The 112158-nt window shown below is 66.1% G+C and carries 106 protein-coding genes (1 of these 106 only partly in view); 56 read left to right on the forward strand and 50 right to left on the reverse strand.

All coding sequences use genetic code 11. The annotated features are described in order from the left end of the window. Positions 1 to 135: 135 nt before the first annotated feature. A complete protein-coding gene (locus AWB83_RS24930) occupies positions 136 to 1041 on the reverse strand; it encodes a dihydrodipicolinate synthase family protein (RefSeq protein WP_087048294.1) in 906 nt (301 codons plus the stop codon). 216 nt (positions 1042 to 1257) lie between these two features. On the opposite strand from AWB83_RS24930, the gene AWB83_RS24935 reads away from it, so the two are divergent. The 6 genes from AWB83_RS24935 to AWB83_RS24960 all read left to right on the forward strand — a co-directional run bounded on the left by AWB83_RS24935 (position 1258) and on the right by AWB83_RS24960 (position 6540). After that, the gene (locus tag AWB83_RS24935; protein ID WP_087048393.1) at positions 1258 to 2217 is read left to right on the forward strand and encodes a 4-hydroxyproline epimerase; all 960 of its coding nucleotides are present in this window, start codon (positions 1258 to 1260) and stop codon (positions 2215 to 2217) included. Continuing rightward, on the forward strand, positions 2214 to 3362 hold the full coding sequence (locus AWB83_RS24940) for an NAD(P)/FAD-dependent oxidoreductase (RefSeq protein WP_087048295.1): 1149 nt from the start codon (positions 2214 to 2216) through the stop codon (positions 3360 to 3362). Before AWB83_RS24935 ends, AWB83_RS24940 begins: the two co-directional genes overlap by 4 nt. Beyond that, the gene (locus AWB83_RS24945; RefSeq protein WP_087048296.1) at positions 3355 to 3603 is read left to right on the forward strand and encodes a (2Fe-2S)-binding protein; all 249 of its coding nucleotides are present in this window, start codon (positions 3355 to 3357) and stop codon (positions 3601 to 3603) included. Before AWB83_RS24940 ends, AWB83_RS24945 begins: the two co-directional genes overlap by 8 nt. After that, positions 3600 to 4883, forward strand: coding sequence for an NAD(P)/FAD-dependent oxidoreductase (locus tag AWB83_RS24950; protein ID WP_087048297.1), 1284 nt, complete (start codon positions 3600 to 3602; stop codon positions 4881 to 4883). The genes AWB83_RS24945 and AWB83_RS24950 overlap by 4 nt, the downstream gene beginning before the upstream one ends. Before the next feature lie 166 nt (positions 4884 to 5049). Further along, positions 5050 to 5796, forward strand: coding sequence for an AraC family transcriptional regulator (locus AWB83_RS24955; RefSeq protein WP_087048394.1), 747 nt, complete (start codon positions 5050 to 5052; stop codon positions 5794 to 5796). Between the two features lie 333 nt (positions 5797 to 6129). Beyond that, on the forward strand, positions 6130 to 6540 hold the full coding sequence (locus AWB83_RS24960) for a response regulator (RefSeq protein ID WP_244197882.1): 411 nt from the start codon (positions 6130 to 6132) through the stop codon (positions 6538 to 6540). 51 nt (positions 6541 to 6591) lie between these two features. On the opposite strand, the gene AWB83_RS36855 is transcribed toward AWB83_RS24960, so the two are convergent. Continuing rightward, entirely contained in the window at positions 6592 to 6762 is a 171-nt protein-coding gene (locus AWB83_RS36855) for a hypothetical protein (RefSeq protein ID WP_167389160.1), read from the reverse strand. Between the two features lie 89 nt (positions 6763 to 6851). Then, entirely contained in the window at positions 6852 to 7661 is an 810-nt protein-coding gene (locus AWB83_RS36210; protein ID WP_143750103.1) for a hypothetical protein, read from the reverse strand. 285 nt (positions 7662 to 7946) lie between these two features. On the opposite strand from AWB83_RS36210, the gene AWB83_RS36215 reads away from it, so the two are divergent. The 3 genes from AWB83_RS36215 (at position 7947) to AWB83_RS24980 (ending at position 12136) form a co-directional block, all read left to right on the forward strand. After that, complete coding sequence (locus AWB83_RS36215) at positions 7947 to 8372, forward strand: hypothetical protein (protein WP_143750104.1); 426 nt, start codon at positions 7947 to 7949, stop codon at positions 8370 to 8372. Between the two features lie 281 nt (positions 8373 to 8653). Beyond that, positions 8654 to 10291, forward strand: coding sequence for an ATP-binding domain-containing protein (locus tag AWB83_RS24975; RefSeq protein ID WP_087048301.1), 1638 nt, complete (start codon positions 8654 to 8656; stop codon positions 10289 to 10291). Positions 10292 to 10294: 3 nt separating this feature from the next. Then, entirely contained in the window at positions 10295 to 12136 is a 1842-nt protein-coding gene (locus AWB83_RS24980; protein WP_087048302.1) for an ATP-binding response regulator, read from the forward strand. 9 nt (positions 12137 to 12145) lie between these two features. On the opposite strand, the gene AWB83_RS24985 is transcribed toward AWB83_RS24980, so the two are convergent. Further along, the gene (locus AWB83_RS24985) at positions 12146 to 13000 is read right to left on the reverse strand and encodes a helix-turn-helix domain-containing protein (RefSeq protein ID WP_087048303.1); all 855 of its coding nucleotides are present in this window, start codon (positions 12998 to 13000) and stop codon (positions 12146 to 12148) included. Between the two features lie 235 nt (positions 13001 to 13235). Between AWB83_RS24985 and AWB83_RS37555 the strand changes: the two genes are divergently transcribed. Further along, positions 13236 to 13367 carry a hypothetical protein gene (locus AWB83_RS37555; RefSeq protein ID WP_279629096.1) on the forward strand — a complete coding sequence of 44 codons (132 nt, stop codon included), beginning with the start codon at positions 13236 to 13238 and terminating at the stop codon, positions 13365 to 13367. A gap of 55 nt (positions 13368 to 13422) precedes the next feature. Here AWB83_RS37555 and AWB83_RS24990 read toward each other — a convergent pair whose 3' ends face one another. From AWB83_RS24990 to AWB83_RS25005, 3 genes are all read right to left on the reverse strand, one after another. Beyond that, on the reverse strand, positions 13423 to 13626 hold the full coding sequence (locus tag AWB83_RS24990) for a cold-shock protein (protein WP_087048304.1): 204 nt from the start codon (positions 13624 to 13626) through the stop codon (positions 13423 to 13425). A 77-nt stretch (positions 13627 to 13703) separates the two neighbouring features. Then, complete coding sequence (locus AWB83_RS24995) at positions 13704 to 13973, reverse strand: hypothetical protein (protein ID WP_244197876.1); 270 nt, start codon at positions 13971 to 13973, stop codon at positions 13704 to 13706. A 476-nt stretch (positions 13974 to 14449) separates the two neighbouring features. After that, the gene (locus tag AWB83_RS25005; protein ID WP_087048307.1) at positions 14450 to 15934 is read right to left on the reverse strand and encodes a Fic family protein; all 1485 of its coding nucleotides are present in this window, start codon (positions 15932 to 15934) and stop codon (positions 14450 to 14452) included. Positions 15935 to 16146: 212 nt separating this feature from the next. On the opposite strand from AWB83_RS25005, the gene AWB83_RS25010 reads away from it, so the two are divergent. The 5 genes from AWB83_RS25010 (at position 16147) to lra1 (ending at position 22968) form a co-directional block, all read left to right on the forward strand. After that, complete coding sequence (locus AWB83_RS25010; protein ID WP_087048308.1) at positions 16147 to 16908, forward strand: SDR family NAD(P)-dependent oxidoreductase; 762 nt, start codon at positions 16147 to 16149, stop codon at positions 16906 to 16908. 38 nt (positions 16909 to 16946) lie between these two features. Continuing rightward, positions 16947 to 18272, forward strand: coding sequence for an MFS transporter (locus tag AWB83_RS25015; protein ID WP_087048309.1), 1326 nt, complete (start codon positions 16947 to 16949; stop codon positions 18270 to 18272). Positions 18273 to 18300: 28 nt separating this feature from the next. Beyond that, positions 18301 to 19479 carry an L-rhamnonate dehydratase gene (gene rhmD, locus AWB83_RS25020; RefSeq protein ID WP_087048310.1) on the forward strand — a complete coding sequence of 393 codons (1179 nt, stop codon included), beginning with the start codon at positions 18301 to 18303 and terminating at the stop codon, positions 19477 to 19479. A 135-nt stretch (positions 19480 to 19614) separates the two neighbouring features. Continuing rightward, the gene (locus tag AWB83_RS25025; protein WP_087048311.1) at positions 19615 to 22116 is read left to right on the forward strand and encodes a carbohydrate-binding family V/XII; all 2502 of its coding nucleotides are present in this window, start codon (positions 19615 to 19617) and stop codon (positions 22114 to 22116) included. Between the two features lie 69 nt (positions 22117 to 22185). Then, positions 22186 to 22968 carry an L-rhamnose 1-dehydrogenase Lra1 gene (lra1, locus tag AWB83_RS25030; protein WP_087048312.1) on the forward strand — a complete coding sequence of 261 codons (783 nt, stop codon included), beginning with the start codon at positions 22186 to 22188 and terminating at the stop codon, positions 22966 to 22968. A gap of 7 nt (positions 22969 to 22975) precedes the next feature. Here the strand turns inward: lra1 and AWB83_RS25035 are convergent, their stop codons facing one another. Then, positions 22976 to 23941, reverse strand: a complete 966-nt coding sequence (locus AWB83_RS25035; RefSeq protein ID WP_087048395.1) for a LysR family transcriptional regulator — start codon at positions 23939 to 23941, stop codon at positions 22976 to 22978. A 163-nt stretch (positions 23942 to 24104) separates the two neighbouring features. Here AWB83_RS25035 and AWB83_RS25040 point away from each other — a divergent pair, with 163 nt between their 5' ends. The 6 genes from AWB83_RS25040 (at position 24105) to rhaS (ending at position 30006) form a co-directional block, all read left to right on the forward strand. Continuing rightward, a complete protein-coding gene (locus AWB83_RS25040) occupies positions 24105 to 24428 on the forward strand; it encodes an L-rhamnose mutarotase (RefSeq protein WP_087048313.1) in 324 nt (107 codons plus the stop codon). 31 nt (positions 24429 to 24459) lie between these two features. Further along, on the forward strand, positions 24460 to 25350 hold the full coding sequence (locus tag AWB83_RS25045) for an amidohydrolase family protein (protein ID WP_087048314.1): 891 nt from the start codon (positions 24460 to 24462) through the stop codon (positions 25348 to 25350). 9 nt (positions 25351 to 25359) lie between these two features. Beyond that, positions 25360 to 26874, forward strand: coding sequence for a sugar ABC transporter ATP-binding protein (locus AWB83_RS25050; RefSeq protein WP_087048315.1), 1515 nt, complete (start codon positions 25360 to 25362; stop codon positions 26872 to 26874). Then, complete coding sequence (locus AWB83_RS25055) at positions 26874 to 27914, forward strand: ABC transporter permease (RefSeq protein WP_374729141.1); 1041 nt, start codon at positions 26874 to 26876, stop codon at positions 27912 to 27914. Before AWB83_RS25050 ends, AWB83_RS25055 begins: the two co-directional genes overlap by 1 nt. Further along, on the forward strand, positions 27907 to 28908 hold the full coding sequence (locus tag AWB83_RS25060) for an ABC transporter permease (RefSeq protein ID WP_087048317.1): 1002 nt from the start codon (positions 27907 to 27909) through the stop codon (positions 28906 to 28908). Before AWB83_RS25055 ends, AWB83_RS25060 begins: the two co-directional genes overlap by 8 nt. 84 nt (positions 28909 to 28992) lie before the next feature. After that, positions 28993 to 30006 carry a rhamnose ABC transporter substrate-binding protein gene (gene rhaS / locus AWB83_RS25065; RefSeq protein WP_087048318.1) on the forward strand — a complete coding sequence of 338 codons (1014 nt, stop codon included), beginning with the start codon at positions 28993 to 28995 and terminating at the stop codon, positions 30004 to 30006. Here rhaS and AWB83_RS36220 read toward each other — a convergent pair. The 8 genes from AWB83_RS36220 to AWB83_RS25100 all read right to left on the reverse strand — a co-directional run bounded on the left by AWB83_RS36220 (position 29996) and on the right by AWB83_RS25100 (position 36617). Beyond that, the gene (locus AWB83_RS36220; RefSeq protein WP_143750105.1) at positions 29996 to 30295 is read right to left on the reverse strand and encodes a hypothetical protein; all 300 of its coding nucleotides are present in this window, start codon (positions 30293 to 30295) and stop codon (positions 29996 to 29998) included. The genes rhaS and AWB83_RS36220 overlap by 11 nt on opposite strands. 463 nt (positions 30296 to 30758) lie before the next feature. Beyond that, positions 30759 to 31382: a copper-binding protein gene (locus AWB83_RS25070; protein ID WP_087048319.1), complete on the reverse strand. Its 624-nt coding sequence runs from the start codon at positions 31380 to 31382 to the stop codon at positions 30759 to 30761. Between the two features lie 53 nt (positions 31383 to 31435). Then, the gene (locus AWB83_RS25075; RefSeq protein ID WP_087048320.1) at positions 31436 to 31840 is read right to left on the reverse strand and encodes a helix-turn-helix domain-containing protein; all 405 of its coding nucleotides are present in this window, start codon (positions 31838 to 31840) and stop codon (positions 31436 to 31438) included. A 548-nt stretch (positions 31841 to 32388) separates the two neighbouring features. Beyond that, complete coding sequence (locus tag AWB83_RS25080; protein WP_374729139.1) at positions 32389 to 32637, reverse strand: H-NS family nucleoid-associated regulatory protein; 249 nt, start codon at positions 32635 to 32637, stop codon at positions 32389 to 32391. A gap of 452 nt (positions 32638 to 33089) precedes the next feature. Then, positions 33090 to 33335, reverse strand: a complete 246-nt coding sequence (locus tag AWB83_RS25085; protein ID WP_035969404.1) for a hypothetical protein — start codon at positions 33333 to 33335, stop codon at positions 33090 to 33092. A gap of 253 nt (positions 33336 to 33588) precedes the next feature. After that, entirely contained in the window at positions 33589 to 34584 is a 996-nt protein-coding gene (locus tag AWB83_RS25090; RefSeq protein ID WP_087048322.1) for a luciferase-like monooxygenase, read from the reverse strand. A gap of 146 nt (positions 34585 to 34730) precedes the next feature. After that, positions 34731 to 35543, reverse strand: a complete 813-nt coding sequence (locus tag AWB83_RS25095; RefSeq protein ID WP_087048323.1) for a phosphate/phosphite/phosphonate ABC transporter substrate-binding protein — start codon at positions 35541 to 35543, stop codon at positions 34731 to 34733. Positions 35544 to 35612: 69 nt separating this feature from the next. Next, positions 35613 to 36617, reverse strand: coding sequence for a fatty acid desaturase (locus AWB83_RS25100; RefSeq protein WP_087048396.1), 1005 nt, complete (start codon positions 36615 to 36617; stop codon positions 35613 to 35615). Positions 36618 to 36804: 187 nt separating this feature from the next. On the opposite strand from AWB83_RS25100, the gene AWB83_RS25105 reads away from it, so the two are divergent. Together AWB83_RS25105 and AWB83_RS25110 are read left to right on the forward strand one after the other, a co-directional pair. Next, positions 36805 to 37878: a HoxN/HupN/NixA family nickel/cobalt transporter gene (locus tag AWB83_RS25105; RefSeq protein ID WP_087048324.1), complete on the forward strand. Its 1074-nt coding sequence runs from the start codon at positions 36805 to 36807 to the stop codon at positions 37876 to 37878. An 83-nt stretch (positions 37879 to 37961) separates the two neighbouring features. Next, entirely contained in the window at positions 37962 to 38846 is an 885-nt protein-coding gene (locus tag AWB83_RS25110; protein WP_087048325.1) for a formate/nitrite transporter family protein, read from the forward strand. Positions 38847 to 38859: 13 nt separating this feature from the next. On the opposite strand, the gene AWB83_RS25115 is transcribed toward AWB83_RS25110, so the two are convergent. From AWB83_RS25115 to AWB83_RS25140, 6 genes are all read right to left on the reverse strand, one after another. Next, positions 38860 to 39192 carry a beta-xylosidase gene (locus AWB83_RS25115; RefSeq protein ID WP_087048326.1) on the reverse strand — a complete coding sequence of 111 codons (333 nt, stop codon included), beginning with the start codon at positions 39190 to 39192 and terminating at the stop codon, positions 38860 to 38862. A gap of 191 nt (positions 39193 to 39383) precedes the next feature. Continuing rightward, positions 39384 to 39695 carry a hypothetical protein gene (locus tag AWB83_RS25120; protein WP_087048327.1) on the reverse strand — a complete coding sequence of 104 codons (312 nt, stop codon included), beginning with the start codon at positions 39693 to 39695 and terminating at the stop codon, positions 39384 to 39386. A 302-nt stretch (positions 39696 to 39997) separates the two neighbouring features. After that, a complete protein-coding gene (locus AWB83_RS25125) occupies positions 39998 to 40288 on the reverse strand; it encodes a hypothetical protein (protein ID WP_087048397.1) in 291 nt (96 codons plus the stop codon). An 11-nt stretch (positions 40289 to 40299) separates the two neighbouring features. Next, the gene (locus AWB83_RS25130) at positions 40300 to 40662 is read right to left on the reverse strand and encodes a hypothetical protein (protein WP_087048328.1); all 363 of its coding nucleotides are present in this window, start codon (positions 40660 to 40662) and stop codon (positions 40300 to 40302) included. A gap of 126 nt (positions 40663 to 40788) precedes the next feature. Then, positions 40789 to 42492, reverse strand: a complete 1704-nt coding sequence (locus AWB83_RS25135; protein ID WP_087048329.1) for a peptidoglycan D,D-transpeptidase FtsI family protein — start codon at positions 42490 to 42492, stop codon at positions 40789 to 40791. 49 nt (positions 42493 to 42541) lie between these two features. Beyond that, positions 42542 to 43411 (reverse strand): arylamine N-acetyltransferase family protein, encoded by an 870-nt coding sequence (locus AWB83_RS25140; RefSeq protein WP_087048330.1) that lies wholly within the window; start codon positions 43409 to 43411, stop codon positions 42542 to 42544. A 207-nt stretch (positions 43412 to 43618) separates the two neighbouring features. Here AWB83_RS25140 and zwf point away from each other — a divergent pair, with 207 nt between their 5' ends. Genes zwf through AWB83_RS25155 form a run of 3 tightly spaced genes read left to right on the forward strand, consistent with a single transcriptional unit; the run spans position 43619 to position 46909 of the window. Then, positions 43619 to 45166 carry a glucose-6-phosphate dehydrogenase gene (gene zwf, locus AWB83_RS25145; RefSeq protein ID WP_087048331.1) on the forward strand — a complete coding sequence of 516 codons (1548 nt, stop codon included), beginning with the start codon at positions 43619 to 43621 and terminating at the stop codon, positions 45164 to 45166. A 37-nt stretch (positions 45167 to 45203) separates the two neighbouring features. Further along, positions 45204 to 46025, forward strand: coding sequence for an ROK family protein (locus tag AWB83_RS25150; RefSeq protein ID WP_374729140.1), 822 nt, complete (start codon positions 45204 to 45206; stop codon positions 46023 to 46025). Beyond that, positions 46025 to 46909 (forward strand): Cof-type HAD-IIB family hydrolase, encoded by an 885-nt coding sequence (locus AWB83_RS25155; RefSeq protein WP_087048332.1) that lies wholly within the window; start codon positions 46025 to 46027, stop codon positions 46907 to 46909. The genes AWB83_RS25150 and AWB83_RS25155 overlap by 1 nt, the downstream gene beginning before the upstream one ends. Before the next feature lie 159 nt (positions 46910 to 47068). Here the strand turns inward: AWB83_RS25155 and infA are convergent, their stop codons facing one another. The 6 genes from infA to AWB83_RS25185 form a co-directional block, all read right to left on the reverse strand. Beyond that, positions 47069 to 47335, reverse strand: coding sequence for a translation initiation factor IF-1 (gene infA / locus AWB83_RS25160; RefSeq protein WP_087048333.1), 267 nt, complete (start codon positions 47333 to 47335; stop codon positions 47069 to 47071). Positions 47336 to 47874: 539 nt separating this feature from the next. Continuing rightward, the gene (corA, locus tag AWB83_RS25165; RefSeq protein ID WP_087048334.1) at positions 47875 to 48852 is read right to left on the reverse strand and encodes a magnesium/cobalt transporter CorA; all 978 of its coding nucleotides are present in this window, start codon (positions 48850 to 48852) and stop codon (positions 47875 to 47877) included. A 193-nt stretch (positions 48853 to 49045) separates the two neighbouring features. Then, positions 49046 to 49477 (reverse strand): bactofilin family protein, encoded by a 432-nt coding sequence (locus AWB83_RS25170; protein WP_087048335.1) that lies wholly within the window; start codon positions 49475 to 49477, stop codon positions 49046 to 49048. A gap of 56 nt (positions 49478 to 49533) precedes the next feature. After that, positions 49534 to 49899: a hypothetical protein gene (locus tag AWB83_RS25175; protein ID WP_087048336.1), complete on the reverse strand. Its 366-nt coding sequence runs from the start codon at positions 49897 to 49899 to the stop codon at positions 49534 to 49536. After that, complete coding sequence (locus AWB83_RS25180) at positions 49886 to 50836, reverse strand: M23 family metallopeptidase (protein ID WP_244197877.1); 951 nt, start codon at positions 50834 to 50836, stop codon at positions 49886 to 49888. The genes AWB83_RS25175 and AWB83_RS25180 overlap by 14 nt, the downstream gene beginning before the upstream one ends. Positions 50837 to 51123: 287 nt before the next feature. Then, positions 51124 to 52086 carry a LysR family transcriptional regulator gene (locus AWB83_RS25185; protein ID WP_167389161.1) on the reverse strand — a complete coding sequence of 321 codons (963 nt, stop codon included), beginning with the start codon at positions 52084 to 52086 and terminating at the stop codon, positions 51124 to 51126. Positions 52087 to 52305: 219 nt separating this feature from the next. On the opposite strand from AWB83_RS25185, the gene AWB83_RS25190 reads away from it, so the two are divergent. From AWB83_RS25190 to AWB83_RS25200, 3 genes are all read left to right on the forward strand, one after another. After that, a complete protein-coding gene (locus AWB83_RS25190; protein ID WP_087048339.1) occupies positions 52306 to 53838 on the forward strand; it encodes a CoA-acylating methylmalonate-semialdehyde dehydrogenase in 1533 nt (510 codons plus the stop codon). Between the two features lie 22 nt (positions 53839 to 53860). After that, positions 53861 to 54745, forward strand: a complete 885-nt coding sequence (gene mmsB / locus AWB83_RS25195; protein WP_087048340.1) for a 3-hydroxyisobutyrate dehydrogenase — start codon at positions 53861 to 53863, stop codon at positions 54743 to 54745. Positions 54746 to 55031: 286 nt separating this feature from the next. Continuing rightward, positions 55032 to 55388, forward strand: a complete 357-nt coding sequence (locus AWB83_RS25200) for a hypothetical protein (protein ID WP_087048341.1) — start codon at positions 55032 to 55034, stop codon at positions 55386 to 55388. A 91-nt stretch (positions 55389 to 55479) separates the two neighbouring features. Here AWB83_RS25200 and AWB83_RS25205 read toward each other — a convergent pair whose 3' ends face one another. The 4 genes from AWB83_RS25205 to glgC all read right to left on the reverse strand — a co-directional run bounded on the left by AWB83_RS25205 (position 55480) and on the right by glgC (position 60620). After that, entirely contained in the window at positions 55480 to 56916 is a 1437-nt protein-coding gene (locus AWB83_RS25205) for a dihydrolipoyl dehydrogenase (protein ID WP_087048342.1), read from the reverse strand. Between the two features lie 33 nt (positions 56917 to 56949). Next, the gene (locus tag AWB83_RS25210; RefSeq protein ID WP_087048343.1) at positions 56950 to 57750 is read right to left on the reverse strand and encodes an SDR family oxidoreductase; all 801 of its coding nucleotides are present in this window, start codon (positions 57748 to 57750) and stop codon (positions 56950 to 56952) included. An 83-nt stretch (positions 57751 to 57833) separates the two neighbouring features. Continuing rightward, positions 57834 to 59297: a glycogen synthase GlgA gene (glgA, locus tag AWB83_RS25215; RefSeq protein WP_087048344.1), complete on the reverse strand. Its 1464-nt coding sequence runs from the start codon at positions 59295 to 59297 to the stop codon at positions 57834 to 57836. A 48-nt stretch (positions 59298 to 59345) separates the two neighbouring features. Then, on the reverse strand, positions 59346 to 60620 hold the full coding sequence (glgC, locus tag AWB83_RS25220) for a glucose-1-phosphate adenylyltransferase (RefSeq protein WP_087048345.1): 1275 nt from the start codon (positions 60618 to 60620) through the stop codon (positions 59346 to 59348). A 580-nt stretch (positions 60621 to 61200) separates the two neighbouring features. Between glgC and pdxY the strand changes: the two genes are divergently transcribed. After that, positions 61201 to 62088, forward strand: coding sequence for a pyridoxal kinase PdxY (gene pdxY, locus AWB83_RS25225; RefSeq protein WP_087048346.1), 888 nt, complete (start codon positions 61201 to 61203; stop codon positions 62086 to 62088). On the opposite strand, the gene AWB83_RS25230 is transcribed toward pdxY, so the two are convergent. Both AWB83_RS25230 and AWB83_RS25235 read right to left on the reverse strand, forming a co-directional pair. Continuing rightward, positions 62085 to 62927 carry an IclR family transcriptional regulator gene (locus tag AWB83_RS25230; protein ID WP_087048347.1) on the reverse strand — a complete coding sequence of 281 codons (843 nt, stop codon included), beginning with the start codon at positions 62925 to 62927 and terminating at the stop codon, positions 62085 to 62087. The two genes, pdxY and AWB83_RS25230, sit on opposite strands and share 4 nt — an antisense overlap. Further along, complete coding sequence (locus tag AWB83_RS25235) at positions 62924 to 63682, reverse strand: IclR family transcriptional regulator (protein WP_167389162.1); 759 nt, start codon at positions 63680 to 63682, stop codon at positions 62924 to 62926. The genes AWB83_RS25230 and AWB83_RS25235 overlap by 4 nt, the downstream gene beginning before the upstream one ends. 182 nt (positions 63683 to 63864) lie before the next feature. Between AWB83_RS25235 and AWB83_RS25240 the strand changes: the two genes are divergently transcribed. Together AWB83_RS25240 and AWB83_RS25245 are read left to right on the forward strand one after the other, a co-directional pair. Next, positions 63865 to 64824: an MBL fold metallo-hydrolase gene (locus AWB83_RS25240; RefSeq protein ID WP_087048348.1), complete on the forward strand. Its 960-nt coding sequence runs from the start codon at positions 63865 to 63867 to the stop codon at positions 64822 to 64824. A gap of 99 nt (positions 64825 to 64923) precedes the next feature. Further along, a complete protein-coding gene (locus AWB83_RS25245; protein ID WP_087048349.1) occupies positions 64924 to 66276 on the forward strand; it encodes an MFS transporter in 1353 nt (450 codons plus the stop codon). Here the strand turns inward: AWB83_RS25245 and AWB83_RS25250 are convergent. The 3 genes from AWB83_RS25250 to AWB83_RS25260 form a co-directional block, all read right to left on the reverse strand. Further along, a complete protein-coding gene (locus AWB83_RS25250; RefSeq protein ID WP_087048350.1) occupies positions 66270 to 66752 on the reverse strand; it encodes a hypothetical protein in 483 nt (160 codons plus the stop codon). The two genes, AWB83_RS25245 and AWB83_RS25250, sit on opposite strands and share 7 nt — an antisense overlap. A gap of 238 nt (positions 66753 to 66990) precedes the next feature. Beyond that, entirely contained in the window at positions 66991 to 67872 is an 882-nt protein-coding gene (locus AWB83_RS25255; protein ID WP_087048351.1) for an alpha/beta fold hydrolase, read from the reverse strand. A 353-nt stretch (positions 67873 to 68225) separates the two neighbouring features. Continuing rightward, positions 68226 to 69053 carry a shikimate dehydrogenase family protein gene (locus AWB83_RS25260; protein WP_087048400.1) on the reverse strand — a complete coding sequence of 276 codons (828 nt, stop codon included), beginning with the start codon at positions 69051 to 69053 and terminating at the stop codon, positions 68226 to 68228. 170 nt (positions 69054 to 69223) lie between these two features. On the opposite strand from AWB83_RS25260, the gene AWB83_RS25265 reads away from it, so the two are divergent. Then, a complete protein-coding gene (locus tag AWB83_RS25265) occupies positions 69224 to 70261 on the forward strand; it encodes a Gfo/Idh/MocA family protein (RefSeq protein WP_087048352.1) in 1038 nt (345 codons plus the stop codon). 18 nt (positions 70262 to 70279) lie between these two features. Here the strand turns inward: AWB83_RS25265 and AWB83_RS25270 are convergent, their stop codons facing one another. Both AWB83_RS25270 and AWB83_RS25275 read right to left on the reverse strand, forming a co-directional pair. After that, the gene (locus AWB83_RS25270) at positions 70280 to 71998 is read right to left on the reverse strand and encodes a SulP family inorganic anion transporter (RefSeq protein ID WP_087048353.1); all 1719 of its coding nucleotides are present in this window, start codon (positions 71996 to 71998) and stop codon (positions 70280 to 70282) included. Positions 71999 to 72067: 69 nt separating this feature from the next. Further along, positions 72068 to 72955: an NAD-dependent epimerase/dehydratase family protein gene (locus AWB83_RS25275; RefSeq protein WP_087048354.1), complete on the reverse strand. Its 888-nt coding sequence runs from the start codon at positions 72953 to 72955 to the stop codon at positions 72068 to 72070. Between the two features lie 144 nt (positions 72956 to 73099). Between AWB83_RS25275 and AWB83_RS25280 the strand changes: the two genes are divergently transcribed. The 8 genes from AWB83_RS25280 (at position 73100) to AWB83_RS25315 (ending at position 81237) form a co-directional block, all read left to right on the forward strand. Continuing rightward, positions 73100 to 74896 (forward strand): FAD-dependent oxidoreductase, encoded by a 1797-nt coding sequence (locus AWB83_RS25280; protein WP_087048355.1) that lies wholly within the window; start codon positions 73100 to 73102, stop codon positions 74894 to 74896. Further along, on the forward strand, positions 74893 to 76632 hold the full coding sequence (locus AWB83_RS25285) for an FAD-dependent oxidoreductase (protein WP_087048356.1): 1740 nt from the start codon (positions 74893 to 74895) through the stop codon (positions 76630 to 76632). The genes AWB83_RS25280 and AWB83_RS25285 overlap by 4 nt, the downstream gene beginning before the upstream one ends. Further along, positions 76629 to 77240 (forward strand): NIPSNAP family protein, encoded by a 612-nt coding sequence (locus AWB83_RS25290; RefSeq protein WP_087048357.1) that lies wholly within the window; start codon positions 76629 to 76631, stop codon positions 77238 to 77240. Before AWB83_RS25285 ends, AWB83_RS25290 begins: the two co-directional genes overlap by 4 nt. A gap of 14 nt (positions 77241 to 77254) precedes the next feature. Further along, positions 77255 to 78079, forward strand: a complete 825-nt coding sequence (locus tag AWB83_RS25295; RefSeq protein ID WP_087048358.1) for a sugar phosphate isomerase/epimerase family protein — start codon at positions 77255 to 77257, stop codon at positions 78077 to 78079. A gap of 78 nt (positions 78080 to 78157) precedes the next feature. Then, complete coding sequence (locus AWB83_RS25300; protein ID WP_087048359.1) at positions 78158 to 79030, forward strand: IclR family transcriptional regulator; 873 nt, start codon at positions 78158 to 78160, stop codon at positions 79028 to 79030. Positions 79031 to 79129: 99 nt separating this feature from the next. After that, entirely contained in the window at positions 79130 to 79327 is a 198-nt protein-coding gene (relB, locus tag AWB83_RS25305; RefSeq protein WP_087048360.1) for a type II toxin-antitoxin system RelB family antitoxin, read from the forward strand. Beyond that, positions 79324 to 79608, forward strand: coding sequence for a type II toxin-antitoxin system RelE/ParE family toxin (locus AWB83_RS25310; RefSeq protein WP_087048361.1), 285 nt, complete (start codon positions 79324 to 79326; stop codon positions 79606 to 79608). Before relB ends, AWB83_RS25310 begins: the two co-directional genes overlap by 4 nt. A 129-nt stretch (positions 79609 to 79737) precedes the next feature. After that, positions 79738 to 81237 (forward strand): cytochrome P450, encoded by a 1500-nt coding sequence (locus tag AWB83_RS25315; RefSeq protein WP_087048362.1) that lies wholly within the window; start codon positions 79738 to 79740, stop codon positions 81235 to 81237. A 6-nt stretch (positions 81238 to 81243) separates the two neighbouring features. Here AWB83_RS25315 and AWB83_RS25320 read toward each other — a convergent pair whose 3' ends face one another. Beyond that, the gene (locus tag AWB83_RS25320) at positions 81244 to 81873 is read right to left on the reverse strand and encodes a helix-turn-helix domain-containing protein (protein ID WP_087048363.1); all 630 of its coding nucleotides are present in this window, start codon (positions 81871 to 81873) and stop codon (positions 81244 to 81246) included. A 299-nt stretch (positions 81874 to 82172) separates the two neighbouring features. Here AWB83_RS25320 and amaB point away from each other — a divergent pair, with 299 nt between their 5' ends. The 8 genes from amaB to AWB83_RS25360 all read left to right on the forward strand — a co-directional run bounded on the left by amaB (position 82173) and on the right by AWB83_RS25360 (position 90630). After that, positions 82173 to 83672, forward strand: coding sequence for an L-piperidine-6-carboxylate dehydrogenase (gene amaB, locus AWB83_RS25325; protein ID WP_087048364.1), 1500 nt, complete (start codon positions 82173 to 82175; stop codon positions 83670 to 83672). Between the two features lie 25 nt (positions 83673 to 83697). Next, the gene (locus AWB83_RS25330) at positions 83698 to 84870 is read left to right on the forward strand and encodes an NAD(P)/FAD-dependent oxidoreductase (RefSeq protein ID WP_087048365.1); all 1173 of its coding nucleotides are present in this window, start codon (positions 83698 to 83700) and stop codon (positions 84868 to 84870) included. Between the two features lie 262 nt (positions 84871 to 85132). Further along, a complete protein-coding gene (locus AWB83_RS25335) occupies positions 85133 to 85330 on the forward strand; it encodes a hypothetical protein (RefSeq protein ID WP_087048366.1) in 198 nt (65 codons plus the stop codon). Between the two features lie 340 nt (positions 85331 to 85670). Further along, the gene (locus tag AWB83_RS25340; RefSeq protein ID WP_087048367.1) at positions 85671 to 86057 is read left to right on the forward strand and encodes a PaaI family thioesterase; all 387 of its coding nucleotides are present in this window, start codon (positions 85671 to 85673) and stop codon (positions 86055 to 86057) included. Between the two features lie 17 nt (positions 86058 to 86074). Then, positions 86075 to 87001, forward strand: a complete 927-nt coding sequence (locus AWB83_RS25345) for a LysR family transcriptional regulator (protein WP_087048368.1) — start codon at positions 86075 to 86077, stop codon at positions 86999 to 87001. Positions 87002 to 87122: 121 nt separating this feature from the next. Then, entirely contained in the window at positions 87123 to 88316 is a 1194-nt protein-coding gene (locus tag AWB83_RS25350) for a CaiB/BaiF CoA transferase family protein (protein ID WP_087048369.1), read from the forward strand. After that, positions 88313 to 89260: a hydroxymethylglutaryl-CoA lyase gene (locus AWB83_RS25355; protein WP_087048370.1), complete on the forward strand. Its 948-nt coding sequence runs from the start codon at positions 88313 to 88315 to the stop codon at positions 89258 to 89260. Before AWB83_RS25350 ends, AWB83_RS25355 begins: the two co-directional genes overlap by 4 nt. A 32-nt stretch (positions 89261 to 89292) precedes the next feature. Beyond that, the gene (locus AWB83_RS25360) at positions 89293 to 90630 is read left to right on the forward strand and encodes an MFS transporter (RefSeq protein WP_087048371.1); all 1338 of its coding nucleotides are present in this window, start codon (positions 89293 to 89295) and stop codon (positions 90628 to 90630) included. Between the two features lie 130 nt (positions 90631 to 90760). On the opposite strand, the gene AWB83_RS25365 is transcribed toward AWB83_RS25360, so the two are convergent. Then, positions 90761 to 91867: an acetate/propionate family kinase gene (locus AWB83_RS25365; RefSeq protein WP_087048372.1), complete on the reverse strand. Its 1107-nt coding sequence runs from the start codon at positions 91865 to 91867 to the stop codon at positions 90761 to 90763. A gap of 4 nt (positions 91868 to 91871) precedes the next feature. Then, entirely contained in the window at positions 91872 to 94271 is a 2400-nt protein-coding gene (locus tag AWB83_RS25370) for a phosphoketolase family protein (protein WP_087048373.1), read from the reverse strand. A gap of 306 nt (positions 94272 to 94577) precedes the next feature. Between AWB83_RS25370 and AWB83_RS25375 the strand changes: the two genes are divergently transcribed. Then, positions 94578 to 98960 (forward strand): Lhr family helicase, encoded by a 4383-nt coding sequence (locus AWB83_RS25375; RefSeq protein ID WP_087048374.1) that lies wholly within the window; start codon positions 94578 to 94580, stop codon positions 98958 to 98960. 36 nt (positions 98961 to 98996) lie between these two features. Here the strand turns inward: AWB83_RS25375 and AWB83_RS37345 are convergent, their stop codons facing one another. Next, complete coding sequence (locus AWB83_RS37345) at positions 98997 to 99815, reverse strand: hypothetical protein (RefSeq protein WP_244197885.1); 819 nt, start codon at positions 99813 to 99815, stop codon at positions 98997 to 98999. On the opposite strand from AWB83_RS37345, the gene AWB83_RS25385 reads away from it, so the two are divergent. Further along, complete coding sequence (locus AWB83_RS25385; protein WP_087048402.1) at positions 99697 to 101865, forward strand: serine/threonine-protein kinase; 2169 nt, start codon at positions 99697 to 99699, stop codon at positions 101863 to 101865. The genes AWB83_RS37345 and AWB83_RS25385 overlap by 119 nt on opposite strands. A gap of 7 nt (positions 101866 to 101872) precedes the next feature. Here the strand turns inward: AWB83_RS25385 and AWB83_RS25390 are convergent, their stop codons facing one another. Beyond that, entirely contained in the window at positions 101873 to 102685 is an 813-nt protein-coding gene (locus tag AWB83_RS25390; RefSeq protein ID WP_087048375.1) for a class I SAM-dependent methyltransferase, read from the reverse strand. A 74-nt stretch (positions 102686 to 102759) separates the two neighbouring features. Next, positions 102760 to 103182 carry a phasin family protein gene (phaP, locus tag AWB83_RS25395; protein ID WP_087048403.1) on the reverse strand — a complete coding sequence of 141 codons (423 nt, stop codon included), beginning with the start codon at positions 103180 to 103182 and terminating at the stop codon, positions 102760 to 102762. A gap of 326 nt (positions 103183 to 103508) precedes the next feature. On the opposite strand from phaP, the gene AWB83_RS25400 reads away from it, so the two are divergent. Then, entirely contained in the window at positions 103509 to 103700 is a 192-nt protein-coding gene (locus AWB83_RS25400) for a DUF2964 family protein (protein ID WP_087048376.1), read from the forward strand. Between the two features lie 27 nt (positions 103701 to 103727). Here the strand turns inward: AWB83_RS25400 and AWB83_RS25405 are convergent, their stop codons facing one another. Continuing rightward, a complete protein-coding gene (locus tag AWB83_RS25405; protein ID WP_244197879.1) occupies positions 103728 to 104102 on the reverse strand; it encodes a DUF3564 family protein in 375 nt (124 codons plus the stop codon). A 70-nt stretch (positions 104103 to 104172) separates the two neighbouring features. Here AWB83_RS25405 and AWB83_RS36225 point away from each other — a divergent pair, with 70 nt between their 5' ends. Further along, entirely contained in the window at positions 104173 to 104394 is a 222-nt protein-coding gene (locus AWB83_RS36225) for a hypothetical protein (RefSeq protein ID WP_143750106.1), read from the forward strand. Between the two features lie 350 nt (positions 104395 to 104744). Further along, positions 104745 to 105734, forward strand: coding sequence for a zinc-dependent alcohol dehydrogenase family protein (locus tag AWB83_RS25410; protein WP_087048378.1), 990 nt, complete (start codon positions 104745 to 104747; stop codon positions 105732 to 105734). 33 nt (positions 105735 to 105767) lie between these two features. On the opposite strand, the gene AWB83_RS25415 is transcribed toward AWB83_RS25410, so the two are convergent. Both AWB83_RS25415 and AWB83_RS25420 read right to left on the reverse strand, forming a co-directional pair. Continuing rightward, positions 105768 to 106499, reverse strand: a complete 732-nt coding sequence (locus AWB83_RS25415) for a helix-turn-helix domain-containing protein (protein WP_087048379.1) — start codon at positions 106497 to 106499, stop codon at positions 105768 to 105770. Positions 106500 to 106578: 79 nt separating this feature from the next. Next, complete coding sequence (locus AWB83_RS25420) at positions 106579 to 107232, reverse strand: glutathione S-transferase family protein (RefSeq protein WP_087048380.1); 654 nt, start codon at positions 107230 to 107232, stop codon at positions 106579 to 106581. A 236-nt stretch (positions 107233 to 107468) separates the two neighbouring features. Between AWB83_RS25420 and AWB83_RS25425 the strand changes: the two genes are divergently transcribed. Together AWB83_RS25425 and AWB83_RS25430 are read left to right on the forward strand one after the other, a co-directional pair. Beyond that, positions 107469 to 108866, forward strand: coding sequence for a polyhydroxyalkanoate depolymerase (locus AWB83_RS25425; protein ID WP_087048381.1), 1398 nt, complete (start codon positions 107469 to 107471; stop codon positions 108864 to 108866). A gap of 136 nt (positions 108867 to 109002) precedes the next feature. Continuing rightward, positions 109003 to 110154 carry an acyltransferase family protein gene (locus AWB83_RS25430; RefSeq protein ID WP_087048382.1) on the forward strand — a complete coding sequence of 384 codons (1152 nt, stop codon included), beginning with the start codon at positions 109003 to 109005 and terminating at the stop codon, positions 110152 to 110154. A 5-nt stretch (positions 110155 to 110159) separates the two neighbouring features. Here the strand turns inward: AWB83_RS25430 and AWB83_RS25435 are convergent, their stop codons facing one another. Both AWB83_RS25435 and AWB83_RS25440 read right to left on the reverse strand, forming a co-directional pair. Then, positions 110160 to 111506: an ATP-binding protein gene (locus AWB83_RS25435; RefSeq protein WP_087048404.1), complete on the reverse strand. Its 1347-nt coding sequence runs from the start codon at positions 111504 to 111506 to the stop codon at positions 110160 to 110162. 5 nt (positions 111507 to 111511) lie between these two features. Continuing rightward, a protein-coding gene (locus AWB83_RS25440; protein ID WP_087048383.1) for a response regulator crosses the window boundary here: on the reverse strand, positions 111512 to 112158 show its 3' portion. 67 nt of this gene lie beyond the right edge of the window; 647 of the gene's 714 nt are visible here — the last part of the coding sequence; its start codon lies off the right edge, out of view; the stop codon is at positions 111512 to 111514.

The raw sequence follows: 112158 nt of genomic DNA on the forward strand, positions 1-112158 counted from the left end.
CGCATCGCTCCAACAGCGCTGCCGCCTAAAAAACAAACCCCACGTTCCGAAAAACATGGGGTTCGTCAGCAGTCTGAATGCCGTCCCGGGGACGGCATTTTTCATGGGCGCGAGCGGTTTGGAAATCGTCGCGCGTCACACGGCGGGCAAGGCCGGGCGCGTCTCGATGCCGCGCCGGATCAGCGCTTCGACTTCCTTGCGCTCCTCACCCGCGAGCGGCAGGCGCGGCGGCCGCACGGGCTCCGTGCCGAGTCCGACGATCGCCTCCGCGAGCTTGATGTTCTGCACGAGCTTGTGCGACACGTCGAGCGCGAGCAGCGGCGCGAACCAGCGGTAAATCGAACGCGCTTCCTCGACCCGTCCGGCGCGAATCAGCTTGTAGATCGCCACCGTCTCGCGCGGGAACGCGCAGACGAGCCCTGCAACCCAGCCGTGCGCGCCCATCAGCAGCGCCTCCATTGCCAGATTGTCGACGCCGCAGAAGAGCGCGTAGCGATCGCCCGTTTCGTTGATGAGATCGGTGATGCGCCGCACGTCGCCGCTCGATTCCTTGATCGCCGCGAACTTTGCGTCCTCGGCCAGTTCGGCGAACATCTTCGGCGTGACGTCGACGCCGTAGGCGAGCGGATTGTTGTAGACCATCACCGGCAGCGGACTCGCGTCGGCGACCATGCGGAAGTGGTTGAGCGTCTCGCGCCGGTCCGACAGATAGCGCAGCCCCGGCAGCACCATGTAACCCGCCGCGCCGTGGCCGGCGGCGCGTTCGGCCTGACGGCAGCCGTCGAGCGTGCTGTTTTCCGCGATCGTCAGAAGCACCGGCACGCGGCCGCGCGCGGCGTCCACGGCGATGTCGAGCACTTCGAGCTTTTCGTCGAGCGAGAGCGTCGATGCTTCGCCGAGGGACCCGCACACGATGATGCCGTCCACGCCCGCGTCGATCTGCGCGTCGATGTTCTTCGCGGTCCACGCGCGGTCTATGCTGAAATCGGCGTTGAACTTGGTGGTCACGGCGGGCATCACGCCTTCCCAGATATGCGTCACGACGGCTCTCCGAAAATGTTGGGACGGTAGGCAGTGTAAGCACCGGAAAATCGGGCGTCTTGCGTGTTTCGCGCGCGCGGCGTGCCGATTTCGGCATAGCCGTTTCGTCGTTGAAGCGCGGCCCGGGGAAGCGCTCCAGGGCAACGCCCACTTGTGCCGATATCGTCATCAAAACCGTCAAGCCGCTTCAAGACGCCCGCCGCCCGCATTTCTAGGATAGGCGGCATGAAAACCATCGACATCATCGACTCGCATACGGGCGGCGAACCGACGCGCCTCGTGATCGCGGGTGGCCCGGATCTGGGCGGCGGCACCCTCCCGCAACGTCTCGACACGTTCCGCACGCGCTTCGACGACTGGCGCCGCGCCATCGCCACCGAACCGCGCGGCTCGGACGTGATGGTCGGCGCGCTCCTGTGCGAGCCCGACGATCCGGCCGCGGCCGCGGGCGTCATCTTCTTCAATAACGTCGGCTATCTTGGCATGTGCGGGCACGGCACGATCGGGCTCGTCGCGTCGCTCGCCTACGCACGCCGAATCGCGACGGGGCGGCATCGCATCGACACGCCGGTCGGTCCCGTCGATGCGACGCTCAACGCGAACGGCAGCGTCAGCGTGCGCAACGTGCCCGCATACCGGCATCTGCGCGCGGTGACGGTCGACCTGCCCGGTCACGGTCCGCTCACGGGCGACGTCGCCTGGGGCGGCAACTGGTTCTTCCTCGTCGCGGATCACGGGCGCGAGCTCGTTCCCGCGCGCATCGGCGAGCTGACCGCCTTCACCGAAGCGATCCGCGACGCGCTGCGCGCGCAGGGCATCACGGGCGCCGATGGCGCGTACATCGACCATATCGAGCTGTTTGCGGATTCGCCGGTTCCGGGCGTCGACAGCCGCAACTTCGTGCTGTGTCCGGGCAGCGCGTACGACCGCTCGCCGTGCGGCACCGGCACGAGCGCGAAGCTCGCGTGCCTCGCGGCCGACGGTCTGCTCGCGCCGGGCGAGGTGTGGCGTCAGGAAAGCATCATCGGCAGCGTGTTCGAGGGAAGTTACTCGACCGAGCGCGACAGCCTCGTTCCGACGATCACCGGGTACGCGCACATCATGGGCGAAGGGCGTCTCGTGTTCGACGAGCGCGATCCGTTCACACGCGGCATCGAGCTCGGCGCTCAGGCATGAATGCGGATGTGATCGTCGTCGGCGCGGGGATCGTCGGGGCGGCGTGCGCGGCGGAGTTCGCGCAGCGCGGGCTGTCGGTCGAGGTGCTGGAGGCGCGCGGCATCGGCGGCGGCGCAACGGCGGCCGGCATGGGCCATATCGTCGTGATGAACGATACGCGCGCCGAGTTCGCGCTGGCGCGGGCATCGCGCGAACTGTGGCTCGCGCTCGCGCCGCAGTTGCGCGAGCGCGATGCCTTTCACCGCTGCGGCACCCTCTGGGTAGCCGAAGACGAAGAGGAGCTCGGCGCCGCCCGCGCCATGCGCGACGCGTTCGCGGCGGCGGGCGTGAACGCGCGCATGCTCGATGCGGCCGCCCTGCGCGAGTCGGAGCCGGCGCTCAGTCACGCGATGCAGGGCGGCCTTCTGATCGAGGACGACGCCATCGTGTACGCACCGGCCGCCGCGCAATGGCTTCTGAGCTGCTCGCCGGGCGCGGCGCGCATCCGCGTGTCGACCGGTTGCGCGGTTCGCGCCGTCGATGCAAACGACGCTCACGCCGGCGTCACGCTGGCGAGCGGCGAGCTTCGCTCGGCCGCGCATGTCATTGTCGCCAATGGGCTCGCGGTGCCGGATCTGATCGCCGGCGTGCCGCTCGAAGCGAAAAAGGGCCACTTGCTCATCACCGACCGCTATTCCGGCACGATCCGGCATCAGGTGCTGGAGCTCGGCTACATCAAGAGCGCGCATCACGCGCGCGGCACCTCGGTTGCGTTCAACGCGCAACCGCGTCCGACCGGGCAGGTGCTGATCGGCTCGTCGCGCCAGTTCGGCACCGTCGATCCCGCCGTCGACATCGATGTGCTTTCCGCGATGCTCGCGCGCGCGACGCGATATCTGCCCGGCATCGGCGCGCTCGACGCGATCCGCGCGTGGACCGGCTTTCGCGCGGCCACGCCCGACGGCCTGCCGCTGATCGGCCCGGCGCGTCATACGGGCGACCGGCTGTGGCTCGCGGCGGGTCACGAAGGGCTCGGCGTGACGACATCGCTCGGCACGGCGAAGCTCATCGCCGCGCAGCTCCTCGGCGATTCCGTTCCATTCGACATGCCCGACACGAGCGCCTTCTCGCCGCAACGATTCGCGGAGGAGCACGCGGATGGATGATTTCGTCAGCGTGACCGTCGACGGCGAGCCGCTCGCCGTGCCCGCTTTCACGACCGTCGCGGCGGCGCTCGCGATGCGCGGCGTCAGCGCGACGCGCCGCTCGGTCATCGGCGAGCCGCGCGCCGCGCTGTGCGGCATGGGCGTGTGCCACGAATGCCGCGTGAAGGTCGATGGCCGCGCGCATGTGCTCGGCTGTCAGACGCTTTGCCGCGACGGCCTCTCGATCGAGACCATGCGATGAAAGCCGAGCATGCCGATATCGCGATCGTCGGTGCGGGCCCCGCGGGATTGAGCGCGGCGCGAATCGCGGCACGCGCGGGCGCGCGCGTCGCGCTCATCGACGACAATCCGCGCCCCGGCGGACAGATCTGGCGGCAGGGGCCGACGCTTGCGTCCGCCGCGCCGCTGCGCGAATGGCTGGACGATGCGCGGCGTCGCCCGAACCTCTTCGTCATGAACGCGGCGAAGGTCGCCGCCGCCCCCGGCGACAAGCGGCTCTTGCTGGAACGCGACGGTGCGCCGGTCGTGCTCGGCTATTCGAAGCTCATCCTGGCGACGGGCGCGCGCGAGCGTCTCCTGCCATTCGAAGGCTGGACCTTGCCCGGCGTGAGCGGCGCGGGCGGCCTGCAGGCGCTCGTCAAGGGCGGGATGCCGGTGCGCGGCGAGCGCGTCGTCGTGGCGGGCAGCGGGCCGCTTTTGCTCGCCGTCGCCGATACCGCGCGCCGCCACGGCGCCGATGTCCTCGCAGTGATCGAGCAGGCTCCGCTTGCCCGCGTGGCGCGATTCGTCGCCTCGCTCGTGCGTACGCCGGGCAAGCTGGCGCAGGCGGCGGCGCTGGCAAGTGCGCTCGGCGTCTCGCGGTATCGCGCGGAAAGCGTCGTCGTGAAGGCGCATGGTGGAACCCGCGTCGAGGCCGTCACCATTCGCACGCGCGGGCGCGATGAAACGATTGAAGCGGATCGCATCGCGTGCGGCTACGGGCTCGTGCCGAACGCGACGCTGGCGCTCGCGCTCGGCTGCTCGATCGCCGAAGCCGACGGCGCGATCCGCGTCGACGATGCGCAGCGCACCTCGCTCGAAGACATCTACGCGGCGGGCGAATGCACGGGCGTCGGCGGGATGGAACTGGCGAGCGCGGAGGGCGCGCTCGCGGCGCATGCGGCGCTCGGCGTGTCCGCCGACGCGCGTTTCGAGCGCGAGCGCGATCGCTGGCGCGCGTTTGCCCGGCGCGTGGCGCGCGCGTTCGAACTCGGTCCCGCCGCCCGCGCGATGCCGTCTCCGGACACCTTGCTGTGCCGCTGCGAGGACGTCCCGCTCGGCGAAGTCGCCGCGCACGCGGATTGGCGCGACGCGAAGCTCCAGACGCGCTGCGGCATGGGTCCGTGTCAGGGGCGCATCTGCGGCGAGGCGGCATCCATCTACTTCGGATGGCCGCGCGCGGTGGCGCGACCGCCGTTCACGCCGGTGCGCATCGACACGCTGATCGCCGCGCGCGATCCTGCCGGGCCGCCGCATGCATAGTGGGGCCAGCGCCAATTTTGTCCGCGCCCGCGTGCTCCTATAATCGGGCGCCTGCTTCAACCGAGCGCAACTCACACCACGACGCATGACGAGCACGACAGGCCTCACGGCGAACGACGCGCCCGCGCCATCGATTGCGCCGCTTCCCGGATCGACGCTCGCCGACATGCTCGCGCATTTCGCGCTGCTCGCGCCGGTGTTCGATGCGATGCCCGACATCGTGTTCTTCGTGAAGGACCGCGAGGCGCGCTATGCGATGGTCAATCGCACGCTCGCCCGCCGCTGCGGCCACAAGGACGACAAGGCCGCGCTTCTCGGCAAGACCGCGGAGGACGTGTTTCCGCGCCGCTTCGGGCGTATCTACACGGCGCAGGATCAGGCGATCATCGCGCAGGGGCATCAACTGATCGATCAGCTCGAACTGCATCTCTACCCGGGGCGCGAGCCCGGCTGGTGCATGACCTGCAAACAGCCGCTGCACGACAGTCAGGGCAATATCGTGGGGCTCGCGGGCATATCGCGCGATCTGCAGGCCGCCGAGGGCACGCATCCGGCGTACAGCCGGCTCGCGGCGGTGGTGCAGCACATCCAGGAAAACTACGTGCACCCGCTCAACATGCGGCAGCTCGCGCAGATGGCGAACATGTCGATCGCGCAGCTGGAGCGCTATTTCCACAAGGTCTTTCATCTGACCCCGCGCCAGGTTCTTCTGAAGACGCGGCTCGACGCGGCCACGGCGCTGCTCGTCACGCACGACAAGGTCACCGATGTCGCCGCGCTGTGCGGCTATACCGATCACAGTGCGTTTACGCGTCAGTTCAAGGCGACCGTGGGCATTACGCCGAGCGAATATCGCGCGCTGTTGCAGTCCGGGGCAACGCGCCCCGATTCGGCGCGGGACGCAAATGTCTGACGGGAAATCGGGGTACGGCTGGTGCCGGAATTACACAGTCGTGCTTCGACGTTCCGGACGCGCGCGGCGCGCATCCGCGAAGAGGCCCGCCAGACGGAGCCTTCGCGGCGACGACGGCCGGCGGTCCGGTTTTTGCTCGGTTAGGCACGCCGCGACCGGGCAGAATTTCACACGTCGCGGCCAAAACCGCGAGCGTTCCGCACCGGCGCACACGCGGCATAAATAACGGTGCGTTCGGAATTTCCGCCGCGTTTTCGTGTCAATCGGAGCGCATGGCGGCGAGCAGTGGAGACCGTCGCGAGAATTCCGTTTTTGGCTGTAGAAAAGAACATCATGAGCGAAGTAGCAAGACTGGGGCATATGCGGATCGTGCTCGTCGAAGACGATCCCGAGAGCAGGGCATCGCTGCAAATGTTGCTGGAAGAGGAAGGTGCCGAAGTGATCGCCGTGGCCGACGCCGAAGATGGCGCGCAAGCAGCGATCGAGCATCTCCCCGATACGGTGATCTGCGATCTCGACCTACCCGAAATGGACGGTTTCTATCTCATCCAACGTTTGCGGGATCACGAAATACGCGGCAACCTGCCGCCTTCCGTGGCGATCGCGCTGACGGGACACGATGGCGAGGAGTATCGCCTGCGAAGCATCGGCGAAGGATTCCAGCATTTCATGACCAAGCCCGTGCAGCCCGACGAACTCGTCACGCTGATACAGGATGCCGCCGGCGCGCGGGTGGTGACTTGAGGCGCTGATACGCGGGACGAACGCGGCGTGCTTGCGCCGCGTGCCGAGTCGTCATGAACGGTCGCGATTGCGCGCTCGCGTCGCGCCCGTGATGACGGCGATACCCAGCATGATGACCGCGACGATCATGATCGTATGCTGTGAGACGTGCATCGCGACCAGCGCCCATGACACGCCGCCGATCAGGATCAGCCAGCCGATGAGGTAGATGATCAACGTCATCGATTTCTCCTTTCTCGTTGAGTATTGGTAAGCGTAGTGCGGTCTTCATGAAAGGACGCTGTCCTTTCGACGCCCGGGCGCGCACAGGTTCATTTCATGCAAGGGGCGTACCGCTGGCGGCATCGTCGAATCTGGAGCTCGGGCGATGAACGAAGCGCCGTTGGCGGGCAATTATTTCGGTCCTGCCAATTACGCGCCGAATCGCTCGGACATATCGCATGAAGACATATCTGAAACGCCTGATGGCAGTCAATTCGTTCCCATCGCGGCTTAATGACGAGAATCAGCGATTCGCCAATCTGATTCCGCCCATTCGATGGCTCTGAAATAACCCCGGGATTACTCGGCGTGGCGCTTGCGCCGTTCATGTATTTCTCGGGTTTCAAACGGCCTGGTTGAGCGTTTTCTTTCATCGGCTGGAAATTCGGTCGAAGTTCACCATACGCGGTTATCCGAAGAACTACGTGGGCATCTTCATCAAACCGCAGCGGAAGAACGTTGAGCGTGCGTTCCGGCAAGCCGATAGTGTTATTTGATGCGTGTCCCCTTGCGGCCACCGAAAAGATTTCGGCGCTTCGCACCGTCCGAACATCCTCGATTTCCGGCGTGATTGCAAAGTCGATAGCGACGCCGCTGCCGTCCGCGGTCTTGTCCGGCAGGACATGGATCACTCCGGCGACGCGGCGGATCCGCGACCACTTCAGAGTGCGGATTTCGGTCGAACGCTGACTGCGATTGGCAGCGTCGACCTCTACCTGTCCTGGCGCGGGAGGAGCGCTGTCGCCATGTTTTTTCTCAAGGACGCGAAAGGGGCGCACAATGGGTGTATTGGCAATCGGAACAGAACACTGGAGCTCTCCATGTCGCGCTTGATGAAAATCGGAAATCATGAATTTCATGTTGTTGTGCAGGCCTCGGGTGGCGGGGGCTTCACATACACCGTCGTTGATATAGACCTGACTGGTCCCCAGATCACGGAGATCCGGTACGAAAGCCACTTGTGTTTTGAAACGGAAAACGACGCCTACGAGGGCGGTTCAGCGCATGTTCGCAAACGTGCGAGAACCGGCGCAGCTCATCGCTGAGCACCATCGGGACGTCCGCCGATCATTGCAGAGATTTGTTAGCTGTTCGCTCGCAAAAGGCATAGGGTTGAGACGGCAGTCAGTTGTCAAGGGGGCGCCATGTGGCACTGCATCCGATGTCATTTCAATCTGCCGCGCGATGCTGCTCACCCAGCCATCGATTGTTTCGGTATTTATTTCGTGTGTCCTAAATGCGAGTGCCATAACAGGCTGGCGAACTACGGTAAGAACGGGCGTGTTTCGCTGCAAAAATCGCGAGTCTGGGAGTCTTTAATGCTCAACGCCCCTTTGCTGCGCCTGGAAGGCGACCTTTTCTTCCAACACGAGATTCGAAACAAGCGATTTCAAATACAAGTCACGCTCGGATGCCTGACCGACGTGTTTGGATCTGATGGTTCACTGGAGGGCGATCGAATCGCCTTTCTCGCAAATCTCGACCAAATCCTCGTGGTCGCAAAAAACAAGGTGATGAGTGGCTTGAACTCACCTATCAAGCTTTCGGCAACCGATTTTCGATTCGTCTAAGGGATCTGATCGGTTTCGGCTGCTACGCGGCGTTGGCCGTTCTCATTCGTCCGGGTTGATGACGCCGCAGCGGGTCGCGCTTGCCGGGGCGACCCATCACGGTCGGGCGTAACTCCATCAAGTCGGATGGCCGGATATAGCGGCCTGTCAGCGCCGCTGGAACGCGGCGCGCGATACGACTACGCCAGTTGGCCGATCAGCCGTTCGGCTGACCCGCCGCCGCGCGGTGCGTTGCGTACAATTAGGCGCACGACGCAACCCCCTCAGCCCAAAGGCACGGCATGGCCCGAATCGTTCCCGACGACTGGAAGAACCTCGAAGCGACCGGCGCGGCAGCGCGCGAACTCGAAACGCTCGCGCTCCTGGAACAACTGCCCGACGACTACACCGTCTATCACGGCGTGCACTGGACGCGCGTCAACGAAGGCTTTTCCGTTTTCGGCGAAGCGGATTTCGTCGTCGTCGCGCCGTCGGGGCGCGTGCTGATGATCGAGCAGAAGGCGGGCTTTCTGCGCGAGACCAGCGCGGGACTCGTCAAGGTCTATCTGCAGAAGGAGCGCAACGTCGCCATTCAGCTGGCGCGCACGCTGGAGAATCTGCATCGGCGCTTCACGGCGGCATTTGGCGCGGGCACGTATCGCATCGAGGAACTGCTCTACTGCCCCGATTACACGGTGAAGGACGCCGCGATCGCGGGCGTCGCGCCCGCGCGCATCGTCGATGCGCGCCGCAAGTCGCAGCTCGCGGGCGTCGTGCTCGAGATCCTGCCGCCCGGTGAACCGCGCTTCGAATCGGCGGCGCGCATCCACCATTTTCTCGCCGACGAGCTTTCGCTCACGCCGGACACCAACGCGCTCGTCGGCGCGGCCAACACGCTCGTCACGCGCTTGTCGGGCGGCCTCGCGACGTGGGCGCGGCGCCTCGAATTCGAACCGTTCCGCCTGCGCGTGATCGCGACCGCCGGTGCGGGCAAGACGCAGCTCGCCGTGCGCGTCATGCGCGATTCCCTGACGCAAGGCAAGAGCGTGCTCTACGTGTGCTTCAACCGGCCGCTCGCCGACCATATCCGCGCGATCGCGCCGAAGGAGGCGAAGATCGCGAACTACCATCAGCTGAGCGCGGCGGTGGCGCGCGACGCGGGCAGCCCGCCCGACTTCAGCCAGCCCGATGTCTTCGCGACGCTGGAAGAGCGCTTCGCCGCGGTGCCCGTGCCCGGGCACTGGAAGACCGACGTGCTGATCGTCGACGAAGGGCAGGATTTTCAGGCCGCGTGGGTCGAGGCGCTCGAACGCCTGCTCAATCCCGAGGGCGCCTGGTGGTGGCTCGAGGACCCGATGCAGAACCTCTATCTGCGCGAGCCGGTGCCGCTGCCCGGCTGGACCATCTTGCGCGAGACGACGAACTACCGCAGCCCGCGCGACCTGCTGGGCTTCATCCGCAAGATCGTCGGTCCCGACGTGCGGCTCGACGCGGGTAGTCCGTTCGACGGCTCGGACGTGAGCATCTCGACCTACGAGGACGGGCAGCCGGAGGAAATCGTCGAGGCGACCAAGCGCGCGATCACGCAGGCGCTGTCGCTCGGTTTCCGCAAGCAGGACATCGCGGTGCTGTCGTTCCGGGGGCGCGAAGGCTCGGCGCTCACCACCGTCGACCAGCTCGGCCCGCACCGGCTGCGCGCCTTCACCGGCACCTACGATCTCTTCGGCAACCCGGAGTATCGCGACGGCGACGTGCTGCTCGAATCGATCTATCGCTTCAAGGGACAGTCGGCGCCGTGCGTGATTCTCACGGAAGTCGATTTCGATGCGCTCGACGAGCAGGCTGCGCGCAAGATTTTCGTCGGCGCGACGCGGGCGACGATGAAGCTGATCGTGGTCGCGTCCGTGCGCGCGGCCCAGGCCATCGAGGCGTTGCAGTGAAGGATGGCAGTCACCAGCTCTGAACCGTCTCTGCGCGCACACGCCGCGCGCCCCTGGTTTCGCCGCCTCTGGTACGCGGCGCTGATCGCGCTCGCGGTCGCGCCGCCGATCGGCGCGGTCGGCTACATGCTGTACTCGGGCTTGCTCGCGCGCGAGACGCACAAGCTCGTCGTTCCGTACGACGTCTATTGGGATGCCGCGCAGTTCCAGATCGCCTACGAGCGCTTCGAGAACCACGTGCTTCTGTATCGCAATGGCATCGATGACGATGCGGACGCCGTGCGCGCGAGCTATCGCCTGCTGCGCGCGAGGCTCGCGCAGGTGTCGGACTCGCCGGGCCTCTCCGAAGGCCACGAGGCGCTCTTCAACCGGCAGCGCGAAATCCTGCGGCAGTTGCAGACCGCGCTCGCGTCCATCAAGACCGATGTCGAAGGGCTCCAGGCCGAGCGCCAGCACACCTTGCGCGTGATCGGCGTGCTGCGCCAGAACGCGCCCGTCGTCGCGGAGCTGGCGAGCGGGCGCCGGCTCATGGATGTCGTGGAGCGTGCGGCGATCGTGCGCGATTTCGACGCGAAGCGCCGCTATCTGATCCTGGGCGGCATCCTGCTCGGGCTGCTGTCGGCCGCCGCCACCTTGCTGCTGCTCTTCAACGGCTACCGGCGCACGCGCCTGATCGAGCAGCAGCGCGCGGCGCTCGCGGCCGAGCATCAGGCGACGCGCGTGGCGCGCGAGGCCGGCGTCGCGAAGGACACCTTCCTCGGCATGATCAGCCACGAGTTGCGCACGCCGTTGCACGCGATCGTCTCCTCGGTCGAACTGCTCGGCCTGAACCTGCGCGGCGACGCCGACCGCAAGATCATTCACCGGCTGGAAACGGGCGCGCGCCATCTCGAAGCGCAGATGCGCGATCTCACCGACTATGCGCGTCTAGGCGCCGGCAAGCTGGAGTTGCGCATGGCGGCGTTCGATCCGCTGGAGCTGCTCGATTCGATCGTCGATGCGAACATGCCCGCCGCGAGTGCGAAGGGCCTGGAATTACGCGGCGACTATGCGGGCGGGCGCGGTCCGATCGAATCGGACCCGCATCGCGTGCGGCAGATCGTCACGAATCTCGTGACCAACGCGATCAAGTACACGGAGGCGGGTTCGATCGACGTGCATTTCGAGCGCACGGAAAAACGCCTCGACATCTCCGTGATCGACACCGGTCCGGGCATTTCCCGCGAGCAGCTGCCGTTGATCTTCCAGGAGTTCACGCAGCTCGATTCGTCGAGCACGCGGCGCTTCGACGGCGCGGGCATGGGGCTCGCGGTCGTGCGCGGGCTCGTCGATCTGCTCGCCGGCCGGATAGAAGTGTCCAGCGAAGTGGGACAGGGCGCGGCGTTTCGCGTGAGCTTGCCCGTCGTGTCGGTGGAGCATCTTCCGGAGCGAGGCGAGCAGGAAGCCGACGCGCCCGAGTTGCGCAAATCGCGCGTGCTCGTGATCGACGACCACGAATCGATCCGCGACTCGCTGACCGAGATGCTCACGCATCTGGGCTATTCGGCGGTCGCCATGCCGCACGTGGACAGCGCGCTCGCCTGGCTGCGCGCCAACGACGCCGACGTGATCCTCGCCGATCTGCACATGCCCGGCAAGGACGGCTACTCGTTCGCGCACGAGTACCGCGCGCGCAGCGCGCCGGGCGCGAGCGTGCCGATCATCGCGGTGAGCGCCTACGCGCCCGAACTGGTCGACCCGAGCGCGGCGATCCTGTTCTTCGACTATCTGCTGAAGCCAGTGCGCTACGAAGTGCTCAAGGGCGCCGTGCACCGCGCGGTGACCGCGCGCCGGCGCGCCGCCTGACGTGCCCGGCTAGCTGCGCATCAGCCGCTTGGAAAGATCCGCGACCAGAATGCCGAGCCGCGCGGGCTTCTCGAAGCACGTGACGTTGTAGTCGCGGATGATCTGGCTGATCTCCGATTCGCTCGCCTTGCCCGTTGTCAGCTCGCCCGTCAGCACGAAGATCGGCGCGTCCGGATTGTCGGATTCGCGCACCGCGCGGATCGCGCCCGCCGACGTATGCACGCCGAACAGCCAGTCGATCACGACGGCATCGAAGACCTGCGTCTGCAGCGCTTCGAGAAACGCGTCGAGGCCATAGAAGGCCATCGCCGCGAAGCCGGTGCATTCGAGATAGTCGTGCAGGTTGTCGGCGGAGGCATGATCGTCGTCGACCACGGCGATCACCGGCTTGTCGGTGTCGGGGCGGCGCGGCTGGATCTCGATCTTGTGGACGTCGCACGCCTCCTGAAGCAGCACGCCCTCGTGCTTGGTGACGATCCAGCGGTTGTTGAGCTTCTGCGCGATGAAATCCGGACGGCTGCCCGCCTCGAGCGCGGCGCCCACCCAGGCCATGCAGGGAATCTCCAGCGAACCGAGCTTGAAGACCGCGTCGTGCGCGGTGCCTTCGGTTTCGTCCGGGCGCGTGTTGATGGAATCGAAGAGCTTGAGCGCGGGTTCGTCGAATGCATCCGCGACGCGGCGGATTTGCGCGAGCGTCCACGGACTGTTGCCGCGCAGCTTGCGGTGACCTTGCGAAAAACTCAGATCGAGGATGCGGCACAGCTCGGCGGTCTGCTGCCGCTTTCCGATGCCGTGACGGCTCATGAGCTCGCGCACGCGCTCCGCGACGGCGAGCGATTCCGAAGAAGACGTTTCAGTGACCATTCAGCCAGTCGGATCCGTAAGGGTGGGACTGCGAGAGGTGCGGTTCGGCGCGGGTCGGGCGGACCCTGCGCAGTCGATTCGATATTGTAAATGGCGCGGGTCGGTGTACTCAAAATGTCGCGGCCGGAGCCGCGCGGTCGGTTTCTTTAACCGGCGAAAGGCGCGCGACGGCCGCGCTTCTGCGCCGGTCCGCGGTTCCGCATAGGAATGGAAACTTCCGGGTCGACATATCGCCGTGGATTCGACCTTCGTCGTGCTGAACGGCCTCGTGTCCGGCGTGGTGGCGGGAATTTTCGCGGGGCGTTTTCTGCTTTACCGGCTGGCGCTGCGGCAATCGTCCGCGCCGGTTCTGAAAGGTTGTGAATGATGACGTGTTGATTTCGCCGTGAAGGCCATCGAGAGCCTCTTCACGGCGATGCGCATTACTGCGGCTGAATGTTGGCGGCCTGCAGGCCCTTCGGCCCTTGCTTTACGTCGAACGACACACGCTGATATTCCTGCAGGGACTTGAAGCCATCCGCGCGAATCTCGGAGAAATGCGCAAACAGGTCAGGACTGCCGTCGTCCGGTTTGATGAAGCCGAAGCCCTTTGCATCGTTGAACCATTTCACAGTGCCGGTTGCCATCGTTTCCTCTTTGTCTGCAGCGTTGGGCGAGGACCGTCCTCGCATCGGTGGATAGATTCGATTCGAAAATGCGCGAATCACGCCAGGGCGGCCGCGCTCGCGTGTGCCGGCCCTTGGGCGACGAGGATTTCGCCGAGCAGGGTCGAAAGCTGGCCCTCGGCTTCGCGTCCGCTGAACTCGCGCAGCGTGTCGAGCAGGCTGCGCCACGGCGCGGGCCAGCGCGTTTCGCGCACGCAGTGCCCGGCGGAGTCGGTGATGCGCAGCAGCGCGGTGTCGGGGAAGTAGGTCAGCGTGACGGGCATGCCGTCGAGAACGCAGGTAGCGGTGCAGGCTTTCGGAGTGAACATGCTTTTCGTGGTGAGGGTTCGTCATGCGCGCGGGTCGCGCGTCTCGAAGTCGGCGGCTGCGTGCTCAAGCAACGCCTGTGCCCGATGGGCGAACGGGCGACGAGCACTGCGGCGAATCGGTGCAAACCGAATGAAAGTTCGCGATTGTTGAACGGAGTATTGTCGATTTTCACGACAATTGACGGTTTTACGCGTTATAAACTGCGATGCAACATCGTTCGGAGGTCGCCGTGTTGCTCGCCGTTCTTCTTCTCTGGCCTTTCGGGGTCATTGCGCTTTTTACGTTCGCGCTTTTCGCCGACAGAAACTTCCGGGACACGCTCGTTCCACAAAAAGGACTCGCGGGTGCGCGGGTTCAGCGTTCGGGGGGACGCCCGCCGGAATCGCCCTGAGCCGCTGATGCCGCTCGAAATTCCTTAACTCTTATCGAGAAATTTTAATTTTCGGGGCGATTGCGGGCTTCGCATCGAAAAAGCCTAACGCGATGACGTCGCCGCGCCATTGACGAACGCCTCGCGCACCACTTCCTCGATGCGGTCGAGAACCACGCGCGGAATCCGCTGATACTGTTTCCTGCGATGCGCCGAAAGCACACCCTTGTTCGACTGAATCATGCGGATCAGTGCGGACAGATCTTTCCGCGGCAGGTCGAACTCGTCGTTCAACTGCGCGAATGCCGCGTCATAACCCTGCAGCCAGGCGATTTCGCGCGGGATTTCCTCGCGCACGGCGAGCTTGATCATCGCGTGCAGGAACGCCACCTCGCGGTCGGCGTTGAAGAACCGGTAGGCGCGGCTCGACGGCGCCTGGAGGATGAGCGGCTCCGTATCGACGCGCCGGTAATTCCATAGCCTCGTCACCGGACGCGAAAAGGCCGTCAGGACGGTGTGATATGCCGGTATGTTCCGTTCCATGACCGCCGAAACGGGGATCACCGTATCCGGGCCCAGCAAGCCCGAGCGCGCCAGCACGTGCTGGATGAGGAACCGATGCAGCCGGCCGTTGCCGTCGAAAAAGGGATGCAGGTAGACGAAGCCGAAGGCGGCGCAGGCGGCTTTCACGAGCACGTCGGGGCAGCGCTTCTGATCGTTGACGAAATGTTCCCAGTCCGCCATGACGCGCCGCAGATCGTCGATCGGCGCCGGGAAAAAGTCGATGCGGCCCGCCGCGTCCTCCAGCCAGTTCTGCTTGGTCCGGTACGACGCTTCCTGGCTGTAGACGTCGCGCACGATGACGTTCTGCAACTGCACCAGCCATTCCTCGTCCACTTTCGCCGGTTCGCCCGCGCGCCTGAGAAGCTGCACGAAGCGCTCCTGCTTGTCGGAGCTGGGCGTCTCCGATTCGATCGCGTAACTGCCGCGCGTCTCCGACAGATACAGAAACGCGAGCGCGCGCCGATAGAGTTCGGGGTCCTGCATCGCATCCAGCGCGTTTTGCGCTTCGAGAAGCAGGTCGGCCAGTGGCGGATCGTCGGGAATGGCGGAGCGATGCACGGTCGGACAGAAATGCGGCGTGCCGAGCGCGTTGTCGCGCACGCGAAAACGCGGCGCGCGGGTGGGCTGCGGCGCGGTGTAATAGCGATCGGCTGGAAAGAGATCGACATAGCCGCCCCTGACGCTCACGCCCGCCTCCAGTTCCTTGCCGGTCAGCCACTCCCAGAGAAAGCAGGCGCGACGAATCTGCTCGCCGGTCGGCGTCGCGCGCAGACGGGCGATGAGATCGCCGGGCTCGATATGCTCGAACGCCGCGTCGATGACTTCGAGATTCACGCCTTCGTGACGCAGCGCGAACTCCAGATGTCCGACGGGCGTATCGTCGAAAGCCACGCTGTTGGGAAACAGAATCTGGCTCTCGCTGTCGATACGCCGGTTCACGGACGAACTGGCGTAGGCGAGCTTCTGCGGCGGCGTCACGCGCAGTTCGCCGATGGCAATGAGGCGGGCGTAGCCGATGGGCGTCATCGAGATTTCTTCACCGTTATCGAGAAGTTATAACTTTAGGCTCATTTTTACCGGTTTTCATCGAAAAATTATAACGGCGGCTCCGGCCCGCGCCCCGACCGATCCGCTTTTGCTATCGAACGATCGCCCTTTCGAATTGTTGCGCTATTGGCGCGGGGCTATAGTGCCTCTCACGGCATGAAACCCGACGAACAACGAAAGGAGACGAACCCATGAACCGTATCGACCTGGCGGACCGCACCGTGATCGTCACGGGCGGCGCGCGCGGCATCGGTCTCGCGGTGGCGGAGCGGGCGCTGGAATCGGGCGCGGGCGTATCGCTGTGGGATGTGGACGGCGAACGCCTGCAGCGCACGAGCGCGGAACTCGCGGCGAAATACGAGGGACGCAAGGTCAGCGACGCGGTCGTCGAACTGACCGACGAAGCCTCCGTCGATGCCGCCGTCAAGAACACGCTCGCCGCGCACGGCAGGATCGACGTGCTCGTCAACAACGCGGGCATCACGGGCGGCAACGGCACGACCTGGGAGCTCGCACCGGACGTGTGGCGCCGCGTGATCGACGTCAATCTCATCGGGCCTTATCTGACCTGCCGCGCCGTCGTGCCGCACATGCTGAAGGCGGGCTACGGGCGCATCGTCAATATCGCGTCGATCGCGGGCAAGGAGGGCAATCCGAACGCCTCGCACTACAGCGCGTCGAAGGCCGGGCTGATCGGCCTCACCAAGTCGCTCGGCAAGGAGCTCGCGGGCAAGAACATCCTCGTGAACGCCGTCACGCCCGCTGCCGCCAAGACCGAAATCTTCGATTCGATGTCGCAGCAGCACATCGACTACATGCTTTCCAGGATACCGATGAACCGCTTCCTGATGCCGCAGGAGGCCGCCTCGCTGATCCTGTGGCTCGCGTCCGAGGACTGCGCATTCAGCACGGGCGCCGTGTTCGATCTGTCGGGCGGGCGCGCGACTTACTGAGCGCGCGGCGGCTTCCAACGAGTCATCTGGAGAGAGACATGAATGACTCCGCAAGCGCGGAAGGCGCCGTCACGTCCCGCGTGATGCGCCGGCTGCTGCCGTTCCTGCTGCTGATGTACGTGCTGGCGTTTCTCGATCGCGCGAACATCGGCTTCGCGCAGAAGGCGCTGCAGCAGGACACGGGCCTCACGAACGCCGCGTTCGCCTTCGGCGCGGGCGTGTTCTTCGTCGGCTATGCGCTGTTCGAAGTGCCGAGCAACCTGCTGCTGCATCGCGTCGGCGCGAAGCTGTGGCTGTGCCGCATCATGGTGACCTGGGGCCTCGTCTCGGCGGGGATGGCCTTCGCGCATACCGCCGCGGCCTTCCACGTGCTGCGCTTTCTGCTCGGCGTGGCGGAGGCGGGCTTCTTTCCGGGCATCGTGTATTACCTGACGCGCTGGTTTCCGCAATCGTCGCGGGCGCGCGCGCTCGGCGTGTTCTATTTCGGCGCGCCGCTCGCGTTCATCTTCGGCGCGCCGCTTTCCGGCTTGCTGCTCGATCTGCACGGCGCGCTCGGCTTCAAAGGCTGGCAATGGCTGTTTCTGATCGAAGGGCTGCTCGCGTCGATCGTCGGCGCGTGGGCGTTCTGGTATCTCGACGACGATCCCGCGAAGGCACGCTGGCTCACGAACGAGCAACGCGCGCTGCTCGTCGGGCGCCTCGCCGACGACGCGCGCGCCGCGGCCTCGCACGGACCGCGTCGCGTGCTGGCGGCGCTCGTCGATCCGCGCGTGCTGGTGCTGTGCTGCGTGTATTTCCTGATCCAGGCGGCGGTGTACGGCGTCGTCTTCTATCTGCCGCAGCAGGTGTCGGCGCTGCTCGGCGCCAAGGTGGGCTTTCGCGTCGGGCTCGTGACGGCGCTGCCGTGGATCGCCGCCGTGATCGTCACGTGGATCGTGCCGCGTCATGCCGATCGCACGGGCAGGCATCGCCTCTGCGCCGTGGCCCTGCTGGCGATGTCGGGCGTCGCGATCGCGGTGTCGGGGCTCGCGGGCACGCCGGTCGTCTCGCTCATTGCGCTGTGCTGCGCGGCGAGCGGCTTCATTGCCGCGCAGCCGCTCTTCTGGACGTTCCCGACGCGCTATCTCACGGGCGCGGCCGCGGCGGCGGGCATTGCCCTCATCAACTCGCTCGGCGGCCTCGGCGGATTCTTCGCGCCGCTGGCCCGCACCGCCGCCGAAGCCGCGTTCCATTCGACGAGCGCCGGACTCATGGTGCTCGCCGGCGCGAGCGTCCTCGCGGCGTTGATCATCATCCTGATGGTGCGCACGCATGAAAGCAGCCCGATCGCCGATGCGCGCGGCAAGCCCGCGAAAGCATCCTAGACAACGAAGCCAAACACGGAGCCAGACCATGTCCATGCCCACGATTCGCCAGGTGCGCGCCTTTACCGTTCGCGGCGGCGGCGCCGATTATCACGATCAGGGCGCCGATCACTGGATCGACGATCACATCGCCACGCCGATGGCCCGCTATCCCGAATACCGCAAGAGCCGCCAGTCGTTCGGGCTGAACGTGCTCGGCTCGCTCGTCGTCGAGATCGAGGCGAGCGACGGCACCGTCGGCTTCGCGGTGACGACGGGCGGCGAGATCGGCGCGTTCATCGTCGAGAAGCATCTCGCGCGCTTCATCGAAGGGCAGCGCGTGACCGACATCGAAAAGATGTGGGATCAGATGTTCAACGCGACGCTGTATTACGGGCGCAAGGGGATCGTGCTGAACGCCATCTCGGGCGTCGATCTCGCGCTATGGGATCTGCTCGCCAAGGTGCGCAAGGAACCGGTGTTCCAGCTGCTCGGCGGCCCGGTGCGCGACGAGCTGCAGTTCTACGCGACCGGCGCGCGCCCCGATCTCGCCAAGGAGATGGGTTTCATCGGCGGCAAGATGCCCTTGCAGCATGGTCCGGCCGAAGGCGAGGAAGGGCTCGCGAAGAACATCGCGAAGCTCGCGGACATGCGCTCGAAAGTCGGCGACGATTTCTGGCTCATGTTCGACTGCTGGATGAGCCTCGATCTCAACTACGCGAAGCGTCTCGCGAACGCGGCGCGCGAATACGGCCTGAAGTGGATCGAGGAAGCGCTGCCGCCGGACGACTACTGGGGCTATGCGGAACTGCGCCGCGCGGTCCCGAGCGGCATGATGGTGACGACCGGCGAGCACGAGGCGACGCGCTGGGGCTTTCGCATGCTGTTCGAGATGGGCTGCGCGGATCTCGTGCAGCCGGACGTCGGCTGGTGCGGCGGCATCACGGAGCTCATCAAGATCTCGGCCCTCGCGGATGCGCACAACGTGCTCGTCGTGCCGCACGGATCGTCGGTGTACAGCTATCACTTCGTCGTGACGCGCCACAACTCGCCATTCGCCGAGTTCCTGATGATGGCGCCCAAGGCCGATCAGGTCGTGCCGATGTTTACGCCCTTGCTGCTCGACGAACCCGTGCCGGTGAACGGCCGCATGAAGGTGCCGGAGACGCCGGGCTTCGGCGTGCGGCTGAATCCGGAGTGCGCGTTGACGCGTCCTTGCACACATTGACACATATCGGACGACTTCCTTCGGCCGTGACAGTTTGAGACGGAATCGGCAGCTCAATCGCAATCGCAGACTCTATGATTTGCGAGCAGTAATTGGGTTTGCCAAGTAAAAACCGTCTTATAGGAAGTCGCTCGAATGTCAGCGTTATCTCAGAAATGGTCCGTGCTCATGACGGCCACCTGTCTTGCTTTTGGGCTGTCGTCGGCTCATGCGGCGAATCCGCCTGCGTCGGCGGCGGCGCAGATCGAATGGCCGCGGGAGCTCGACACATCCACTCAGCGCATCGAAATGTATCAGCCTCAGATCGAGCAATGGAACGGCAACCGCATCGCGGGCCGCGCCGCGGTGGCGGTGGGCGCGGCGAGCGGGAATGCATCGCCGACTTACGGCGTCGCGCAGTTCACGGCCGATGCCGATATCGACAAGGCGTCCGGTCTCGCGCGGCTCGCGAATATCCGCATCGGCGACGTGACCGTGCCGACCCGTCCGGGTGTCGTGGGCGACGTGAAGAGCGCGATCGTGAGTCATCTGCCGCCGCAGGGCATGACCGTATCGCTCGATCAGTTGCAGACGAGCTACGCGGTGTCGCAGCAGGTCGGCAGCCTGGAGAAGGTCGCGGTGCGCAATCCGGTGCCGGACATCGTCTTCGCCTCCACGCCGACGATCCTCGTCATGGTCGACGGCGAGCCCGCATGGCGCGACGTGAGCGGCGCCGGCTATCAACGGGCGCTCAACAGCCGCGCAATGCTGCTCAAGGACGGCGGCGGGCATCTGTATCTGCACGCGGCGGGTTACTGGTATGCGGCGGCCACGCTGAACGGGCCGTGGGGCGTGCTGGCTGCGCCGCCGCAGGCGCTCGTTGCGGCGGCCAAACAAGCCGATGCCGCCCAGAAGTCCGATCCGATGACGCCGCAAGGCGGCAAGCCCGCGCCGCAAGCTCCCGCGGTGCTCCTCGCGACGCATCCGGCCGAACTCGTCGTCACCGACGGACCGCTCAAGCTCGAGCCGGTCGCGGGCGTGAACCTGCTGACCGTGACGAATACCGATCACGCCATCTTCGTCGTGCCGCAGACGAACCAGACCTATGTGCTCGTGTCCGGCCGATGGTTCCGCGCGCCGTCGGAAAAGGGACCGTGGCAGTACGTGCCGGGCAACGAGCTGCCGCCCGACTTCGCGAAGATTTCGCCGAACGATCCGAAGGCGAACGTGCTCGTCTCCGTGCCGGGCACGCCGCAGGCGAAGGAAGCGGCGATTGCGGCGACCATTCCGCAAACTGCGACCGTCGCGCGCGCGAAGGCCGCGATGAACGTCTCGTACGACGGCTCGCCGCGCTTCGAGCCGATTTCCGGCACGTCGCTCGAATATGCGGTCAATACGGCGACGCCCGTGATCGAAGTGAGCGGGGCGCAGTTCTACGCCGTGCAGAACGGCGTATGGTTCACGGGGGGCGCCGCGACCGGCCCGTGGCATGTCGCGACCGAGGTTCCCGGCGCGATCTACACGATTCCGGCCAGTTCGCCGCTGCACTACGTGACCTACGTGCGAATCTATTCGGTCACGCCGGACGCCGTGGTCGTCGGCTATACGCCGGGCTACATGGGCGTCGTGGTGAGCGACGACGGCACGGTCGTCTACGGCACGGGCTACGCGTACCAGCCGTATGTCGGCGCGACGTACTACTACGGCTATCCGCCGACGTACGGCTATGGCGCGGGCTTTGCGCTCTCGGCCGCCGAAGGCTTCGCGTTCGGCTTCGCCGCCGGCGCGATCTGGGGCTCGTCCTCGCCTTACTGGGGGCCATATTGGGGCGGATACTGGGGCGGTGGCGGCTGGGCCAACGTCAACATCAACCAGCAGAACTTCTATGGACGCTGGGGACAAGGCACCGTGACGCATACGGTCGGCTACAACCCGTGGACCGGCAACGCATGGCGCGGCACCTCCGCCGCGGGCTTCAATCCGGCGACGGGCGCGCACTGGCAGGGCAGCCGCGGCGCGGCGTTCAATCCGTATTCGGGCAACTTTGCGGCCGGGCGTCAGGGCGGCTTCGCGAACCCGATGACGGGCCGCGAAGGCGCGGGTCGCGCGGGTGTGGTCGGCAACGCCTATACCGGCAATTACGCCGCGGGACGCGCGGGCGCGGTCGCGAATCCCGCGACGGGACGCGCCGCGGCGGGCCGGGCGGGTATCGAAGGCAACGCGTATGACGGCAACTACGCGGCGGGCCGCCAGGTCGCCGGCTACAACGCCCAGACCGGTCGCGCGGGCGTCGCGGAGCGGGGCATCACCGGCAACGTGCAGGACGGCACGGCGCACGCGGTGAACAAGGGCGTGGTGACGAACGCGTCGCGCGGCAACGCGGTTGCCTGGAATAACGGCGATGTCTACGCCGCGCACGACGGCAACGTCTATCAGCACACCGAGGACGGCGGTTGGCAGCAACATACGTCCAATGGCTGGCAGCCGGTGCAGCACGACAATTCAGCGGCGAGCAACAATCTGGACCAGATGCGGCAATCGCGCGAAACGGGGCAGCAGCGCTTCGACAATCGCTGGAGCGGCGGTGGAGGCTTCAATGGCGGCGGTGGCGGTTTCCACGGCGGAGGCGGTGGTTTCCACGGCGGCTTCCGACGCTAGGCGCGCAGGCATGTAATCAAACCCGGATGGCGGCCCGCTCCGTCATCCGTTCGACATGGGGAGACATTCATGCTTCTGGAAAACAAGGTGGTGGTCGTCACGGGCGGCTCGCGCGGCATCGGCCGGGCGATCGCGCTCGCGAGCGCGCGCGAAGGCGCGGATGTCGCCATCAACTACTGGGGCGACAACGACAAGTCCTACGGCAAGGAGTCGGCGGTCGAGTCGATCGTCGGCGAGATCGAAGCGCTGGGGCGGCGCGCGATCGCGGTCGAAGGCAATGTGGCCGAGCGCGAGACGGGCATCGAGCTCGTCCGCCGCACGGTCGAGGCGTTCGGACGCGTCGACGTGCTGTCGAGCAACGCGGGCATCTGCCCGTTTCACGCGTTTCTCGACATGCCGCCTTCCGTCTATGAAACCACCGTCGCCGTGAATCTGAACGGCGCGTTCTACGTGACGCAGGCCGCCGCGAACCAGATGAAGGCGCAGGGCACGGGCGGCGCGATCGTCGCGACGAGCTCGATCAGCGCGCTCGTCGGCGGCGGCATGCAGACGCACTACACGCCAACCAAGGCGGGCGTCCATTCGTTGATGCAATCCTGCGCAATCGCACTCGGGCCGTACGGCATCCGCTGCAACTCGGTGATGCCGGGCACCATCGCGACCGATCTGAACGCCCAGGATCTCTCGGACGCGGACAAGCGCGCCTACATGGAAAAGCGCATTCCGCTGGGGCGACTGGGCGCGCCGGACGATGTCGCGCAATGCGTGGTGTTCCTCGCCTCCGACCGCGCTCGTTATGTCACGGGCGCGTCGCTGCTGGTGGACGGCGGGCTCTTCGTGAATCTCCAGTAGCGTCCGGTCAATGTGACAGCGCCGAGTATTTGCGCAGCAGCGCGATGAAGTACTCGGCCGGCTCGCTGAGCGTCTCGAACTTGCGGCGCAACAGGCCGAAGCCCGACAGGCTCTTGCCGATCTCGATCGGCAACTCGATCAGCAGTTGCGCGCGCAGGTAATCGCGCACGACGGACTCGGGCAGCATCGCGACGGCCTCGCTGTTCTGCAGCAATTGCAGCGTCGCGAAGATCGATGCGCATTCGACGATATCGGCGGGCGTCGTCAGGCCGGCGCGCGCGAGCTCGTCTTCGAACAGGCCGCGCGCGGGACTCGTGATCGGCTGCAGGATCCACGGCCAGCCGACGAGCGTCTCAAGCGTGAGCGAAGTCTTGCCGGCAAGCGGATGCCCCGCGCGCACGACGAGCCGCATCGCTTCGCGCGCGAGCGGCTCGAAGTCGAAATCGTTGTGCTGCAGGGGCGTGGTGAGGCGTCCGAGCGCGAGCTCGATTTCGCGGCGATGCAGCAATTGCACGACCTGATCGCTCGTCTCGCCGAGGATGCGCACGTTCAGGAGCGGCCGCTCCGATTTCAGTTCGGTGACGGCCATCGCCAGCACGTCGGGCGCGGCGCCCATGATCGCGCCGACCGTCAGCTGGCCGTGGCCGCCGCGGCGCTTGGCGTCGAGATCGTCGGCAAAGCGCGTGAGATCCGCGAGCGAGCGGCGCGCGTAGGCGAGCGTCGCCATGCCGAGGGGCGTCGGCTGCATGCCGCGCGCGTTGCGCTCGAAGAGCAGAAAGCCGAACGCCTCCTCGATGTCCGCGAGCATGCGGCTTGCGCTCGGCTGCGCGACGCTGATCGCCTCGGCCGCCTGATGCAGATTGCGCGCGTCGTCGAGAGCGACCAGCAGCGCGAGATGCTTGAACTTCAGGCGATTGACCAATGCGTTCGGCGAGATGCTCGGCGACACAGTTTGGGACACGTTGTGGTTCATTCGACAGTCCGCGTGGAAGCGCGCGATGATAAGGCGCAGCGATACCTTTTTGCGATCGGCCAATCCTGCTTTCGGATTGTCGTGTTATCGGTCGGCGAATTATAGTCGCAGCACAACGAGTCCCGAACACAGGGATTCACTGATCAAAAGAAGGCGGCCCGCCATGGAGACAGTGGCATTTCGCATGACCCTCAAGCCGGGCATGCGCGAGGAATACGAGAGGCGGCATCGCGAGATCTGGCCGGAACTGGCCGATGCGCTGCGCGCCGCGGACATCCGCGATTACTGGATCTTCCTCGACGAATCGACCGGACATCTCTTTGCCAGCTACAAGCGCACGGAACCCCATACGACCGATGCGCTGCCGACGCTGCCTGTCATGCGCAAATGGTGGGACTTCATGGCCGAGCTGATGGAAACACATGCGCAGCGTGGCGACAGCGCGCCCGTCGCGGTGCCGCTCATACCGGTCTTTCATCTTTCCTGAAACGTTCGCCTCTTTCGCGAGGAGCGCTGTCATGCAGGTCGTCGATCCGCATATCCATCTGTGGGATCTGTCCACGCATCATTACCCCTGGCTCGCGAATCCGCAGACGTCGTTCGTCGGCGATGCGGGCGACCTGCAGCACGACTATCTGCTTGCGGACCTGCTGCGCGACGCGCAAGACATCGACGTGCTGAAAGTCGTGCATGTCGATGCGAACCACGATCCGGCCGATCCGGTCGAGGAGACACGCTGGCTGCAAGGCATCGCGGACAAGGAAGGGCGTGGCATGCCGAACGGCATCGTCGCGGGCGCGGACCTGTCGGCGGACGACGCGCCGGCCGTGCTCGAAGCGCATGCGGCGTTCGCGAACACGCGCGGCATCCGCCAGATTCTCAACGTGCACGAAAACAGGCTCTACGACTATGTCGGACGCCACTACATGCGCGAGCCGCAATGGCGCAGCCATTTTGGCCTGCTGAAGCGCTTCGGCATGTCGTTCGACCTGCAGCTCTATCCGTCGCAGATGGAAGAGGCGGCGCAGCTCGCGCGCGAGCATGCGGATACGCAATTCATCGTCAATCACGCGGGCATGTTCGTCGACCGCAATTCGCCGCGGGGCTATCGCGCTTGGCGCGAGGGCATGCGCACGTTGGCCGCATGCCCGAACGTCGCGGTGAAGCTGAGCGGCTTCGCGATGTTCGATCACGCGTGGACCGTCGAGAGCCTGCGGCCCTATGTGCACGAAGCCATCGACACGTTCGGCTGCGAGCGCGCGATGTTCGCATCGAACTTTCCGGTGGATCGGCTGTTCGGCACCTACACCGCGCTGTGGAACGCGTATGCGCAGATCGTGAGCGACGCCAGCGACAGCGAGAAGGACGCGCTGTTCGTGCGTAACGCGGAACGCATTTATCGGATCTAGGGGAAAAGCATGACGCCAAGACTCGAACTCAGGCACGCGAGCAAGTCGTTCGGCCGCGTGCGCGCGCTCGGCGACGGCAGCCTGGAACTCTTTCCGGGCGAAGTGCACGCGCTGCTCGGCGAGAACGGCGCGGGCAAATCGACGCTCGTGAAGCTGCTCGCGGGCGTCTATCAGCCCGATGCGGGCGAACTGCTCGTCGAGGGCGTCGCGCGCCGCTTCGCGAATCCCGCCGAGGCGCGCGATGCGGGCATCGCCGTCATCTATCAGGAGCCGACGCTCTTCGCGGATCTCTCCATCGCCGAGAACATCTACATGGGGCGGCAGCCGCGCGATCGCCTGGGCCGCATCCGCTACGACGAGATGCATCGCGAGGTCGACGCGCTGTTGTCGTCGCTCGGCGTGAACCTGCGCGCGCAACGGCTCGTGCGCGGACTGTCGATCGCGGATCAGCAGGTGGTCGAGATCGCCAAGGCGCTGTCCCTCGATGCGAACGTGCTCATCATGGACGAGCCGACGGCCGCGCTTTCACTGCCGGAGGTGGAGCGGCTCTTCGCGATCGTGCGGGCATTGCGCGAGCGCGACGTGGCGATTCTCTTCATCACGCACCGTCTCGACGAAGTATTCGCGCTGACGCAGCGCATGACGATCATGCGCGACGGCATGAAGGTCTGTGACGCGCTCACCGCCGACATGAGCATCGATACGATCGTGAGCAGGATGGTCGGCCGCGATCTCGACACGTTCTATCCGAAAGCCGACGTGACGCCCGGCGATGTGCGGCTCTCGGTGCGCAATCTCACACGGCAGGGCGTGTTCAGGAACGTGTCGTTCGATGTGCGCGCGGGCGAGATCGTCGCGCTGGCGGGTTTGGTCGGCGCGGGGCGCAGCGAAGTCGCGCGCGCGATCTTCGGCATCGATCCGGTCGACGGGGGCGAAGTGCGGATTGCGGGAAAGAAGCTGGCACTGGGGCATCCGGCCGCCGCCGTGCGCGCGGGTCTGGCGCTCGTGCCGGAGGATCGCCGCGCGCAAGGGCTCGCGCTGGAGTTGAGCATCGCGCGCAATGCATCGCTGACGGTGCTCGGGCGTCTGATGCGGCACGGACTCATTTCGTCGCGCAGCGAATCGACGCTCGCCGCCGACTGGGGCAAGCGCTTGCGTCTCAAGGCCAGCGACCTCGATGCGCCCGTCGGCACGCTCTCGGGCGGCAATCAGCAGAAGGTGGTGCTCGGCAAGTGGCTCGCGACGAACCCGAAGGTGCTGATCATCGACGAGCCGACGCGCGGCATCGACGTGGGCGCGAAAGCGGAGGTGTATCGCACGCTCGCGGAACTCGTGAAGGAAGGCATGGCCGTGCTGATGATTTCGAGCGAGCTGCCCGAAGTGCTCGGCATGGCCGACCGCGTGCTCGTGATGCACGAAGGCCGCATCAGCGCGGATATCGCCCGCGCGGATGCGAACGAGGAACGAGTGATGAGCGCTGCTTTGGGCGCCTCGCCGCAACAAGCCATGGGACGAGCAGCATGATGACTCGACATTCTCCGACGCTACCCGCGATGCCGCCGACCGGAACGAAACGCGCAAGCCTTGCCGTATCGATCGCGAAGAGCCGGGAGCTTACGCTCTTCATCGTGCTGCTCGTGCTCGTCGGCGCAACGGCTGCCGTCAAGCCGGACTTCCTCAACCTGCAGAACCTGCGCGACGTGCTCCTCAACGTCTCGATCATCGGCCTGCTGACGGCGGGCATGACGATCGTGATGCTGATGCGGCATATCGATCTTTCCGTGGCGTCGGTGGTCGGCGTAAGCGCCTATGCGGTCGGCGGCCTTTTCGTGATGTTTCCGCATCTGCCGGTGATCGTCGCGATGCTCGCGGGCATCGGCATCGGGCTCGCGATCGGCGCGCTGAACGGCGCGCTCGTGACGTTCGGACGCGTGCCTTCGCTCGTCGCGACCCTGTCGACGCTCTATATCGTGCGCGGCGCGGACTACGCATGGGTCCACGGCGGCCAGATCAACGCGACCAGCCTGCCCGATGCGTTTGCGTCGATAGCCACGGGCTCGCTGCTCGGCGTGCCGAATCTCGTGCTGATCGCGGTGGTCGTGCTGATCGCGTTGTCGGTATACCTGAAGCAATATCGCGGCGGACGCGAGCACTACGCCGTCGGCTCGAATCCCGAAGCCGCGCGCCTCGCCGGCATTCGCGTGGACCGCCGCGTGATGATCGGCTTTTTGCTTTCCGGCGCGATCGCGGGTCTCGCCGGCGTGCTGTGGCTCGCGCGCTTCGGCACCGTCGACGCGAGCACGGCGAAAGGCATCGAGCTGCAGGTGGTCGCCGCGGCGGTAGTCGGCAGTGTCGCGATCACGGGCGGCGTGGGCACGATCGCGGGCGCGACGCTCGGGGCGCTCGTGCTCGGCGTCATCAACATCGCACTGGTGGTGCTGCGCGTGTCGCCGTTCTGGCAGCAGGCGATTCAAGGCGCGCTGATCGTCGCGGCGATCGCGCTCGATACGCTGCTCGCGCGTTCCGTCGCGCGCCGCATGATGAGGAAACGCGATCATGGCTAAACCCGATTCCGCTCTCTCCACCACGAAGCGCCGCCACCTGCAATGGGAAGCGATGCTCGCGATCGTGCTCGTCGTCTCGCTCGTCGCGGGGCGCGTGCTGTCGCCGCTCTTTCTGTCGGCGGCGAACATCTCGAACATGCTCGCGGACTTCACCGAAATCGCGCTGATCGCGCTGCCCATGACGCTCATCATCGTCGCGGCGGAGATCGACCTGTCGGTGGCGTCGGTGCTTGGCGCGTCCAGCGCGCTGATGGGCGTGCTCTGGCACATGGGTCTGCCGATGCCGCTCGTGATCGCGCTCGTGCTCGTCTTCGGCGCGCTTGCCGGGCTGCTCAACGGCCTCGTGATCGTGCGCTTCAACCTGCCGTCGCTGGCGGTGACGATCGGCACGCTCGCGCTCTTTCGCGGCCTTGCGTACGTGCTGCTCGGCGACCAGGCGATCGCCGATTTTCCCGCGTCGTACACGGCGTTCGGCATCGACACGATCGCCAGCACGTTCCTGCCGATGCCGTTCATCCTGGTGATTGCAGGCGCAATCATCTTCACGGTGCTCCTTCAGGCGACGCCCTTCGGCCGCAGCCTCTATGCGATCGGTGCGAATCCGACCGCCGCGCAGTTCTCGGGCATCGACGTCGCGAAGACCAAGCTCAGGCTCTTCATGATGTCGGGTGCGATGGCGGCGCTCGCGGGCATCGTCTATACGCTGCGTTTCACGAGCGCGCGCGGCGACAACGGCGAGGGCTTCGAGCTCTCGGTGATCGCGGCGGTGCTGTTCGGCGGCGTGAGCATTTTCGGCGGACGCGGCTCGATGATCGGCGTGCTGCTGTCGCTCGTCATCATCGGCGTGCTGCGTAATGCGCTGACGCTCGCGGACGTATCGAGCGAGACGCTCACTATCGTGACGGGCGCGCTGCTGCTCTCGTCGGTGCTGATTCCGAATCTCGTCGCGCGCTGGCGGGCGGCGCGCGAAAAGCGCCTGATGGCGCAGGCCTGACCCGGCGATTTGCCGTGCTCGTTGATAACCAGCGCAAGGGCTCGTACAGCGAAGCCCGCGCGCAATGACAGGAGACTTTACGACATGAAGAAGCCCATTCGATTCCCGCGCGGCCCGGCGTTGGCGGCGGCGTTTCTCGCCGCGACCGTCGCGCTGACGGCGAGCGCCGCCGACATCAAGAGCGGTCTGAAGATCGCCTTCCTGCCGAAGCAGATCAACAACCCATACGAAGTGATCGCCGACGACGGCGGCATGGCCGCGATCAAGGAGATGAAGGGCGACGGCAAGGTGGTGGGGCCTTCGGATGCGGGCGCGTCGTCGCAGGTCAGCTACATCAACACGCTCATCACGCAGCGGCAGAACGCGATCGTGATCGCGGCGAACGATGCCAACGCGGTCGTGCCGTATCTGAAGAAGGCGATGTCGCAGGGCATCAAGGTCGTGACCTTCGATTCCGACACGGCGCCGGAGGGGCGGCAGATCTTCGTGAACCAGGCCGATTCGGAAGCGATCGGGCGCGGGCAGATTCAACTGCTGTCGAAGCTGATCGGCGGCGAGGGCGAGTTCGCGATTCTCTCGGCGACGCCGAACGCGACCAATCAGAACACCTGGATCAAGTGGATGCAGGAGGAACTGAAGAAGCCCGAATATTCGAAGATGAAGCTCGTGAAGATCGCGTATGGAAACGACGACGATCAGAAGTCGTTCGTCGAGACGCAGGGCTTGCTGCAGGCGTATCCGAACCTGAAGGGGATCGTCGCGCCCACGTCGGTCGGGATCGCGGCGGCGGCGCGCTACATCTCGAGTTCGCCATCAAAGGGCAAGGTCGTGGTGACGGGTCTCGGCACGCCGAACCAGATGCGCGCGTTCGTGAAGAACGGCACCGTCAAGGCGTTCCAGTTGTGGGATCCGGGCCAACTGGGTTATCTCGCGGCGTTCGCGGCGGCCAATCTCGCGTCGGGCACGATCACCGGCAAGGAAGGCGATTCGTTCGATGCCGGCAAGCTCGGCAAGCGCACGGTGGGCAAGAGCGGAGAAGTGATCCTCGGCCCGCCGACGACGTTCGATGCCGCGAATATCGACAACTTCAATTTCTGACGTGGCCGCGCTGTACAGAGCCTGAGAGGATGACGAAACGCCCTTCGGGGCGTTTCGCTTTTTCAGCGGCTGCCGTGTTGGCAGTGCGTGCGGGAAAAGTCTTGGCGATCAGTACGTTGAGCCGATACTCACCAGGATATTCACAAGGCTCTCCACACATTGTGTGGATATCTTCTTCAGCCGATTGCTTCCGGTCGAAGGCGCGTTTCCTGTTCTCGGGCAGCACGCCGTTGACGCTCGGCGTCGAAGGCGTGCCGAAGCTAGCCGGTGTGTCGACGCTTGCCTTCAATGACCTGATCTCGGTTGCCGCAACCAGCTGCAAATGGCAAAGCGGCGAGTCAGGCCGTGAGTCTGTCAGTTGGCAAAGTAGTTTGCGTACCCGGAACAGATGGGATCGGACCAACAATCATCGGCAAACGCTTGACTCGACATGAGCAGAGCGGCGCAATAGACAACGGAAAGGGTGATTTTTTCATCCCGCCAGACTGCTCCGCGAGTGCAACTTTAGCTTGTGAAAGCTGGCTTGATGAAGGAACACGACTTTTCTGAGTTTGGTCGTGCTATTGAGACTTGCGTAAAGCAAGACATCACCACGGTTCGGCTTGTTTCCAGCATGCAGCGATGATCGATTCGCGCTTCCGCCCGCTGCTCGCGGCCAGCGGGCATCGATCGGCCGATCACGATAAAAAGCCCCGCACGAGGCGGGGCAGGAAGCATTGCTGTCCATGAAAACTGTGGACAATCGCACGCGCTCACTTGATCGGCTGCCCATCCCTCAACACCTGCACCGCCGTCGCCGATTCGAACCGCGCGTGCACCATATCCCCCGCCTTCAGTCCCGCGAGCGAGACATCCGGCGCGGCGGTGAGCGTCACCGTGCGGCTCGGTCCGCGCAAGGTCACGCGCCGATTCTTCGCGTCGACACGCTCGATCGTCCCGATCACCTCGACGATGCGCGTCTGCGCCGTCACGCCGCCCGATGCCGGCACCGCCGCCTCGCTGTCGATGCGCTCGCGTATGCCGTTCGACTTCACCTTCGTCGCCTGCACGAGCAGCGCGTTGCGATACTCGATGTTCACGGTATCGCCGAGCTGGAGCTTCCTGACATCGCCGATCTCCGGATTCACCGCCACTTCCGCGATGCGCCCGGACGGACCCTGCAGCATCACGCTGTTCGTCACGGGATCGATGCCGACCACGCGCGCCTGCACTTGCGCGATCGCCGCCGCGCCGCGCGCCATCGGGCTCGAAGCCGCGTCCTGAGCCGACGCGCGCTCTGTCGCAGTACAAGCGAGAACGAGCGCCGCACACGCGATGAATGCGCGCGGCCGTACGTTACGCGAGCGCTGCGACGGTTGAGATGAAGTGCGATCCATGCAAGGTCTCCTTCGCTGAAAAGAGTGCTTCGACAAGCGTGGCGCGCACGCAATCAGCGGCGCGATTTCGACAGCAGATGTCCAAGCCCGAGATTGGTCGCGATCTGCCAGACGTAGACCCGCGAGTAGCGCACGCCGTAGCGCCGCTCGATCAGCTCGCGCAGGCGCGCATTGGTCCACGCATCGCTCTCGAAGCCGTGCTCCCGCGCCGAACCCCGCAAGGCCGCGGCGATCCAGTCGAGCGCCTCCCGATCGAGTGCCGAGGCGCGGCCGCCCACGCCCATCTTCGCGAGCGCATCGAGACCGCCTTCGGAGACGATGGCCCTGTACCGCCGCACCGTCTGCGCCGACAGATGCAACTGCTCGGCCACCGTTTCGACCGATGCGCCTTCGAGCAGCATGCGGCCCGCCGTCATGCGCCGCACGACGCTCGGAAGGGTATCGGGACGTGAGAGCATGACGCGCGGCGCTCGATCGTTCGGATTACGTTCGATTGCCCGAAGCGTCATGCACGGCCGCGCGGATCGGATGGGGCCGGCGCCAGCCCTCGCGCCGGGCAACGCGCTTGCGCGCCGAATGCAACGTTGCGACGTCCGTATGCGTTCATGCGTGCCCCCTTGTCGAGTGGAGACTGCGGGACTTGATCGGGCGTGCCTCACGTAAGGTCGATGCGCGGCTGACATGCGCCAGCCGGCTTACCGAGATATACCAATAAACGTTTTCAGGCTCGATGGGCAACCGTTGCCGAAAATTTTTTAGGCTTGATTAATCTCGGTGAATTGCCTATGAAAGCGGCCTACAGGCAGGTAACCGGCGCGCGGACGGCGCGCGGCGTGCAATGCTGCGCGGGTCTATTTCGTTTCGTGCTCAACGCGATGTGCGGCGTTCTTGAAACTACGATGGCCTGCGAACGAACGGGGATGCCATTCGATGCGACGCAAAGCGGTACACACTCGCGCTCGAGCGTGAGCGTACTCGTGACGTACCGGCACTCGACGAAGATGCCTCAAACGCGATAGAACTCGATGTCCTGACCGGCGTGAACCGCGCGCTTGAGCCACTCGGGCATATCGCCGAGTCCGTCCCACGTATCGCCGTTTGCGTTGCGGAATATCGGCCCGCCGCCCCCCGAGTGAGGCAGGGATGGCAATTGCGGCATGGGCCGCCTTGCCTTGGGCGCGCCATGAGCCCCGTTGGTCTTGGTGAAGGAGGGCGGCGGCTTCGCCACCGGCGCTTCGGCCAATGCTTCAGCCAACGCTCTTTCCGTAATGCCGAACTCAGCCATTCGGCTGCGCAAATACGCGATGATGCTGTCTCGCTTTCTTTCGTCCACGGCTTCCCTGATTCAGCTTTTTGATTATCAGAAGACGAACCGATACCCCGCGCGGACCGGGGCGGTTCGATGACTTGAATATATGTGTTTTATGAAGCGTGGCGCAGTGCCTGCCTCGCGTCAATTAGTGTATTTACCGCACGATCGATTAATTCGTTCGGACACTTTGCCTTTAATGCCGGCATTTGCCCCGAATGCGAACGTTCGCCCGCCCGAACATCGTCGTGACGGACGCGCGCAAAGCGTGCGCGCGGAACGCCACGTGGGGGAGCCACGAACCGCCGAGGGCGAGGCCATCGCCGCCAAAGCTGCCCGGTCGCCGATTACCTCGCTTAACTATATTGTATGCTGCTTATCGCAAGTGTTAAATCGTTTTAACGACTGTGTTGTTCTCCCGGTAATTCCGCGCCGTGAGCCCGAATGGCGGCAATCAGTTCCGCAGGCGTAATTTCATAACGCACTTCGCGGTGAATGCCCGGTTTGCGCTCGTCAATTTCGATCAGCAGAACGGCCTTGCCGTCCGCCGCGGGTTCGAGGCGCAACGAACGCACTTCCTGTCCGCTGGCTTCGTCGTATTCCGTCAGGAGCGTCATGGCGCCAGTGGCGGCGCTTCTCGGCATCGACATTCTTCCTCCCGTCTTGCGACGTCGTTGTTGTTGTATCACCGCGCCGCCCCCCGGCGTGCACGAAATTCGGGCGCGCTCGACGGGATTCCGGCTTGGCGAATGACGCGGACGCGAAGGGCGCCGCCGCGAGCGATGCCCTCCTGTGCCTCATTATTGCCCGTCAAAACCGGGCGCGTCCAGCGTAGGGACTTTCGGCGGCCGCTCGAGCCCGTGGCCGCGCGACCCGGCCGCCCAAGCGCTCGGGCCCTCAGGCGCTCTTGCCGATCGCGTCGCGGACCTGACTCGTGATCTCGAACGAGCGCAGACGCTTCTGATGATCGAAGATCTGCGCGGTGACGATCAGCTCGTCCGCCTGGGTCTGGTCGATGACCGAGCGCAGGCCGGCCTCGACATCGGCCGGATCGCCGACGACCGAGCATGCGAGCGAATGCTCGACGCCCGCGCGCTCGGCATCCGTCCACGCGATCGATTCGACCGGAGGCGGCAACTGGCCGGGCGTCCCGCGCCGCAGGTTGATGAATTGCTGTTGCAGCGACGTGAAGAGAAAGCGCGCTTCATCGCCGGTATCGGCGGCGAAGACGTTCACGCCGACCATCGCGTAGGGCTTTTTGAGGGTCGCCGACGGGCGGAACTGCGAGCGGTAGACCTGCAACGCGGTGAGCAGATAATCCGGCGCGAAATGCGACGCGAACGCGAACGGCAGCCCGAGCGCGGCCGCGAGCTGCGCGGAAAAGAGCGACGAGCCGAGCAGCCAGATCGGCACATGCAGCCCGGCGCCGGGCACGGCGCGCACGCGCTGGCCTTCCACGGGATCGGCGAAGTAGCGCTGCAGTTCCACGACGTCGTCGGGGAACGATTCGGCGCTGCCCTGCAGGTCGCGGCGCAGCGCCCGCGCGGTGGTCTGGTCGGTGCCGGGCGCGCGTCCCAGCCCGAGGTCGATGCGCCCCGGAAACAGCGAGGCGAGCGTGCCGAACTGCTCGGCGATCACGAGCGGCGCGTGATTCGGCAGCATGATGCCGCCCGATCCGACGCGGATCGTCTTCGTGCCGGCCGCGATATGGCCGATCACGACCGCGGTCGCCGCGCTGGCGATGCCCGTCATGTTGTGATGCTCGGCCAGCCAGTAGCGCAGGTAGCCCCAGCGTTCGGCGTGCCGGGCGAGATCGAGGGAATGGGCGAAGGCGTCGGCCGGGGTCGAGCCCTGCGGAACCGGAGAAAGGTCGAGTAGCGAGAAGGGGATCATGGCGGCTTTCCGAAAGCGTGGCGGCTCGCCATGCCTGCTGGCGTCGGGCGACGCCGCGGCACGCGTGCCTGGGCCTTGGGCCACGCGCTAAAAGACCGATTGTGCCGAAACTCCGGAAAGTCTGCCGGAACCGCCGGGTGCGCCCCTCAGGCGAGCCGCGGATAGCCTCGCGCGATGGCCTCGCGTTCGTAGTCGAGGATCGGGGCGAAGTCGGCGGAAGTGCGCTTCACCACGCCCTTGAGCCGAAGCCGCCGCGCCAGCGACGAATCCTGTTTCAGGGCATCGCCCAGCGCGCGAAAGAGGGTGTCGATCGCGTCCTCCGGCACGCGTCTCGACGTGACGAACGGCAGCGCGCCCGCGCTCGCCGTCGCGCCGATCACGCGCACGCCGGCCGTCAGATCCGGCAGATGCGACCGAACGAACGCGAACGTGACGCAATCGATCGCCGCGACGTCCGCGCGCGTCCCGGCGAGCGCGCGCAGCGACTCCAAGTGGGAGCCGGTCTGCGTCACCGACGCGAAGAACCGTCCCTCCCGCGCGAACAGCGCGACGGCATGGCGAAAGAGGTTCATGCCGCTGTTCGAATCGTCGCCGTTGTAGACGGCGCGCAGGCCGCGGCAGGCTTCGATCGAGCGCGCCGCGACGTGGGCACCCGCGACGAGCACGCTGCGATACGTGCCCTCGCCGCAGCCGGGAACGTCGAAATCCGGCGTCGCGACGAGCCGCACGCGCCCGGCGAGCGCATGCACCAGCGGATAGCCGCAGGTCTGCGACAGGAGGACATCGTCGCGCAGCCAGAATGCGGCGAGATCCGGCCCGGGATCGACGATCTCGAGCGTATCGCCGCGCGGATTCAGCCAATCCGCGAGACTGGCGCGTACACGTTCGAGCAGCGTGCGCCAGTCCGCGGCGAGCGCGGGCGTGACGTTATACATCGGCAGGGCGGCGATCCAGTGCATGGTGAGCGAATGGCGGGGCGCGGACGAACGCGCCGATCCCGAATCGTACAGCGCGGAGCGTAAGCCCGGTCAGCCCGCGAGGCGGCGTCGGGCAAGCGCGAGGTCCTCGCTCGACCCGTCCAGCTCGCGCGGATCCACGAACGGATGCACCGGCTGGGCCGCCTGCGCGAGGGCATGGCGGCTTGCCCATTCGCCATATCCGCGCACGACGAAGCCGCCGTTGCTCGCGCGATAGCCGTCGTGCCGGCGCGCATAGATTTCGCCGAGCGCGAACCACGGCACGCCCGGCAGATCGTGATGCACGGCGTGATAGTTGTTGTTCAGAAACAGTAGGCGCCACGGCCACGCGGCCTCGTTGATGACCGTGCGCTCGTTCTCCCGCTCGGACGCGCGATGCTCCTGAAACGAGCGCACCGACGCGAGCGCGAGCGACGCATAGCCGACGCCGAACACGAACGCGCGCCACGGAATGCCGCATCGCGCTTCGAGCCAGTGCGCGAGCCCGATCAGCGCGACGAGATGCGCCGCCCAGTTCGCGACGATCCGCCAGCGCCGTTCCGCGACGGCCCGCGCCGCTTCGCGCCACGACGCCGCGATCGAAAACCACGGCCCGATGAGCACGCGCCCGGCGAACGTATTGCGCGCGGCGAGCGCGGCGCGCAGCACGGCGCCCGCGTTCGCCCACTGCGCCGGCGTCACGTAATAGCTTTCGGGGTCGCAGCCCGGTTCGGTCAGATGCGCGTCGTCGTGATGACGCAGATGCGAGTCGCGGTAGACCTCGTACGGAAACCACACCGCGAGCGGCGCGAGGCCGAAGAGCATGTTGACGAGCGGCCGGCGCGTCGGGTGCCCGTGCATCAGCTCGTGCTGAAGCGACATGTACCAGCACGACAGCACCGCGAGCAGCGCGATCGTCGGCGCGAGTCCCAGCGTGCGCGCGTTCAGCGCGACGCCGAACCAGCCGCCGTAGACCGCGAGGATAACCGCCCAGGTCGGCCATTCGCTGCGCCAGCGCCACGTCGAGCGCTGGCATTGCAGTTCGTGGCGTTGCGTGTCGTCGAGATAGCGGGGCATGGCGGACTTCGCGAGTGTGTCAGAAAGGCGAAGCGCCATCGTAGCGGCGCGGCCCGCGCGTCCAAACCAACGATTCCGTCTATGTTTTTCTCACCAGGCGGAATAAGCGCATTCATGGTGCAGCGATTTTTGGCCGCAAGATCGCGCAAGGTATGCTTGTTCCCTTTGTGACCCCGTGCGTGCGCATATGAACGATCCGATCGAGCCCGCTTCTGCGTCCAACCCGATTCCGGCGCATCGCACGCTGCCGCGCAAGTCCGCGCGCCTCCTCGCCGGGCTGATCACGTTCAATCTGCTCGCATGGCTGTGGGCGCTCGTCGCGTTCCGGCACTATCCGCTCTTGCTCGGCACGTCGCTGCTCGCTTATTCGCTCGGGTTGCGCCATGCGGTCGATGCGGACCACATCGCCGCCATCGACAACGTTACGCGCAAGCTGATGCAGGAAGGCAAGCGCCCGCTCTTCGTCGGCTTCTTCTTTTCGCTCGGGCATTCGACGATCGTCGTCGCGGCCACCGCCCTGATCGCCGCGACCGCGATGGCGGTGCAAGGGCGCTTCGCCGAATTTCGCGAGATCGGCGGGCTCATCGGCACGTCGGTATCGGCGCTCTTTCTGTTCGCCATCGCCGCCATCAACCTCTTCGTGCTGCGCGGCGTGTGGCGCGCGTTCAGGCGCGCGCGGCGGGGCGAGGCATGCCGCGAGGAAGACGCCGACATGTTCGCCGTCGGCGGCGGACCGCTGGCGCGCATCGTGCGGCCGCTCTTCAGACTTATCGGCAAGAGCTGGCACATGTATCCGCTCGGCTTCCTGTTCGGGCTCGGCTTCGATACGGCCACCGAAATCGGCCTGATGGGCATCGCCGCGGCGGAGGCGGCGCGCGGCATGCCGGTCTGGTCGATCCTCGTGTTTCCGGTGCTCTTCACGGCGGGCATGTCGCTCATCGACACCGCCGACGGCCTGCTCATGACCGGCGCCTACGGCTGGGCGTTCAGGAAACCGATCCGCAAGCTCTACTACAACCTCACGGTCACGCTGGTGTCGGTGGTGATCGCCGTGCTGGTCGGCGGCATCGAGGCGCTCGGGCTGATCGCCGACCGGCTGCAACTGAAGGGCGGACTGTGGGACGTGGCCGGCTCGCTGTCCGAGCACTTCGGCATGCTCGGCTACGGCATCGTCGCGATCTTCGCCGGCTGTTGGCTCGTCTCCGCGCTCGTTTACAAGTGGCGTGGCTACGACGCCCTGGACGGCAGCGCCGCCCGCTAGTTTCGCGGGCATTCTTCCTGCTTCGTGGGTGCGCCAGCCGCTCATCCACGCTCCACATCGAGCGGCGTTCAGGGAGAACGATCATGAACGAGCCGCACGCCGGCGCGTCCCCCAGGGAGAACTCCGCAGGTGCGGATTCTCCGCATCTCGATCGCGCCGAGCAGGAACAGGCGGCCGAGCATTCCGCCCCGCATCCGCTCGTCATCCATGAGATCGTGCGCGAGGAGGGCGAGGTCGCGATGGAGCGCACTTTCGCCGCGCTGATGTGGTCGGCGCTTGCCGCCGGCCTCTCGATGGGCTTCTCCTTTCTCGTGCAGTGCATTCTGGAAAGCGCGCTGCCGAAGACGGACTGGCGCGGGTTGATATCGAGCTTCGGCTACACGATCGGCTTCGTCTTCGTGATCCTCGCCCGCCAGCAGCTTTTCACGGAGAGCACGTTGACGGCGGTGCTGCCCGTGCTCACGCGCCGCGATCTCGCGACGCTCGGCAAGGCGCTGCGGCTCTGGGCGATCGTGCTGTTCTTCAATCTGGTCGGCACGACGATCTTCGCCGCCATCCTGCAGATTCGCGGCGTCTTCTCGCCCGAGGTATCCGAAGCGCTCGCCAGGGTCGCGATGACACCGCTGTCCGCCGACTTCGGCGTGACCGTCGTGCGCGGCGTGTTCTCCGGCTGGCTCATCGCGCTGATGGTGTGGCTGCTGCCGAGTGCGCGCTCGGCGCGATTTCTGACGATCCTGCTCGTCACGTACACCGTCGCGGTGAGCAAGCTCACGCACGTGATCGCCGGATCGGTCGAGGCGGCGTATGCCGTGATGATCGGCGCGGCGAGCGTCTCCGACTACTTCTTCGTGTTCCTCGCGCCGACCTTCCTCGGCAACGTGATCGGCGGCGTGTCGCTCGTCGCGATCGTCAATCATGCGGCGATCGCACCGGAAATCTCGGACATGCCGCCGCAGCGTCAGGACTGAGCCCGGCGCAGCCTCACTTGTTGTTGCCCGCGCCCGTGCCGTACAGGCCGTTGTCGAAGCCGCCGCTGCCCTCGGGCTTGTGATCCTTGCCCGCGCTCGGGGCGCGTCCCCTGGCGGCATCCTTCGATTGCGGCCTTTGCGATTCGTGCATGGCGACGCCGGACGGATCGGCCCGCGAAGTCGAATCGGACTGACGGCCTTCCTGACGCTCGGACCCGCCGCCGCTGGTGATCTGCGCGACGCCGTACATGCTGAACGTCGCGGCGAGGGTGGCGAGAAGCGCGTTCGCCAGCATGGGCCAGGGTCGGCGCGAGTTGCGCGCGCGAGGGTGACGAAGCGTGAACATGGCGGCTCCCGGCGTGCTCGAAAGACTTGCTTACGAGCACGAACGGTGCCTGACGGGCCGGGCGAACGCGTTCGGCACGTTCGCGTGCCGTGAATCGTCGCACGGTCGGTTTGCCGTTGCGCGCCCGGCTCGCTGCGAGACGCGGGCGTGAAAGCGGGGTCGCGCCGCGGCGCGAGTGGCGAAAGCGGCGGTCAGGCCGCTTTCGCCCAAAGCCTGTTGGTGGACTTCCTGCCGCGGCTGCCGGAGCCTCCGCGCGGGCCGGCGTCGACCGAGTCGAGCGCGATGCGCAGCGCATCCACGCGCTGCTTCTGCGCCGGCACGAGCGCATAGCCCTTCGCGACGGCCGCGAGCCGCTCGCGCCAGTAATCGACGTTGAGTGTGCCCGAAGATTGGTTGTGCATCGTGCGAAGCTGCGCGACCGCGCGCTCGATGTGCTGAAGCTCGACGTCCGCCATCGCCGAGGGCAAAAGGCTGCCCTTGGTCTCGCTTTTCTTCTTGTTCATCTGTGGTCTTCCTCTCGGCCGTGCGGCGCATGATCCGAGCGTCAGATCGCGCGCTGCCCAGGCACCCCGTTCACCCGCGCATTTTTTTGAACCCGTCGCGGGCGGCCCTTGCTCTTTTCTTCGGATGACCGATCGTTGCCTGTTATCAAGCATCAAGCATCAAGCGATACGACCGTCATCAAAAATGTACGCAACGCGGGCCTGATGGCTCCGTCTGTCATCGCACATTCATGTGAGAGGAAAACCCGGCTTTCGATGTTGCGGCGCGCCAGGGGGCGGCGCGAGCGGAGACGGCAAAGCGGCTATTCGTTGCCTTCGGCGCCCGATTTCGCGCCGCGCTTGCCGCTGCGGCCGATCTGCTCTTCCATGGCGAGATCGAGCTTGCTGACTTTGCGCGGCCTGTCCGGCTCGCGCGCGTTCACGAACGCGACGAAGTCGTCCATCGGCATCGGCTCCGAGAGCCTGGTCGAGCCCGCAGCCGTGCGCTCGACGAGATAGAAAAGGCCGCCGGGCATCGACACCGCCGCGTACTGCGTGTTGCCGCTGCGCGTCTTGAGCCGTTCGACGGCGTTGATGGCTTTGGTCGAGCGCATGATTCCCATGCTTATTTCTGCGAGTCGTGGCTGGTCGGGTCCGATGGCGCGCACTTCTTGCCCGCGCCCTCGATCCACAGATTCGACGCGTGACGCACACCCGGATAGAAGCGGTACGTGGTTTCGCCGTTGTCGTAGCGGACCTTGATCACGTTCGAATCGCCGAATTCGAGCATCACGCCTTGCGGGATGGACGTTTGCTGAAACTTCGCGTCGTGCTTCCTCGCTTCCTCCGCGATGCACTGCACGACGCCGTTCACCTTATCGTCGGCCGACGACTTTTCGACTTCGGGTTGTCCCGCGTCCTCGTTGTGAAATTGCGCGCAAGCGGTGAAGAGCAAGGGCAGCGCGAGCGCCGCGGCGAGTTTTCTCATGGTCTTTCCGGTGAATGATCTCGGGCCGTAACACGACATTAGAGCACAGCGTGCCAGCGGCCCGGTCGGTTTCGCGGGGTGTCGTGCGTGAACCGCAGCAAGCCCCGCGCCCGCATTCGGGACGGTTCACGCGTCCGGCGGCACGCCGAGCAGCGGCAGCGTCGCGCCGACGATGCCCGAGAACACCGGCCCCGCGACCGTGCCGCCGTAGTACGTGCCGCCCGTCGGCTCGTCGATCATCACGGCGACGATCACGCGCGGATCGCTCATCGGCGCGATGCCGACGAACGACGCGCGGTACTTGTTGGCCGCATACGAGCGCCCGACCTGCTTGCGCGCCGTGCCGGTCTTGCCGCCGACGCGATAGCCCTCGACCGCCGCCGCGCGCCCGGTGCCGTGCTCGCCGATCGCCATTTCGAGCATGTTGCGCACGGCCTTCGCCGTTGCCGGATGCGTGACCTGCACGGAGTCGCGGCGCGTTTCGCCGTGAATCAGCGTGGCCGCGTGAAAGCGACCGTCGCCGGCGTAGGCCGTGTAGACCTGCGCGATCTGCAGGAGCGAGAGCGACAAACCGTAGCCGTAGGCCATCGTCGCCTGCTCGATCGGCTTCCAGCGTTCGGGCGCGCGCAGCCGGCCGGTCGCCGCTCCCGGGAAGGTGAGCTCGGGGGCGCGGCCGATGCCGTATTCGCGATACTTGTCCCAGATCGTTTTCGCGGGAATCTGCAGCGCGAGCTTCGTGAGCGCGACGTTGCTCGACATCTGCACCGCCTGCGCCACCGTGATGACGCCGTGATTCGACGTGTCGTGGATCACGTTCGGGCCGATTTTCATGCTGCCCGGCGCCGTATCGATACGCGTCTCGGGGCGGACCTTGCCGAGGTCGATCGACAGCGCGGCGACGAGCGGCTTGATCGTCGAGCCGGGCTCGAAGGTGTCGGTGAGCGCGCGGTTGCGCAACTGCTCGCCGGTGAGACGCGCGCGATCGTTCGGATCGAAGCTCGGATAATTGGCGAGCGCGAGGACTTCGCCGTTCTTCGCGTCGAGCACGACGACGCTGCCCGCGCGTGCCTTGTGCTTCGCGATCGCCGCTTTCAGCTGCGAATGCGCGAGCTGCTGGATGCGCCGGTCGATGGTCAGCTGAATGGTCTCGCCGTTCCTCGGCTGATCCGTCTCGCCGATCTGCGAGACGACGCGCCCGAGCCGGTCGCGGATCACTTCGCGCTGGCCGGCTTCGCCCGTCAGGCGGGCGTCGGCGGCGAGCTCGACGCCTTCCTGGCCGCGATCCTCGTTATTGGTGAACCCGACCACGTGCGCCGCCGATTCGCCTTCGGGATAGAAGCGCTTCGTATCCGGCACGAGCGTGATGCCGGCGCGCCCTATTTGCGCGATGCGCTCGGCGGCTTCCGCTTCCACCTGACGTTTGAGCAGCACGAACGCGCGGTTCGCTTCGATGCGCCGCTGCAGCTCCCGGGGCGGCATATCGAGCAGGCGCGCGATTTCGTTGCCGTGATCGCCGTCGAAGAACCGGGGCGTGGCCCACACCTCGTAGGTAGCGAGGCTGACGGCGAGCATCGCGCCGTGGCGATCGACGATGCGCCCGCGCGTGGCCGACAGCGCCAGCGTGCGCTGGTAGCGCTTCTGTCCTTCGCCGATATAGAACTTGTGGTCGACCACCTGAACCCACAGCGCGCGCAGGCCAAGCGCGAGAAACGCCGCCGTCAGCCCGACGACGACGAGGCGCGAGCGCCATGGGGGCAGCCGGTTCGCGAGCACCGTGCTGCGATGATGGGTCTGGAAATCGCTGCCGCCGCGCGTCTTCTTCTTGAACATCGTGGTCTTGTGATTAAGCTTGGTTGTGCCGGTGGCGATGCCCGCGCGCTCACGGAAGCCGTGACAGCGCGGCGTCCAGATCGGCGGTGCTGACGGTGGCTGATTCGCCCGTATCCGGCAGACGAATCCCGATTTCGTTTTCGAGCACGCGGCGCAGGTCCGCCACGCTCGCGAGGTCGCGCTGCTCGCTGCCCGCGCCTTCGTCGTGAACGTGATGCACGTGCAGGCGCCGGTTGAACAGGCCGTAGCGCACGCCGGGCGCGAGGCGCGCGGCAAGCAGGTTGTGCACGAAGACCGACTGCGGCCAGGTGGACACGAAATGGTTGGCCATCTCGTAGTCGGCGTCATACTGCGGATCGAGATCGAAGTGGTAGACGGGTGCCCAGCCGCCGTTCACGAGCGCCTGCAGAATGAAGCTGCGCGGCTCGCCTCCGGCGTTCTCCAGCCGGAAAGTGCCGTGAGGCGTGATCTGCTCGAGGCCCGTTTCGAACGCGAGCGGCGCGGAAAGCACCATGCCGCCGAAGCCGACATCGGCGAGAAAGGTGCCTTCGTCGAGGTCGACCAGCAGCAGCATGTGCGTGCGCGCCGGCATGCTCGAGGCGTCGCGTCCCCACAGGACGCGGCCCGCGAAGCTGCGCACGCGAAAACCGAGCGTCTGCAGTACGCTGCGCAAAAGCAGATTGTGCTCGTAGCAGTAGCCGCCGCGCCGCTCGGCGACGAGCTTGCGCTGGATCGATGCGAGATCCAGCTTCACGGGGCGGCCGAGAAGCGCATCGAGGTTTTCGAAGGGGATTGCCTGCGGATGCAGCAGATGCAGCGTGCGCAAGGTATCGAGCGTCGGCGACGGACGCGCCGGGCCGCCGAAGCCGATGCGCGCGAAGTAAGCCTTGAGGTCGATGGAAGTATCCTGTGCGTTCATATGGAGTCCCCGCCTGGGTCGGCTTCTATGTCGCAAGGTTCGCGAGCGCCGTCACAAGCGCGCATATTTTACGACACGAAAGGTTAATAATTACAAAAAGCATACGAACATCGATGCGCGTGCTTTCGGCGCGACGCCCGAGTGAACTGTGCCGCAACGCTCGTGGTCTTTCCAGGTCCAAGCGCAACTGATAAGGGACGACACGCCATGCCGAAAGAATCGATCGAAGCGAACGAAGCGAGCCAGCCGGGCGGGACGTGCGCCGGCAAGCATCCCGCGCCGCCATGCACGCTAGTCATCTTCGGAGCGGGCGGCGATCTCACCAAGCGGCTGTTGATGCCGTCGCTCTACAACCTCTCCGCGGACAGGCTGCTCGACGACGACATGCAGATCATCGGCGTGAATCACGGCGAGCGCGAGACGTCCGAATGGCGCGACGATCTCACGCAGTCGCTGCGCAAGTTCGCCGCCGACAAGGCCGCGACTTTCCACACCTCGCAACTGAACGAGGATGCGTGGGGCTGGGTCGTCGAGCGGCTCGAATACTTCGCGGGCGAGTTCGGGGAAGACGAGACCTTCGCGCGCCTCAAGGAGCGGCTCGCGAAGGCGAAGTCGGGCAACGTCGTGTTCTATCTCGCGGTGGGGGCGCGCTTCTTCGAGCCGATCGTCGAGCATCTCGGCGCTGCGGGGCTGCTCGAGGAGAAGGACGGCAACTTCAGGCGGCTCGTGATCGAGAAGCCGTTCGGCAGCGATCTCGCGTCCGCGCAGGCGCTCAACGGCTGCATCCTCAAGTATGCGGGCGAGTCGCAGGTCTATCGCATCGACCATTTTCTCGGCAAGGACACGGTGCAGAGCATTCTCGCCGTGCGCTTCGCCAACGCGATGTTCGAGCCCGTCTGGCGGCGCGAATTCATCGACAACGTGCAGATCACGGCGGCCGAGACCATCGGCGTGGAAGGGCGCGGCAAGTTCTACGAGCAGACGGGCGCGTTCCGCGACATGCTGCCGAACCATCTGTTCCAGCTGCTCGGCATGGTGGCGATGGAGCCGCCCAATTCGTTCGATGCCGAGTCCGTGCGCGACAAGAAAGCCGAACTCTTCGACGCGATCCGCCCGCTTTCGGCGAAGGACGTCGTGCTCGGTCAGTACGAAGCCGGGCCGGCCGGGCCGGGCTACCGGGAAGAGCCGGGCGTCGCGCAGGACAGCCGCACCGAAACCTATGCGGCGGCGCGCGTGTACGTCGAGAACTGGCGCTGGGCGGGCGTGCCGTTCTACCTGCGCACCGGCAAGCGCCTGACCGAGCGGCGCACCGAAATCTCGATACAGCTGAAAGCCGTGCCGTTCCTGCTGTTCCGCGACACGCCCGTCGATGCCCTCACGCCGAACGTGTTCACGCTGCGCATCGACCCCGCGCACGGCACGACCTTCGACTTCAACGTGAAGGTGCCGGGCCCGGTGATGCAGATCGGCGCGGTGCGCTCGGCCTTCAACTACGCCGACTTCTTCGCGGAGCGCGCGAATGTCGGCTACGAGACGCTGCTCTACGACTGCATGCTCGGCGACGAGACGCTCTTTCAGCGCGCGGACAGCATCGAGACGGCGTGGGCCGCGGTGGATCGCGTGCTGCATCCGGACAGCCCGCTTCCCGTGCACGGCTATGCGGCGGGCAGCGCGGGGCCGGCCGAAGCGGACCGATTGCTGGCGGAGGACGGCCGCGCGTGGCGTTCGCTGACCGACACGCGCAAGAAGGACTGAAAGGACTGAACTCATCCCGACCATAAGGACAACAAGCGTGAGCACGGAATCCAGAACCAGGCAGAAAACGCACGTTTCGGCGGACAAACTCGCGATCAGGGCCGAGCGCATCCTCGCGATCGACATCGGCGGCACGGGGTTGAAGGCGGCCATCATCGCGGAGGACGGCGAGATGAAGAGCGAGCGGCTGCGCGTGCCGACGCCGAATCCCGCCCGGCCGGAAGCGGTCGTGGAGACGCTCATGGCGCTTGTCGAGCCGATCGTCGCCGTTGCGCCGACGCATATCTCCATCGGCTTTCCCGGCGTCGTGCGCGACAACGTCGTGCTGACCGCGCCGAATCTCGGCACCTCGTACTGGCGCGGCGTGCCGCTCGCGCAGCTGATCGCCGAGCGCCTCGGCGGCGTGCCCGCGCGCATGATCAACGATGCCGAGATGCAGGGCCTCGCGGCGATCGAAGGGCGCGGCATCGAGATGGTGCTCACGCTCGGCACCGGCGCGGGCACCGCGCTCTTTCGCGACGGCGAGCTCATGCCGCACCTCGAGCTCGCGCATCATCCGGTCGCGAAGGACAAGACCTACGACGAATACATCGGCAACGCGGCGCGGGAGAAGGCCGGCAAGAAGCGCTGGAGCCGGCGCGTGGAGAAGATCATCGACATCCTCGCGACGCTCGTGAACTACGACCGGCTGTGGATCGGCGGCGGCAATGCGGCGCACATCAAGTTCAAGCTGCCGGATAACGTGGCGATCGTGTCGAACGCGGCGGGCATCGAAGGCGGCGCGAGGCTGTGGCATCCGCGCTCGGTGCGCGAGACGCGGCAACTGCCGCATTTCAACCAGCGTGAAGGAGCGCACTGATGGCGGCGAACGGCAAATACGGCCTGCACGGCGTCACCGGCGATGGCGCCGCGGCCTTCGAGGCGCTCGCGCGGGCGGAGCTCGTCGTCACGGACTGCGACGGCACGCTGCTCTATACCGACAAGGCGCTCGGCGAGCCCGCGAAGGATGCCGTGCGCCGCCTGCGCGCAGCGGGCGTGCGCTTCACGGTGGCGAGCAGCCGGCCGGGCAAGGGCATGCGGCATATCGTCGAGGCGCTGGCGGTGAACATGCCTTACGCGTCATACAACGGCGGCAGCCTGGTTCAGCCGCGCACGTGGGAAGTGCTCTCGTCGCACAAGCTGCCGCGCGACGTCGTGCAGACGTCGCTCGAAGCGCTCGCCGCCGCGAACGTCGACGCATGGGTGTTCATCGACGACGCGTGGTATTTGACGAATCCCGCCGCGACCTACGTGCCGCTCGAAACGCGCACGGTGGGCTACGAAGGCGTGCTCGTCACGCGTTTCGACGATATCGATCTCCATACGGTGGACAAGATCGTCGGCTCGACGGCGGATACGGCGCTGCTCGCACGCGTCGAAGGCGGCTTGCAGAAGCAGCTCGAAGGCCGCGGCCATGCGGCGCGCTCGCAGACGTATTACCTCGACGTCACCAGTCTGGAGGCCAACAAGGGCACGGCGGTGCGCGAACTCGCGCGTCTCGCCGACGTGCCGCTCGAACGCGTGGCCGTGCTCGGCGACATGGGCAACGACGTGGCGATGTTCGAGATCGCGGGCGTATCGATTGCGATGGGGCAGGCGTCGGAGACGGTGCGGCGCAGCGCGAGCCTGGTCTCGAAGAGCAACGACGAAGACGGCTTCGCCATCGGCATCAACGCGCTTCTGGAGGCGCGGTCCGGTCGTTGAAGGGGTAGGGCATCGACGCGTGGCGCAGCCGGTGCGGCAAAGCGCGAGGCATGCGGCCGCGTCGAAGTCGGGGTGATCCGCGGGGTGGGTTCAGATGCGTTCGCTGCGGATCGGGCGCACGCTCATTGCGGATGAGGATCCAGTGTGGAGCGCTACTGCTTAACGACGGCGCATCGGCGCGCGCGGGCCGCCGCCGCTCGAGCGTTCGTCCTTGTGACGGAAGTTGATGCGGCCCTTGGTCAGGTCGTACACCGACAGTTCCAGGGTCACGCGGTCGCCGGCGAGAATGCGGATGTGATTCTTGCGCATGCGGCCCGAGGCGTACGCGCCTACGACGACGCCGTTGTCCAGCGTCACGCGATAGCGGCTGTCGGGAAGCACTTCGTCAACGATACCGTCGAGTTCGATGAGTTCTTCTTTCGCCATATGGGGCTCCTGTGGTGAGTAATGGTGGGGTGCTGCTGCGCACCGTGCAGATCGCGCATTCACGCCCATGAGGACCGGGCGGCGCTGCTCGAAGGCAGCGTCACTGCGATACGTGAGAGGCGATGCAAAGCGCGGCCCCGCACGCCCGGCACGATGAAACGTGCATCGGAGCGCGCTGCGTCTCTCCTTCAGGCTCTTATGAGCTTGACGGCATAGGCCGGAACGGCAAGGCGAACCACGGATGCGCGTGAGCGCCCGAGAGGCGCGCCGTGGCCGGCATGACCGGGACGGCGACATCGGCGAACAGCAACGCCGACGTGCGGGTTGAAACGAAAAATGCGACGTGTACTGCGGCGAAACTGCGGAAGTGAGCGCGTCTGCCGTGCGCTTACGTCATGTGCGGTCGAGAGGCCAGTTTTGCAAGCCAAGACGATATTCTCGCGCAAATCGATTGATTAGACAACGAATTTCGCCAGATCGTTCCCCAGGACGAGTGTTTTGGCGTGTACGGCCTTGCATGCGCGCCGCGGCGAAGCCCACTATAGCCAGCCGGCCTTCTTGAAGCGCCAGTAGAGCACGATATCGACGAGCAGCATGACGGCGAGGCAAGTCGGATAGCCGTAGATCCAGTCGAGCTCCGGAATCGACTTGAAGTTCATGCCGTAGATGCCGGCGATCATCGTCGGCACGGCGAAGAGCGCGGCGAACGAGCCGAGGCGCTTGGTCACTTCGCTCTCCGCGAGCGCGATGAGGCCGAGGTTCACCTGGATCGCCGTGACGATCATTTCACGCCGCCCTTCGATAGTCTTCACGATGCGCAGCAAATGATCATACACGTCGCGGAAGTATTCCTGCATGCCCGAGCACACGCCGGGCGAGCGCCCGCCATACAGTTTGCTGACGGCTTCGAGCAAGGGCACGGTGTGATGCTGCAGGATCGTCATGCGGCGCTTGAGCGAGTACAGATCCTCGATGATCTCGCGCGATTCCGCCGACCCCTTCTGCTCGAAGATGCGCTCTTCCACCTCGTCCACCTCCGCGCCGAGCGTCTCCAGCACGGGGAAATAGCGATCGACGACGGCATCGAGCAACGCATACATCACGAACGCCGGCCCGTGCTTGAGCAGATGCGGCTCGCGTTCGCAGCGCTTGCGCACTTCCTGGAAGCCTTGCGTGGTACGGTTGCGCACCGAGAGCACGTAGTTCTTGCCGACGAACACGTTCATCTCCCCGACGAGCACCTCGCCTTCTTCATCGAACTCGACCGTATGAAAGACCGCGAACAGCGAGTCGCCGTATTCTTCGATCTTCGGCCGCTGATGTCCGTGCTGCGCGTCCTCGACGGCGAGTTCGTGCAGGCCGAACTGTTGCGTCATGTGCGCCAGCTCGCCGGGGCCGGGTTCCTTCAGTGCAACCCAAATGAAAGAATCGGGCAGATCGCGATATGCGTTGATATCGTCGATGCGCACGTCGGCGAGCTTTCGGCCGTTCTGATAAGCCGCGCAGTTGACCAGCATGGGGCGCCCTTTTCTTCTATCGATGTCACCGGCCACGCGTCGATGGGCGCTCGAAATCGCGATCGTTGCTGGCGTCGCGAGGGCGCGAGCGCGTAGCCTCCGTCTTTCGAATCTTAGCGGAATTGACTGCGTCTGCACGTACTTGCCTGAAAGCGTGCAATGGGCGGTGTGCGCTGCCTATCTTCAACCTGGGTCAGCTTGTCACGAGATCGGTCGTGTAATCGGGCGCGGGCAGGCTCGGCTGATGAGCGTGCGGCGACTCCAGCTTGGTGAGCTTGCCCTCGACGGTCGCGCCGATGTCCATGCGCAACTGCTGGTAGTAGATGTTGCCCAGCACGCGTGCACTGGACTGGAGTTCGACGAAATGCGCGACGGTCACGTCGCCGGTGACGCAGCCGTTGATGATGACGTCATAAGCGCTGACGTTGCCGCGAATCGCGCCCTGATCGCTCACGACGAGCAGCGTTTCCTCGCCGGGACGCCCCGTCACGTTGCCCGTGACCTGGCCGTCCATGCGCAGGCCGTCGCTGAACTCGAGATCGCCCGAGAGGTGAACGTTATGCGCGATGAGCGTGGTCAGCTTGGTTTGCTTGACGCCCTTGGTGTCTTTCTTCGATGAGAACATGGTGGAGTCCTTGCGATGCGTTGATGAGTTGCGCGGTCCGGGCACGTGTGGCGTGCTCAGTCGGGCTTGTGCTGTTTCTTCAGAAAGGAGAGGTCGGTCTGCAGGCGCTCGTTCTGCGCCGTGGCGTCCGTCACGCGCTGTTCGAGCACGGCGCGGGTCGCCGCTTCCTGCTCGAGTGCGAGCTGCGCGTGCACGAGCTGCTCGCGCAGCTTCTGCTCGGAGGCGGGCGGCGCGCAGAGGGTGTCGAGCTTGCGCACGTCCTCGTGCGAGCGCTTCAGCGCGAAGCCCGCGGCGACGAGCGCCGCGAGCGCGCAGGCGGCCGCGATCGATCCGAGCCAGATGCCCGTGCTCCGCTTGGGCGTGAGCGCATAGTTCTGGCGCGTGAGTTGCAGCGACAGCCGCTTCGAATCAACCTTGCGCATTCGGCTTGCGCTTGAAAAGCGCCAGATAAGGAGAGGGATTGATCTGCGCGCCCCCGACGATCACTTCGAAGTGCAGATGCGGCCCCGTGGAGCGGCCGGTCGAGCCGACTTCCGCGATCTCCTGTCCGGGCATCACGTAATCGCCGGCATGCACGAAGATGCGCGACGCATGGCCGTAGCGCGTCATCATGCCGTCGCTGTGACGGATGTCGACGGCGTTGCCGTAGCCGTTGCGCTCGCCGGCCTGCACGACGCGGCCGCCCGCGCTCGCGAGGATCGGCGCGCCGGCGGGTGCGACGAGATCGATGCCGGGATGAAAGCTCAGGCGGCCGGTGAACGGATCGAAGCGATTGCCGTAGGGCGAGCCGCTGCGCGCGCCGGGCGAGGGATCGCGGCCGGGAAAGGCCATATATGCGGCGTAGTGCGTGAGCGTGCGGGTTTGCAGTTGCGACACGACGCCGTTCAGGCAATCGATGATCTGCTGCGTGCCCTTCAGGCGCTGCCGGGGCGTGCCGCCGTCGGCGCGCGCGTTTTCGCACAGGCGCGGGGGCAGGGCCGGGCCGCCGGCGCCGTCGAGCGCGGTGGCGGGCTCCTCGCTGTCGGGTAGCGGCGGCACGTCGTGCACGTTGGAGGCGCCGCCCACGCCGTGCGCGGTCTTCAGATGAACGTCGAAATCGTGCAATTCCTCCACTTTCGCCGAGAGCGCTTCGACGCGCGGCCGGAGCTCGATCAGCGCCGCGTTGAGGCGCCCGAGCTCCTCGATTTCATACGAGCGGCGCGACACGAGCGCCTGCTCTTCGCCGAGATGGCTGCGGGCGAACACCGTGCCGATCGCGATGCCGAGCGCGAGCGCGGCGATCAGCAGCGCGGCGCCGCCGATGATGGCGATCGCGCGCGCCGTGCGCGCCTCGACGAAGCGGATGCGCTGGCGGGACATGGTCCGCCGCGACCAGATGACGAAGGCCATCAGCGCGCGCGGCGGCCCGGCCGGCCGATGAGAAAAAGACTAGGGAAAATCACGGAGTAGAAGTGCGCCGCGATCTCCACGGCAAGGCATTGAAACTTGCCGCCGATTATGCCGCATGCCTAGCGCGCCGATGACGTTTCAACAGGACATCGAAGCAAAATTCCACGAATTTGATCGTGTCAAATTTTGTGGCGGGTGGTCGCGCATTGCGCGCATAACACAATCGGTTGGATCGATGTGTCAAAAAGAATCGTCGATCAGGATGGCTGGACATCGACCCATGCCATGTGCGCGCCATCGCCCATCAGGAAGGCGCGATTTGCTTCCGCCGCCGCGCGCAGATAGTCCCACACGGTCGTGATGCGTTTCAGCTTGCGCAAGTCCTCGCGGCAGGAAAGATAAAAGGCGCGCGTCACGACGATATCGTCGGGCAGCACCGGCACGAAGCGCGTATCGGGCGACGTCATGAAGCATGGCAGGATCGCCAGTGCGCGCCCCTGCAGCGCCGCGAAATACTGCGCGATCACGCTCGTGCTGCGCCAGCGCGAGACCGCGCCCGGCACGGCGCGCTCCAGATACAGCAGCTCGTAGCTGAAGGCGAGATCGTCGATATAGCTCGCGAAGCGGTGCTGGCGCAAATCGTCGGTCGTGCGGATCGGCGGGTGCGCTTCCAGATACTCGGCGGTCCCGTAGAGCTTGAGCCGGTATTCACAGAGCTTCGTGTAGACATACTGGCCTTGCTCGGGGCGCTCGAGCGTCACGGCGATATCCGCCTCGCGCTTCGACAGGCTCACGAAATGCGGCACCGGCAACAGGTCGATGGAGATGTTCGGATGCGCGTCCTGAAAGCGCGCGAGCTGCGGCGCGAGGAAGAAGCAGCCGAAGCCCTCCGTCGAGCCGACGCGCACGTGCCCCGACAGCGCGTGTCCCGTATTGGCGATCTGCTCGGTGGCGGACTGCACCGTCGTCTCGATCGAATCGACGAAACCGAGCAGGCGCTGGCCTTCGGCGGTCAGAATGAATCCGCCGCTGCGCGACTTGTCGAACAGGAGGGTGCCGAGCGCGTCCTCGAGGGCGCGCACGCGCCGTGCGACCGTCGTGTAATCGACCCCGAGCCGCTTGGCCGCGCCGCTTGCGCGCTGCGTCCGGGCGACTTCGAGGAAGTAGCGCAGATCGTCCCAGTCGAGCCTGGCGAGATCGAGCTTGGCGGTAGGTTGCATGGCCTTTTTTTGCATATCGATCGGGTATTTTTATAGTGCCATGATGGACTTTTGCATAACTATACTCAAGGAAACGAGCGTGCAGCACTGCACGACGATTTCTTATAACGGAGACGACATGCCATTCCCTCCGGCGCCCGGGCGGCGCTCCCGCTGCGCGTCTTCGCTTTCCATCCCTTCCGCACGCACGTCCGCAACTTTCCAATCAAGGAGTGACTCGTGAATATCGCTGCTGAACATCCGGCGCAAAGTGCGTCCGTCCGCACGGCCAAGCTGCTCATCGACGGCAAGTTCGTCGATTCAAAGACGACGGAGTGGCGCGACATCGTCAATCCGGCGACGCAGGAAGTGGTCGGCCGCGTGCCGTTCGCGACGAAGGACGAAGTGAACGCCGCCGTTGCCGCGGCGCACAAGGCGTTCGAGACCTGGCGCACGACGCCGCTCGGCGCGCGCATGCGTCTGATGCTCAAGTTCCAGGATCTGGTGCGCCAGAACCAGAAGCGCATCGCCCAGACGCTCACGGCCGAGCAGGGCAAGACGCTCGCCGATGCCGAAGGCGACATCTTCCGCGGCCTCGAAGTGGTCGAGCATGCGTGCTCGATCAGCACGCTGCAGCAAGGCGAATTCTCCGAGAACGTCGCGGGCGGCGTGGACACCTACACGCTGCGCCAGCCGATCGGCGTCTGCGCGGGCATCACGCCGTTCAACTTCCCCGCGATGATCCCGCTCTGGATGTTCCCAATGGCGATCGTCTGCGGCAACACGTTCGTCCTGAAACCCTCCGAGCAGGATCCGCTTTCGACGATGGAGCTCGTCGAACTGGCGCTCGAAGCGGGCGTGCCGCCGGGCGTGCTGAACGTCGTGCACGGCGGCAAGGAAGTCGTCGATGCAATCTGCACGCATCCCGACATCAAGGCGATTTCCTTCGTGGGCTCGACAGCCGTCGGCACGCACGTCTACAACCTCGCGAGCCAGCACGGCAAACGCGTGCAATCGATGATGGGCGCGAAGAATCACGCCGTCGTGCTGCCTGACGCCAACAAGGAGCAGACCTTGAACGCGCTCGCGGGCGCGGGCTTCGGCGCGGCGGGACAGCGCTGCATGGCGACCTCGGTGGCGGTGTTCGTCGGCGCGTCGAAGGACTGGGTGCCGGAACTCGTCGAGCGCGCGAAGACGCTCAAGGTCAACGCGGGCATCGAGCCGAATACGGACGTGGGACCGGTCGTATCGAAGGCGGCGAAGGAACGCATTCTCGGCCTCATCGGCCAGGGCGTGGACGAGGGCGCGATGCTCGCGCTCGACGGCCGCGGCGTCGACGTGAAAGGCTACGAGAACGGCAACTTCATCGGCCCGACGATCTTCACGAACGTCCACACCGACATGACGATCTACAAGACGGAGATCTTCGGCCCCGTGCTGTGCGTGGTGGAAGCGGACACGCTCGACGATGCGATCGCGCTCGTCAACCGTAATCCGATGGGCAACGGCGTCGGCCTCTTCACGCAAAGCGGCGCCGCGGCGCGCAAGTTCCAGAGCGAGATCGACATCGGTCAGGTGGGCATCAACATTCCGATTCCGGTGCCGGTGCCGGCGTTCAGCTTCACCGGCTCGCGCGGCTCGAAGCTCGGCGACCTCGGGCCATACGGCAAGCAGGTCGTGCAGTTCTACACGCAGACGAAGACGGTCACGGCGCGCTGGTTCGACGACGCCACCGTAAACGACGGCGTGAACACGACGATCGCTTTGAGATAAGAACAACGAAAAGGAGACGGCGATGAAGATAGGTTTTATCGGTCTGGGCCACATGGGCGGTCCGATGGCCGCCAACCTTCTGAAAGCGGGGCATGCGGTGACGGCGTTCGATCTGGTGCCCGCCGCGCTCGAAGCGGCGAAGGCCGCGGGCGCGACGCTCGCCGCGTCGCCGCGCGCGGCGGCCGAAGGCGCGGAAGTCGTCATCACGATGCTTCCCGCGGCGCAGCACGTGAAGGCGGTCTACCTGAACGATGACGGCGTGCTTGCCGGCGTCGCGAAAGGCGTGCCGCTCGTCGACAGCAGCACGATCGATCCGGCCACCGCGAAGCTCATCGCCGAAGCGGCCGCGAAACGGGGCAATCCGTTCGCGGATGCGCCCGTGTCGGGCGGCGTCGTCGGCGCACAGGCGGGGACGCTGACCTTCATGGTCGGCGCGGACGAAGCGCTCTTCGAAACGCTGCGTCCGGTGTTCTCGGGCATGGGCAAGAACATGGTGCGTTGCGGCGAAACCGGAACGGGCCAGATCGCGAAGATCTGCAATAACCTGCTGCTAGGGATTTCCATGATCGGCGTGGCCGAAGCGATGAAGCTCGGCGAGACGCTCGGCATCGATCCGACGAAACTGGCAAGCATCGTCAACACGTCGACAGGGCGCTGCTGGAGCTCGGATACGTGTAATCCCTATCCGGGAATCGTCGAAACCGCGCCTGCATCTCGCGGCTATTCGGGCGGCTTCGGCGCGGACCTGATGCTGAAGGATCTGGGTCTCGCCGTCGATGCCGCGCGCGGCGCGAAGCAGCCGGTTTTCATGGGCGCGCTGGCACAACAGTTGTATCAGTCGATGAGCCAGCAGGGACTCGGCGGACTCGATTTTTCAGGCATCATCAAGCTGTACGCAAAGCACTGAAGCCCTCAAAAGAAATCAAATAAAGGGTTGAATTCGGCACGCGGTGCGTGCCGAATCAGAGAATCTGCTTCGATCGGAAATAACTGCTTTATTCAGTTGCACTGCACAACGAACCGCGCATTGCCATACTGGGAGAGACCATCGGGAATACGATGATTCGCTTTCCCGAAAATTGTCCTATTCTGAAAGCACGACGCACTTGTGCCGCTCAACACGAACGCACCGGCTGCGCCTCCGTGCAGGTAGAACGTCCGTCGTTTTCGGGCAATCAGATGAGGAGTACGCGATGCAAGTAACACGTCACTTAAATATGGAATTGCGGCACGCCACGGTGCCGACTTACGTAGCCAGCTATTTCTTCCCGTTGCTGCTATTGGCATACGAAGCTTGGCGAGTGGGGTCTTGGGTCGCGGTGAACGGCTTCAACTTCATGAACTTCAACTCGATGGGTTACGAGTTCGCGTTGATGATCGCCGTCTTCTGCATGCAGATCATCGTGGAAATCGCGTTCCTCGCAGGCGCCGTTCTGACGAAGCACAAGGACGTCGGCCACCGGCTGGCGAACCTGTTGCTGGGTCTTTTCTGCTCGATGGTGGTGCTGGGTTTCGATCTTGCCCTGCAATACGGTCTGAGCGGAAGCTAAGGCGTAACGGTTCTCATGTCTGATTCGGAAGACGAAACGCCGGTTGTCCGCAACCGGCGTTTTCATTTTCCTCCGGCGTTTTGAAAAAGCCTCAGCAACCCGCCGCGCTCGGCAGCGCGGGCGGCGTCTCCGAACGTTCCTCGTAGCACTTTCTGTCCGCGTCCTTAAGCGCGGTGCGCAAGCCTTCTTCCACCACCGGATGATAGAAGGGCAGCTTGAGCGCCTCGTCGAGCGTCAGTTCCAGTTGCAGCGCCCAGGCGAGCAGGTGACCCAGATGCTCCATCGCCGGACCGCAGCCCTGCGCGCCGCGCAGCTTGCCGGTCTTCGCGTCGGCGTAGACGTGCAGCAGGCCGCGATTCTGCCGCATCACGCGGCTGCGGCCCTGATTCTCGAACGACACCTCGCCCGTCACGGTCATCTGTCTGTCGAGATCGTCGTAAGATGCGCCGACGATCACGACCTGCGGCTCGCTGAACACGATCGAGAAGGGCACCTTGCGCTTGATCGCCTGCACGTCGGGAAAGCGCGCCGCGTTGTCGCCGGCGAGCTTGCCTTCATCGGCGGCGTCATGAAGCCAGGGGCGCGTGCCGTCGCAATCGCCAGCGACGAAGATAGGGCTCTTGCCGCATTGCATCGTCGTTTCGTCGAACAGCGGCACGCCCTTGCCGTTCAGTTCGATGCCCGCGTTCTCGAGCGCGAGCGGCCTCAGATTCGGCGCGCGGCCGGTCGCGGCCAGCACGAAATCGAAGCGCTCGACGTGCTCGCGTCCGTCCGGGGACGTGAAGCGCAGCGTCGGCTGTCCGTCCCGCAGCGACATCTCCTGAAACTTCGCGTCCGGATCGAAATGGAACTCGTCGGCGAGCGCGGCGGCGAGCGCGTCGCGCACGGGTGTATCGGTGAGCGCCGCGACGCGGCCGCCCTTGCCGAACATGAATACCTCGACGTCGAGCCGCGCGAGCGCCTGCCCGAGTTCCAGCGCGATCGGTCCCGCGCCGAATACCGCGATGCGCTTCGGCAGCGTGCGCAACTCGAAGAGATCGTCGCTCGTGACGAGTCTGTCGCCGAAGATCTTCAGCTCGTCGGGCACGCTCGGCGCCGCGCCCGTGGCGATCACGATGCTTTTCGCTTCGACGCGCGTATCATCGCCGACCAGAAGCCGCGCCGGCGCCTCGAAGCGCGCCTGTCCGCGCAGAATGGCGCCGTCTGGGAGCGCTTCGACTTCTTCGAGCACGCCCTTGACGAAGTAATCGCGCTCGCGCCTCACGTAGGCGAGTACGTGCGCGTAGTCGGGCTCCAGCGCGTGCGTGCCCTCGATGCCGCGCGCCGCGAGCGCACGCGCGTCGTGCAGGCCATTGGCGGCCGCGAGCAGCAGCTTCGAGGGCATGCAGCCCGCGCGCGCGCAGGTCGTGCCGAACTCGCCGCCTTCGATCAGCACCGCGTTCACGCCCGCGAGCCGCGCCGCGCGCAACGCGGCCATGCCAGCCGTGCCCGCGCCGATCACGGCGACATCCACCTTGATTTGCTTCATCCCGTTCTCCGTCGATTCATGGCCGAAGCGCGTTCAGCCGTTGTCCGCGAATCCCGGATAGAGCGTCATGCCGCCATCGACGAACAGTGTCGTGCCGACCACGTAATCGCTTTCGTCGGACGCGAGCCAGACGGCCGCGCGGCCGATATCCTCGACCTCGCCGATGCGCCCGTATGGAACGAGCGTCAACAGCTTGTCGAGCTTTGCCTGCGTGTCCCAGGCGCCCTGGTTGATCGGCGTGCGGATCGCACCCGGCGCGATGCCGTTCACGCGGATCCGCTGCGGCGCGACTTCCTGCGCGAGCGATTTCATCATCATCTGGATGCCGCCCTTGGACGCCGCATAGTTCACGTGCCCGGCCCATGGAATCACTTCGTGCACGGAGCTCATGCAGATGATCTTCCCGAGCGCCCTCGACACGTTGCGCGGCCCGCGCCGCTCGAACTCGCGCACCGCGCGCCGCGCCGTGAGGAACTGGCCGGTGAGATTCGTTTCGATGACGAGGCGCCAGTCGGCGAGCGTGAGCGCGGTGAACTTCGCGTCCTTCTGCAGCCCGGAATTCGCCACGACGATATCGACCGTGCCGAAGCGCTTCACGACGGCATCGAACATCGCATCGACCTGCGCTTCGTCGGACACGTCCGCGCCGACGGCGAACGCTTCACCGCCTTTCGCCGTGATCGCGGCGGCGAGCTTTTCGGCGGGCTCCGCGTGCGCGTGATAGTTGATGGCGACGTGCGCGCCCGCATCGGCGAGCGCCGTGGCGACGCCCGAGCCGATGCCCGAACTCGCGCCCGTGACGAGCGCGATCTGGCCTGCGAGGGGTTTGTGCATGCGCGTTTTCCTTGTCGAATCGTCTTACGGCTGGAGCAAGGCGCGCGCCCGCGAAGAAGGACGATGGACGGACGCAACGGCGCTCAGTGGTCGAGAATCCCCTGATACACCTCCGCGTACTTGCTCGCCGCCGCTTCCCAGCCGAAGTTCTGACCCATCGCGCGTTTCGCGACCGCCTTCCACTCCGTGCGCCGCGCCTTCAGGGCGAAGGCCCGCCGGATCGCGCCGACGATGCCCCGAAGATCGAACGTATCGAACGCGAAGCCGGTCGCGAGATCGTCGGCGAGATTTTCGAGCGAGCAATCGACAACCGTGTCCGCCAGCCCGCCCACGCGATGCACGAGCGGCGGCGAGCCATACGCGAGCGCGTACAGCTGCGTGAGCCCGCATGGTTCGAAGCGCGACGGCACCATCACGACATCGCTTCCGGCGATGATCGAATGCGACAGCGTTTCGTCGAACCCGAGCTCCACTGCGACCGCGCCCGGATGCGCCGCCGCCGCATGCTTCATGCCGATTTCGAGCGCCGGGTCGCCGGTGCCGAGCACGACGAGCTGCCCGCCGCGCTGCACGATGTCGGGCACGGCCGCGAGCAGCAGATCGAGGCCCTTCTGCTCGGTCAGCCGGCTGACGACGCCGAAGAGCAGGGCGTCGTCGTCGCGCGCGAGGCCCATGCGCTCCTGCAGCGCCGCCTTGCACTTCGACTTGCCCGAAGGCTTCGCGGCCGTGTATTTCGACGCGATGGATTCGTCGACCGACGGGCTCCAGATCGAATAATCGACGCCGTTCAGAATGCCGGTGATGTCGTGCGTGCGCGTTTGCAGCAGGCCGTGGAGTCCGGCGCCGTGCGCCTGCGTCTGGATTTCGCGCGCGTAGGTCGGGCTCACGGTGGTGATGCGGTCGGCGTAGTAAAGACCCGCCTTCAGAAAAGAGACGTGGCCGTAGAACTCCACGCCGTCCACCGCGTAGAAGTCGCCCGGCAGTTGCAGCGCGCCGAACTCCGAGGCCGGAAACGTGCCCTGATACGCGAGGTTGTGCACGGTCATCACGCTGCCGACTTTCGGCGCGCCATCGCGCTCGAACGCGCGCAGATACGCGGGCGCGAGACCCGCATGCCAGTCGTGCGCATGCACGATATGCGGCTTCCATGCCGGATCGGCGCCCGTCGCGATGCGCGCCGCGGCCCAGCCGAGCAGCGCGAAGCGGCGGTCGTTGTCCGCGTACGGGCGATGCGCGCCGTCGAGATACGGATTGCCCGGACGGTCGTAGAACCGGTCCGCGCGCACCACGTACACGACCACGCCGTGCGGCCGCAGCACGCCGCGCTCGAGCCTGACGTCGCCCGCGCCGAACGCGCTGCCCAGGTCGGCCACCGGCTGAAGATCGTCGAGCCCCGCGAGCACCGCCGGAAAGCCCGGCAGCACGACGCGCGCATCCGTGCCCAGTTGCGATTGCGCGGGCGGCAGCGCGCCGACCACATCGGCGAGGCCGCCGGTTTTCAACAGCGGATACATTTCTGCTGCGGCATGCAGCACGCATACGGTCATCGGCGCTCCCGTCGGTTTGATTTTCGTGTTCGGCCGGCGCGCCGGCGTCTAACGCTGCTCGAGCCGCTGCAACGCATCGCGCGTGATCAGCGTGACTCCCGATTCCGTGCGGAAGAAGCGCGCGGCGTCGTCGTCCGGATCCTCGCCGACCACGAGCCCTTCGGGCACCGTGCAGCCGCGGTCGATCACGACGCGCTGCAGGCGGCAGCTCGGCCCGACCGTCACCTGCGGCAACAACACTGCCTCATTGATGTTACAGAACGAGTGCACCCGCACCGCCGACGAAAACACCGACTTCGACACCTGCGACCCCGAGATCACGCAGCCGCCGCACACGAGCAGATTGGTGATCGCGCCTTGCTGGCCATTCAGGTCGCGCACGAACTTGCCGGGCGGCAGCTGCTCCTGGTTGGTCCAGATCGGCCATTTGCGGTCGTAGAGATCGAGCTCGGGAATCGTCGATGCGAGGTCGAGGTTCGCGGCCCAGTACGCGTCGACGGTTCCGACATCGCGCCAGTACGCAGGCGCTTCCGGATCGCTGCTGGACGTCACGCACGACATGCCGAAGGGATGCGCGATGGCTTTGCCCGTCGTCACGACGCGCGGAATGATGTCCTTGCCGAAGTCGTGATCCGTGTTCGACGTCTCGATGTTCTCCTGCAGCATCTCGTAGAGGTACTTCGCGCTGAACACGTAGATGCCCATGCTCGCGAGCGCGATATCGGGCTTGCCGGGCATCGCGGGCGGATCGGCGGGCTTTTCCAGGAAGTCGGTGACGCGGCGGTTTTCGTCGACGTGCATCACGCCGAACGCGACCGCGTCCATGCGCGGCACCTCGATGCAGCCGACCGTGCAGTCCGCGCCGCTCTCGACGTGATCGAGCACCATGCGCGTGTAGTCCATCTTGTAGATGTGATCGCCCGCCAGCACGATGACGAATTCCGGGCCGATCGAGCGGACGATGTCGAGGTTCTGATACACCGCGTCCGCCGTGCCGCGATACCAGCTCGAATCGACGCGCTGCTGCGCCGGCCAGATATCGATGAACTCGTTGAACTCGCCCCGCAGGAAGCCCCAGCCGCGCTGCAGATGACGGATGAGCGAATGCGCCTTGTATTGCGTGACGACGGCGATGCGGCGGATGCCGGAATTGAGGCAGTTGGACAGCGCGAAGTCGATGATGCGGTACTTGCCGCCGAAATGGACCGCGGGCTTGACCCGCTTGTCGGTGAGCGGCCCGAGACGAGTGCCGCGCCCGCCGGCGAGGACGATTGCGAGGGTCGACTTCTGCAAATCGGTGCGATTCTTAGACAGCGTCTCCATGTCAGCCTCCTGATTTGACCTGCGACTATTGGTTTCTTGCCGTGTGTTCGTCCTCTTGTGCTTTCGATGCGTGCGGTAATTGAGGCGCGGGCCGCTGGAATGCGCCGGCGCGCGACGTCGTTGGAGCATTATCCGGCGCGCATCGGAATTCGTGTATGGAAGTCGCCCGTTTTTTTGCCGCTGTCACTCGGCCGCCTGAACGCGCATGGCTGAATCCCGCCGCATCGAGCAAGCGGCGTGCCGAATGCCGCACGAGCGTGCCGGGCGGCCCGCCGAAGCGTCTGGCGGTGTTGCAGGCGCGCGACCCTTTGGTTTTCCGCCGGTCGCGGCGCTCGACAAGACGCTTGCGCGCAATTTATAACGAGCAGGCCATGCCGCACTGCGTCGAGGCGCGGCACAATACGAGGCATGCAGTCCGGACACGCCTCCGCAAGCGGCATCCGCGCGCATGCTTCGCAGCGTCGCGCTCGCGCTGCGCTGCAAGATGCGGACGGCAACGGACTTGCGAGGGCCGCCCGGATAAACGTTTCACCTGACCGAACAACCTGGAATCAATTGGGAATCAATCGGGAATCAGAACATGAACAACGTCCTGAGCATTCAATCGCATGTGGTGTTCGGCCATGCGGGCAACAGCGCGGCGGTCTTTCCCATGCGGCGTCTCGGTGTCAACGTGTGGCCGCTCAACACCGTGCAGTTCTCCAACCACACTCAGTACGGCCGCTGGACCGGCAGCGCGTTCGACGCGGACGAATTGCAGAACGTGATCGAGGGCATCGGCGCGATCGGCGTGCTCGCGCGCTGCAACGCGGTCCTCTCGGGTTACCTCGGCGCGCCGGAGCAGGGCCGGGCGGTGGTCGAGATCGTGAAGATGGTGAAGGCGGTGAATCCGCGCGCGCTCTTCTTCTGCGACCCGGTCATGGGCCAGACGGGCGGCTGCACGGTCGCGCCGGGCATCGAGGACTTCCTCGTCACCGTCATGCCCGGCATCGCCGATGCGATGATGCCCAATCACGTCGAACTGGAGAAGCTCGTCGGGCGGACCATCGAGACGGTGGAGGAAGCCGTCGACGCCTGCCGCGAAGTGCTCGGGCGCGGTCCGCGCATCGTGCTGGTGAAGCATCTGCTCGATCGCAACAGCCGCGCCGACACCTTCAACATGCTCGCCGTCAGCCCGACCGAAGCGTGGTTCGCGCAGCGCCCGCTCTATCCGTTCGCGCGTCAGCCGGTCGGCGTAGGCGATCTGACGAGCGGCGTGTTCGTCGCGCGCACCTTGCTCGGCGATTCGCTGCGCAAGGCGCTCGAGCATACGCTCGCGGCGGTCAATGCCGTTGTCAGGGCGACGTACGATGCGGGGCGCTACGAACTGGAGATCGTCGCTTCGCAGGACGAGATCGCCAATCCGGTCGACCGTTTTCCCGCGATCCGTGTAACGGGAACGGAGACGGTCAGGGGCAGGGACGGCTAGTTCGCTTCGCCGCCGGTTTCCATGAACCCGAAGCGCCACGACAACCGCCGCGTCGCGGCCAGAAGCGCGCGTGCCAGCGGACCGTCGGCGGCGCTGTCGAAACCGCCCGCCGAACCGATCAAGGCGAGCACGAGGCACACGCTGCCGGTGTGATCGAACACCGGCGCCGCCAGCGTGTGGATGCCGGGAACCGGTGCGCCGAGCGCCGTATCGAAGCCGCGTGTCCGGATCTCGTCGAGGCGCGCGCGACAGGCGGCATTCAGCGCGCCGACGTGCCGTTCATCGCCTTCGAAGACTGAAGCCGGCTGCGCGCCCGCGAGCCGGATGCCGTCCTGCTCCATCAGGCTCGCCAGCATTTCCCCGGAAAGATGCGCCGCGTACACCCGGCCGATGGCCGTATTGACGAGCGACATCACGGTGCCCACGCGCAGGCTCACGTGCTGCGGCCGCGCCGATTCCTCCAGACGGATCACGGTCGGCCCGAGCGGACCGAGCGTGGCCGCCGCGACCGTCATCGACGTGCTTGCGGCAAGCGCGACGATCTCGACTTCGGCGTCGCGGATCGGCGAGAGCCGCTGCAGCGCGATGAGCCCGAGCTCGCGGCTCAGGCTGCCCGCGTGAAAGAGCCCCGCCTCGTCGCGCGCGAGCAGGCCTACCTTCACGAGACTCACGAGATGCGCGAATGCCTTCGCGGGCGCCATGCCGGCCGCGAAGGCGAGATCGCGCAGCGTCAGCGGCCGGCCCGCCGCGACCAGTGCGCGCAGCAGGTCGCCCGTCGCGTCGAGCGCGTTGATGCCGCGTTGCGGCCGGGCGTCGGCGTTTTCCTCGAACATCGTCATGACAGCCGTCCGGCGATATCGCGTGCCGCATCCTGCAAGGCGCGCGCGAGCAGGCTGTCCCACGCGACATCGCACAGGCCGGTCGGGCCGATCGCGGTCAGCGCGAGTTGCATGCGATGCGCGCCGTCGAACACCGGCACGCTCATGCTGCTCACGCCCGGGCTCGGCGCATCGACGCCGCGCTCGATGCCGCGCGCGCGAATCTCGTCGATGTGCGCCGCCATCTCCGGCGCGTCGGTTTCGGCCTGATGCGCGAGCATCGCGGCGACGCGGGTCGGGTCGTCGAAGGCGCGGAACACGCGGCCCGTCGACGTCGCCGACAGCGACATCACCGTGCCCACGTGCAGATTGACGTGCAGCGGAAAGCCGCCGCGCTCGTAACGCACGATGGTCGGCCCCTGCGGCCCGGCCACGCTGACCGCGACGCTCATGCCCGTCGCGAGCGCGAGCGCCGCGACGCGGGGCGCCGCCGCGCGATACGCCGGCTGCTGCTCCAGATTCAACAGACCGAGCCGGAGCGAAAGCGGACCGGGCTCGTAGTTGCCGGTGAGGGCGTCGCGCTTGACGAGCCCGAGACGCGTGAGGCTGACGAGATACGTATGCGCCTGCGCAGTCGACAGCTCCGCGGCTTCGGCGAGGGCGCTCAGCGCAAGCGGCTCGCGGCGGGCGGCGAGCGCATCGAGCAGGCGTGCGCCGACTTCGACGCTCTGGATGCCGCGCTGTTTTCTTTCTTCGCCAGATTCGGAACGAACCAAGAGCACTCCGCGATCGATGAAAAGTGAACGAATGGCAGATGTTAGCCGAGCAGGAATCATCCGACGAAGCAGTTCGGTATTTACCCGATATTTGCAAATAGCAAGTACGCTTGCTGTTGACAAAAATCGGCACGACGCCGATCATCCACTCATCCCCACGAGAATGGAAGCGAGACACGACCATGGCAAAAGCATTCGCATCGCAGGCCGATCTGGAAGAGAAGAAGATCACCTTCACCCGGCTCTCCGACAACGCCTACGCGTACACGGCGGAGGGCGATCCGAACTCCGGCGTGATCGTCGGCGACGACGGCGTGCTGATCGTCGACACGACCGCCACACCCGCGATGGCGCAGGACCTGATCGCGAAGATCCGCAGCGTCACCGACAAGCCGATCAAGTACGTCGTGCTGTCGCATTACCACGCGGTGCGCGTGCTCGGCGCGTCGGCGTATTTCGAGGAGGGCGCGCAGCAGATCATCGCGAGCCGCGGCACGTACGAGATGATCGTCGAGCGCGGCGAGGCCGACATGAAATCGGAGATCGAGCGCTTTCCGCGCCTGTTCGCGGGCGTGGAGACCGTGCCCGGCCTCACGTGGCCGACGCTCGTCTTCGAGAAGGAAATCACGCTGTGGCTCGGCAAGCTCGAAGTGAAGATCGCGCATCTGGGCTCGGGCCACACGAAGGGCGATACGGTCGTCTGGCTGCCGTCGCAGAAGGTGCTGTTCTCCGGCGACCTCGTCGAATACGACGCGGCCTGCTATTGCGGCGACGCGCAACTCGAGGACTGGCCCGCCACGCTCGAAGCGCTGCGCGCGCTGAAGGCCGAGAAGCTCGTGCCGGGCCGCGGCCCCGCGCTTTTGTCGCCCGCCGAAGTGGACAAGGGGCTCGACTACACGAAGGATTTCGTCACGACGCTGCTTCAGGCAGGCAGGGAGGCGGTCGCCGACAAGCTCGATCTGAAGGGCTCGATGGCGCACACCCGCAAGGCCATGGACCCGAAGTTCGGCCACGTTTTCATCTACGAGCACTGCCTGCCGTTCGACGTCTCGCGCGCCTACGACGAGGCGAGCGGCATCAGGCATCCGCGCATCTGGACGGCCGAGCGCGACAAGGAAATGTGGGCCGCCCTGCAGGACTGACGTCCATCCCTCGCGGCGCGTCCTGACGCGCGCCGCTTCTTTCTCTCAGGCAACTGGCGCGCGAGACGCCGGCCTTCTCACGCCCATCTGGAGCGAGACATGTCGAAGTCGATCAGCACGGCGGCGCTCAGCCCGAGCGCCGCCGCGGGCCCGCACATCCTGTCGGACGATGCGCTGTTTCGCAAAGTCGCGTGGCGCATCATTCCGTTCCTGTTCCTGTGCTACGTGGTGTCGTTTCTGGACCGCATCAACATCGGCTTCGCGCAGTTGCAGATGAAGCACGATCTCGGCTTTTCCGATGCCATGTACGGTCTCGGCGCCGCCGTGTTCTATGTCGGCTACGTGCTCTTCGAAGTGCCGAGCAATCTGCTGCTCGCGAAATTCGGCGCGCGCCGCACGTTCACGCGCATCATGCTTTTGTGGGGCGCGGCGTCGGTCGGCATGATGTTCGTCTCGACGCCCGGCCATTTCTATCTGCTGCGCTTTCTGCTCGGCGTGTTCGAAGCGGGCTTCTTTCCGGGCATCGTGCTCTATCTGACCTACTGGTTCCCGGCGGGACGGCGCGCGGCGGTGATGTCCGTGTTCTTCGCGGGCGTCGCGGTCGCGGGCGTGTTCGGCGGGCTCGTGTCCGGCTGGATCATGCGCGACATGACGGGCGTCATGGGCCTGCACGGCTGGCAGTGGATGTTCGCGATCGAAGGCGCGCCGGCCGTGCTGCTCGGCGTGATCGCACTGCGTCTGCTGGTCGATTCGCCGCGCGACGCGCGCTGGCTCGCGCAGGCGGAGCAGGAGCGGCTCGCCGCGCTGTGCTCCGAGGCGAACGGCGGCGCCGATGCGCACGACCGGGCCGGCCTGCTCGACGCCTTGCGCAATCCGCGCGTCTATCTCTTCGCGTTCATCTATTTTTCGCTGACGTGCGCATCGCTCACGCTGAGCTTCTGGATGCCGCTGATGATCCGCGACTTCGGCATCACGGACGTGATGTCCGTCAGCCTCTACACCGTCGTGCCGAATGCCGTCGGCGCGCTCGGGCTGATTTTGATTGCGCGCCATTCGGATCGCGTCGGCGAGCGGCGCAAGCACTTCGCGTGCTGCACGTTCGGCGGCGGCATCGCGCTCGCCGCGCTCACGCTGCATTTCCCGAGCTTTCCGCTGATGCTCGCGATCCTGTCGGTCGCGGCGACCCTGATCTTCGCCGCGCTGCCGATCTTCTGGGCCGTGCCCGCGAGCCATCTGCCGGGCAGGAGCGCGGCGGCGGGCATCGCGTTCATCAGCAGCATCGGCATTACGAGCGGAATCGTGAGTCCGTGGGTGATCGGCCAGATCCGCACCGCGACAGGCAGCATGGATCTCGCCGTGCATCTGCTGGCATTGCTGCTCTTCGCGAGCGGCGCGGCGCTGATGTTCGGGCTGCGCGGCGACGCGTCCTCACATCCCCTGAAGGTTCACTGAGGCGCGGCGGCCGCGGCCATCGCCTTGAAGTTCTCGGGCGTCGCGAAGGCGAGATATTCCGCCTGCATGTCGGGCGTGAGGAATTCGAGCATCGTCGAGTTCTCGATCCAGAATTCGATCACGTGGAAGAAGTTGTTGCCGCGCGTGCAGCGCACCGCGCGCCAGCCTTCGCGCTCGCCGATCGCGACGACTTCCCCGCTCGTCTTCGGCGTCGCGATGGCCATGTGGAACGCGCTGTACTGCGGGCGCTTGATCGTGTCCGCGCCGTAGCTCACGCTGTCCTCGTGGCCGCCGCCCGGCGTGATCACCTTGTCGCTCGGATACACCTCGATGATGCTGCCGCGATCGTCGCCCGCGACCGCCATCCATGCGTCGGGAAACGGCGAGAAGGGCGCGGCGAAGCCGTCCCACAGTTCGGCCAGCACATGCGCGACGTGCTTCGGATCGTTGGCGGGAATGGATGCGTGGAAGATCATCGCGGTGAACTCCGTTAAGCGTGGGGATGACTTCGCGCCGATCCTTTCATGTTGCCGGCATCGCTGTCAATTCGCAGTGCTACGGTGTGGCGAGATGTCTGACGATTGAACCAGCGGGCGAGCGCCGGTAACTCCGGCGTCGGAACGCACCCGTAGCCGATGATGCCGGCAAGTGCTCCGGTCGTGGCAGTGAACCCGATATCAAGTCACCGCCACAGGCCGCGGCGAAGCGCGCGTTTCAACGTTCCCGTGCCGTGCCGCTCGCAAATGCCGCGAGGTCCGCGCTCAGGCGCGCGGCATCGCTCAGGAAGACGCCGTGCGGCGCGCCTTCGTACACCACGAGCCGCGCGTCGGGGATGATCCGCGCCGTGCGTTGCGAAGTCAGCTCGAGCGGATTCGACACATCGCGGTCGCCCTGCACGACGAGCGTTGGCACGTCGATATCGCGCAACTCGGCGCGGAAGTCGCCCCGGCTCACCGTTTCGTTGCACGCGTAAAGCGCCTGCTGCGACGTGCGCAACGCCATCTCGCGCACCCAGTCGATCATCGCCTGCGACGCGTTCGGCCCGGTGAACGGGCGCGCATTGTCGGCGAGCCACTGCGGATAGTCCATCATCAGGTCGTTCTGGAACGCATCGACGCAGGCGCGATCGATGCCGTCGGGATTGTCGGGCGTCTTCGCGAGCATCGGCAGAGTCGAGGCGATCAACACGAGGCGCGCGACCCGCCCGCTGCCGTGGCGCGTCAGGTAGCGCACCGCCTCCGAGCCGCCCATCGAATAGCCGGCGAGCGTGATGTCGGACAGGTCGAGCGCGTCGATGACGGCGGCGAGGTCGTCCGCCAGCGTGTCGTAGTCGTAGCCGCCGCCGGGATCGCTCGAACGGCCGTGGCCGCGACGGTCGTACGCGACGCAGCGAAAGCCCTGGCGCGCGAGCGGCAGCATCTGATACGCCCACATGTCGCTCGGCAGCGAGTAGCTGGCGACGAACACGATCGTCTTGCCGTGGCCGGCCGCGCCTTCGTCGCGCCAGTCGCGATAGAAAAGCTCGGCGCCGTCGGGCGTGCGGATGAACCCCGGGCGGGCGATGGCGGCGCGATTTCGATGCAGGTCTGCGGGCATGTCCGTCTCCTTGTCGATGAACGGTGTGAGCGCATCGTCGCAGGGAGGGGTGAGGCGGACGATTACTTTGGAGGTAATGGGCGCGCGCAAAAAAATGCCGCCTGTGAAGGCGGCGAGAGCGCGTCCGGCTTGTGGGTTCCGCAGTCGGGAGACGGACGCGTGAGGAGACAGGGCAACCGAATGCAGTATGGCAAACGCGGGCGCGCCGCACAATCGAGGACGCGAAGCACTGCGTTTCAGCAAGGGTTTCGTCGAAGTCGTTCGATATGCATGATCGTTGCGCTCGCAAAAAAACGCCGCCTGCATCAGACGCCGGCTGCATCAGGCGGCGTTTCGCTTCCGGCGCGACGCGCTCATTCCTTCACGAGAAACTGCACGATCGCATCGCACACCCGGCCGAACATCTGCGTGCCGGTGACGGTCGTGCAGCCGCGCGCGCGGGCCGCTTCGATGAAGGGTGTGAGCGGCGGCTTGGTCACCACGTCGCCGACGAACGTCGTCGCCGGGAGACGCGAGACGTCGATCGGCAAGGGATCGCCGGGACGCATGCCCGCCGGCGACGCATTCACGATGAGGTCGTAGCTTTCCGCGCCCGCATCGTCCGCGACGCTCACCGCGCCACGGCCCAGCGCGGCGAGACGCGAGGCGAGGGCGCCGGTGCGCGCGGCGTCGAAGTCGCGGATCGCGAGCGACGCCACGCCCGCCTCGACGAGCGCGTGGCCGATCGCCGAGCCCGCGCCGCCCGCGCCGATCAGCAGCGCGCGCTTGCCTTTCGGCTCGCAGCCCGCGTCGCGCAGCGCCGCGACCATGCCGATGCCGTCCGATGCGCCGCCGTGCCAGGATCCGTCGGGATTGCGCTTGAGCATGTTGACGGCGCCGAGAAACGCGCCTTCGTCCGTTAGCGACTCGCAAAACGCCGTCGCGCTGAACTTGTGCGGCACGGTGATGATGACGCCGTCGCAGTTCTGCAGACGCGCGATACCCGCGAAGAATGCGTCGAGATCCACGGGCGCGACGTGCGCCGGAATCACGATCGCGTCGCGGCCGGCCGCGCGCAGCGCAGCGGTCACGCCCGAAGGCGAGCGCACCTGCGCGATCGGATCGCCGACGATGAAATACACGCGGGTCGCGCCGCTCAAGCCCGCATCGAGCGATGCGGAAAAAGAAGTGTCCTGCGCCATTGCCTCGATTGCCTCCTGATTGAAGTCCGCGAACAGCACGAAAAAATGTTGAAGCGTATTTTATGAATCCTAGTCGAAAATAGAATAGGATTCAACAAAATTGCATTGTCGGTTCGAAGCAACTAACGGTCAGAGATTCCAGTCACCCCGAAAACCGGAGGAGCAGCGGCATGAGCAAGAAGCGTTTGGCAGTAGCGGGAGCGGGCGCGATCGGACGGATGCACATGGAGCGCGCGCGACTGCATCCGGATTGCGACGTGGTCGCGATCGCGGATCCGCCGCCGCTGGCGCGAGCGTTCGCACGCGACAACGACGCGCGCTGGTTCGCCGGCATCGACACGATGCTCGACGCCGTCGAGCCCGATGGCGTGATCGTCGCGACGCCGAACGCGAATCACGTCGAGGCCGGCCTCGCGTGCATCGGGCGCGGAATCGCCGTGCTGATGGAAAAACCGATCGCCGATACGGTCGAGGATGCAAGGAAGCTCGTCGATGCCGCGAAGCAGGCAGACGTCCCGCTGATGGTCGGCCATCACCGCCGCCACAACCCGATCCTCAGGCGCGCGCGGGAAATCATGCAATCCGGGCGCCTCGGCAAGCCTGTGTCCGCCAGCGCGCTCGCGACCTTCCACAAGCCCGATGCCTATTTCGAGATGGAATGGCGCAGGCGGCGTGGCGGCGGCCCGGTGCTCATCAACCTGATTCACGACATCGACATGATGCGCTTCCTGCTCGGCGAGATCGTGGAGGTGCAGGCGCTGACGTCGAACGCGGTACGCGGCTTCGAAGTGGAAGATACCGCCGCGGTGCTGCTGCGCTTCACGAGCGGCGCGCTCGGCACCGTGAGCGTGTCGGACTGCGCGGCGTCGCCGTGGAACTGGGATCTCGCGGCGGGCGAGGCGGCGCACTATCCGCGGCAGAACGTGAACACGCACTTCGTGTCGGGCACCGATGCGTCGCTCACGCTGCCGCAGCTCGAAGTCTGGGAGTACCGGGGCAGGAAAGGCTGGCACGAGCCGTTGACGGTCGAGCGCAGCGCGCCGCACACGGGCGATCCATATCACGAGCAGTTGCGGCACTTCGCGGCGGTGATCGACGGCAAGGAAGCGCCGCTCTGTTCCGGCGACGATGCCGCGCGCACGCTCGCCGCGACGTTCGCGGTGCATCGCTCGGCGGCCGAGCGCGCGCCGGTCGCGCCGCGGTTCTAGGCGCGCTTCACGGCGTGCTCACAGCGCGTCGTGCCCGTGCGCGGCCGGATTCACGCCGGCGGCCGCGAGCGCTTCGTGCAGCGTCTCGAACACGTTCGACGCGCCCACCACCCGCGTGAGCCCATGCCGGTCCATGTCGCCGCGCAGGAAGGGGTTCACGCGTCCGAAGATCACGGCGACGCCGCGCGCGCGCAAGGTTTCGATCAGGTCGCCGATCGTGCGCGCGGCGGAATAGTCGAGATCGGTGATCGCGCCCGCATCGACGACGAAGTGGCGCAAGTCATCGGATGCCGCATCGGCGAGCTGCGTGGCTTCGGCGGCGAAGAAATGGTCGTTGGCGTAGAACAGGTCCGCGCCGAAGCGGTAGACGATGAGGCCCGGCGCGGTGAGCGCGCCCGGCTTCGTCGGCATGAACAGCCAGCGCTGGCTGGGCGGGACGGGCGTCAGGACCATCGTGTGCGGATGATAGCTGTGCCGCACGTGCCGCATGAGCGACAGCGCCACCGCGAGCAGGATGCCGTGCTCGACGCCCACCAGCACGACGGCGGCGGCCGTGACGAGCGCCAGCACGAATTCGCCCGGGCTCTCGATGCGGATGTCCTTCAGGCTTTGCACGTTGACGAGGCCGATCGCGATCGTGAACACGATGGCCGCCAGCACGCAATGCGGCAGGTAGCGCAGATAGCCGCTCAGGAACAGCAGCACGATGGCGACCACCGCCGCGAACACGAGCTGCCCGAACTGGCTGCGCGTGCCGGCGCGCTCGGCCATGGCCGTCTGCGTGGGGCTGCCGTTGACGACGAAGGTGCCGCTCGCCGCCGCCGCCGCGTTCGCCACCGCGAGGCCGAGGATGTCGTTGTTGGTGTCGAGGTCCTCGTGATACTGCTGCGCGAACACGCGCGCCGCCGCCGCGCTCTGCGCGATGATCATCACGAAGCACGACGCCGCCACCGGCACGAGATCGAGGAATTGCTGCCAGGTGACGTCCGGCAAGCGCAGCGCGGGCAAGCCACCCTCGACCGGACCCAGCACCGCGATGCCGTGCGCCGCGAAGTCGAACGCCTTGCTCGCGGCGATGCTGCCGACCACCGCAATGAGCGGCATCGGCAGGCGCGGCGCCGCGCGCTTGCAGGCGAGGATCGCGACGATCACGAGCAGGGCGAGGCCGAATGTCGGCAGGTGCAGTCGCATCGCATGTCCGACGACATAGAGGAGCTGGGCGAGACTGCGCGACGACGGAACCGGCACGGTCATGCCGAAGAGATCGCCGAGCATGGCGATCGACACCTGCGCGCCGACGCCCGCGAGAAAGCCGACGAGCACCGTGCGCGAAAGAAAGTCGGCGAGAAAGCCGAGCTTGAAGAGCCGGGCGAGCAGAAGGAGCGCCGCCGTCTGGAGCGCGACCATGCCCGCCAGCGCGACGTACTCGGCGCTGCCCATCGCGGCCATCGACGAGACCCGGCTTGCGAGGATGGTTGCCGTGGCCGAATCGGCGGCGACCACCAGATGCCGCGACGCGCCGAACAGCGCGAACGCGATGATCGGCAGAAACGCCGTGTAGAGGCCCGCCACCGGCGGCATGCCGGCGATGCGCGCGTAGCCGAGCACCTGCGGAATGTCCATCGACGCGAGCGAGACGCCGGCGAGCGCGTCGCGCAAGGCCGCGGCGCGGTCGATCGGGAGTATGCCTTTGAGCAGCCGGGCGCTTGCGGACGGCCTGCGGGTCGAGTCTTGCATGCGGGGCACCGTGTTCCTGAAGAAGCGAATCGTGCCCCAATGAACCCGCGATGCCAAGGCTCGGCTGCCCTAGCGATAAGCCGCCACGGTTTGCCGCAGACCTTCTTCGAGCGGGGTTTTCGGCAGATCCGGCAGCAATCGGGCGAGCGCGGGATCTTCGGGGAAGGACGTCGCGATCGGCAAGGGCGCGCCGGCTGCGTCGATGCGCGCACCCGGCACGATTTCAGTCAGTTTCGCGATGACGCTTTCGATCGGCGTGATGTCGCCCGCGAGCGTGAACGCTTGCGCGCCGGTCACCTCGCGCGCAAGCGCGAGTTCGTAGGCGGCGGCGACGTCGTCGGCGTAGACGAGGCCCGTCGCGCCGGTGAAGGGAATCGTGTACGGCTCGCCGCGCGCGGCTGCGCGGCACGCAAGGCTCGGCCCCGCGCTCGAGCCCGTTTCGCGTCCCGCGCCGTACACGACGAGCGGCCGAAAGCCAATGCTCGCCATCCCGTGATCGTGCCAGTACGCGCGCGCCGAACCCTCGCACGCCAGCTTGAACGCGCCGTAATGCGTCAGCGGAAAGGGCGTCGCGCCGTCATCCCGGCCGAACACGCCCGCGCTGCTCGCGTAGAGCACCGAGCGCAGGCCGCGCGCGATGGCCGCATCGAACACATTGAGCGTGCCGATCAGGTTGATGCGCGCGCCCCGCACCGGATCGGCGGCGCAGGCGGGCGTGAGGACGCCGGCGAGATGGATGACCGCGTCGCAGCCATCGAGCGCGCGGGCGACATCGCGCGCTTCGCCGATATCGCCGAGCCGCCATTCGATCTCGCCGGCGCGTTCCGGCGCGAGCGCGCGCACGAGATGGGCGTCCTCACGCATGTCGAATGCGCGCACGTGCATGCCGCGCGCGAGCAGCCGCCGCATCACCCACGCCGCCAGAAAACCGCTTCCGCCTGTCACCAGCACTCTCATACCGTCTCCTTGCCTGGTCTAAAAAAGAGCTTTGCGTCGATCGCTATTCTGGAATAGTATTCCATTATAAAAGAGAGTTCTATAGTTAACACACGTTTCGATTCGTCGGATGAACGGCGGCGCGAAACGAGACGGAGCGGAAGAATGGTGGAGACACTGGGCAATCTGGGACAGAGCGAAACGTTCGATGTGGTGGTGGTCGGCGCGGGCGGCGCGGGCATGTCGGCGGCGCTCGTTGCCGCGATCGACGGCGCGCGCGTGCTGCTCGTCGAAAGCACGGAGTACGTCGGCGGCACGACGGCCTATTCGGCGGGCACGACGTGGATTCCGGCGTCGAAGCACGCGGCGAGCGTCAATCGCGACGATACGTCGGCCAACGCCGAAGGCTTTCTGAACCGCGCGATCGGCGAGCGCAGCAGCGCCGCGATGCGCCGCGCGTTTCTCGAAGCCGGGCCGAAGGCGGTCGCGCACATCGAAGCGAACTCCGACGTGAAATACCGCGCGCGCCCGTTTCATCCGGATTACCTGTCGGAGATCGAAGGCTCGACGCTGCGCGGCCGCGCGCTGGAGCCGCTGCCGTTCGACGGCCGCAAGCTCGGCCGCGCGTTCTCGCTGATCCGCCCGCCGATTCCCGAATTCACCGTGCTGGGCGGCATGATGGTGGACCGCGACGACGTCGGGCACCTGCTGAACATGACGAAGTCCTTCGCGTCGTTCGGGCACGCGGCGAAGCTGCTCGCGCGTCACGCGCGCGACCGCATGAGCTCGCCGCGCGGCACGCGTCTCGTGATGGGCAACGCGCTGATCGGCCGGCTGCTGTATTCGCTGCTTCAGCGCGGTGTGACCGTTCTCACGAACACGAAGGTCGAAGCCCTGCACACCGGCGCGAAGGGCGTCGAAGCCGTGACGCTGAGCCACAGCGATGAGCGGCGCCGCATCGCCGTGAAAGGCGGCGTGATCCTCGCGAGCGGCGGCTTCAACCGTCATCCGCAACGGCGCGGCGACATGCTGCCGGGCGCCGATCCCGCGTGGTGTCCCGGCGCGCCCGGCCACACCGGCGGCGCGCAGGATCTCGCGCTGGCGGCGGGCGCGCGTTTCGGCGAGGGCGCGCTGTCGAATGCGTTTTGGGCGCCGGTCTCCGTGCGCAAGCGCGCCGACGGCACGTCCGCCGTGTTTCCGCACTTCCTGATGGATCGCGGCAAGCCGGGCATGATCGTCGTCGACAAAACGGGCAGGCGCTTTCTCAACGAGAACACGTCGTATCACCTGTTCGGCATCGCGATGCAGGAAGCGAACCGGACGGCGCCTTCCGTGCCCGCGTATCTCGTCACCGACTCGGAAGGCTTGCGCAAGTACGGCCTCGGCATGGTGCGTCCGGGCGGCAAGGGGCTCGCGCCGTTTCTCTCGGACGGCTATCTCGTGGAAGGCAAGACGCTCGACGAACTGGCGGGCAAGCTCGGCATCGACAAGGCCGGGCTCGCGGACAGCGTCGCGCGCATCAATCGCTATGCGCAAACAGGCGTCGATCCGGATTTTCAGCGCGGCACGACCGCTTATCAAAACGCCAACGGCGACGCCGGCTGGAGCGGCCCGAACAAGTGCCTCGGCCCGATCGGCCAGGCGCCGTTCTATGCGGTGCGGCTCTATCCGGGCGATATCGGCGCCGCGACCGGCCTCGTCACCGACACGAACGCGCGCGTGCTGAATCGCGACGACCGGCCCATCGGCGGCCTCTACGCGTGCGGCAACGACATGCAATCGGTGATGGGCGGCGTCTATCCCGGCCCGGGCATCACGCTCGGGCCCGGGCTCGCGTTCGGCTATCTCGCGGCGCGACACGCGGCGGCGCGCGGCAAGACATCGCAGGCCGCGCTGACGGACGCGCGCGACGAAGCAATCACGCTGCCGGTCGAACTCAACACGCACGCGCACGCCAAATGAAGCACGAACCGATTCTCGAATGCGACGTCCTGGTGCTGGGCTCCGGCGCGGGCGGTTTGTCGACCGCCGTGACGGCGGCCACGCAGGGCTTGTCCGTGCTGGTCTGCGAAAAGGAGGACGTGTTCGGCGGCACGACCGCGTGGTCGGGCGGCTGGATGTGGATTCCGCGCAATCCGCTCGCGACGCGCGCGGGCATCGTCGAGGATGAGAACGCGCCGCGCACGTATCTGAAGAGCGAGCTCGGCGCGCACTTCGACGCCGCCAAAGCCGACGCGCTCATCGAGCACGGCCCGCGCATGATCGAATTCTTCGAGCGCAATACGTCGATGCGCTTCATCGACGGCAACCGCATTCCCGATTTCCACACGACGCAAGGCGCGGCCACGGGCGGCCGCTCCGTCTGCGCCATGCCGTTCGACGGCCGCGCGCTCGGTCCGCTCATCGACAAGCTGCGTCCGCCGCTCGCGGAAGTGACGATCAAGGGCATGGCGATCGCCTCCGGGCAAGACCTCGCGCATTTTCTGAACGCGACGCGAAACGCGAAGTCGGCATGGCACGTGACGAAGCGCTTCGCCGCGTTCGCGTGGCATACGCTGCGCCATGGCCGCTCGATGCATCTGGTCAACGGCAATGCGCTCGTCGCGCGCCTGCTGAAGTCCGCGGCGGATCGCGGCGTCGATCTGCGCACGCGGGCGAAGGCCGTATCGCTGGCGCGAGAAGGCGAGCGGGTGACGGGTGCGCGCGTCGAGATCGAAGGCGTGATGCACGAGGTGCGCGCGCGGCGCGGCGTCGTGCTCGCGTGCGGCGGCTATCCGCACGATACGAAGCGCCAGGCGGAAACCTTCCCCTGCACGCCGCATTGGTCCGCCGCGCCGCGCAGCAATACCGGCGACGGCATCCGCGCGGGCGTTGCGGCGGGCGCGCATTTCGACGCATCGCTGGAAGCGCCCGCGGCGTGGGCGCCCGTGTCGCTCGTGCCGAAGCGAAATGGTCAGGACGTCGCCTTTCCGCATCTGATCGAGCGCGCGAAGCCGGGGGTGATCGCGGTGACGCGCGCGGGCCGGCGCTTCACGAACGAGGCGTCGTCGTATTACGACTTCATTTCGGCGCTGATCGGCACGACATCCCCAGGCGAGGAAGTGTGCGCGTGGCTCGTCTGCGATCATCGGTTTCAACGCAGATATGGCCTCGGTTTCGCGAAGCCGTTTCCGTTTCCGCTCGGACCGTATGAGCGCTCCGGCTATCTGAAAAGCGCGCCGACGCTCGAGGCGCTCGCGCGGCAATGCGGCATCGATGCGCGCGGTCTCGCCGATACGGTCGCCACGTACAACACGTACGCGAAAGACGGCTTCGATCCGCAATTCCACAAAGGCTCGACGCCCTACAACCGCGCGCAGGGCGACGCGCTGCACGAGCCGAACCCGTGTCTCGCGCCGATCGTCGAAGGCCCGTTTCATGCGGTGAAGATTCTGCCGGGCAGTCTCGGCACCTTCGCCGGCCTTTCGACGGATGACCGCGCGCGCGTGCTCGACGAATCGCGCGCGCCGATTCCCGGCCTCTACGCCGTCGGCAACGACGCCGCGAGCATGATGGGCGGGCATTATCCCGCCGGCGGCATCACGCTCGGGCCGGCGATGACCTTCGGCTATCTCGCCGGACTTGAACTGGCGGCGCCGCAGGGCGCGGAAGCCATCACGGATCTCTCAATCTCCAAACAGGCAAGGACACTGCAATGACCCTGTACGACACAGTCACGTTGACGGTGAAGATCGGCGCGAACGCGCAGGTCTTCGAGAACATCAAGGCGAGCGGCGACGCGCCCGGCTCGAAGCTGCTCGGCTGCTGGTATTCGGACATCGGCGCGCTCGGCCGCGTGATGGTGCTGCGCGGCTTCGAATCGGAAGCCGCGCTCGTCAGGGAGCGCCAGCGTCTTCTGCTCGAAGGCAATCCGTTCGGCTGCGGCGAATTCATCACGGACGTCGAGGTAAGCAGCTACGCGCTCTTTCCGTTCCTGCCGCCGATCGAGCCGGCCGTGCACGGCGGCATCTACGAGATGCGCGTCTACGGGACCCGGCTCGCGAGCCTGCAGCACACGATCGACGCATGGCGGAACGCCGTGCCGGAGCGCACGAAACGCTCGCCGCTCGTCGGCGCGATGTACGCGCTCGACGGCGCCGTGCCGCGCTTTCTCAACATCTGGCCGTACAAGAGCGTCGACGAGCGCTCGCGCATCCGCGCGGAGGCCGTCGCGGACGGCATCTGGCCGCCGAAGGGCGGACCGGCCCATCTGACGACGATGGAATCGACCATCTACGTGCCCGCGCCGTTCTCGCCGCTGCGCTAACCGGAGACGCTTCGATGTCACGACGCAAGCTATCCTTGTCCGCGCTGACGGTGCTCGAGCTGACGCCGCCGCAGATGGTCGAGTGCGCGGCGCAGGCGGGCTACGATTTCGTCGGCCTGCGGCTCCTGCCCGCGACCGACACGGAAGTGCGCCACGAGATCATCGGCGCGACGCCGCTCAGGCGCGAAACGCTCGCCGCGATCCGGGACACGGGCATCGGCGTGCTCGATGCCGAAATCCTGCGCCTGAAACCCGGCACGAACGTCGCCGATTACGAGCCGATGCTCGAAACCGCCGCCGAACTGGGCGCGCGCTACGTGCTCGTCGCGGGCAACGATCCCGATGAAGCGCGCACGGCCGAGCGGCTCGCGCAACTGTGCGATCTGGCGAAGCCGTACGGCCTTTCGCCGTCGCTCGAACCGATGCCCTGGACCGACGCGAAGGACATCGTGCAGGGCGCGCGCATCGTGAAGGCGGCGGGCCGCGCGAACACCGGCTTGATCGTCGATCCGATTCACTTCGACCGCGCCGGTTCGTCGACCGGAACGCTGCGCGAATTGCCGCGCGAATGGTTCGGCTATGTGCAGTTCTGCGACGCGCCCGCCGAGCGTCCGGCCGATCTCGACACGCTGCTGTATCAGGCGCGCGCCGAGCGCATGATTCCGGGCGAGGGCGGTCTCGATCTCGCGGGCATCCTGCGCGCGTTGCCGGACGGCTTGCCGCTGTCGATCGAAGTGCCGATGAACGAATGGGCGAAGACCGCGAACGCGCTCACGCGCGCGACGCGCCTGCGCGAGGCGACGCTCGCCGTGCTGGCGGAGGCGTACGCCGAACGTTGACGCGATCGAGGCGAGCCAGTTGAATTCCGAGATGGAATCGTGTTCTCATTCCGAATCGGGACTTCGAGAGACTGAAAGATGGCAGGAAATCTGGAGCGGGCGTTGTCGATCATCGAGCTCCTGGCGAAGAACGGCGGGCGCATGCAGCTCGCCGCGATCGCCGACACGCTCAACATTCCGCGCAGCGGCACGCATCGCCTGCTCGCGATGCTGATCGACGAAGGCTATGTCCGTCAGGACGAGGACCACGGCGAGTACATGCTCGCGCTGAAGCTCGTGTCGCTCGCGCTCATCTATCTCTCGACGGGCGGCGTGCTCGACGTGTCGCAGCCGGTGCTCGACCGGCTCGCGGCGCAGTCGGGGGAACTGGCGCGCCTGGGCGTCGTGGAGGACGATCACATCACGTTCGTCGGCAAGGCGCAGGGGGCGAAGTCCGGCCTGCGCTACGACCCGGACATGGGCAGCCAGCCGCCTCTGCATTGCACGGCGAGCGGGCAGGCGTGGCTGTCCTCGCTTTCCGACGAGGAAGCGCTGGCGCTCGTGTCGAAGCAGGGCGGCCTGGGCAAGCCGGGTTCGGGCGGCCCGAAGGCGCCGAAGACCATCCAGCAGTTTCTCGCCGATCTGCATGCGGCCCGCAAGCGCGGATACGGCATCGCGAGCGAGACCTACGAAGCCGGCATGACTTCGATGGCCGCGCCGATTCATCATCCGGTGACGGGTGTCGTGGTGGGCGTGGTGAGCCTCGCCGGGCCGACGAGCCGCTTGCCCGAGGCGCGTCTCGAGGAACTCGCGCCCGCGCTGCTCGAAGCGGCGTCGGATATGGGTGCGGCGACGTTGAGTTCGCCTTATTTCAAGCGCTCGGTCACAAAGGTGGAGGGCGGCAGTGTTTTTTCGGCGCCGGCTGATAAGGCAGCGGGGAAAGGGAAAGCGAAGAACGCGAACGCTGTTTAGCTTCGGGACGGGCGCCGGCAAAAAATGGCCGAATGGCCGAGGTGACGCGTCCGGCGCCCCTGCGATATGATGGTTTTCATCATGAAACGAGAACCTCGAATGACTACTCCGCTCGACCCCATCGTGTCCGAGTTCGCCACCGTCGAAGAAGCGGAAGCCTATGACAAGTGGTTTCGCGAGAAGGTGCGGCGCTCCATGGCCGATACGCGGCCGCGGATTCCGCATGACGAAGTCATGGCGGAAATGGAAGAAATCATCGCGGAAGCGGAAAAACGTCGCAAATCGAGGGCCGCTTGACGCTACACGTTGTCTGGACCCAAACCGCGCGCCTCGACCTTCTGGAGATTATCCGGTACATCGCAGAACGAAGTCCCGCTGCCGCCCGCGCAGTCAAAGAGGTGATCGAATCAGCACCACAGTCTGCGGCCATCGCGCCATATCTCTATCGCAATGGTCGTATCCCGGGCACTCGTGAAATTGTTGTGCATCCCAATTACATCGTGGTGTATGCAGTAACAACGGATTCCATCGAAGTGCTCAATGTGCTTCATTCGCGACAGTGCTATCCGTTCGAATGAGTGTTCGGGCGTCCTGCAGACATTCTGCGGGAGTGACCACGCCTGACAGGTAAGGCCGACGGGCAAAAGAACGCCTCATCCGCCGCTCCTGCACTATCCTGCACAGATCACGCCCTCGCGAGGCCGATCATGAACGCAGCGTCCGTCAGCGCGTCCGTGCGCGAAGTCGGTGATTTGCCATCGCCGCGCGGCTTGCCGTTGCTCGGCAACCTGCATCAATTGCCGCCCGCCACACATCATCTGACGCTCGAACGCTGGGCCGCCGAACTGGGCACGCCGTACGTCTTCCGCTTCGGGACGACGCCCGTCACGGTCTGGAGCGACATCGAACTGTCGCACGCCGTGATGCGCGAGCGGCCGCATCGCTATCGCCGCTACGCGCCTATCGAAAGAATCCTGAAGGAGTTCGGCTGCAATGGCCTGTTCTCGATCGAGGGCGAGGCGTGGGAGCCGCAGCGGCGGCTCGTGATGCAGGCGCTGTCGATTCCTCACATCAAGGCGTTCTATCCGACGCTCGCCGCGATCACCGAGCGGCTGCGGCGCCGCTGGGAAGCCGCCGCGCGCGCCGGGCGCGTCGTGGACATGATGGAGGATCTGAAGCGCTTCACCGTCGACGTGACGAGCGCGCTCGCGTTCGGCGAGGATCCGAACACGCTGGAAAACGAGCACGTGCTGATCCAGGAGCAGCTGGCGATGCTGCTGCCGATGCTGATGGCGCGCGTGAACTCGCCCGTCGCGTACTGGCACTACGTGAAGCTTCCGCGCGACCGCAAATTCGACGACGCGATGATCGACGTGCACCGCCATATCCGCGAACTGATGGCGCGCACGCGCGCCCGGATGCGCGAGGAGGCGTCGGTGGAAGCGTGTGAAAGCTTGCTCGCGCAGACGCCCCGCGAACCCCGCAATCTGCTCGAAGCGATGCTCGCACTGCGCGACGAGCCGGGCTCCGGCATCACCGACGACGAAGTCGCCGCCAACGTACTGACCATGCTCGTCGCGGGCGAGGAGACGACGGCGACGTCGATCGCGTGGGCGCTGCTCTTTCTCGGCGCCGACGATGCCTTGCAGACGCGCGTCGCGGCGCACGCGCGCCGCGTGCTCGGCGATGCCGCCGTGTGCCCGGGCTACGGCGCGATGCGCGAGCTCGACCTGTGCGAGGCGCTGTGCACGGAAGCGAGCCGTTTGCATCCCGTCGCGCCGTATCTTTCGTTCGAGCCGCTCGAGGAAGTGAGGCTGCAGGGCGTGCGCCTGCCCGCGGGCACGAAGATGTTCCTGCTGCATCGTCCCGCGATGATGGACCCGCGCAATTTCGGGAATCCCGGGCGTTTCGATCCCGATCGCTGGCTGCACGAGCATCGGCACGTGCAGGATGCATCGCCGGGAGGCGCACCGCCCGAATGCCCGGCGCACCGCGGCGCGCACGAGCAGCGCGCCTACCTGCAGTTCGGCGCGGGGCCGCGCGTGTGTCCGGGGCGGCATCTGGCGGCGGTGGAAATGCGCCTCGTCCTGTCGATGCTGGCGGCGAACTTCAGGGCGCAACTCGCGGTCGATCCGGCCAGGATCCACGAGGTCTGCGCGTTCACGGCAGTGCCGAGCGAGATGCCGGTGCGTCTCTCCCTGCGATAGGGATCGTCATTGCGCATCGACGGCGTCCACCGCCGTCGGCACGCCGCCGCCCGTGGCCATCCACAGCACTTCGGCGTCTTCCTCGCTCGTCGAAATGGCCGCGTGGCCGGTGCGGCTGTCGAAGTAGATGCTGTCGCCGGCATTCAGATGCGTCGGCGCGTAGAGTTCCGAATAGAGGCACACGCTGCCGCTGATCACGTAAAGAAATTCCTCGCCTTCGTGACGGCCCCAGTCGTCGAACGCGTCGAGCGTGTGCGCCGAAATGCGGATGCGAAACGGCAGCATGGCCTTGTGCGCGAGTTCGGTGGCGAGCAGCTCCATCTGATAGCCGCGATAGGCGTGGCGCTGTCCCTCGTCCTTGCGCGTGAGAGCGCGCCGTCCGCTCGCGCTGGGCGCCGGCGCCGTCCCGAAGAGCTCGGCGAGATCGATCTGCAAGCCGCGCACGATTTTCTGCAGCACGTCGAAGGTCGGCGACATCAGCCCGTTCTCGATCTTCGACAGCGCCGAACGCGACACGCCGCACAGGCGGCTCGCCGTCTCGAGCGTCAGGTCCTGCGCGAGCCGCGCGCGCTTCACCCGTCGTCCGAGATCGGCCGCGGATTGTTCCGCCGAGTTTTTCGTGCTGAGGCTGGACATGGAGAGATCGATGAACGTAGGGAAGACGCGGCGCGTTTTGTTTCCGATCATAACATCGCGGCAGCGCGCGGCGCGCCCGGCGGCACTGCCGAAAACAAGCCGAATCTACTGCGGCGCAAGGCCGGGCGCATTGGTGACAACCCCAATATTGTCCGCTGTTGTGAGGGGCGGCGGCAGCGCGTATAGTTTCCGAAGTTAATCAAGTTTCCGATCAGAAACCAAGAATACGACACACCATCGCCTCGCGACCGATTCGCGAGACGATCCGCCGAACGAACCCGTTTCGAAAGGACTTCATCGTGGACGCACAATCGATTCTTTCCGACCTTGGCATCGCGAGCCTCGTCGCCGACGGCGATCTGGCCGTCACTTCTCCGATCACGGGCGAGGTCATCGGCCGTGTGAAGCAGAACACCGCCGCCGACGTCGACGCCGCGCTCGGCGCCGCGCGCACCGCATTCGCCGCGTGGCGCAACGTGCCCGCGCCGCGCCGCGGCGAGCTGGTGCGGCTGCTCGGCAACCGCCTGCGCGAGAAGAAGGAGGCGCTCGGGCGCCTGGTATCGCTCGAAGCGGGCAAGATCCTGCAGGAAGGCTTGGGCGAAGTACAGGAGATGATCGACATCTGCGATTTTGCCGTCGGCCTTTCGCGTCAGTTGTACGGTCTCACGATCGCGTCCGAGCGGCCGGGGCATCGCATGGCGGAGACCTGGCATCCGTTCGGCGTGTGCACGATCATTTCGGCGTTCAACTTCCCGGTCGCGGTGTGGTCGTGGAACGCGGCGCTCGCGCTCGTGTGCGGCAACGCGGTCGTGTGGAAGCCGTCGGAGAAGACGCCCCTCACCGCGCTCGCCGTCGACCGCATCCTGCGCGATGCCATCGACGAGTTCGGCGCGGCGCCCGCGGGGCTCGCTTCGGTGATCATCGGCGGGCGCGAGCTCGGCACGGCGCTCGTCGCGGACAAGCGCTCGGACATCGTGAGCGCGACCGGCAGCACGGAAATGGGCCGCAAGGTGGGCGTCGCGGTGGCGGAGCGTTTCGGCCGCTCGATTCTCGAGCTGGGCGGCAACAACGCGGGCATCGTCTCGCAGACGGCCAACCGCGATCTCGCGCTGCGCGGCATCCTGTTCTCGGCGGTCGGCACGGCGGGTCAGCGCTGCACGTCGCTGCGGCGTCTGTTCGTGCACGAAAGCATCTATGACGACATCGTCGCGCGCCTGAAGGCGCTCTACGCGAAAGTGCCCGTCGGCAATCCGCTGGAGCCGGGCGTACTGATGGGCCCGCTCATCGACGCGCAGGCGTTCGCGCGCATGCAGGACGCGCTCGAGCAGGCGAAGGGCGAGGGCGGCACGATCTTCGGCGGCGAGCGCGTCGCCGTGAAGGGCCACGAGAACGGCTACTACGTGCGTCCGGCGCTCGTGGAAATGCCCTCGCAAACGGAAGTGGTCCTGAAGGAAACCTTCGCGCCGATTCTCTACGTGATGCGCTATTCCGACTTCGACGAAGCCATCGCCGCGAACAACGCCGCCGCGCACGGCCTGTCGTCGTGCGCGTTCACGACCGACTTGCGCGAGGCCGAGCGCTTCCTGTCCGCGTCGGGCAGCGATTGCGGCATCGCCAACGTGAACATCGGGCCGAGCGGCGCGGAGATCGGCGGCGCGTTCGGCGGCGAGAAGGAAACCGGTGGCGGGCGCGAATCGGGCTCGGACGCGTGGAAGGCCTACATGCGCCGCGCGACCAACACGATCAACTACTCGTCGGCGCTGCCGCTCGCGCAGGGCATCGACTTCAATCTGGGCTGAGCATCGCACACAAAGCGGGGGCGGCGTGGTTTCTCAAGTGGTGATCGTGGGTGGCGGCGTGATCGGCAGCTCGGTCGCGTATTTTCTGCGTGCGTCGGATCCGACGGTGCAGGTGACGGTGATCGAGCGCGATCCGACTTACGCGCGCTCGTCGTCGGCGTTGTCGGCGGCGTCGATCCGGCAGCAGTTCTCGACGCCGCTGTCGGTGCGCATGTCGCTCTTCGGCATCGAGTTCCTGCGCTCGATCGGCGAGCGGCTGGAGGTGAACGGCGAGCGTCCGTCGATCGATCTGCATGAGGGCGGTTATCTCTTTCTCGCGACCGAACGGGGCGAAGCGACGTTGCGCGAGAATCACGCCCTGCAACGCGAGCTCGGCGCGGACATCAGCCTTTTCGATGCCGCGCAGCTGCAAGCGCGTTTTCCCTGGCTCAACACGGAAGATCTCGCGGCCGGCGCATTCGGCGAAAGCGGCGAAGGCTGGTTCGACGGCTACGGCCTCGTGCAGGCGCTGCGTCGCAAGGCGCAATCGCTCGGGGCGCGCTATGTGGCGACGGAGGTCGTGGGCATCGAACGCGACGGGCGCCGCGCGCGCGCCGTGCACGGGGCCAACGGTGAAACCTGGGCGAGCGATGTCGTCGTGAATGCGGCGGGCGCATGGTCGCGCCCGATCGCGTCCATGCTCGGCATCGATCTCCCCGTGCATGCGCGGCGCCGCAGCATCTTCAACGTGTCGTCGCCGGCGAAGCTCGAACGCTGTCCGCTGCTGATCGATCCGAGCGGCGTCTATTTCCGTCCCGAAGGGCGCACGTATATCTGCGGCACATCGCCCGCCGCGGATGACGATCCCGACGACCTGCCGCTCGACGAAGTCGATCACGCGCTCTTCGACGACGTGATCTGGCCGACGCTCGCGCATCGCGTGCCGCAGTTCGAGGCGCTGCGCGTGGAGCGCAGCTGGTCCGGCTACTACGAATACAACGTGCTCGACCAGAACGCGATCATCGGCCGCCACCCGGACGTGGAGAATTGCATCTTCGCCAACGGTTTCAGCGGCCACGGATTGCAGCAGGGCCCGGCGACGGGGCGCGGCGTGAGCGAACTGATTCTGCACGGGCGTTACGAGACGCTCGATTTATCGCCGCTCGACTGGACGCGTGTGCTGGAAGGCCGGCCGATCGTGGAAAAGAATGTCGTATAACTGATAGATGACTGGAAACGCCTGCTTTCCATAATCGATGATTTAAGTCACCCCGGTCTTGCGCCGGGCATTTTTTTCGCTACGGAAATAAGTGAGCAGATTCAAGTCGAACCAGCTTGTGCTTCGAGCGGGCATTCTGAATATTATCGTCGCACTTTCCGGCTGCGTCCATTAATGAAATCCACTAGGGCCAGCGGGTATTAAGAAGCGCATTCTGGAACCATCAAACGCTTTTCGCGCTTTAGCCGATAGGAGAGAAAACATGGAAGCCAATACGAGCGCGCATTTCTACGCCTGGATCGAGGACGGCGAGTTCCCTCCGGATACGAGCGTCCCGGTCTCGCACCGTTCCAGCCAGGTATCGGCGGCGCCCCATTATGTCGCCGAGATTTGCGGACGTTTCGCGAGCGAGAAATCCGAGGACGAACAAAAATCCTGCGTGATCCGCGGATATAACTAATTGCGTTAAATCAGCGTGTTGCACGCGTGACACGGTTTGTCACCCGTAGATAAATACGTGCGAAGGAGGCTGATAAGCGTTTCATGATGACATTTCATGAAACGCGGAGTGCCGGTTGTATTTGCCGGCACCGCGTCTTTGTGTGTGCGGTATCGGACGGTACCGGTCTTTGTAAATTGCAGATTTTCCTGTGCGATTATTGATCCGGCCGTCAGGCAATCGAAACCCGCCATGCGCGGGTTTTTGCGCCTCATGAGGTCTCGCGCGTCTTCGCTCCCTGCGGCAACCCGTGCCCGCCGATGGCACAATCGCACGCAATGCCGGCATAAAGGGAGCAAAAGTGGCGAACCTGGATCTGGACAATCCGTTTCTCGAAGCGCTCGGCGCGACATTCACCGAATGGCGCGCGGGCTACGCCGAGTTCACCATGCCGATCCACGCGGGGCATCTGAACCGGCAGCGCATCCTGCAAGGCGGCGCGATCGCCACGCTGCTCGACGCGGCCTGCGGCTACGCGGGGCTCTTCACCACGGGCGCGACGCCGGTGCACGGCTTCACGCTCTCGCTCACCGTGAACTATCTCGACCGCGGCATCGGCGACAAGGTCGTCGCGAAGGGCTTTCTCGAGCGCCAGGGCCGCTCGGTGTACTTCGCGCGCGGCGAGGCGTGGGTCGACGATCGCGTGATGATCGCGAGCGCGCAGGGCACGTTCAAGTACGCACGCTGAGCGCGCCTCCTCCGACGATGACCATCAAGAACCTGCTCCGGCGCCTCGACCTCACGACTCTGCAGCTTTTCCTCGCCGTGTTCGAGGAAGGCACGCTCACGCGGGCGGCGGAGCGCGAGGCGATCGCGGTGTCGGCGGCGAGCAAGCGGCTGCTCGAACTGGAGCAGGCGGTCGGCGCCGTGCTCTTCGAGCGCAAGGCGCGCGGCATGGAGCTGACGCCCGCCGGCGAAACGCTGCTGCATCACGCGCGGCGCGTGCTACGCGATGTCGAGAACATCGGCATCGAGCTGGCGGAGCACGCGAGCGGCGTGCGCGGCTATGTGCGGATGATGGCCAACCTCTCCGCGATCGTCGAATTCCTGCCGGAAGACCTGCGCGCGTTTCTCTCGATGCATGACCAGATCAAGATCGATCTGGAGGAGCGGCCGAGCGGCGGCATCGTCGAGGGCGTGGCGGACAGTCTCGTCGATCTCGGCATCTGCTCCGGCGACGCCGACACGCGCGGCCTCGAAACCGCGCATTACCGGCACGACCGGCTCGTCGTCGTGACGCCGCGCGAACATCCGCTCACGCGGCGAGACAGCGTGGCCTTCGCGGACACGCTCGATTTCGATCACATCGGCCTGCATTCGGCGAGCTCCATCAACATGCGCACGCATCTGGCCGCGCGCCAGGCGGGCCGCGCACTGCGGCTGCGCATCCATGTGCCCGGCTTCGATGCGGTGTGCCGCATGGTTCAGGCGGGCATGGGCGTCGGCGTGCTGCCGCTGCAGGTATTCGAGGCGATGGGCCGCCCGCTCGGACTCGCCGCCGTCGCGCTCGATGAGGACTGGGCGGCGCGCAGTCTCGTCATCGTCGTGCGCGACTCAGAAGCGTTGTCGCCCGTGAGCCGCCTGCTGTTCGATCACCTGCGCTCGGTCGAGGCGGCGGGCGCGCACGCCTAGCCTTCAGAAAGCCAGCGAGCGTTCGCGTTTGGCGAACGGTCCTTGCCGAAATGCGGTTGGACGCAGGGGAGCGTTCGCCAATAAGCTTGCCTCCACATACAAATTCCAGGAGACGAGCAGCATGAGCGGACCTCTTCAAGGCATCCGGGTCATCGAGATCGGCACCCTCATCGCCGCGCCTTTCGCGGCGCGCATGTTGGCCGAGTTCGGCGCGGAAGTCATCAAGATCGAGACGCCCAATGGCGGCGATCCCCTGCGCAAATGGCGCAAGCTCCACGAGGGCACGTCGCTCTGGTGGTATCTGCAATCGCGCAACAAGAAGTCGGTTTGCGTGAACCTCAAGTCGCCGGAAGGCGCGGACGTCATCAAGTGCCTCGCCCGGGACGCGGACATCGTCATCGAAAACATGCGCCCCGGCGCGCTCGAAAAGCTCGGCCTCGGCTGGGACGTCCTGCACGAAATCAACCCCAGGCTCACGATGGTCCGCATCTCCGGCTACGGCCAGACGGGCCCGTACCGCGATCGTCCGGGCTTCGGCGCGATCGGCGAGGCGATGGGCGGCATCCGCTACACGACCGGTGACGCCGACGGCCTGCCCGCGCGCGTCGGCGTGAGTCTCGGCGACTCGCTGGCTTCGCTGCACGGCGTGATCGGCGCGCTGATGTCGGTGCTGCGCGTGAAGACAGGGCAGGGCGACGGACAAGTGGTTGACGTGTCGCTCGTCGAAAGCGTCTTCAATCTGATGGAAAGTCTCGTCCCCGAATACGACCTGCTCGGCCACGTGCGCGAGCGCAGCGGCGGGGCGCTGCCTGGCATCGCGCCGTCGAACACGTATCGCACGGAGGACGGCGGCTTCGTCGTGATCGCGGGCAACAGCGATCCGATCTACAGGCGCCTGATGAACGTGATCGGCCGACCGGATCTGGCGGACGATCCCGCGCTTGCCCACAACGACGGTCGCGTGAAGCAGAGCGCGATGCTCGATGAAGCGATCACCGCGTGGACCTCGCATCACGCAATGGATGACGTGCTCGCCACGCTCGAACGCGAGGAAGTGCCGGCGGGCCGCATCTATTCGGTCGCGGACATCGTGAACGATGCGCACTATCAAGCGCGCGGCATGCTGCTGCAGGCGGACTTGCCGGGCGGCGCGTCGGTGCGGATGCCGGGCATCGTGCCGAAGCTCTCCGACACGCCAGGCGAAGTGCGCTGGCAAGGGCCGGCGCTCGGCGAACACACGCAATCGGTTCTCGAATCGCTCGGTTTCGAAGCCAGCGAAGTGGCGCGGCTGCGTGCCGAAGGAGCGGTGCAATGAATTTTGAATACAAAGAACCGCTGATCGTTCAGGAAGTCGCGCCGCGCGACGGCCTGCAGATCGAAAGGCAGTGGGTCGAAACCAAGGACAAGATCGCGCTGATCGATGGTCTCTCGGCGTGCGGGTTCACGCGCATCGAGGCGGGCTCGTTCGTGTCGCCGAAAGCGATTCCGGCGCTGCGCGACGGCGAGGCGGTGTTCAACGGCATCAGGCGCGAGCCGGGCGTGATCTACGTCGCACTCGTGCCGAACGTGAAGGGCGCGGAACGCGCGCTCGCCGCGCATGCCGACGAGCTGAACCTCGTGATGTCCGCGAGCCAGACGCACAACCGCGCGAACATGCGCATGAGCTGCGAGTCGTCGCTGGCGGGTTTCGGCGATATCGTGCGGCTCGTTCAGGGCGCTTCTTCCAGGGTCTCGCTGAACGCCACGGTCGCGACCGCTTTCGGCTGCCCGTTCGAAGGACGCATCGACGAGGACCGCGTCGTGTCGATCGCGCGGACGTATCGCGAGCTGGGCATTGCCGGCATCACGCTCGCGGATACCACCGGCATGGCCAATCCGCGCCAGGTCGCGCGGCTCGTGGCGCGCGTGCTCGAACACGTGCCCGCCGCCGACCTGACGCTGCACTTCCACAACACGCGCGGCCTGGGCCTCGCCAACGTGCTCGCCGCATACGACACGGGCGCGCGCCGTTTCGACGCCGCGCTGGGCGGGCTCGGCGGCTGCCCGTTCGCGCCGGGCGCATCGGGAAACATCTGCACCGAAGACCTCGTGAACATGTGCGCCGAGATGGGCATTCCCACGGGCGTCGATCTGCCGAAGCTGATCGCGCTGTCGCGCACGCTGCCGGCGCTCGTCGGGCATGAGGTGTCCGGACAGGTCGCGAAGGCTGGGCGCAACTGCGATCTGCATGCGGTTCCCGAGTACGTGCAAGCCATCTGAATCAAAAGACCAAAACAACATTGGAGACAAACATGAGCGATCTGAGCGTAGGCGCTGCGGCCAAGCCGCAGACTCTGGAAAATACCGCGGACATCATCCGCAAGGTGGCATGGCGGCTGATGCCGCTCATCATGCTGTGCTATCTCTTCGCGTTCTTCGACCGCATCAACATCAGCTTCGCGAAGTTCCAGCTGCAAAGCTCTCTCGGCTTTTCCGATACGGCCTACGGCCTCGGCGCGAGTCTCTTCGTGATCGGCTATGTGCTCTTCGAAGTGCCGAGCAACCTGCTGCTCTACAAGGTCGGCGCGCGCCGCTGGATCGCGCGCATCATGATTTCGTGGGGCATCGCGACGGCGCTCATGGTCTTCGTGCAGACGGAGTGGCAGTTCTACGGGCTGCGCTTCGTCATCGGCGCGATGGAAGCGGGCTTTGCGCCCGGCGTGCTCTACTACCTGACGCTGTGGTTTCCGGCGAGCTATCGCGGGCGCATTACTTCGCTGCTGTTTCTCGCATCGGCATTCTCCGGTCTGTTCGGCGCGCCGCTTTCGGGTCTCGTGCTCGGCCACATGAACGGCGTGTTCGGCATTCCCGGCTGGCACTGGCTGTTCCTGCTCGGCGGCCTGCCCTGCGTGCTGCTCGGGATTCTCGTGCTGAAGGTTTTGAAGGATCGCATCGATGACGCCGCGTGGCTCACGAACGCCGAGAAGGCCTACCTGAAAAGCCAGATCTCGACGCAAAGCCAGCATACCGACACCGGCCATTCGCTGTTCGGCGCGATCAGGACGCCCGGCTTCCTGATGCTCGGCTTCATCTATTTCCTGATTCAGATCGCTTCCTACGGCCTCAACTTCTGGGCGCCGCACCTGATCCGCGCGGCAGGCACGCAGAACCCGACGATCATCGGTCTCCTGACGGCCGTGCCGTACATCTGCGGCGCGATCTGCATGGTGGTGGTCGGCCGCATGTCGGATCGTTCGGGCGAGCGCCGCAAGTTCGTCGCGATACTGCTCGTGATGGCGGCGGTGGGCTTCTTCGCGGCGGGCATCTTCGACAGGCAGACGACGCTGCTCATCGCCGCGCTCGGCGTGATGGGCGCGGGTGTGATCGCTTCGATCCCGGCGTTCTGGGCGCTTCCGCCGAAGCTCTTGACCGGCGCGGGCGCGGCAGGCGGCATCGCGCTGATCAATACGCTGGGGCAGTTGGGCGGCATCGTGAGCCCGGTGATGGTGGGCCGCATCCGCGACACGATGGGCAGCACCACGCCTGCGCTGTACGCGATCGGCGCGATGAGCGTGCTCTGCGCGCTGTTGCTGCTGATCGGTTTGCCGCAGTCGCTCCGGCAGCGGGATCACTCCGAGCACAAGGCTTGAGTTCCACGAAACCTTGAACACGAAAGCGCCCTGCGAATCACTTCCCCGGGCGCTTTTTCTTGCATTTTGCGTCTGGCGTTTTGCATGCATTCGACCAGACGGCATTTCGCACGCTGAATGCAAAATGCCATCAGGCCGCGAGCAGCCGCCTGCAATGCCGCGCGATCTGCCGTTCCTCTTCCGTCGCCACGACACGATGCGGCGCTCCAAGGAACGCAAGCCCATCGAGTACCTGCGAGCGGATCGCGTCGCTGTGCTCCCCGATCCCGCCGCTGAACACGATCAGATCGATGCCGCCGAGCAGCGCCGCATAAGCGCCGATCGTCTTGCGGATCGCCGTGCAGAATACGTCGACGGCGAGCGTCGCGTCCGCGTCGCCCCGATCGCGGCGCTCGAGCAGCGGCTGCATGTCGTCGTCGGAGTTCGACAGCGCCTTCAATCCGCCTTGCCGGTTGACGAGCGTTTCGAGCGCATCGGCATCGAGCGCGGCGTGACGCAGCAAATGGACCAGCACGCCCGGATCGAGATCGCCGCTGCGCGTGGCCATCGGGATGCCGCCGGCCGGCGTCATGCCCATCGAGGTGTCGACCGAGTGGCCGTCCTTCAGCGCGCAAAGGCTCGCGCCGCTGCCCAGATGCGCGATCACCGTGCGCGAAGGCAGATCCGCACCGAGCACGTTCACGATGGACTCGTACGACAGCCCGTGAAACCCGTAGCGCACGACGCCGCGCGCCGCATACTCGCCCGGCAACGCGAAGCGCGTCGCGCGCTCGGGCAGCGTGCGATGGAACGCGGTGTCGAAGCACGCGAAATGCGGCGCATCCGAAAAGATGCGCTGTGCCTCGTCGATCAGCGCGAGCGACGGCGGCAGATGCAAGGGCGCGAACGGCACCGCCTCGTGCAGGATCTGCTTGACCGCATCCGTGATCTCGCAATGCTCGCGCAAGCGCGGCCCGCCATGCACGACGCGATGCCCGACCGCGGCGAGCGGCGCGCCCAGGTGCTCGCGAAGCGCATCGGCGACGCGCTTCAACGCATCGTGCTGCGTCTCCATCAGATGATCCTGCGCGACGTCGATGCGCCCGTCGGACGATTTCATGGACCACGAGCCGCTGTCGCGCCCGATGCCTTTCGCGCTGCCCGAGAGCCACGCGTGCTCGTCGCCGTCGCGCGTCGTGAAGACGCCGAATTTCAGCGACGACGAGCCGCTGTTCAACACCAGAATGCCTTCGTTCACGGCATCAACCCTTCCAGGTCCACTCGCGGATCTCGTCGCGGTCGATGCCTTCCTCGTGCGCATACCGCACGCTCTCGATGATCTGATTCTTGAGCCATTCCTTCGTATGCGCGCCGCTGCCCGCGATGCGCGGCACGCGGTCGATCACGTCGATGGCAAGCGTATAGCGGTCCACGCCGTTGATGATCGCGAGTTCGAACGGCGTGTTGATGTTGCCGCGCTCGCGGTACCCATGCACGTGCATGTTCGCGTGATTCGTGCGGTTGTACGTGAGCTTGTGCACGAGCGACGCGTACGAATGGAAGTTGAAGATGACGGGCTTGTCGCGCGTGAAGATCGAATCGAAATCGCGATCGGAGAGGCCGTGCGGATGATCGGTGTCCGGCATGAGCCTGAAAAGATCGACCACGTTGATGAAGCGGATCTTCAGGTCGGAGCAGCTTGCCTTGAGAATCTCGACGGCGGCGAGCGCTTCCATCGTCGCGATGTCGCCCGCGCAGGCGATCACGACATCGGGTTCCTCGCCCTGATCGGTCGAAGCCCAGTCCCAGATGCCGATGCCCTTCGCGCAATGCACGATGGCGTCCTGCATGCTCAGGTACTGCAAATGCGGCTGCTTGTCCGCGACCATCACGTTCACGTAATCGTGCGTGCGCAGGCAGTGGTCCGCGACGCTCAGGAGGCAGTTCGCATCGGGCGGCAGATAGATGCGCACGACGCCCGGGCTCTTGTTCGTGACCACATCGAGAAAACCCGGGTCCTGATGCGTGAAGCCGTTGTGATCCTGCCGCCACACGAGCGAGGTGATGAGCAGATTGATCGACGGCACCGGCCGCCGCCAGTCGAGCTCGTTCTTCGCTTTTTCGAGCCACTTCGCGTGCTGGTTGAACATCGAGTCGATCACGTGCACGAACGCCTCGTAGGTGGCGAAGAGGCCGTGTCGTCCGGTCAGCACGTAGCCTTCGAACCAGCCTTCGAGCGTGTGCTCGGAGAGCATCTCCATCACGCGGCCGTCGATGGAGAGCGCGCCGCCGTCGGCGTCTTCGGGGAGCGTCTGCGCGAGCCAGCGCTTGCCCGACGCTTCGTACACGCCGTCGAGCTTGTTGCTCGCGGTTTCGTCCGGGCCGAAGAGCCGGAAGCTCGTCATGTTGCGGCGGATCACGTCGCGCAGGAACGTGGCGAGCACGACCGTCGGCGAGTGATAGACGTTCGCCGCGCGCTTGAACTCGAACGCGTAGTCGCGGATGTCGGGCAGATCGAGCGACTGGCGCAGCAGGCCGCCGTTCGCGTGCGGATTCGCGCTGATGCGTCGCGTGCCCTGCGGCGCGAGCTCGCGCAGCGATTCGATCAGGCGGCCGTCCTCGTCGAAAAGCTCCTCGGGCTTGTAGCTGCGCATCCATTGCTCGAGCAATGCGAGGTTCCTGCGATTCGTCGCGGGATCGGCAATCGGCACCTGATGCGAGCGCCAGAAGTTCTCGACCTTGTGACCGTCCACTTCCTTCGGCCCGGTCCAGCCCTTGGGCGTGCGCAGGACGATCATCGGCCAGCGCGGGCGCGTGACGTTCTCCGGGTTCGCGCGCGCGTTCGCCTGGATCGCGCGGATATCGGCGATGCAGCGTTCGAGCGTCGCGGCCATGCGCTGATGCATCGGCTCGGGCTCGTCGCCCTCGACGAAATGCGGCTCATAGCCATAGCCCTTGAAGAGCGCCTCGAGTTCGTCGTGCGGAATGCGCGCGAGGATCGTCGGATTGGCGATCTTGTAGCCGTTCAGATGGAGAATCGGCAGCACCGCGCCGTCGGTCGCGGGATTGAGGAACTTGTTCGAGTGCCACGACGTGGCGAGCGGGCCGGTTTCGGCTTCGCCGTCGCCGACCACCGCCGCGACGATCAGATCCGGGTTGTCGAATGCCGCGCCGAACGCATGCGAGAGGCTATAGCCGAGCTCTCCGCCTTCGTGAATCGAGCCCGGCGTCTCCGGCGTGCAGTGCGAGCCGATGCCGCCCGGCGACGAGAACGCGCGAAACAGCCTGAGCATGCCGCGCTCGTCGGCGCTGCGGTCGGGATAAATTTCCGAGTAATGGCCTTCGAGGTAAGAGTTGGAGAGCGTCGCGGGCGCGCCGTGGCCCGGCCCGGAGACGAACAGGACGTCGAGGTCGTCGCGCTTGATGAGGCGGTTCAGGTGCACCCACACGAACGACTGGCCGGGGTCGGAGCCCCAGTGGCCGAGCAGGCGCCGCTTGATGTGCTCGGGCTCGAGCGGCTCGCGCAGGAGCGGATTCGCGCGCAGGTAGATCATGCCGACCGAGAGATAGTTGCAGGCCCGCCAGTACGCGTCGATTTTCGCGAGGAGATCGGGGGCGAGAGGCGTCTCGGTGACGGACGTGCCAGTGACGTCGTCGTTCAATTGCTTCTCCTTGGCAAGTGAGATGATGGGTTGAACGTCGTTCGTGCGGCTCGCGCAAGATGGGGTCCCGCGCGCGTTGCTTTCCATGATCCCGCGTGTTTGTGGCGCGGTTTTAACGGGCGGGCACAGCGGAACATCATAAATGGGTCTGGGCGATCGGACAGGCGGGCGCGTCAATCCATCGCGCCGTGTGCCGGGCCTTGTCTTCCGGACGCGCGCATGCATATTCCTCTGACACCCCGGCGCGTCCGTTCCGCTGCGCGTGCATGGGCCACGTCATTCCCAAACCGCCCCTAGAATAGTCGAATGCCCCGAAAACCCCGCCCCGCGGATGACGCCCTGCAAGGCTTTCATCCGGCCGTCGCCGACTGGTTCCGCTCGCGCTTTCCCGCGCCGACGGCGGCGCAGGCGCGCGCGTGGCCGCTCGTGCATGCCCGCCGCTCGACGCTGGTCGCCGCGCCCACGGGCTCGGGCAAGACGCTAACGGCGTTCCTCGCCGCGCTCGACGAGCTCGTGCGCGACGGCATCGCGGCGGGCGGCACGCTGCCTGACGAGACGCGCGTCGTCTATGTGTCGCCGCTGAAGGCCCTGTCCAACGACATCCGCGTGAATCTCGAGGAGCCGCTCGCGGGCATCGCGCAGGCCTTGAGCGACTCCGGCGCGGCGGCGCCCGAAATCCGCGCCGCCGTGCGCACCGGCGACACCACGCAGCAGGAACGCAACGCGGTGAAGAAGCGCCCGCCGCACATCCTCGTGACGACGCCGGAGTCGCTCTACGTGCTGCTGTCGTCGGACTCGGGGCGCGCGATGCTGGCAAGCACGCGCACGGTGATCGTCGACGAAATTCACGCGGTGGCGGGCAGCAAGCGCGGCTCGCACCTGAGCCTTTCGCTGGCGCGGCTCGACGCGCTGTGCGAGGAAGCGGGCGGCCGGCGGCCGGTGCGCATCGGCCTCTCGGCGACGCAAAAGCCGATCGAGCGCGTCGCGAAGTTTCTCGTCGGAGAAAACGAGCCGTGCGAGATCGTCGATGTCGGTCATGTCCGCGCGCGCGATCTCGCGCTCGAAATTCCGCCGATGCCGCTCGATGCGATCATGTCGAACGACGTGTGGGAGCGCGTTTACGACCGCCTCGCCGAGCTTTCCGCGCAGCATCGCACGACGCTGATCTTCGTCAATACGCGGCGCATGGCGGAGCGCGCCGCGCGCCATCTGACCGAGCGCCTCGGCAAGGAGGCGGTCGCGGCGCATCACGGCAGCCTCGCGCGCGAGCACCGGCTGGAGGCGGAGCAGCGGCTCAAACGCGGGGAATTGCGCGTGCTGATCGCCACGGCTTCGCTCGAGCTGGGCATCGATATCGGCGATGTCGATCTCGTCTGCCAGATCGGTTCGCCCGGTTCGATCGGCGCGTTCCTGCAGCGCGTCGGGCGCTCGGGGCATCACGTGGGCGGCGTGCCGAAAGGGCGGCTTTTTCCGACCTCGCGCGACGATCTGATCGAATGTGCCGCCTTGCTCGATTGCGTGCGGCGCGGGGAACTCGATGCGCTGTCGATTCCGCGCGCCCCGCTCGACGTGCTCGCGCAGCAGGTCACCGCCGAAGTGTCGTGCCGCGAGTGGGGCGAGGACGCGCTCTTCGAGCGCATCACGCGCGCGTATCCGTATGCGACGCTCGATCGCGAGCATTACGACGCCGTGCTGCGCACGCTCGCGGAAGGTTATACGGGCCGGCAGGGCGTGCGCGCGGCCTATCTGCACCGCGACGCCGTGAACCGTACGCTGCGCGGCCGGCGCGGCAGCAAGCTCACCGCCGTCACCTCGGGCGGCGCGATTCCCGACAACGCCGATTTCGCCGTGATCCTCGAGCCTCAAGGCCTGCAGATCGGAACGGTCAACGAGGACTTCGCGGTCGAGAGCCTGGCCGGCGATATCTTCCAGCTCGGCAATACGTCGTACCGGATCGTGCGCGTGGAGGGCGGGCGCGTGCGCGTCGAGAACGCGAACGGCCAGCCGCCCAACATTCCGTTCTGGCTCGGCGAGGCGCCCGGCCGCAGCGACGAGCTCTCGCATGCGATCGCCCGGCTGCGCGCCGGGATCGATGCGCGGCTCGCGCAGGGAAGCGTCGAAGCGACGCTCGCGCGGCTGGCGGACGAGACTGGCATCGGCATCGAACCGGCGCGGCAGATCGTCGAGTATCTCGCCCGCTCGCGCGCCGCGCTCAGCGTGCTGCCGACGCAGGACACGCTCGTCATGGAGCGCTTCTTCGACGAATCCGGCGGCACGCAGCTCGTCATCCACGCGCCCTTCGGCAGCCGCGTGAACCGCGCATGGGGGCTCGCGCTGCGCAAGCGTTTCTGCCGCACGTTCAATTTCGAACTGCAGGCGGCGGCGACCGAGGACGCGATCATCCTGTCGCTGACCGGCAGCCACAGCTTCGCGCTCGATGAAGTGTGGCGCTATCTGAAACCGGCGACGGCGGAGCACGTATTGATTCAGGCGCTTCTCGACGCGCCGCTTTTCGGCGTGCGCTGGCGCTGGAACGCGACCAACGCGCTCGCGCTGCCGCGCTATACGGGCGGGCGCAAGGTCGCGCCGCAACTGCAGCGCATGAAGAGCGAGGATTTGCTCGCGGCGGTTTTCCCCGACCAGGTCGCGTGCGCGGAGAATCTCGCGGGCGAGCGCGAGGTGCCGGTGCATCCGCTCGTCGAGCAGACCATCGATGATTGCCTGCACGACGCGATGGACAGCGACGCCTGGCTCGCGCTCCTGAAGCGCATCGAAACCGGCGCCGTGCAGCTCTTCACGCGCGAGCTGCCGGCGCCGTCGCCGCTCGCGGCCGAGATCCTGTCGGCGCGGCCGTATGCCTTTCTCGACGACGCGCCGATCGAGGAGCGCCGCACGCAGGCCGTGCTCGCCCGACGCTGGACCGATCCGCAATCGGCGGACGATTTGGGCGCGCTCGATCTCGAAGCGATCGCGAGCGTGCGTGAGGAAGCCTGGCCGGAGGTCACGAGCGCCGACGAAATGCACGAGGCGCTCACGGCGCTCGCCTGCATCGCCGGGACGGAGGCGCAGCGCAGCCCGCAATGGTCCGAGTGGCTCGACGCGCTGGCACGTTCGGGCCGCGCGACGCGCCTGCAGATCGCGGAACACGACGCGCTGTGGACGCCCGTCGAGCGGCTCGCGTGCGTGCGCGCGGTGTACGAGCACGCACCGATGCACCCGGCGCTCAAACCGCTGCCCGGCTTCGACGATGCATGGGCGCCCGACGACGCGCTCGTCGAAATCGTGCGCGCGCGCCTGTCGGGCTTCGGGCCGCTAACGGTGCCGGAGATCGCGCGGCCGCTTGCGCTGCCCGCGTCGGCGGTCGCGCTCGCGCTGACGCGTCTCGAAGCCGAAGGCTATGTGATGCGCGGACGCTTCACGCCCGGCGCGCAGACCGAGGAATGGTGCGAGCGGCATCTGCTCGCGCGGATTCATCGCTACACGGTGCGGCGGCTGCGTCGCGAGATCGAGCCGGTCGAGCGGCAGGACTTCATGCGCTTCCTGTTCGAGTGGCAGCGCGTCGCGCCTGACGCGCACGGCGAGGGCCGCGACGCGCTGGGCGCCGTGCTCGAACAGCTCGAAGGTTTCGAGGCGCCGGCCGTCGCATGGGAAGACGAAATCCTGCCGGCGCGTATCGCCGATTATTCCGGAATGTGGCTCGACGAGCTCTGCCGCGCGGGCAAGCTCGTGTGGACGCGGCCGGCGGGACGCGCGCGCGCGGCGGGCGGCCCGGTGCGCGGCACGCCGATCGTCCTTTTGCCGCGGCGTCATCTCGATGCGTGGAACGCACTGATCGCGGCCGACGAAGCGCCGCAGCTTTCATCGCGCGCCGAGCGGGTCTTCGAGGCGCTACAAGCGCACGGCGCGATGTTCTTCGACGAACTCCTCGCCGATGCGCGCCTCCTGCGCACCGAGCTGGAGGACGCGCTGGGTGAACTGGTTTCCCTCGGGCTCGTCAATGCGGACAGCTTTGCGGGGCTGCGCGCGCTGCTCGCGCCGGCGGCGAAGCGCAACGCGTTCTCGCGCCGTCCACGGCGCGGCGGGCTGTTCATCGGCGGAATGGACGACGCCGGACGCTGGGCGCTCCTGCGCCGCGCGAAGCACGACGGCAAGCGGGACGAGGGCGACATCGAGCACGTCGCGCGGACGCTCTTGCGTCGCTATGGCGTCGTGTTCTGGCGTCTGCTGGAACGCGAAGCCGAATGGCTGCCGCCGTGGCGCGAGCTTCTGCGTGTGTATCACCGGCTGGAAGCGCGCGGCGAGATTCGCGGCGGGCGGTTCGTCGCGGGGCTCGCGGGCGAGCAGTTCGCGCTGCCTGAAGCCGTGCCGCTCTTGCGCGACATGCGCAAGCGCCCGAAAGACGGCGCGTTCGTCGCGCTCTCGGCGGTCGATCCGCTCAATCTCGTCGGCACGCTCCTGCCCGGCGAAAAGGTGCCGGCGCTCGCGGGCAATCGTGTGCTGTATCTGGATGGCCTGCCGGTCGGCGCGGTGATCGCGGGCAAGACGCGCTATCTCGGCGATTTCGACGGTGAAGCACGCGAGCGCGTGCGCCTGGCGCTGGTCAGGCGCACGGCGCGTTCGCTCGGGACTTCGGCTGGCGCTTCGATCGGCAGCGAACGGACGGGCACCGGCGTACCGGTGCGCCATTGAGGAAGCGAGGGACGAAATCCCTCACGCTCGCCGACGTTATTTCTTTACGACGACTTTCGTGGTGAACGGACCGGGCTGCGCCACCGGCACGTCCTTCACCGGCACACCCGGATAATCGACGACCCGATTCGTGTTCGACGCCGGCCGGATGCGGAACGACGGCCGCACGCCGTCGCGCGCGCCGCCGACGATCGAGTTCATTGCCTGCCTGTCCAGCTCGACGCTGTCGGCGAGATCCCTGATTTTGATGACGGCCATGACTGCTTCCTCCAGAGGTTTGGAGTCGACGCCTGCGATGAAGCGCGGACCGCCTTGCGCTTCAGTATAGGCAATCCGCTCGCCGACTCTTCGTCCGAACATCGACCCGCGCGAACACGCCGAAGGCGGCGGAATGGCGAAACCATCCGCCGCAACGGCGTGCGAGCGCTCGCATAGTCGATGCGAAAGGCATGCCAGACCGGTGTCGTCGTGGAAGAAATTGCGCAACGCCCTGATTTCCCGATGTTTTAGCGGACGCAGAAGACGAAGCGGGGCGCTCCCGTTGTCTGGTCTGCCGTAATCGCACCAACACTCCGCACGAATGTGTCGGTATCCGAACGACATGTGCGCGATGCCGCGCATGATCGAAAACGCCATTTGCGTCCGGCGCATGCGAAGGCTAGTATCGAACGAGCACCGCGTATTTGTTACGACAAGTGGATTGTCGATCGATTTGGAGCCGCGTCGCGTCGCACAGATGACAAGTTTTGCGCAAGCGATTCGTACATATCGGGGCGACGGCGGGTCGCGCGACGAGTTCTTTGCACGGGTGGACGGCGCCTTGGCGACCGAGCAGACTCCGGCGCAGCGGCTCATGGAGATCCTCGACGAGGAACACGCGGCGAAACCCCTGCCGCCCGATATCTACGCGGCCATTCGCCGCCGCATCGAGCATGCGGCGCGCATTCAATCCGGCTCCGATTCCGGCACCGGTCCCGTCGGCCGCGACGAGACGCGCCTGCAGACCACGCCGGGCTTTCCGCCACCGCCTTCGCGCGATCCGAGCAGCGGCACCGGCGGCACCTTCGGCCAGGCGACGCAGGTTATCGTCGATCACGATCAGCGGGTGAAAGGCGTCGGCGACACGCTCAACAGCCGCTTCGTGCTCGAGGAGTGTCTCGGCATCGGCGGCATGGGCACCGTCTACAAGGCGCTCGATCTGCGCAAGCTCGAAGCGTCGGATCGTCGCCCGTATGTCGCGATCAAGGTCCTCAATCTCCAGTTCCGCGGCAATCCGAAGTCGCTGATCGCGCTGCAGCGCGAGGCGCGCAAGGCGCAGCAGCTCGCGCATCGCAATATCGTCACCGTGTACGACTTCGACCGCGAAGGCCAGATCGTCTATCTGACGATGGAATATCTGTCCGGCCAGCCGCTGTCGCGATTGCTTCGGAACCCGAATTTCAAGGGCATGCCGTTCTCCGAGGTCTTCCCGATCTTCAAGGGAATGGCCAGCGCGCTCGCGTATGCGCACGAGCGCGGCTTCGTGCACTGCGATTTCAAGCCCGCCAACGTGTTTCTCACGGACACGTCGGAAGTGAAGGTGATCGATTTCGGCATCTCCCGCGTGATTCAGCAGCCCGACGAAGAAAGCGAGGCGACCGTATTCGATCCCGGCAGTCTCGGTGCGCTGACGCCCGCGTACGCGAGCCCGGAGATGCTGGAGCACCGCGAGCCCGATCCGCGCGACGATATCTACGCGCTCGGCTGCATCACGTATGAGCTGCTCACCGGAAAACATCCGTTCGACCGCGTGCCCGCGATGCAGGCGAAGAGCGCGGGGATGAAGCCGCAGCGTCCGGAGCATCTCGGCAACAAGCAGTGGAAGGCGCTGAAGGCCGCGCTCGCGTTCGAGCGCGAGGCGAGAACGCCGAGCGTCGCGCAGTTCCTCGAGGAGATCAGCGAGGAGCCGGCTTCGACACCGGCGGGCCGCAAGACGAAGCAGGGCGGCGTGCCGAAGCTCGCCATCGGCGCGGCGGCGGTCGTGGCGGCGCTGATCGCGGGCGCGGGCTATTACTTCTTCGAGCAATCGGGAGGCGGCGGGGAAACCGCGCGCGAGGCGCCGCCCGCGCCGTCACGCGCGCCCGAGGCGAGCGCCGCCGGCACGGTGGCGCCGCCCGCGCCGCAGGTGGCCGCGACGCCGCCCGCATCGTCGGTGGCGATCGCGCCTGCCGTGCCCGCGACGCCCGCGCCCGAGCTCTCGATGGCGGCCGTCACGCCCGTGCTGGCGAGCGTGCCGTGCTCGGCGCTGGTCGCGTCGGTGCACGATCAGACCGTCGACGTGCAGGGCTTCGTCTCGCAGAAGTACGGACTCGCGCGGTTGAAGGAAGCGCTGGGCCGCGTGCCTGGCGTGAAGACGACGAACTTCGGCGTGCAGCAGGTCGCCGACGACAAGTGCGATCTGCTCAAGGTACTCGGTCCGTACTGGTCGGCCAACCGGCAATCGGGACGGCCGGCTTCGGTGCATACGCGCTCGCGCACGACGCGCCTCACGGAAGGCGATCCGCTGATCGTCGATCTGATGACGCCCGCGTTCGATTCCTACGTCAACGTGGACTACTTCACGCTCGACGGCAGCGTCGTTCATCTGCTGCCCAATCAGCGTTCGCGCGACAACCAGGCGCCACCGAGCTACACGGCGACCATCGGCACGATGGGCGACTGGGTCGTCGGCAAGCCGTTCGGCTCGGAGATGATTGTGCTGATGGTCACGCCCGCGCCGCTCTTCGACGCGGCGCGCCCCGACAGCGAAGCCAAGGCCGAGTATCTGCGCGCCGTCGAGAAGCGGCTCGCGGCGCTCGCGAGCAAGTTCGGGCGCGATCGCGTGGCCGTCGATATCTTCCAGATCACGACTCAGGCGAAACAGTAGCGGCGGTTCAGGGCTTGGTCGCCGAGGCGAGCACGCAAGGCATCGGCACGAGCAGCTCGCCGTGCTGCGAATAAGCCTTCACGCGCGTTCTTACTTCCTGCTCGATCAGCGCGAGCGCGCTTTTCGATTGGGCGCGCAGGAGCGCCGCCATGCGCACGCCGCCGTGCATCAGGCCGTCGAGCGGCGTTTCCGGCAGCGCGAGATGCCAGGTCTGCTCGACTTCCTCCACGCGCGCATCGGCGAAACCCGTTTCCGTGAGCGCGCGCAGGCATTCGTCGGGATCGCTGAAGCGAAAGAAGGGCGGCGAGGGCGGCAGACCGACATCGAGCTTGCCGTGAAGCTGGACGGCGTCGAGCACCATGCCGAAGCCGACCGCCCGCTCGGGCGGCGCCCAGACCGTGAACGCGATGCGCCCGTGCTTGCGCAGCACGCGCGCGGCTTCCTCCAGCGCGCGTTCGGGGTCAGGAAAATGCAGCATGCCGAAGCTGATCCCGACCGCGTCGAAACTCTCCGCTTCGAAAGGCAGATGGTCCGCGTCTGCAATCTGAAATTCGACGTCGGGATGAAGCTGGCGCGCATGGGCGATCATCGTCGCGGAAAAATCGACGGCCGACGCGGTCGCGCCACGCTCGATGGCGGCCGCGGCAAGATAGCCGGGCCCGGCGGCGACATCGAGCATGCGCGTGCCGGGTCCGACTTGCAGCGCATCGAGCAGCGCCGAATGCGACTGGACAGTGAGCCTTCCGAAATAATCCTCGTACGACTGGACGGCGTGCTCCCAGCCGTTCTTCTCGAACGCCGCGAATTCGTCGAATTGCATGGCCACCTCCGCTTGCCGCGCGAGCGCGCGGCTGGTCGAAACCGGAGGCCGGGCCTCGTCGATGACGGGCGAGGCTAGGTCTGAGGCTTCTCGATCGAAGCTTTCAGTTCCTTCAGGGCGTCCTCCATGCGCTTGCTGACGAGTGCATAGGCTTCGGCCTGAGTTTGCTGGGTCGTGCGCGCGATGTCCTGCATGTCGGCGAGAGCGTTGTGCAGCGCGCGTTGCACGACTTCGTTGGCGTTGAACGGCGGCGGTGCCGACGCGTTCGCGAACTGCCTGGCGATGGTTTCCAGCTCGCTCAAGGTCCGTCGCAGGATTTCGAGCTGCTTGTCGCGCAGCGCTTCCATGCCGCCGAACGCGACGCGATTGGTCGCCGCCAGCGCCTCGACGTCCTTGCGCCGCGACTCCATGATGGCGGTGACGTCGAATCCGGGAAGCTGATACTGCTGAAACATGGCGGCAAACTGGCTGAACGGATCGCTGAAATTTTGATTCATCGTGCCTCCCAGATTCGTTCGGTCGAGCGCGGGTCCGCGATCCGTGACGAAGGGACGGCACGGACGGCCCGGGCAGCATGCGCCGTGCACGCGCAATCATGCCAACGCGCTGCCGGCACCTGATACTACCAATATAAACCGCGAAGATGGGGCAAGGGAAAACACCAGCGCGGACGGTCTCGTTGCGCCGTCACGCGGCAGCTTTATTCCGGGCTTGATGCACGTCAATGCGTGCCGCAAGGCCGCAACGACCATGAAATCATGGCGGTAATGCATTGCCATGACCGCGCGAGCGGCCAGGGCCGCCTGACGCTCGGGAGGGCATCATGATCAAGGGTGAGGGGCGCATCGTCGCGGCGTTGGGCGCCGTGTTCGTCACGCTGGGCGGCATCGATGCGGCGCTGCGCGGATTGCTCTTCGACGAGAGCGCCGTCATGTACTACGGCGTGCTCGCCATTCTCGTCGGGGCTGCGTCGTTCGTCGTGATGCTTACGCCGTTTCCGAGCGACGAGCCCTGACGATCCCGGTTGCTTCGGCGACGCGTCTCAGTTGTCCTCCTCTCCAGCAAAGACGCCGTGCTCGGCCTTGATCTGCTCCCGGTCGATGCACTGCACATGCCAGCGCCCGGTGCTCTGAAGCTTCGGGCCGTCCGCATACCACAGCACGCGTCCGGCGAGTCCTTCGCATGGGCCGCCGGGCGTATCGAAATCGAGGCGCTCCAGCACGCAGATCGGCTCCTCGATCCGCTGTCCGCAGATCATCGTTCCGTTCGATCCCGCGCGCAGTCCGCCCCAGTCAGGTACGTCAACCGCCTGGTGGCCCTCGCGCGACCAGCGGCGTGTTTCCTTGTCGAGCCACAGAATGGCGTAGGCTGCGGATTGGGCGCCTTCGAAACCATCCAGCTTGACGGTGATACGCATGTCATCCTCCATGAAACGATTCGATGGACGTGACGCTCGGCGCTTTCGCGCTGGCCATGAGCGTCGCCGAATGAATGGCGGCGTCTTCGAAGAGACTTCTTTCGGCGTTCGCCGCGCGTATTGTCTGGGTGCTACGGCGCGGCCGGTGACGGCCGCTATGCTGGGTTCGAACGGCGCGCGGAGAATAAGTTTAATCGCGCCGCATGCAACAAGTTTCATCATCGCGCCGCTTTGGAAAGGAAGCCGCTATCGCGCGATTCGCCGCGCCGCAGCAACGATGATGGTCGGGTGAACAAAGCAAGTCCGATGCCGAAGCGCGCTTGCTGCTCGCGTGTTCGCCTCGTGGCTCGCTGATTCAAGTTTAGTACGACAATCTGACGCTTCGGCGACACGCGTCAAGGGCATTTCGCCGCATGAACCGATGCCCGGGTGATGATCGCCGAGGAGCAATGCAGTGCGTCATCATCACGCGGCACGAATGCGAGAACGCGTCGTCGTCGTGCATGGGTGCACCACGTCGGCCTGCGCACGCCCCACGACATCGCCACGCGCGCAATGCACGGCATGCTGTTGGCATGCCGTGCATTGCATTGCAACATTGAATGTAAAACGCCGAATGCAATAAACCAGGGAGACACGCCCATGCGTGCAATGGTCTTCGATGGCAGCGCGCCGCATCTTCAGGCGCTCGACTTACCCGACCCGTCGCCGCGCGCGGGCGAGGTGCTCATCGCCGTGCACGCATGCGGCGTGTGCCGAACGGATCTGCATGTCGTCGACGGCGAGCTCGCGCATCCGAAGCGGCCGGTGATTCCGGGACATGAAATCGTCGGGACGATCGCGGAAATCGGCGCGGGCGTGACGGGCTTCGCGCCCGGCGACCGCGTAGGCGTACCGTGGCTAGGCCATACATGCGGACATTGCCGCTACTGCGCGACGGGCCGCGAGAATCTCTGCGACACGCCCGGCTTCACCGGCTATACGATCGACGGCGGCTATGCGGAGCGCGTCGTCGCGGATGCGCGTTACTGTCTGCATCTGCCGCAACGCTATTCCGACGTGGAGGCGGCGCCGCTGCTTTGCGCGGGGCTCATCGGCTACCGCACGCTCGCGATGGCGGGCGATGCGAAGCGCATCGGCATCTACGGCTTCGGCGCGGCGGCGCACATCGTGGCGCAAGTCGCGCGGCATCAGGGACGCGCGATATATGCGTTCACCCGCCCGGGCGATGCCGACGCGCAGCGCCTCGCGCTCGCGCTGAAGGCGCAGTGGGCGGGCGGCAGCGACGAGGCGCCGCCCGACGAACTCGATGCGGCGCTCATCTTCGCGCCGGCCGGCGCGCTCGTGCCCGCCGCGCTCAAGGCAGTCGCGAAGGGCGGCGCCGTGGTCTGCGGCGGCATTCACATGAGCGACATCCCGTCGTTTCCCTACGATCTGCTCTGGGGCGAACGGCGCATCGTGTCGGTCGCGAACCTGACGCGCGAAGACGGGCGCGCGTTCATGCGCATCGCCGGGCAGTTCCATCTGGACATGCATACGACGTGCTATCCGCTCGCGGAGGCGAACCGCGCGCTCGCCGATCTGCGCGCGGGCAGGCTGACCGGCGCGGCGGTGCTCACCATGCGCGCCTGAGCGGATGCATCTTCCCAGCGATCGGATCGTTCGTCAGCTGTGCTCGAGTATCGCGCGATCGACGATGCGCACCTGACGTCCATTGAGCCCGATCGCGCCTTGTCGCTGCAGCTTCGACAGCATGCGGCTCACGGTCTCCAGTTCGAGCCCGAGATAGCTGCCGATGTCGGCGCGCGTCATCGGCAGCAGCAATTCGGCCGCGTGTTCGCCGGGTGACGCCGCGCTCGCGTCGAGCCGTTCGGAGAAGTCGAGCAGGAAGGCGGCCACGCGCTCGCGCGCGGGCATGGTGCCGAGCATCAGCGCAAGACGTGAAGCGCGCACGATCTCGGCGCTCATGATCGCGAGCAGTTCGTGCTGCATGGCCGCATATTCGCGGCACAGCGGCTCCAGTATCCCGACCGGCATGATGCGCACGACGCCCGGTTCGAGCGCGACGGCATCGCTTTCATGCCGGCCCGTGCACACGCCGTCGAGGCCGAGGGTCTCGTTCGGCAGATGAAAGCCCGTGACCTGCGTGTGCGGGGCGCTGTCGTCATCGGCGCTGGGGTAAGTGGCGACGGTCTTGAAGCAGCCGCTTTGCACCGTGTAGAGACTGCGCAGCGGCTCGCCCGCGCAGTAGAGCGCATCGCCGCGCTCGACCGTACGCGTGGGGAACGGGATGGCGTCGGCGTCCGTGAAGCGGACGTGCAGCGTGGGCATGGCGCCGCGCGCGCCGTCGTGCGCCGCGCGCCGGTTCACTGCAGCCGGGTCGAGCGAGGGTTCCATGGCGGTTTCCTCCTACGTCTTCAGTATGGTGCACGGATGGCGGAAAGGAAAACCTGCCGGACGCGTTTGCCGCGCAGGTTCAGAACTCGATATCCAGTTCGTCGATCTCCTCGGCCTCCTGTTGCGCGTCGGCGATCCATTGCCGCATTTCCGGCATCGCAAGAATGCGCTCGCCATACGCGACGATATCCGCATCGAGCTTCACGTCATAGGTCACGAAGCGCGTGACGACCGGCGCGAACATCGCATCGGCGCACGAGCGTTCGCCGAAGAGATAAGGACCGCCGTACTGTGCAAGGCATTCGTGCCAGATCGTCACGATGCGCTCGATGTCGGTCTGCGCGCGCGCCCAAACCTTGAAGCCGGGAAAGTGCGCCTTGAGGTTCATCGGCAAGGCGGAGCGCAGCGCGGCGAAGCCCGAGTGCATCTCCCCGCAGATCGCCCGGCAATGGGCGCGCTCGGCGCGCCCGCGCGGCAGCAGTCCGGCGTCGGGGCAGACTTCGTTCAGGTATTCGCCGATCGCGAGCGTGTCCCATACCTTGATGCCGTCGTGAACGAGACAAGGCACCAGGATCGAGGGCGACAACAGAAGCAGCTCGGCGCGCGCGCCGGGATCGTCGGCGGGCATGACGATCTCGTCGAACGGCAATCCGCTGAACTTCGCGAGCAGCCAGCCGCGCAGCGACCAGGACGAATAGTTCTTGCTGCTGATGGTGAGCGTGGCATTCGCCATGGAATTCTCCTCGCATGTCGGGCTCGAGAGCGGTGGAGCGCGGTCTGGTGCACTCCAGTGCGTATACGCACCAAAGCGCGGCAAATCGCGCTCGCGAATGGCATCAGTGCAAAGGGTATGCCAATCGACGGGGCGCGTGACGACAACCGCGAAGCCGGCCGGATGATCGATTGGCATACCTATTGCCTTCTTCTATGCTTTCTGTAGTGGCATGCGAAGTCCCGCGTGCAAGAGAGATGAATCCATTTGCCTACGCGGGCTATCAGGCCTGGTCCGATTCGATGCTGCCGATGCGCCATGCCGCCGCGCTCGTGGAGGGCGCGCTGCGGCTGTGGCAAGACGTAGCCATGACCCCGCAAGGCCGCGGTCTCGCGGCGCACTGCGAACAGATGGCGCTCGCGGGGCTCACGCATGGGCGGCCGCCCTTCGGCATCGAGGAAGTGGACGTCGAAGGCAGGCCGACGCGCATCGTGGAGGAGGTCGCGGCGCAGACGCCGTTCTGCGATCTGCTGCATTTCCGCAAGGACGACCGTTCCGTCGCGCAGCCGCGCGTGCTCGTGATCGCGCCGATGTCCGGCCACTTCGCCACGCTCCTGCGCGGCACGGTGCGCACGATGCTCGCCGACCACGATGTCTTCATCACCGACTGGCGCAATCCGCGCGACGTCTCGCTGATGCACGGACGTTTCGGCTTTGACGAGTGCGTGCAGCACATCATCGATTTCATCGGGGCGATCGGGCCGGGCGCGCATCTGCTCGCGGTCTGCCAGCCGACTGTCGCCGCGCTGTCGGCCGTCGCGCTGATGGCCGCGGACGGCCATCCCGCCGAGCCGGCGAGCATGACGCTCATGGCCGGGCCGATCGACACGCGCGTGAACCCCACGCGCGTCAACGAACTGGCGAAGAGCAAGCCGCTCGAATGGTTCGAGCGCAATCTGATCAGTATGGTGCCGTTCGGCTTCGCGGGTGCATGCCGGCGCGTCTATCCGGGCTTCGTGCAATTGGGCGCGTTCATGTCGATGAATTTCGCGCGCCACGTCGAATCGTTCGCGGACATGCACTATCAGCGCGCGAAGGGCGATCCCGCTCAGGCGGACGCGATTCGCGTTTTCTACGAGGAATATTTCGCGACGATGGACCTGACCGCGGAGTTCTATCTGGAAACCGTCGATACGGTGTTCCAGCGTCATGCACTGCCGCGCGGGCAGCTCGAAGTGCGCGGACGCAAGGTCGATCCGTCGGCGATCCGGCGCACGGCGCTCTTCACCGTCGAGGGCGAGCGCGACGATATCTGCGCGGTCGGCCAGACGCTCGCGGCGCAGGACTTGTGCGACCGGCTGCGGCCTTATCTGAAGGCGCATCACGTGCAGACGGGCGTCGGGCACTACGGCGTCTTCAACGGCAAGCGCTGGGAGCGCCAGATCTATCCGCGCATCCGTGCGCTGATTCACGACAACGAGCCGAGCCCGGCCGGCGTCAACGCGCGCGCGCAACCGGTGGCGCCCCTGCAGGCGATCGCGCCGCTCGCGCGCGAATCGACCGCCGCGTCGAAGCAGGGCGAGGGCAAACGCACGATCGCCGGACCGGATCCGAGCGAGTCGAATCCGGACGACGCGCACGCGGCCGACGTGTGACGCCTGCCACAGCCCCGGCGGGCAATCGTTTGCCTGCTGCTCGCTTACCCGCAATCGCGCGGGATGCGCCGCATGGCGAACATAAGACGCTTACATCGTCGGTTAGTCTCCGTTGCAAAAAGAAACGGGGACAGCCATGGGCGCGACGACAACAACAGGCAGCGGCGCATTGCCCGCGCTCACGAGCATACGTTTCATCGCCGCGATGACCGTCGTGCTCTCGCATTTCGCGGAGCTGGGCCTTCTGCCGATGCGCCGCGCGTTCTTCGATTTCGTCGACGGCGGCCGTCCCGCCGTCTCGCTCTTCTTCGTGCTCTCGGGCTTCATCCTGACCTACACCTATCGCGAGCCGCTTGCGACGGGCGGGCCGCGCGCGTTCTATGTGGCGCGCTTTGCGCGCATCTATCCGGTGGTGCTGTTCGGGCTCGCGCTCGTCGCGCCGGTGACCGCCTGGCTGCTCCATACCGGCGATGCCGCACGTCTCCTCGAATGGTTTGCGCTAAAGAACGCCGTGCAACTCTCGCTCATGTTGAGCCTGCCGTGTCAGCTGCTGCTGCTCAACGCGTGGTTTCCATTCGCTTCGATCAATCAGCCGTGGAACGGGCCATCCGACAGCGTATCGTGTGAAGCGTTCTTCTACGCGCTCTTCCCGTGGCTGTTGCGCAGGCTGGACGGGCAGGGCGCGCGGCGGGTCGTGCTCGCTTGCGCGGCGGTATGGATTGCGCAGGGCGTGGGCATCGTGCTGATTCAATCGACCTTGCCTGCGTCGCGCAGCGGCTTTCTCGTCGTGGGACTGCCGCTGCTGCGCATGGCGGAGTTCGTGCTCGGCATCGGCGCGGCGCTCGTCTTCATGTCGATGCGCGCGCGGCGCGCCGGTCGGCACGCGCTCGGCCTGACCTTCGTTTGCGTGGCGCTCGCGGCGATCGTCGTGCTGGCGGCGTGGCGTCCGTTCGCGCCCGTGTTCTTCGTCGAGGCGCCTTTCTTCGCGTTGCTGATCCTCGGGCTCGCGCTGCTGGAGCGGCCGGTGACCGGATGGTTGAACAGCCGCGCACTCGTGAAGCTGGGCGAGGCCAGCTATTCGCTGTATCTGATTCACGTGCCGCTCGCCTATATCGCGCTGCTCGCGGGCTTCGATCGCACGAATGGCTGGATGGTGCTGGCGTTCGCGGTATGGGCGAGCGTCGCGGTGTTCCGGTTCTACGAGGAGCCGATGCGCCGCGCGATCCGCGCGCGTCTCAACGGCGCGAGCGTGCCGTCGTTCACGCCGCTGCAGCAGGCGCGCGACTGAAAAGGCTAGCGCGTTGATGCGCCCGCGAGCGGCAAGACGATGCACGATTCGGCGCCGCCGCCATCGCGTGCGCGCAGCTCGAGCGTGCCGCCATGCAGCTTCGCGATGCGTTCCACGATCGCGAGCCCGAGACCCGTTCCCTTCGGTTGCCCTCCGCCGCCGCCGCGCTTGAACGGCTGCTTGAGCGCTTCGGGATCCTGTCCGCCGAGCCCCTTGCCGCGATCCGCGATCACGACGTGCGCGCGCTTCGTCCGCTCGTCGGTCCATGTGCGCACTTCAAGCCCGACGACGCCGTAAAGCACCGCGTTCTGCATCAGGTTCATGAGCATGCGCATCATGCTGATCGGGCGGAACGCGAAGGGCTCGATGTGACCGAGATCGAGCGAGAATTCGTGTCCCAGCCCGGCGAAATCCGCCGCGAGATTCGCGATCAGCGCGTTGAGATCGCCGACGACGGGCGTCTCCTTCGCGCCGCTGCCCGCGTAGTCCATGAACTGCTGAAGAATCGTGTCGATGGTGTCGAGATAGCCTTCCGCCGATGCCGCGAACGCGGCGTCCGTCGACGGCACGGACGACATCGCCATCGCGAGGCGCAGCTTGGTCATCGGCGTGCGGATGTCGTGCGAGATGCCCGCGAGCATCAGCGCGCGCGTCGCTTCCGCTTCCTTCAGCGCGGCCGTCATGCGGTTGAAGGCGCCGCTGACCTGGGCGATTTCGGTCGGGCCGTCGGTCGGCAGGACGCCGGGTTCGCCGCCCGCGGAAACGAGGCGCGCGGCATCGGCGAGATGCGCGAGCGGACGGTTCAGGTGGCGCTGGATCACATAGGCGGTCGCGATCGCGAGCGCGCCGAGTCCGAGCGAGAGCAGCAGCGCGGTGGTGAGGCCGTCGTCGTGAGCGGCTTCGGGCACCGGCAACGCGATCCAGCGCGGCTCGTTCGATAAATGCGCGCGGATCCACAAGCGCTGCTGGCCGTCGGCGCTCGTATCGGCGCTTTGCCAGCGCACGAGCATCCCCGCGGGCAGATGACGCCGCAGGCTCTCGATGAAGGTCCGGCGCTGGTACGTCTGATAGAAACGCAGCCGCGATTCCGGCGCGGATGGGGCCGCGCCGGCGGGCAATTCGGCGCGCACGTCGAGATGCGCCGCGGCGGTGTTCGCGGAGTCGGGAGGCGCGGCGCGCAGGAGCGTGTCGAGCGTGACGATGTAGCTCGCGAAGGTGGCGGCCGCCCGCTCGATGCGCGGCGTCTGGATGAAATGCAGCAGCACGGCTATCGCGCAGACCTGGCTCACCGCGACGAGCGCCACGAGCAGCAGGATGTTGCGCGCGAAGAGCGAGCGCGGCGCGAGGCTCACGACGTTCACGCCTCGACTTCGGCGAGCAGCATGTAGCCGACGCCCCAGACCGTCTTGATGAAACGCGGCTTGCCGGGGTCTTCCTCGACGATCTGCCGCAGCCGCAAGACCTGCACGTCGATGCTGCGATCGAGCGCGTCATGGTCGCGGCCGCGCGTGCGCGCGATGAGGTTGTCGCGGCTCACCGCGCGATTCGGCGACGAACCGAGCGCATTGAGCAGTTGCATCTGCGCGGAGTGGATCTCGAACGGCTCGCCGTTGCGAAAGAGCTTCTGCTTGCCGAGGTCGAGGCGGAAATCGCCGAAGCGGATGACTTGCTGCGTGTGGGTCGGATCGCCGGCGGCGAGCTTCTGGCGGCGCAGCAGGGCGCGCACGCGCGCGACGAGCTCCTGCGGCAGGAAGGGCTTGGCGAGGTAATCGTCCGCGCCGGTTTCGAGACCGACGACCTTGTCGACCGGATCGCCCTTTGCGGTGAGCATGAGGATCGGCAAGGTGTGGCCTTCCGCGCGCAGGCGTTTGCAGACGGAGAGGCCGTCCTCGGGCTCCATCATCCAGTCGAGCACGAGCAGGTCGTAGGGCTCGCGTTGAAGGTAGCGGTCGAGCCGCTTGCCGTTCTCGACGACCCGGACCTCGAAACCCTGTGAAGTCAGAA

This window comes from Caballeronia ptereochthonis, assembly GCF_001545075.1.
GTDB classification, from domain to species: domain Bacteria; phylum Pseudomonadota; class Gammaproteobacteria; order Burkholderiales; family Burkholderiaceae; genus Caballeronia; species Caballeronia ptereochthonis.

What these genes read in the sequence shown, in the direction of transcription:
- AWB83_RS25350 (WP_087048369.1), top strand. Translation starts at nt 87,123, where the DNA reads ATGAGCGGACCTCTTCAAGGCATCCGGGTCATCGAGATCGGCACCCTC.
- AWB83_RS25420 (WP_087048380.1), bottom strand. Translation starts at nt 107,232, where the DNA reads ATGGCGAATGCCACGCTCACCATCAGCAGCAAGAACTATTCGTCCTGG.
- AWB83_RS25100 (WP_087048396.1), bottom strand. Translation starts at nt 36,617, where the DNA reads ATGCCCCGCTATCTCGACGACACGCAACGCCACGAACTGCAATGCCAG.
- AWB83_RS25385 (WP_087048402.1), top strand. Translation starts at nt 99,697, where the DNA reads ATGACAAGTTTTGCGCAAGCGATTCGTACATATCGGGGCGACGGCGGG.
- AWB83_RS25075 (WP_087048320.1), bottom strand. Translation starts at nt 31,840, where the DNA reads ATGCTCTCACGTCCCGATACCCTTCCGAGCGTCGTGCGGCGCATGACG.
- AWB83_RS25140 (WP_087048330.1), bottom strand. Translation starts at nt 43,411, where the DNA reads ATGAACGCACAGGATACTTCCATCGACCTCAAGGCTTACTTCGCGCGC.
- AWB83_RS25135 (WP_087048329.1), bottom strand. Translation starts at nt 42,492, where the DNA reads ATGTTCAAGAAGAAGACGCGCGGCGGCAGCGATTTCCAGACCCATCAT.
- AWB83_RS25155 (WP_087048332.1), top strand. Translation starts at nt 46,025, where the DNA reads ATGGCGGCGAACGGCAAATACGGCCTGCACGGCGTCACCGGCGATGGC.
- AWB83_RS25055 (WP_374729141.1), top strand. Translation starts at nt 26,874, where the DNA reads ATGACTCGACATTCTCCGACGCTACCCGCGATGCCGCCGACCGGAACG.
- AWB83_RS36225 (WP_143750106.1), top strand. Translation starts at nt 104,173, where the DNA reads ATGAATGGCGGCGTCTTCGAAGAGACTTCTTTCGGCGTTCGCCGCGCG.
- AWB83_RS25105 (WP_087048324.1), top strand. Translation starts at nt 36,805, where the DNA reads ATGAACGATCCGATCGAGCCCGCTTCTGCGTCCAACCCGATTCCGGCG.
- AWB83_RS24995 (WP_244197876.1), bottom strand. Translation starts at nt 13,973, where the DNA reads ATGTTCACTCCGAAAGCCTGCACCGCTACCTGCGTTCTCGACGGCATG.
- glgA (WP_087048344.1), bottom strand. Translation starts at nt 59,297, where the DNA reads ATGACCGTATGCGTGCTGCATGCCGCAGCAGAAATGTATCCGCTGTTG.
- pdxY (WP_087048346.1), top strand. Translation starts at nt 61,201, where the DNA reads ATGAACAACGTCCTGAGCATTCAATCGCATGTGGTGTTCGGCCATGCG.
- AWB83_RS25230 (WP_087048347.1), bottom strand. Translation starts at nt 62,927, where the DNA reads ATGACGATGTTCGAGGAAAACGCCGACGCCCGGCCGCAACGCGGCATC.
- AWB83_RS25315 (WP_087048362.1), top strand. Translation starts at nt 79,738, where the DNA reads ATGAACGCAGCGTCCGTCAGCGCGTCCGTGCGCGAAGTCGGTGATTTG.
- AWB83_RS25170 (WP_087048335.1), bottom strand. Translation starts at nt 49,477, where the DNA reads ATGTTCTCATCGAAGAAAGACACCAAGGGCGTCAAGCAAACCAAGCTG.
- AWB83_RS25050 (WP_087048315.1), top strand. Translation starts at nt 25,360, where the DNA reads ATGACGCCAAGACTCGAACTCAGGCACGCGAGCAAGTCGTTCGGCCGC.
- AWB83_RS25390 (WP_087048375.1), bottom strand. Translation starts at nt 102,685, where the DNA reads ATGCAATTCGACGAATTCGCGGCGTTCGAGAAGAACGGCTGGGAGCAC.
- glgC (WP_087048345.1), bottom strand. Translation starts at nt 60,620, where the DNA reads ATGGAGACGCTGTCTAAGAATCGCACCGATTTGCAGAAGTCGACCCTC.
- AWB83_RS37345 (WP_244197885.1), bottom strand. Translation starts at nt 99,815, where the DNA reads ATGAGCCGCTGCGCCGGAGTCTGCTCGGTCGCCAAGGCGCCGTCCACC.
- AWB83_RS25430 (WP_087048382.1), top strand. Translation starts at nt 109,003, where the DNA reads ATGGGCGCGACGACAACAACAGGCAGCGGCGCATTGCCCGCGCTCACG.
- AWB83_RS25060 (WP_087048317.1), top strand. Translation starts at nt 27,907, where the DNA reads ATGGCTAAACCCGATTCCGCTCTCTCCACCACGAAGCGCCGCCACCTG.
- AWB83_RS25260 (WP_087048400.1), bottom strand. Translation starts at nt 69,053, where the DNA reads ATGGCGCAGGACACTTCTTTTTCCGCATCGCTCGATGCGGGCTTGAGC.
- AWB83_RS25425 (WP_087048381.1), top strand. Translation starts at nt 107,469, where the DNA reads ATGAATCCATTTGCCTACGCGGGCTATCAGGCCTGGTCCGATTCGATG.
- AWB83_RS25185 (WP_167389161.1), bottom strand. Translation starts at nt 52,086, where the DNA reads ATGCAACCTACCGCCAAGCTCGATCTCGCCAGGCTCGACTGGGACGAT.
- relB (WP_087048360.1), top strand. Translation starts at nt 79,130, where the DNA reads ATGACTACTCCGCTCGACCCCATCGTGTCCGAGTTCGCCACCGTCGAA.
- AWB83_RS25125 (WP_087048397.1), bottom strand. Translation starts at nt 40,288, where the DNA reads ATGCGCTCGACCAAAGCCATCAACGCCGTCGAACGGCTCAAGACGCGC.
- AWB83_RS25110 (WP_087048325.1), top strand. Translation starts at nt 37,962, where the DNA reads ATGAACGAGCCGCACGCCGGCGCGTCCCCCAGGGAGAACTCCGCAGGT.
- zwf (WP_087048331.1), top strand. Translation starts at nt 43,619, where the DNA reads ATGCCGAAAGAATCGATCGAAGCGAACGAAGCGAGCCAGCCGGGCGGG.
- mmsB (WP_087048340.1), top strand. Translation starts at nt 53,861, where the DNA reads ATGAAGATAGGTTTTATCGGTCTGGGCCACATGGGCGGTCCGATGGCC.
- AWB83_RS25120 (WP_087048327.1), bottom strand. Translation starts at nt 39,695, where the DNA reads ATGAACAAGAAGAAAAGCGAGACCAAGGGCAGCCTTTTGCCCTCGGCG.
- rhmD (WP_087048310.1), top strand. Translation starts at nt 18,301, where the DNA reads ATGTCCATGCCCACGATTCGCCAGGTGCGCGCCTTTACCGTTCGCGGC.
- AWB83_RS25175 (WP_087048336.1), bottom strand. Translation starts at nt 49,899, where the DNA reads ATGCGCAAGGTTGATTCGAAGCGGCTGTCGCTGCAACTCACGCGCCAG.
- AWB83_RS36855 (WP_167389160.1), bottom strand. Translation starts at nt 6,762, where the DNA reads ATGACGTTGATCATCTACCTCATCGGCTGGCTGATCCTGATCGGCGGC.
- AWB83_RS25295 (WP_087048358.1), top strand. Translation starts at nt 77,255, where the DNA reads ATGTCACGACGCAAGCTATCCTTGTCCGCGCTGACGGTGCTCGAGCTG.
- AWB83_RS25090 (WP_087048322.1), bottom strand. Translation starts at nt 34,584, where the DNA reads ATGATCCCCTTCTCGCTACTCGACCTTTCTCCGGTTCCGCAGGGCTCG.
- AWB83_RS25290 (WP_087048357.1), top strand. Translation starts at nt 76,629, where the DNA reads ATGACCCTGTACGACACAGTCACGTTGACGGTGAAGATCGGCGCGAAC.
- AWB83_RS25255 (WP_087048351.1), bottom strand. Translation starts at nt 67,872, where the DNA reads ATGCCCGCAGACCTGCATCGAAATCGCGCCGCCATCGCCCGCCCGGGG.
- AWB83_RS25025 (WP_087048311.1), top strand. Translation starts at nt 19,615, where the DNA reads ATGTCAGCGTTATCTCAGAAATGGTCCGTGCTCATGACGGCCACCTGT.
- AWB83_RS24975 (WP_087048301.1), top strand. Translation starts at nt 8,654, where the DNA reads ATGGCCCGAATCGTTCCCGACGACTGGAAGAACCTCGAAGCGACCGGC.
- AWB83_RS24990 (WP_087048304.1), bottom strand. Translation starts at nt 13,626, where the DNA reads ATGGCAACCGGCACTGTGAAATGGTTCAACGATGCAAAGGGCTTCGGC.
- AWB83_RS36210 (WP_143750103.1), bottom strand. Translation starts at nt 7,661, where the DNA reads ATGAAATTCATGATTTCCGATTTTCATCAAGCGCGACATGGAGAGCTC.
- AWB83_RS25270 (WP_087048353.1), bottom strand. Translation starts at nt 71,998, where the DNA reads ATGCAAGACTCGACCCGCAGGCCGTCCGCAAGCGCCCGGCTGCTCAAA.
- AWB83_RS25095 (WP_087048323.1), bottom strand. Translation starts at nt 35,543, where the DNA reads ATGCACTGGATCGCCGCCCTGCCGATGTATAACGTCACGCCCGCGCTC.
- AWB83_RS25205 (WP_087048342.1), bottom strand. Translation starts at nt 56,916, where the DNA reads ATGAAGCAAATCAAGGTGGATGTCGCCGTGATCGGCGCGGGCACGGCT.
- AWB83_RS25275 (WP_087048354.1), bottom strand. Translation starts at nt 72,955, where the DNA reads ATGAGAGTGCTGGTGACAGGCGGAAGCGGTTTTCTGGCGGCGTGGGTG.
- AWB83_RS25005 (WP_087048307.1), bottom strand. Translation starts at nt 15,934, where the DNA reads ATGACGCCCATCGGCTACGCCCGCCTCATTGCCATCGGCGAACTGCGC.
- AWB83_RS24940 (WP_087048295.1), top strand. Translation starts at nt 2,214, where the DNA reads ATGAATGCGGATGTGATCGTCGTCGGCGCGGGGATCGTCGGGGCGGCG.
- infA (WP_087048333.1), bottom strand. Translation starts at nt 47,335, where the DNA reads ATGGCGAAAGAAGAACTCATCGAACTCGACGGTATCGTTGACGAAGTG.
- AWB83_RS25200 (WP_087048341.1), top strand. Translation starts at nt 55,032, where the DNA reads ATGCAAGTAACACGTCACTTAAATATGGAATTGCGGCACGCCACGGTG.
- AWB83_RS25240 (WP_087048348.1), top strand. Translation starts at nt 63,865, where the DNA reads ATGGCAAAAGCATTCGCATCGCAGGCCGATCTGGAAGAGAAGAAGATC.
- AWB83_RS25410 (WP_087048378.1), top strand. Translation starts at nt 104,745, where the DNA reads ATGCGTGCAATGGTCTTCGATGGCAGCGCGCCGCATCTTCAGGCGCTC.
- AWB83_RS25280 (WP_087048355.1), top strand. Translation starts at nt 73,100, where the DNA reads ATGGTGGAGACACTGGGCAATCTGGGACAGAGCGAAACGTTCGATGTG.
- AWB83_RS25285 (WP_087048356.1), top strand. Translation starts at nt 74,893, where the DNA reads ATGAAGCACGAACCGATTCTCGAATGCGACGTCCTGGTGCTGGGCTCC.
- AWB83_RS25210 (WP_087048343.1), bottom strand. Translation starts at nt 57,750, where the DNA reads ATGCACAAACCCCTCGCAGGCCAGATCGCGCTCGTCACGGGCGCGAGT.
- lra1 (WP_087048312.1), top strand. Translation starts at nt 22,186, where the DNA reads ATGCTTCTGGAAAACAAGGTGGTGGTCGTCACGGGCGGCTCGCGCGGC.
- AWB83_RS25015 (WP_087048309.1), top strand. Translation starts at nt 16,947, where the DNA reads ATGAATGACTCCGCAAGCGCGGAAGGCGCCGTCACGTCCCGCGTGATG.
- AWB83_RS25415 (WP_087048379.1), bottom strand. Translation starts at nt 106,499, where the DNA reads ATGGAACCCTCGCTCGACCCGGCTGCAGTGAACCGGCGCGCGGCGCAC.
- AWB83_RS25300 (WP_087048359.1), top strand. Translation starts at nt 78,158, where the DNA reads ATGGCAGGAAATCTGGAGCGGGCGTTGTCGATCATCGAGCTCCTGGCG.
- AWB83_RS25400 (WP_087048376.1), top strand. Translation starts at nt 103,509, where the DNA reads ATGATCAAGGGTGAGGGGCGCATCGTCGCGGCGTTGGGCGCCGTGTTC.
- AWB83_RS25335 (WP_087048366.1), top strand. Translation starts at nt 85,133, where the DNA reads ATGGAAGCCAATACGAGCGCGCATTTCTACGCCTGGATCGAGGACGGC.
- AWB83_RS36215 (WP_143750104.1), top strand. Translation starts at nt 7,947, where the DNA reads ATGTGGCACTGCATCCGATGTCATTTCAATCTGCCGCGCGATGCTGCT.
- AWB83_RS25320 (WP_087048363.1), bottom strand. Translation starts at nt 81,873, where the DNA reads ATGTCCAGCCTCAGCACGAAAAACTCGGCGGAACAATCCGCGGCCGAT.
- AWB83_RS24950 (WP_087048297.1), top strand. Translation starts at nt 3,600, where the DNA reads ATGAAAGCCGAGCATGCCGATATCGCGATCGTCGGTGCGGGCCCCGCG.
- AWB83_RS25265 (WP_087048352.1), top strand. Translation starts at nt 69,224, where the DNA reads ATGAGCAAGAAGCGTTTGGCAGTAGCGGGAGCGGGCGCGATCGGACGG.
- AWB83_RS25245 (WP_087048349.1), top strand. Translation starts at nt 64,924, where the DNA reads ATGTCGAAGTCGATCAGCACGGCGGCGCTCAGCCCGAGCGCCGCCGCG.
- phaP (WP_087048403.1), bottom strand. Translation starts at nt 103,182, where the DNA reads ATGAATCAAAATTTCAGCGATCCGTTCAGCCAGTTTGCCGCCATGTTT.
- AWB83_RS24985 (WP_087048303.1), bottom strand. Translation starts at nt 13,000, where the DNA reads ATGGTCACTGAAACGTCTTCTTCGGAATCGCTCGCCGTCGCGGAGCGC.
- AWB83_RS24945 (WP_087048296.1), top strand. Translation starts at nt 3,355, where the DNA reads ATGGATGATTTCGTCAGCGTGACCGTCGACGGCGAGCCGCTCGCCGTG.
- AWB83_RS25045 (WP_087048314.1), top strand. Translation starts at nt 24,460, where the DNA reads ATGCAGGTCGTCGATCCGCATATCCATCTGTGGGATCTGTCCACGCAT.
- AWB83_RS24980 (WP_087048302.1), top strand. Translation starts at nt 10,295, where the DNA reads ATGGCAGTCACCAGCTCTGAACCGTCTCTGCGCGCACACGCCGCGCGC.
- AWB83_RS24960 (WP_244197882.1), top strand. Translation starts at nt 6,130, where the DNA reads ATGAGCGAAGTAGCAAGACTGGGGCATATGCGGATCGTGCTCGTCGAA.
- AWB83_RS25405 (WP_244197879.1), bottom strand. Translation starts at nt 104,102, where the DNA reads ATGCGTATCACCGTCAAGCTGGATGGTTTCGAAGGCGCCCAATCCGCA.
- AWB83_RS25035 (WP_087048395.1), bottom strand. Translation starts at nt 23,941, where the DNA reads ATGAACCACAACGTGTCCCAAACTGTGTCGCCGAGCATCTCGCCGAAC.
- AWB83_RS25360 (WP_087048371.1), top strand. Translation starts at nt 89,293, where the DNA reads ATGAGCGATCTGAGCGTAGGCGCTGCGGCCAAGCCGCAGACTCTGGAA.
- AWB83_RS25040 (WP_087048313.1), top strand. Translation starts at nt 24,105, where the DNA reads ATGGAGACAGTGGCATTTCGCATGACCCTCAAGCCGGGCATGCGCGAG.
- AWB83_RS25115 (WP_087048326.1), bottom strand. Translation starts at nt 39,192, where the DNA reads ATGTTCACGCTTCGTCACCCTCGCGCGCGCAACTCGCGCCGACCCTGG.
- AWB83_RS25180 (WP_244197877.1), bottom strand. Translation starts at nt 50,836, where the DNA reads ATGTCCCGCCAGCGCATCCGCTTCGTCGAGGCGCGCACGGCGCGCGCG.
- rhaS (WP_087048318.1), top strand. Translation starts at nt 28,993, where the DNA reads ATGAAGAAGCCCATTCGATTCCCGCGCGGCCCGGCGTTGGCGGCGGCG.
- AWB83_RS25085 (WP_035969404.1), bottom strand. Translation starts at nt 33,335, where the DNA reads ATGCCGAGAAGCGCCGCCACTGGCGCCATGACGCTCCTGACGGAATAC.
- AWB83_RS25345 (WP_087048368.1), top strand. Translation starts at nt 86,075, where the DNA reads ATGACCATCAAGAACCTGCTCCGGCGCCTCGACCTCACGACTCTGCAG.
- corA (WP_087048334.1), bottom strand. Translation starts at nt 48,852, where the DNA reads ATGCTGGTCAACTGCGCGGCTTATCAGAACGGCCGAAAGCTCGCCGAC.
- AWB83_RS25355 (WP_087048370.1), top strand. Translation starts at nt 88,313, where the DNA reads ATGAATTTTGAATACAAAGAACCGCTGATCGTTCAGGAAGTCGCGCCG.
- AWB83_RS25010 (WP_087048308.1), top strand. Translation starts at nt 16,147, where the DNA reads ATGAACCGTATCGACCTGGCGGACCGCACCGTGATCGTCACGGGCGGC.
- AWB83_RS24955 (WP_087048394.1), top strand. Translation starts at nt 5,050, where the DNA reads ATGCTCGCGCATTTCGCGCTGCTCGCGCCGGTGTTCGATGCGATGCCC.
- AWB83_RS25250 (WP_087048350.1), bottom strand. Translation starts at nt 66,752, where the DNA reads ATGATCTTCCACGCATCCATTCCCGCCAACGATCCGAAGCACGTCGCG.
- AWB83_RS25375 (WP_087048374.1), top strand. Translation starts at nt 94,578, where the DNA reads ATGCCCCGAAAACCCCGCCCCGCGGATGACGCCCTGCAAGGCTTTCAT.
- AWB83_RS25070 (WP_087048319.1), bottom strand. Translation starts at nt 31,382, where the DNA reads ATGGATCGCACTTCATCTCAACCGTCGCAGCGCTCGCGTAACGTACGG.
- AWB83_RS25130 (WP_087048328.1), bottom strand. Translation starts at nt 40,662, where the DNA reads ATGAGAAAACTCGCCGCGGCGCTCGCGCTGCCCTTGCTCTTCACCGCT.